This is a genomic window from Streptococcus sp. LMAG:39 (assembly GCF_008680485.1).
Lineage (GTDB): Bacteria > Bacillota > Bacilli > Lactobacillales > Streptococcaceae > Streptococcus > Streptococcus pasteurianus.
In genome coordinates this window covers 2,068,314-2,183,656 of sequence record NZ_NALE01000001.1, presented here as the reverse complement: position 1 = coordinate 2,183,656, position 115,343 = coordinate 2,068,314, and the positions used below count along the sequence as shown (strand labels likewise).

Below are 115,343 nucleotides of genomic sequence, written 5' to 3'. Positions count from 1 at the left end.
ATGCAAGGTATCTTCCGAAAAGAAAATACCGATAAAGCCCTAAAATACGGGATATATCGGCATTTACCAACTTATGAAAAGATAATCAGAAATTTAGTAAGTTTTTCTCTTCAAAAAAAGCAGGATTAACAAATCTTAATATTTTAGCTATTTTGGATTATCAAGAAAAGCAAGAGAAATCACTATCTTTGCGTAATATGGCAGTCGTCTCAAAATGTAAAAATCCTATCCTTTTTATGGAAAAATACAAAGCACTGGACATCAAAGAATTGCGCAAAGAATTTAATTGTTTTCCTAGTGTTTCCATACTAGATGACGAATACCCATTAGAACTCAAACATTGTTATAATCCACCTGTTTTGCTGTTTTATCAAGGAAATTTAGAATTACTCAATCGCCCCAAAATGGCAGTAGTAGGAGCAAGAACAGCATCAGCAACAGGGACAAAATCCGTACAGAAAATTGTCCAAGAACTCGGGAATCATTTTGTTATCGTTAGTGGGTTGGCGCGTGGCATTGATACCAGTGCGCATTTATCATCTCTAAAAAACGGTGGTGCATCGATTGCCGTTATCGGTTGTGGACTGGACGTTTATTATCCCAAAGAAAATAAGCAGTTGCAGGAGTACATGGTTAAAAATCACCTCGTATTAAGTGAGTACGTAGCAGGAGAAGCACCGCTGAAATTCCATTTTCCAGAGCGAAATCGTATTATTGCAGGTTTATCACAAGGCGTTATCGTAGTAGAAGCTAAGCTGCGCTCAGGCAGTTTGATTACGTGCGAAAGAGCATTGGAAGAAGGACGAGACGTTTTTGCTATTCCAGGAAATATTTTAGATGGAAAATCTGATGGCTGTCATCATTTGATAAAAGAGGGCGCAAAATGCGTCACATCAGGCTTAGATATCCTTTCGGAATATCAAATATAAGCAAGTTTTTTCTATAAAGAAACAGAGATGATACAGATGTTCCCCTTGAGGATGTCCCATCTAATAAGGATAAACCTAAATAAGCGATCAATGCCTCTCTTGTCAAAAGCAAAGGAGGCATTTTTGATTAAAAGACCTGTAGTCAACTTGCCTACAGGCTTAGTCAATGAGAAGAGGACAGTCATAAGACCACCCTAGCTACTGTAACATCTCTTCAAAAATCTCCCTCATCAATACTTAGTGTTTATTCCCTACTTTTTTAGGCTTAATGAGCTTTCTAAAAAATTTTACCACATACCAATATAACTTTTTTATTGACAGTTTAAGAAAAGCGGGTTATCATGTTATAAGTTTATTACTGATAGGAAGTGAGCTTATGGCAACGACTACTACTACGAATGCCCCAACAGCTGTTAAAAAATCAAGCAAAAAAACAATAAAGAAAAAAACATCTGCCAAGAAAAATTTGGTTATTGTGGAATCTCCAGCTAAGGCAAAAACAATTGAAAAATATCTCGGACGTAATTATAAAGTTGTAGCCTCAGTAGGACATATCCGCGATTTGAAAAAATCAAGCATGTCTATTAATTTTGAAAATAATTATGAACCACAATATATTAATATTCGTGGTAAAGGTCCATTGATTAACGACCTTAAAAAAGAAGCGAAAAAGTCTAAAAAAGTTTATCTCGCAAGTGACCCGGACCGTGAAGGAGAAGCGATTTCTTGGCACTTAGCCCATATTTTAGATCTTGATGAGAATGACAAAAACCGTGTTGTTTTCAATGAAATCACCAAAGACGCTGTCAAAAATGCTTTTGTTGAACCACGCCAAATCGATATGGATTTAGTAGATGCCCAACAAGCGCGTCGTGTTCTCGACCGTATCGTGGGATATTCTATCTCACCATTGCTTTGGAAAAAAGTTAAAAAAGGTCTTTCAGCAGGACGTGTTCAATCCGTTGCATTAAAACTAATCATTGACCGCGAAAATGAAATCAAAGCCTTTAAACCAGAAGAATACTGGACAATTGACGGTTTCTTTAAAAAAGGAACGAAGAAATTCCAAGCTTCATTTTATGGCATTGATGGCAAAAAATTAAAACTCGAAACGAATGAAGATGTTCAAAAAGTTCTTGCTTTATTGACTAGTGACGAATTTACCGTAGCTAAGGTTGAAAAGAAAGAACGTCGTCGCAATGCACCACTTCCTTATACGACATCATCTCTCCAACAAGATGCTGCTAATAAAATCAACTTCCGTACACGTAAAACCATGATGGTTGCACAGCAATTGTACGAAGGTATCAGTCTTGGTAAGAGCGGAACGCAAGGTTTGATTACCTATATGCGTACTGACTCAACGCGTATCAGTCCAATTGCGCAAAATGATGCCGCAAACTTTATCACAGAACGTTTCGGTGAAAAATACTCTAAACACGGTAGCCGTGTTAAAAATGCTTCAGGAGCTCAAGATGCTCACGAAGCCATTCGCCCTTCAAATGTCAATCTAACACCAGAATCAATCGCTAAGCACTTAGATAAAGACCAATTAAAACTTTACACATTGATTTGGAATCGTTTTGTTGCCAGTCAAATGACAGCAGCAGTCTTTGACACAATGAAAGTTAACTTGGAGCAAAATAGCGTACGCTTTACTGCCAATGGTAGTCAAGTAAAATTTGACGGTTACTTAGCCGTATATAACGATTCTGACAAGAATAAAATGTTGCCTGACATGGTTGAAGGTGATATTGTTAAGAAAGTATCAACAAATCCTGAACAACACTTTACGCAACCACCAGCTCGTTATTCTGAAGCAACACTTATTAAAACATTGGAAGAAAATGGAGTTGGGCGTCCGTCAACTTATGCACCAACACTTGACGTTATCCAAAGACGTTACTATGTTCGCTTAGCTGCGAAACGTTTTGAACCTACGGAACTTGGTGAAATCGTTAATAATTTGATTGTTGAATTCTTCCCTGATATTGTTGATGTCAAATTTACCGCTGATATGGAAGGTAAACTTGATGAAGTCGAAGAAGGCAAACAGCAATGGCAAAAAGTTATCGATGAATTTTACAAACCATTTGAAAAAGAACTTGCCAAAGCCGAAACAGAAATCGAAAAAATTCAAATCAAAGATGAGCCAGCTGGCTTTGATTGTGATGTTTGTGGACACCCAATGGTTATCAAGTTAGGTCGTTATGGTAAATTCTACGCTTGTAGCAATTTCCCAGAGTGTCACAATACAAAAGCAATCACTAAAGAAATCGGCGTGACTTGTCCAGTCTGTGGCAAAGGTCAAGTAATTGAACGTAAAACCAAACGTAATCGTATTTTCTATGGTTGTGACCGTTATCCTGAATGTGAATTTACATCATGGGATAAACCTGTCGGACGTTCTTGTCCAAAATCTGGAGACTTCTTAGTTGAGAAGAAAATCCGCGGTGGTGGTAAACAAGTCGTCTGCAGCAATGAAGAATGCGACTACGAAGAAGCAAAAATTAAATAAAACGATAGAAGCTGAAGCAGAGATGCTCAGTTTCTTTTTGATTGTATGGAAAATATGTTTTCCATTATAATGGACTTTTTTAATAATTGCCGTTATAACGGACTTTTTTTGATAAGTCTGTTATAATAGACTTATGAGAGGTACGCTATGAATTATTTTGCATTAATTGGAGATATTATTGATTCCAAAAAAATCGATAATCGTTACCAAGTCCAAAAAACATTGGAGGCTTGCCTAAACGAGTTAAATATTAAATTTAAAGATGTCTTGGTTTCAAAATTATCTATCACTTTAGGTGATGAATTTCAAGGATTGTTAACCTTGGATGCCCCTTTATTTCAAATAATTGACCGTATTAACTTCGCAATGCAGCCTTATCAAGTACGTTTTGGTCTTGGCTTAGGAGAAATTCTGACAGATATTAACCCAGAGCAAAGCATTGGCGCTGACGGTCCCGCTTATTGGCACGCTAGAAAAGCAATCAATTACATCCACCAAAAAAATGATTACGGCAATACGCAAATCGCTGTTTCCTTTGAAGATGACACCAAGGTAAACATTATTAATACACTGATTGCCAGTAGTGAAGCAATTAAGTCCAATTGGCGCGCTAGCCAAGAAATTATCTTGCAGGAACTTTTAAAACTTGGCATTTATGATGAGTATTTTGACCAACAAATTTTGGGAAAACAGCTTGAATTAAGCACAAGTGCGCTGTCAAAACGATTGAAAAGCAGTAATATCAAAGTTTACCTACGAACACGAAATTGTGCGTTAAATCTGCTTAAAAACGCTGGAGAGGAGTTAAACTAATGTCAATCACAGGTCTTTCTCACTATCTTAGCCAAAATCCTATATTAACCCTGTTACTGATTTGTCACTTTTTGTCAGACTTTCAGTTGCAAAGCCAAACAGTTGCCGACCGTAAAAATACCGATAAAACTTACCTTTTGATTCATCTCATTTGGGTAGCTATTCCATTAATTTTGGTAACTATTTTTGTCCCAAGCATCTGGGGCATTAGCTTGCTTATTTTGCTGAGTCATTCTATTATTGACTTTGGAAAACCTCATGTGGCTAATAGTTTCAAGCTAAATCCGTTGGTAACTTTCCTTTTGGACCAAATGTTACATCTAGGAATTATACTTTTACTTGCCCCGCTTGCCAAAGGTGTAGTTTTGCCAAATATCTTAACAAGAGAAGTGCTTAATATTATTCTATTTATCGTCTTGATTACAAAACCGACTAATGTCTTTTTCAAGATTTTCTTTCAAAAATACCAGCCAGAGAGCAGTCAAAAAATGGATACCATTCCAGGTGCTGGAGCAACGATTGGACTTTTGGAACGTATTGTGATGAGTATTTGTATCATTTTCAATCAATTCGCTTCAATCGGACTTGTTTTTACTGCTAAATCAATCGCTCGTTATAATAAAATTTCCGAAAGCCCCACATTTGCAGAATACTATCTCATTGGGTCACTTTTCAGTATTTTAAGTGTTTTACTATCTGCTTGGATTTGTTTGTTTTAAATGAGGATGACTGACTATGCATTTTGGCTTTTCTTATGTTGGATTCATCTTTTTAATGCTACTAATGATACCAAATCTTATTTGGACACGAAATAAACCTAAAGATTATGAACATTATCAGTATCAAGAAAATAAATACTTATCCATACTTGAACGTATCGGAGAAGTACTTGTGACTTGTCTGATTCTCATCTTTTCTGATTTTAACTGGCAGCCCTGGACTAATTGGAATTGGTGGCTGATGGCTGCTAGTTTTTGCATGATTCTTTATGAAATGTTTTGGATTCGTTATTTTATGGGACCAAAAAGAATGCCAGATTTGTGCACCACATTTTTAAAAATTCCAGTAGCCGGAGCAAGTTTGCCAGTTTTGGCAGTTCTATGCATATCCATCTATGGTAAAAATCCATTTCTGACCTTGGCATCAATTATTTTGGGAATTGGTCACATTGGTATTCACTTACAATATCAGAATATGATTAAAAAGGATAATCAATAGTTTATTTACATATTTTTATTTATGTAAATAAACTATATAATATTATTTGAGTTTCACAAAATTTATGTTATGATAATCAAGTATCAAAATTAGAAAGATTTGGATAAGGGCTTTCTCCCTTATCTGGAAAATGAGTTTTAGGGCTTCCTAAGCTTGTTTTTGGAGGTATTAGTATATTGTCTCAATCATCATATATTAACGTTATAGGAGCTGGTTTAGCGGGCTCTGAAGCTGCATATCAGATTGCTAAACGTGGCATTCCAGTAAAACTTTATGAAATGCGTGGTAAGAAAGCAACACCACAACACAAAACAGATAAATTTGCGGAATTGGTCTGCTCAAATTCGCTGCGCGGTGATAGCTTAACAAACGCTGTCGGTCTGCTTAAAGAAGAAATGCGTCGTCTAGACTCTGTTATCATGAAGGCAGCAGAAAGCACGCGCGTCCCCGCTGGTGGTGCTTTAGCGGTTGATCGTGACGGTTTCTCACAAATGGTGACAGATGAAGTGACAAATCACCCACTTATCGAAGTCATTCGTGAAGAAATCACAGAAATTCCAACTGATGCCATTACTGTTATCGCTAGTGGTCCTTTAACATCAGATGCACTTGCTGAAAAAATTCATGAATTGAACGGTGGCGACGGTTTTTATTTCTATGATGCCGCAGCGCCAATCGTTGATAAAAATTCTATCGATATGGACAAGGTTTATTTGAAATCACGTTACGATAAAGGAGAAGCTGCCTATCTTAACTGTCCAATGACCAAAGAGGAATTTATGGCGTTCCATGAAGCGCTTGTCAATGCCGAAGAAGCTCCGCTTAATAGCTTTGAAAAAGAAAAATATTTTGAAGGTTGTATGCCGATTGAAGTTATGGCAAAACGCGGCATTAAAACAATGCTCTATGGTCCAATGAAGCCTGTTGGCTTAGAATACCCAGATGACTACAAAGGACCTCGTGACGGTGAATTCAAGACACCATATGCCGTTGTTCAATTACGTCAAGATAATGCTGCTGGTAGTCTCTTTAACATCGTTGGTTTCCAAACACACCTTAAATGGGGTGAGCAAAAACGTGTTTTCCGCATGATTCCAGGTCTTGAAAATGCCGAATTTGTCCGTTATGGCGTAATGCACCGTAACTCTTACATGGATTCTCCAAATCTTTTGACTGAAACATTTGCCACACGCCAAAATCCAGACCTTTTCTTTGCTGGTCAAATGACAGGGGTTGAGGGATATGTGGAATCAGCCGCTTCAGGGCTAGTTGCTGGTATCAACGCTGTACGTCGTTTTAAAGGAGAAGAAGTGGTTATCTTCCCGCAAACGACTGCTATCGGCTCTCTTCCACATTACATTACACATGCCGAAAGTAAACATTTCCAACCAATGAATGTTAACTTCGGTATTGTTAAAGAGCTTGACGGACCACGTATCCGTGATAAAAAAGAACGTTATGAAAAAGTTGCTGAACGTGCTTTAAACGATTTGCAAGATTATCTTAACGTTTAGTATTCCAATACTATATTAAAAGAGGTGACAAAATGTTTCCAATTCAATTAGGACTAAAAGCTAGTTGCGACTTGGAGCAAATGGAAAGTCGCCTAAAATATCACCCAGATGTCTTTGAATTTTTCACATCTTTGAAAATGGTATTTCAAAACTATTTTCATTTGGCAAGCCTGAATTCGACCAGTTGTTAGCTCAAAAAGGCTATCCACTTACTTATGATGTTTCTCATGCTTTCATTTATCTGCATGGGGATAATAATGCTTTACAACGCTCACTAGAAACTTTGAAAGAGACTATTATTCACTATCATTTAGTTGACTCTTTAGGTAAAAGACATGATAGTTTGACACTAGGTCAAGGAAAAATCCATTGGGCAGAATCTCTGCCGTTATTCAACGAACATGCCACAAGTATTTTAAAAGATTTAAACAAACCCATTAAACAACTTGAAAGCCACGCATACCTTACAAAAATAGCACAAGCAATCAATGAGTAAGTAAGTAGTAACTGTTAAGCCTAAAACGTTTGTTTTGGGCTTTTTTGTTGCCAGAAAGCAACCTTACATTTTTGTAAGATTTGACGTTCAAATTGTAAGGAAGTAACTACCTAATTTTCGATAAAATAAACTTGTCAATAAGAGAGGAGCAGTCATATGAGTCAAGAAATCAAAAAACATATCAATTTATGGAGTAATCTTCTAATTTGGTTAGTCATGGTTATTTTAGGTTCCATTACTTATATGGTCTGGTACACCCTCCGTATCACAAAATAATAGGAGGAGGTTTTTAAAATGATAGTTTTTTATAGTCTTATTACAATTCTTCTTATCGTAGTAGTGGGAGTAATAAGTCTCGCTCTTTGGTATTGGAGTGGAAGAAAGCCTTTAAAACACCCTTAGTACTAAAATACTAAATTTAAATTAATTGCTTTTTAGCAAAAACATTCCAATTAGAGTTTTTATTTAATCGAAAAAAGGTATAATGAAACAAAGGAGAAATTATGTTACTGGAGATTAATCACTTAGAAAAAGTTTTTCGCACACGTTTTTCAAAAGAGGTAACACGTGCTTTACAAGATGTTGATTTCAAAGTAGATGAAAATGAATTTATCGCTATCATGGGAGAATCTGGTTCTGGGAAAACAACCCTGCTTAATATCTTAGCAACTCTGGAAAAGCCAACAAAAGGTTCTGTTATTCTAAATGGGAAAGAAATCACAAAAATCAAAGAAAGCCAATTAGCAGAATTTCGTTTAAACAATCTCGGATTTGTCTTTCAAGATTTCAATTTATTAGATACGCTTTCTGTCAAGGATAACATTTTCTTACCATTGGTACTTGGTCGTGTTAACTACCAAGAAATGGAAAATAGACTAGCAACACTCGCTCCAAAACTTCATATTGAAAATTTGTTAGCAAAACGCCCATTTGAATTGTCTGGCGGTCAAAAGCAACGTGTTGCTATCGCTCGTAGCCTTATCACAAATCCGCAGTTACTTTTAGCTGATGAACCAACAGCAGCACTAGATTATCGCAATTCTGAAGATATTCTAAACCTTTTTGAGGATATTAATAATGACGGTCAAACATTGCTTATGGTAACACACTCAGCAAACGCCGCTAGTCATGCTAAACGTGTCCTTTTCATCAAAGATGGTCGCATTTTCCACCAAATTTATCGTGGTAACAAAACCAATCAAGAATTCAACAAGGATATTTCACTTGCAATGAGCGCACTTCTTGGAGGTGAGTAATATGTTCTATGCTAAATTAGCTTGGTCAAACCTCAAAAAATCTGTCAATATTTTTGGACCATTTTTACTCACAAGCACCATTTTATTTCTTCTAAATTGTTCAACTTTGCTGATTTTATTTAGCCCTGTTGGAAAAAGTATGTCATATGGTGCCGTAACACTCGGCTTATCCATTGTTGTCCTTTTTATCTTCTCGATTATCATGGAGATTTATAGTTATAATTTCCTTTTAAAACAAAGAAGTAGGGAATTCGGGCTTTATAACATCCTTGGGATGAACAGGTTTCAAATCAGTCTTGTATCGACTATTGAACTGATTGTTATTTTTGTGGGTGTGATTATCCTAGGAAGCCTTTTATCAGCTGTCTTTTCACAATTGTTTTATTTGATTTTTATTAATCTTTTACACTATAATCAGTTGGTAATGACTTTATCACCAGCAGCGTTTATTAGCACAGCGTTTGCATTCGCTGCAATCTTCTTTTTCCTAGAACTTATCAGCCTCTTTAATATCCGTCGTTCATCGCCACTAGCTTTATTTAGGAGGCAAGAACAGGGTGAAAAAGAGCCACGTGGCAATATTCTCTTTGCGTTGTTAAGCATCATTTGCTTAAGCTCAGGTTATTATCTTTCAATTTCTTCAACGAGAATAGCTGCGCTTGTCGTCCTATATCGTTTCTTTATCGCGGTTGTTCTTGTTATCATTGGAACCTACCTTTTTTACATCAGTTTTATGACTTGGTACCTAAAACGCCGTCGTAAAAACAAAAAATATTTTTACCAACCTGAACATTTCGTAACCACAGCACAAATGATTTTCCGAATGAAACAAAATGCTGTCGGACTTGCTAATATTACGCTACTAGCCGTTATGGCTTTTGTAACGATTGCCACAACAACGTCTTTGTATGTCAATACTCAAAAACAAGCTGACGATATGTTCCCAAAAGACACTCAAATTACAATCTATTCAACGCCTGATACAGATGCGGAAGCTTTTTTCAAAACAGCAGTTATCGATAAATTAGATAAACCAGAAAGTGACTACATCACCTACTATACTGGCTTCTCAGATATTCCAGTATCAACCGATAAAGAAATCACAATAACAGACCAAGATGTAGAAACTCCTGATTTGGCAAAAATGGGGTATATATATATCATGACCCAAGATGATTTTAAAGATTTGGGTAATAGCCTACCAACTTTAAAAAAAAATCAAACTGCTTTCTATGTTCAAAAAGGAAATAGCCAACTGGAAAAATTAACTCTTTTTGGAAAAGAATTTGACAATGTCGAAAATCTAAGAAGTGTTATATTCCCTGATATTGCTAATACTTATAATCCAGCGTTGTTAATCGTTAGTGATAAAAATGTTTTAAATGAACTTCAAGAGCTCTTTACTCAACATAATCTCCAATTCCGAAGTAATTTCACTGGTTATGCTGACCTTTCTAAAGCCGAAATCGCTAAAATTACAAATAATGACGGTTACATTTCAGACGAAACAGGTCGATATCTTGATTCAGATGGCAACGCAGCAACAGGAATTGTCGATACCAAATCATCTTTCCTTGAGGGCATGTATGGCTTTACAGGTGGCTTTCTCTTTACAGGATTCTTACTTGGTATTAGTTTCTTGCTTGGTGCAGCCTTAATCATTTACTATAAACAACGTTCTGAAGGGATTGAAGATAAAAAATCGTATAAAATTTTGCAAGAGGTGGGAATGGGCAAAAAAGAGGTGAAACGAGCAATTAATTCTCAAATTCTACTCGTATTCTTTATGCCACTCGGTTTTGCAGTTTTACACTTCGCCGTAGCGCTTGTCATGCTAAAACAAATGTTGCTCTTGTTTGGAGTAACAAGCTCAAGTATGATTTATACCGTCAGTGGTATTACAATACTAAGCATCACCATAATCTATTTCTTCATCTATAAATTCACAAGTAGAACTTACTATAAAATTATTGAACGTTAACTCCTATCTTCGAACAGTCATTTGAAAGAGTCTGAAAATTTTTACTAAAAAATGGTCGTGATGACCATTTTTTGTTACAATAAGACTATGAAACAAGGAAAGATTTATATTGTCGAGGACGATGAAACTATCGTTAAACTTTTAAAACAACATCTTAGTCAAACTTATGATGTCTTTAGTGTCACTAATTTTCGAGCTATCAAGCAGGAAGTCGAAGAAATCAAACCTGACCTTATCTTGATTGATATCACGTTGCCATATTTTAATGGTTTTTATTGGACAACAGAAATTCGTAAAAGCATGACATTGCCGATTATTTTTATCTCATCTAGTGATGATGAAATGGATACTGTCATGGCACTTAATATGGGAGGAGATGATTTTGTGTCAAAGCCATTTTCTCTAACGATTTTAGATGCCAAAATTTCAGCTTTTTTAAGGCGTGCTTACCAGTTTACCTCGGATAATTACCAATTAGAATATTTTTCTCTATCACGTGACGGGATTTTGTCAAACGGTGACGACCATATCACCCTATCTCCAACAGAAAATAAGATTTTAGCAATTCTCTTTGAACATCAAAATCAAGTCGTTCCCAAAGAGGAATTACTCGAGAAGCTTTGGGAAAATGAAAGTTTCATTGACCAAAACACCCTTAGTGTTAACATAACACGACTCCGCAAGAAAACACAACCATTAGGTTTCGATCGTATTCACACCGTGAGAGGAGTTGGCTACCTTCTAAAATGATTCGACAATTTTTTAAAGAATATTCCGTCTGGTATTTAACTTATATCCTTTTAAGTATATTATTCATTGTTATTTTTGCCTTATATCGCCTGCCATTAGCTTACTTTAAAGTTAGTATTTTAATTAATTTCACGATTTTAATCTTTATCAGCATTTGGCAATACCTTAAATTTAAGCAGAAATTATCTATTTTACATCATTTTATTTATGTAAAAGAATTGGATGAATTAGAATTGCCATCAGAACTTGCTTATAAAGATATTATCATCAAACTAAAAGAAACTAGCGCTAATGAATTACTAGCTGAAAAGACGCAAACTGAAAATTTGCAAAATCTTGTCAAAATGTGGTCACATCAAATGAAAGTTCCCATATCAGCCCTTTCATTAATGGCACAGACTGACCAACTCGACTCAAACGAAGTACAGCAACAATTGACACGACTTCAAAACTATCTTGATACGTTGTTGACTTATTTAAAATTCAGTCAAAACAAAGACGATTTTCGCTTTGAAAAACTATCTGTCAAGGATGTTACAACAAAGATTATCAAAAAATATCGTATTCCGTGTTTGCTAAAAAATCTTTCTGTTGAGGTTGTTGGTGATTGGGAGCTGAGTTCTGACCGAAAATGGCTAAGCTTTGCTATTTCACAAATTATTGATAACGCCGTTAAGTATTCCAAAACAGACGGAACAATTATCATTAGGATAAGCGATGGAAATATCGTTATATCTGATGATGGTATTGGAATACTAGAAGAAGATTTACCACGTCTTTTTGACGAAGGTTTTACTGGATTTAACGGTCATGAACACCAAAAAGCAACCGGTCTAGGGCTGTACATGACCAAACAAGTCTTAGACACCCTTAACCTAAACATCACTATCGATAGTCAAATCGATAAAGGAACACAAGTTGAAATTTCATCACATAAAAATTAACAGAAGTAGGGGCTAAGCCCTTGCTTTTTTAGGTTTATTTTTTTATAATATTGTTAGTTTATAAACTAACAAGGAGGGAGCTTATGTTTTCTGGAGAAAAGTTAAAAAATATTAGAGAAGAAAAAGGTTACTCACAGGCAGAAGTAGCTAAATTACTTAATATTTCTAGAGTTTCCTACTTTAATTGGGAAAATGGCAAAACAAAGCCAAATCAAAAAAATCTTAACCTCTTGAGTCGGTTGCTCGATGTCGAGGAAACTTATTTTGTATCTGAATATCACATTGTTGATACCTATTTCAAACTCAATCAAGACAATCGTCACAAACTCGAAAATTATGCTGACGATTTACTCAAAGAGCAAGAAAAAATAGTTCAGTTGCCTAAATATTATGCTTACAAGGTTTTTGAAAAATTATCTGCAGGTACTGGATATTCTTATTTTGGTGACGGTAATTATGATACTGTTTTTTATGATGAACAACTTGACCATGACTTTGCTTCATGGGTCTTTGGGGATTCAATGGAACCAACTTATTTAAATGGTGAGGTTGTCTTGATTAAGCAAACAGGTTTTGATTATGACGGTGCTATCTATGCTGTTGATTGGGATGGGCAAACTTATATTAAGAAAGTTTATCGAGAAGAGGACGGACTTCGTTTAGTCTCACTCAACAAACACTACGCCGATAAATTCGCGCCTTATGATGAAAATCCTCAAATCATTGGTAAGATTGTCGGCAATTTCATGCCACTTGAAGTTTAGTTTTACATAATATTATTTATGTAAAACACATTTAGAACATTCATTATTTATTTGTCAGCAAGGAGATGATAAAAAACCTGAACTTATTAATAGTTCAGGTTAATTTTTAAAGCTTATTTAAAGCGTTTTTTTGTTCGTCGTTGACGATATGGGTGTATAAGTCGGTAACTTGTGTGCTGGCATGTCCTAATTGGTGGCTAACTAGGACTTGTGATTTAGTAGCATCGTAAAGACGTGTTGCAAGTGTGTGGCGCAGTTTATGGGGTGTTACACGAACTTTGAAATCTTGAGAATATTTAGCAACTAACTTTTCAACGCTTGAAGCATCAATACGGTTAGGAACACCGCGATATTCTGTTAAAAAGAGAGCTTGGTCTTGTTTTTCCGCCTTATAGCGAGGCGCTCTGATTTGTAAATAAGCTTCTAAATAAGGCTTAGCAAAGTTAGCAACATTGACAGAATCACGTTTTCCACCTTTACGAGTGACTTCGATAACCATCATATTAAGGTTTAAGTCTTTCAAATCAAGATTAACAGCTTCTGAAAGACGGACACCAGAGGCAAGCAGAAGAGCAATAAGCGCTAAATCACGCTCCTTATTCTTTTGGAAGGAGGAGAGGGCGCGGTGAGAGAGCTTATTTTGATACTCTGTATCGATATAGTCGATAAATGCCATGGTCTCGTCACCTAGGAAAAGTTTGCCTTTTATATTTTCAGCTCGAGCTGCCAGCGTTTCTTTTTTCTTCTTAGTAGCGATTTTTTTCATGACATTTCGATAGAAGTAGGGCTCACCATTTTCATCTTCGACCTCTTCTGTTAGGTATTTAAACAGGCTTGAAAGTGCTGATAACGTCCGATTAATCGTTGTTTGTGAGACACCTTGTTTTGTTGAATAAGTGTTCAAAGAAGGACGTTCACGCAGATAAAGGATGAATGATTCCATGTCTTTTTTAGAAAGATGTTCCAGGGTTGTTAACTCAACATCAGCAATTTTAGTAACATCTGAAATTCCAGAATCCAAAAGCCATTCGAAAAATCGGCGATATTCTTTTAAGTATTCATATAAAGTTGTGAAGCTATAAGGAACTGAAAGTTTTGATTGGTAATAATCCAAGACGTACCAAGGCATTATTTCTTTAAGTTCATCAATTTTTTCAAGTAATTTTTCACGTTTCATCTAAAATTCTCCTGAGATGTCTTTATAATAGGAGTATATCACAGGCTGATTTATTTTTCAAGAAAATTACAGTTTTTCGGAAAAATGTTATGAGAAATTTACTGAATCAAATCAAAGGATGTCTTGAAAACTTTATTTTTAGTAAATTAACAAAAACAAACTAAAAACGAAGCTAGATTGTTATTTCAGCTTCGTTTGTTTTATCTAACATTATTTACGGCGTTTTTTCTTCGCTTTTTTCATTTTATTTGCCATGCGTTTCATTGATTGTTTCATCGCAAATTCGCCGACTTTCCCTTTTAGACCGCCGCCCATCATTTGGCTAAGATCCATATCTCCGCCACCAAGTGCTGAAAGGTCTGGCATACCATTACCGCCCATCATACCTTCAAGTGACGACATATCCATACCGTTTGGCATATTTTTAGGGAGATTATTTGGGTTGATTCCCATTTTCTTCATTGCTTTTTCCATGTCACCAGACATGACACCTTGCATCATTTGTTTTGCTTGGTTGAAATCTTTAATGAATTTATTGACTTCAACGAAGCTATTTCCTGAACCTGCAGCAATACGGCGACGGCGGCTTGGGTTGAGCAAATCAGGATTTTCACGTTCTTCTGGTGTCATTGATGACACGATAGCACGTTTACGAGCGACAGCTTTTTCATCAACTTTAAAGTTTTTTAGCGCTGGGTTGTTTGCCATACCAGGAATCATTTTAAGCAAATCTTCCATAGGTCCCATGTTTTGAACTTGGTCTAATTGGTCGATGAAATCGTTGAAATCAAAGGTATTTTCACGCATTTTTTCTGCGAGTTCCAATGATTTTTTCTCGTCATATTCTTGGCTGGCTTTTTCAATCAATGTCAGCAAATCACCCATGCCAAGAATACGGCTAGACATGCGGTCTGGGTGGAATGTTTCGATGTCCGTAATTTTTTCACCAGTACCAGTGAATTTGATTGGTTTACTAGTGATTTCGCGGATTGAAAGCGCAGCACCACCACGTGTATCACCATCAATCTTAGTTAAAACAACCCCTGTGATGTCCAATTGCTTGTTGAATTCGTCAGCGACGTTGGCAGCTTCTTGACCAATCATACTATCAACAACCAAAAGAATTTCATTTGGATTTGCTAAAGCTTTAACATCACGGAGTTCTTCCATGAGTTTTTCGTCAATTTGCAAACGACCAGCCGTATCAATGATAACGTAATCGTTGTGATTTTCTTTGGCTTGTGCCAAACCATTTGTCACGATTTCAACAGCTGAGTGGTCAGTTCCCATGTCAAAAACTGGCACATTGATTTGACTACCAAGTGTTTTTAATTGGTCGATAGCCGCTGGGCGGTAAATATCGGCAGCAATCATCAACGGACGTGCATTTTCATCTTTAATCAGCTTGTTAGCTAATTTCCCTGCAAATGTTGTTTTACCAGCACCTTGGAGACCAACCATCATAATGATTGTTGGAATTTTAGGTGATTTTTCAAGTTCAGCTGTTTCAGAACCAAGAATTTCAGTCAATTCTTCGTTAACAATCTTAACGATTTGTTGTGTTGGGTCAAGTGTATCAATGATTTCATGACCAACTGCACGTTCACGCACGCGCTTGATGAAAGTCTTAACAACTGGCAAAGCAACGTCAGCTTCAAGCAATGCCAGACGAATTTCTTTTGTGACTTCTTGGACATCTTTTTCAGACAACTTCTTCTTTCCGCGAATATTTTTAAACACCCCTTGCAGGCGTTCTGTCAAACTTTCAAAAGCCATAATATCTTTTCTCCTACCTAAGTATCTCTATAATTTTACAAATGTTCTTCTGTTTAGTGAGTAATACGGATTAATCACGATTATCAATACTACTCAAAACGGAAATTCTCTCTTTCAAAAATTCATCATCAGGATATTTTTCTAAAATATCGTCAAAAATTTGGCTCCGAACAATATAGTCCGAATACATGTGCAACTTCATCTCGTAAGCTTCTAAAATTTTTTCTGTTCGTTTAATGTTATCATAGACTGCTTGACGGCTCACACCGAATTCTTCAGCAATTTCTGCCAAACTATAATCATCCGCATAATATAGTTCAATATAATTCATCTGCTTATCGGTTAACAAAGCAGCATAGAACTCAAAAAGAGCATTCATACGATTGGTTTTTTCAATTTCCATAGCCCTTATTTTACCATAATTTAGCTGAATTTAATAGTCAGAAATGGTTAATATATGTGGTAAATCTTTTAGAAAATCTAGATTATAGTAAAAAATGAATCATGCTGACAAAAAACAACAACCTGGTAGAGGCTGTTGTTTAATAAAGGTAATAATAAAAATCATAGTCACTCAAGTCTTCAATGTTATCTTTTCACTAAAATTGAATGATTGTCTTTCCACGTGAGTGACCATTAGCGACTTTATCGAGTGCACTATTGATAGCATCTAAAGAATATACTGTATCAATTGAAGGTCTAAGTTTGCGTTCTGCTAAAATATTTGATATCTCTTGAAGTTGTCTACCATTCGCTTCAACAAAAATAAAATGATAAATAACACCATATTTAGTTGCAAGTTTATCAAATGAATGACCTGCTAATCCAAACAATAATTGTTTCCATTTTGAAAATTCCATGCGCTTCGCAAAAGCTATATTAGGCATTCCTTTCAACGAAACTATCTGTCCGCCTTTTTTTAAGATGGTCATTTGTTTTTCTGTCTCTTTTCCACCTAAAGTATCTAAAACATAGTCAACATTCGAAAGCAATTTACTATAATCGTCTGTTTGATAATTAATAAAACGATCAGCCCCAAGATCTAGCACACGCTGCTCATTAGCTGCATTACCACTCGTAATAACAGTTAACCCCTTGGCTTTAGCTAAGGGAATCGCCATGGCACCAAGCCCTCCAGTACCACCTGAAATAAAAATTGTTTTACCTCTTTTAACCTGCATTAATTCAAATGCTTGAAAAACTGTCAATGCTGTGAGAGGAACAGCTGCCGCTTCAATATCGCTTAAATAATCTGGAACTTTAGCTAAGGCTGAGTAGTCAACAGCTACATATTCAGCAAAAGCCCCAATACTATCCAATGGCAATCTAGCATAAACACGTTCACCTTCTTCAAAACCCGATACTTGTTCACCAATTGCTTCTACTATCCCAACAACTTCATTACCAGGAATCAAAGGAATTTTATAGGGAACGATTAGTTTTACTTCACCACGAGAAATCATATTATCTAGTGGATTAACACCAGCTGCGGTAACTTTAAGTAACACTTGTCTGGCATTAATTTCAGGTTTTTCAACCTGAACAAGATCAAGTGTAATATTATTTTTGTCATATGTTGTTAATTGCATTGCTTTCATAAATTTTTTCCTTTTTGAATTATTATTTTTAATTTGCTTCGCGGTATAGATTATCAATGACATTACTTAGCGTTTGGCTAGACAAATCATTTTCTAATTGAGAATTAATTGAGAAAAAAATAGGCTTTACTGCTTTCTCAATATGCTTACCTACTGGACATTCTAAATTAGCATTTTGATGCATTTGAAACAAATGAATATGAGCTATTTCTTGTGTCGCCTGATAAATCTCTAACAATGTCAAATCCTTAGGAGCTTTTACCAACTGGTAACCTGATTTACCTTGATGTGAAGTAATAATATCAGCGCTCTTCAGAAGAGCAATTACTTTCCTGATATAACTCGAGTTAGTTCCAACACTTTTAGCTAACTCTTGTGATGTCAAATTTTTGCCACTTTCACTAATCATCACTAAAAGATGAAGCGCAACCGAAAATTTTGTATCCATTTCCTGCCCTCTTTCTTGTATTTGTATCTGATACAAGTATATATTACCTTTTTACTTTTCTCAAATAATCTGCTTTTTATCTTAAAATAGTCGTCCTAGATTAATAAGAAATATTGAAAAAAATAAAACAGACACCCAATAAGGTTCTGTTTTATGACTTGTCATTTCAAATCTTTCGTGGCTTCCTCTAGGATATACATTTGGAGAATGGTTTGTTCCTTAATTATTCTCCAAATAAAATTCAAAACGGTCGCCGACATATTGGCTGTGAACGTATTCAAATGGTCGTCCGTCTGTGAAATAGGATACCTGTGTCAATGCCAGCACCGCATGATTTTTAGGCACTTTGAGATAATTCGCCACGCGCTCGCTTGCATTTTTAGCATAAATCGTTTGCTCGCTCTTGCCGATTTCATAACCATTATCCGTTAGTGTTTGGAAGAAATGCTCTGTGATGTCCTCTTGATTGAAAGACTGAATGAGTTTTTCTGGAATTGATGCCACTTCAAAAACCAAAGGCACGTTATCTGCAAAACGCACGCGCTCCATACGCACCACGGTATCTGTCGCTTTTAGTTGTAACTGCTGGATTTCCGTTTCATTAGCAGTTTTTCGCTGATAAGAAATCAATTGTGACGACGGCGTTTTACCCTGCGAACGCACAATTTCGGTGAAACTGGTTGTCCCACGCATTTTTTCTTGCACACGGTGGCTAGCCACATAAGTCCCGCTACCCACACGGCGCTCCAAAATGCCCTCTTCGACCAAAAGCGTAATCGCCTGACGAAGCGTCATCCGACTCACCTCATAATCATCCGCCAAATCACGCTCACTCGGCAAACGCTGACCAATCTCCCAAACGCCCTCATCAATCTCTTTCTTAATCGCATCATGAATTCTAATATACGCTGGAACCATAACCTACTCCCGTTCTGTTCTAAATAACCTTGCTTTATTTTAACATATTTTTGCCGAAGTTTTTAGTGGAGTGAGAGATTATTTCTTTTGGAAAATGGCAGAGCTGTGAAGTTGGGGAGAATGCTAAATAATTATTTTGAAAGATTTTCAAATAAATATTCTAAAGTATCCCTATCAAATCTATAATTTTCATCAGTCTGATCATGTGCAATAAATCCAAATGATGTCTTTATCCCATTTTTAACTTTCTTGATATATGATGGATAATTGAGAGTCACTTTACCATTATTATAATTTTTGATAGAAAAGTATTGACTAATCAATATTTTTAATTGAGGAGAGGTAAAATTTAAAAAATGTAGTTTGCATTTTTCTATAATTTCATCTAAAGTTTCACACCATCTGTAGAAATAATCTGTTAGTGGAATTACATCGTTCTTTAGAGAATTAAGAAAAATATCATTACGCTGATTTTTATTTTTATTGCGACTCAACTCCTTTTTAGAAGTATAAATCTCTAGCCTACAAGTATCTTCAGTAAAACTAACTTCCTGTTTTAAATTATCAAATGGTGATGAAAAATGCTGGCTATAATCTCTCAATAATTTCATCATCTTTAATTCATCTCGCTTTTCATAACTCTTTATATCTGTGTTTAACCCCTTCAAGTTCAATTGTCTAACAAAAGATTTAACATTGTCAATAAAAATTCTTCCTAATAAAATGTTTGCTGAAAACAGATATCTCATTTCATAAAAAAGATTATCTAGAGAATTTTCAAATTTTTGATTTTCTAAAAAGTCTTTCAACTTTTGCTCTGATACCTTAAAGTTCTTATAACATCCATATATATTTGAAAACTTCAAAAAAGCTGAATGATAACACTTTAGATTATCAAATTCATTTTTATTTAATTCTTTCAAAAGATAGTCAGGATTATTTTTATCAGCGATAAAATACTGCATAATACCCCTTTTCTAGTAAGTTCAAAAAATAATTTTCTGCAAAAATAAATCATTAATAGCTTTTTTGATATTAACACTTTCTATGCTACAGTAAGATAATTGCATTATATAGATAATAAATTCCATTAATATTATGTCAATTATCGTTGCAAGATTAAACTCTTTATCCAAATTTCCATGTGCAAAATCATTCCTTTGCTCAGCAAGTCTAGAGGAAATACTATTGATATTAAACTCTTCATTATTTCTTAAGTATAACTTTTTACCAAATAACTCTATTTCGTCTTGAAAATCTTCAAAAATAATCTTTATTTTTTGGTTTAAAGGAGTGAAACTCCGTATTGATTTTTTTAACTTTTTATAAATCGTTTTCTCTTTTCCTGTTGAACTCTCTACTAATTTAACGATTTCCTCCTCAACAATATTTTCTGCGAGAATGGTTTTCTGACTCTTTTGGTCATCTAAATTTGGATATTTTTTCTTAAATTCCCATTCAAATGCAGTCATAACAGAAAGGAAACTAGCTATATCAACTACTGTTGACTCCTCATAATTTTTGGGGATATGTCGTAAAAAAAGGTTACCTTCGGCTATACAATTTAATAAATCTACAACATGCTCTTCGATTAAATCAGCGGAAATACATCCCCTCTTTTCAGGATTGCTATCACAAATTATTTCTGACGATTCATACATGATACCTATTTTCACTTTATTTGAAATTAGATTAACTCCATTAAACACAATATTTCTTCTATAGCAAAGGAATTGAATAAATTCTCTAGCAATTTCATATAAGTGTAAAATAAAAATATAATCATTAGTTGGCTCAAATTCAAATCTCATCGTTGAATTAAATACGATAGGAGAATTATTCTGTTTTTCGGATATTTTCGTTGTTATTCCAAAATGTAATCCTATATCTCTTCCTTCTAAATTAAAAACTCTATTTTTTATTTTTCTAGGATTATTTCTTTCCGCCTTCAAAATTATTTCTTTATCATTAGATTCGTATGAAATAGTATACACTCTGTGTATAGGATAAATATAATCTAACTCTTGGCAAGAGAATTCCATACATGATATACTCTCACCACCTTCTCTACATAAAATAAAAGCATTGATTTCTATCTCAAACTTATTTTGATTTTCAGAAAAAACACTACCTTTTCTCGGCAAAAATATAATAGTTTGATAATTACTTTCATTACACTTTCCTATTAGAATATCATCTTGAACAAATAATGGGGCACTTTTTGAACGACAAAGCCCTGTCGAACTATCTTTTTCTGTAAAAAAATCCAAAAATAGTTCCATAAATTTATCTTTCTGAGGTACTAATTGCAAAATTTTTCCATCAAATAAAAAAACAAATTCAATGTCTTTATATGTAATATTTCCTGTATACATTTGGCTTTCCAAATCAGTTTCCTTTCCTCAATGCCTCTTTCAACGCTTTCTGCAATTCTTTGTCAACAGCAAATAAATATAATCCATTTACTCCTCGTGTTAACAAGACATTTAATTCGTTTTTTAACAATGTTTCACCGAATTTCATTCTAGTTCCATCGGCTAATGTTCTGTTGCGGATTGCTTTTTCGTTGCAGCTAGCGCCTGGATCAAAAATAATTTTCCCATCACGATATTTTACAGATGGTCCAATAATAACTGCGGCATAATTCAAGTCAAACCCTTGAATAGTATAAGTTGACCCAATTTCATCGATAGTTTGCTTCTGTTCTGCCCATGAAAGATTTTTAGTTGCTTTATCTTTAGGAAGTTGTAAATTCCAAGGCATTGAAAAATCACCAATTGTCACATTCCAATATTGGTTATCTTCTGGTTTACCCTTTTGTTTAAATTTCCAATCATAAGTTGCCAACATTCGTGAGATACCATTCTCTTGATGTTGGTCTTTCTCTTTGATGGCATCGTACATTTCTTGCGGAGAATCAAATACTCTAAAATCATATTTATCATCCTTTCTGAATGGATAAATAACTTGTTCATCTACTAAGCTTCGAATCCAATCAATTGTAGACTGTTGAGCGTTAATTCGCATTTGATCACGTAACGATATCACACATTGAGCATCTAATTTCATTTCTGCTAAATCAGCACTTTCCCAAATTTGTTCAGTTGTAAGAATTTGATTTTCATCAAAAACAGCTACAACAACTTTAGCATTGGCTAATAAATCTTTTAAATGATTTTTTCCTCGATAAGACTGTTTTCCTTGAGTTAGCAACAAATGTGCTTCATCAACAATAACGACATCAGCTTTTAAATTATTTTTCGATTGATAATTAATAAAACTTGTCGGTTTCATAACAACATCAATGCCGTTTTTGTTTTTTAACCCTAATTTCTTCGCCATTTGTTGATAGACCGTCAATTGTTGTTCATGATTTACTAAAAGATGAATAGACATTTTATCTTTAGATACAGGGAATTCATTAGAATTAAATAAATCATATAACAAACTACTCATCAAAACAGTTTTCCCAGAACCAGCTTCTCCTTCAACTAAAATTAATTGTCCATCAAGGTTTTGAGTTAAACTAGATAATATTTGAAGTATAATTTTACTTTTAGCTTCTTTTTGTTCTTTCGTCAATTTATGAAATGGAGATGCTTTAAATAAAGCAGAATCTCGGATAACAGACTCAATTGGGAAAAGTACATTGTTTAATGAATGTAACTTACGCCAGATTTTGGAAAAGACTGAATCCATAATTTCAGAGGTGTAATAATCATTTTGAGGATTTCCACGCCTATTATTGACATTCTTTACTGATTCCGAACTTAGGAGATAATGCAACAACCTATTTTCAATATCTAGTGTAAGTGATTTATTGAAATATTTGTGACCTATGATATACATCTCAGTAGTGGAAGAGTCACTCAATTTTTTAAAATCTTCACGACCATTACGAATATCATCGTTTAAATGCTGTTTAGTCCGACGATTAATGTCAGTTGTCTCACCAACATAAACATTATAATTATGTTTCTTGTCGGAAATTTTATCATCAATGATATAAACTGTTGGATAATCTAAAATTAATTGTTCATCCTTCTCAGAAAAATCCAGCTCTTTGATAGCTTTAACCGAGAAAGAATTATAATTTACTTTTCCAATAATTGGTGAATATTTGTCTTGAAGTGGCATAAATCTCAATCCTTTTCTGAAAACGTTTCGTTATTTCTATTATATCATTTAAATTCAAAAAAATAATATCTTGGCGTAGTAAAAAAAGCACCCTATCCAGCGGTTTATTTAGCTAGATAAGGTGAATTATCATTTTATTTTTTATTAGTCTTCCAACCCAACCAACTGATGCTGGCGTTTGTTGGCTTGATTGACGATGATGTGTTTTTACAAAAAATGATTCAGTAGCATTTGATAGATTAATGCCCCTGCTGTTCCTCCAACAATTGGTCCAAGCACTGGAATCCATGCATATCCCCAATCTGAATCCCCTTTATTTGGGATAGGTAATAGTGCATGAACAATGCGAGGTCCAAAATCACGTGCTGGGTTAATAGCATATCCCGTGGTTGGTCCTAAAGAAAAACCTACTGCAAAGATTACAAGCCCCACAATAATTGGTCCAAATCCTGCTGCAACATTATTAGGACCAATAGCCATGATAGTAATTACTAAAACTGCTGTTCCAAGTGCTTCTCCAAAAAAGTTTGAAGGGGTATGGCGTATCGCAGGTGCCGTAGAAAACATCCCTAAAATTGCACCAGAGTCTTTGGTTTCTTTAAAATGTGGGTAATAATGTAACCAAAGTATAACAGCAGCAAACATAGCACCTAATAATTGTGCAACAATATAAAGCAGTACTTTACTCCATGCTAAAGATTCTGTGGCAGCCATTGCAATTGTCACTGCGGGATTCAAATGAGCTGGACTGAACAATCCTGCCACATAAACAGCAACTGTACAAGCAATTCCCCAGCCAAAAACAATTGAACTCCAACCAGTTCCTTCTTCCTTAGTATTTTTTAAAACATTACCAGCTACAACACCATCTCCTAGTAAGACAAGGATAAAGGTTCCCAAAAATTCACCAATAAATTCTTTCATAACTATTTCTCCTACTTACTTATTTCCAGTTCTTGTAGTTGTTTTGAAATTTCCTCAAGTTCTACCCCAGCTTGCAGCAAAGCCGCCGCAGTATAAGCCCCTTCAACTATTGGAACATTATTAATAACAATTTCTTTTTCTGAAAAATCTCTTGCTATTTCTAAATTCATTTTTGCAGAACCTAAATCATAAAAAGCCAGAAGTACATTTGCTTTATTAGCCTCCACTGCTTCTTGGACACGTTCAAAACTTGTCCCTATTTCTCCTTTTTCAGTTCCACCAACATATGTTATTGAAATCTCAAAAGCAACTTCTGATATTAAGTCAACAATTCCTTGTGCAATATTTTTAGAATGGGAAACAATGACGATACCAGTACTAGACATCTTTATTCCTCCGCTTCTATTAGTGCTTTAAATAATAATCCTGATGAAAATGCTCCAGGATCAATATGACCAATCGAACGTTCACCAACATATGAAGCACGTCCTTTTGTAGCTTTTAAAGGAGAAGTAGCTTGAACATACTCATTAATTCGGTCGATTGTTAATGAATTAGTTTCCAAGTCTTTTAATACAGGTTCCCAAACATCAACCATTGTTTTTTCGCCAATTTCTGCCTTACCTCGCTTTTTTATCATTTCCAAACCTGCTTTAACATCATCAGAAAGGCTTCCTCTGTCTTGTTCAGATTTTGAAATTCCCATAAAAGCAGAACCATATAAAGGACCTGACGCCCCACCTACTTTACTCAATAACTGCATTGCTACCGCTTTAAATAACTCAGAGGTAGATTCATACTCTTTTTCTCCGATTTCATCTACAACTGCAGCCATTCCACGCGACATATTTCCACCATGGTCACCATCTCCAATAGGGGTATCCAATTCTGAAAGATAATCTTTATTATCTTGAATCTTCTGGTTGAATAATACCATCCATTTTTTTGCTGTTTCTACTTGCATAATTCTACCTCTCTTACCAAGCAATTGTATTTACTGGTGCTTCCAACGCATTTAGCCATTCATCATCTTCTAACTTAATCAATGTTAATGATATGCCAGCCATATCAATAGACGTCATTAAATTACCAAGTTTTTTGAATGTTACGTTAATCCCTTTTTCATCTAATAACTTACGAACATCATTAGCAAAAATATATTGTTCCATAAGTGGTGTTGCACCCATACCATTTACTAACATTCCAAAATCTCCTTCAGTATCATCAAAATTTTCCAATAATTTATTAACTAATTCTTTTGCTAAATCATATGATTGTTGCATTTTTTCACGACGATAACCTGGCTCCCCGTGAATACCGATACCAAATTCTATTTCGTTTTCGTCCAAAACAAAACCTGGTTTACCAACTTCAGGAACCGTTGCACCACTAAGGGCTAATCCAACGGTATGAATATTAGGCACTAATTTATCAGCCAATTCCTTTATTTCAGATAGTGATTTTCCATTCTCAGCTGCGTTTCCTAAAATCTTATGAACGAAAATTGTACCAGCCACACCTCGTTTGCCTTGTGTATATAAGCTATCCTCAACAGCTATATCATCATCAACAACAACACTTTCTACTGCAATTCCTTCCATTTCAGCCAAATCTTTCGCCATTTCAAAATTCATAACATCACCAGAATAATTTTTTATAACCATAAATACTCCAGCGCCTTCATCAGATTGTTTAATTGCCTCCAATATCTGGTCTGGTGTAGGTGAAGTAAACACAGCACCACATATTGCTGCCGATAACATGCCCTCACCTACAAATCCTGCATGAGCTGGTTCATGACCACTGCCTCCACCTGATATAATCGCAACTTTTCCAGTCTTTTCAGAGGTACGCTGAATAACATCAAAACCTTTTACGCGTTTAACTAAGTCTGAATGTACAAACTCTAAACCATTTAGCATTTCATCCACTACTTTTGTTGGTTCATTAATAATTTTCTTCATGTTTCGTCTCCTTTTGATTTATTTTCAACTTCATTATAGAAGATGTATAAACTAAAAGGAACGGACAGTTTTTAAGCTTTGTCCGTTTTTTTAATTGTGAATTATGATAAACTTATATCATAATCAAGTAAGGAGCCAATATTATGGCTACATCTCTTATCACTCGAAAAAGGATTGCTCAGGCTTTTATTCAAATTTTACAGGAAAAAGAATTTGAAAAAATATCTGTTAGTAATATTATGGAAAGGGCAGGCATACGCCGACAGACATTCTATAATTATTTCTTGGATAAATACGATTTAGTGGAATGGATTTTCAAAAACGATTTAAGTGAACAAGTTACTGATAACTTAGAATTTATATCAGGGTTACAATTATTAAAAGAATTGTCGTATTTTTTTGAAACTAATCGCTATTTTTACCAACAACTTTTTAATATGAATGTTCAAAATGATATTAATCAATATTTCATTGAATATTGTCGGCAAATCATTTTAAAAATTATTAACGAATATACAGATACTTCCAAATTATCTATAAAGGATGATGACCTTTTTATTTCCTATCACAGTCACGCACTCGCTGACACCTTTAAAGATTTTATACTTAATAAAAATTCTGAACCGATTGATTCCCAGAGATTAATTCGACTTATACAGGTATCTGTTGAAAATTATTAGGAGAATACAATGAGTCAAATATACAATCAAATAGAAAATGCTCTTCAAGAAAGTATAGATGCTTTGGTACGCATTTATCCTTTTTTATCACAAGTTCCCAATTTACCTGCGATTTATAACAATAAACAAGATTCAAATATTATTCCCATAATTTCTGGCGGGGGTAGTGGTCACGAACCAGCTCACTTTGGGTATGTAGGTGAGGGCATGTTAACTGCGGCAATCAGCGGACCTATTTTTGAACCGCCAAAAGCGAAGCAGATTTTTGAACTAATTAAGTTTGTTGATAAAGGAAAAGGCGTTTTTCTTATTATAAAAAACTTTGAGAAAGACTTAAAAGAATTTTCAGAGGCGATTACATTAGCGAGACAGATAGGAATAAAAATCAAATATATTGTTTCTCACGATGATATCTCGATAGAAAAATTAAACTTCAGAACTCGACATAGAGGAGTTGCAGGTACTATCCTACTACATAAAATTTTAGGTTACTATGCCCTAAACGGTGCTAGTTTAGATGAGCTTGAACAAGTGGCACTAAAACTTTCTACATCAATGGCAACACTTGGTGTAGCAACGAAACCAGCTAATTTACCTAATCACGAAAATGACATGTTTAAACTTGCACCTGATACTATCTCCTATGGTATTGGTATTCATGGTGAGGAAGGTTATCGGACAGAGAAATTTATTTCATCCGAACTTTTAGCCAACGAACTTATAAATAAACTTAGGATGAATTTAAAGTGGAAACCTAAAGATCCCTATATTCTTTTAATCAATAATTTAGGAGCAACAACTCGTTTAGAAGAACTTATTTTTTCAAACGATGTTTTACAGCTACTTGATATCGATAGACTAAATATTAAATTTATCAAGCTTGGAAGATTAATTACCTCTTTAAATATGGCAGGTATTTCTATTACTCTTTGTAAATTAGCCAATCCAGACTGGGAAGAAGCCCTTAATTCTTCCACTAATGCACCTAGCTGGTAAATTTAAACTCCTTTAACCCTAAATGAACATAAAAAGCACTAGCAATAGTGCTGACCCAAAAAGTTGGACAATCAATTATGATAAGGATTTAGTTCTGTATTGTACAAAGCTAAGCCCCTTTCTACCATTTGTCAATAGTTATGCTAATTATATTAACAAAAGACAGCCTGATTTTATCCCAAAAACATCCCTTGCTTTGGAATAACAACTTGACCTTTTTCCAAAACAAGTCGCCGTCTATGCATATTTTTTATCTTCTGATGTCATTATGTTAACTCTCTTTAAATGATTTATATAACTTAATATACTAAAAAATTAATGAGTAACTGACAAAATCAAGCTTTTTAGTAGCTTTGGCAACAAATAGAAAATTGCAATGTAAAAAAGCTAGTCAAATCTGGTCGGCTTTCGAGGACAACTAGCACAAGAAGGTATTGATTCTAATTATCAGGATTATATCTAAGCTATATCTTTTAATTCAATTTTTCGTTTTATAAACACATATATTTCTATTCCTAGCATAAAAAAGTCGAAATAAGAAATCCAATCATAAGTATTCTATGAAAGATTAGAAAATACAATAGAACCAAAAATGCAACTTTCTTGAAAAACTCTCTGCTATAATTTTGTTTTTTACTAAGTTATCTTCTTTTACCAATTCACCTAAACTAATATTAAATGTTTCATTTATATTAATTAAATTTTGAATATCTGGGCATCCTCTATTAGTCTCCAGTTTTGCAACTGCATTTCTTGAAACGTTAATTCTTTCTGTAAATTGTTCTTGAGTTAATTTTTTAGCATTCCTAATATTTTTGAAATATTCATTTGATCTCCCTCCTTATTTTAGATAGTACAATATATTGGCTATTTATCATTTCCTTAAAAAGTATTTAATTTATTGTAAATCTAGATAGCAATAATCTTGTTAAATATGCTAAAGAAGGTATTGTTGCAAAAAATCTATTCTATCGTATAAATCATAATTACGTACCTCCTCTTATAACATGCAATATTACTGAAGGTTAGTGATTTTTGGTGTCAAATTGGTGTTAAGCAAAAAATAAAACCGCTGAAACAATTGATTTCATGCGGTTTTATTTATAATATTCTCTATTCCCACTCGAGCACCAGACCTTAATTTCTCGTGATAAACCGCACTGTTAATACGCTTTTCGTCCACATAATCCACATATTTCAGGCTTTCCAGAACGTCTTTAAGAATTTTGTAGCCGTTTTGTAGCCACAGCTACAGTTCAAACCTCCGCTGGCCGATTTACCTCAAAGCCACTCAGAACTACTGCAAATAAATGATACACGGAGGTTTGCAATATGGAAAAATACATCTACGATAACAGCAACGGTCTTTGGTATGAACTGTATGGAGATTATTATCTGCCGTGTCTGGTCATTCCAGAGGAAGAAGTACACCCTATCGGTATCTGGGACAGGAAGCACCAGCAATACCTCAGAGAGTACCGTCCTATGCTCTACAATGACCTCGTTCTCAGCGGCATGCTGTATAGCTATCTCACTGACATTGATACTCAGGCTCGCAATAAGCTCGACTTACTTGTAACGCAGCTGGCATGGGGCAAGGCTATGAACAACATCCGCAACCGTGCAGAGGAGATCATCAACGCAGAATTGATTTTCGCATAATTTAGCATCAGCCAGGCAAGGGGTAGCTGCTCGGCTGATATTCCATTCTACTCTTCAGCTACGCCTTCTACCACTTCATCACAAACCATTCTAACAACGAAATTAGCATCATGACTGCATTTGGAAATAATATACTCTTTTGTTCCATCAGTAATCCCGTTTATTTCATGAAGGTATCGCATAATCAAGTTTTTAATAAATACGCTATCAGAATCAATAAGATTTACCAACTGATGGTTTACGATGCCGCAATTCTCCGGATTACGAGACATGGTAAGAAGAATGCGTGTGGCATACCATCTGATATCTGTATATTCAGAATGGAGCCACTGTAAAACATTCTGAAGGATAACTGCCTCTATTTTGGATGGCAAAATAACATCATCTGAATTCTCTAAATATTCAACGATCAAATGAGTTACTGTGATTGTTGTTGCAACATCGCCCTGAATATACAGCATCAACTCGAGTATATCAGCATACACATCTTTGCCCATGGCGGTATACAATAATTGCAATCCGATTTTCAAGGAAATGCCATCGATATTAGATGAAATAATCGAATTGTCGGCAACTTCAATAGCCTTCTGCTGCTCAAACAGTTTCTCATATATACATTGATTTCTTGTATAGTCTTCAGGATATTTTACTGCAATGCAAATGAGAAGTGCTATGGCATCAAGCTTTGTTCAAGCGGAGTTTTTTCTTTTTGTGTTTCATCACAGAAATAGTACAAAGACTTAATATTATGTTTTTTGACAGTATCGATTTCCGTTTGTACCCCTGGCTTAATTCCGTCTGCATTATCAATTAAGAAGATGCAAATGTCGCTATCTTCCAATGCCCATGCGTAATGGGATCCTGCAGACAGTGTAGAAGCACCGTTACTCTCAAAAACGTATACATCAGCTAATTGTGTGCTCTCAATAGCACTTTTTAAGTCAGCTCGTACTTTATCATATTTCTTCACACCATAAATTGAGCTAATAAATACTTTGATTTTTTGCTCTGGGATATCGGCAGAGGAGTAGAGTGTCCCTCTGCTCTGGTATATTCCCATGCAACTCCCCCACCAGGAGTGCTGATGCTTGTTAATCTTATGCCCTTATATTTTCTCCAATCAAATTAGTTTTCACCCAAATACTATTTTATTTTTCAGTTGGTAAATAGTATATCTTTCCATCCTTAGAAATCAGCTGAACATCCTCTGCATACAAATCCGAAGTATCATATTCATGTATGTTGCTAGCAGACTGTTTTTCTATCATTCTTGCAGTGTCTTTTTCAATAGTTCTAAACTTCAGATTATCGTTAAACAAACCCGGGAGGAAATGTATCACTCCATCAAAACCAGCTCTCTTGCGGCGCACCTCTGATATATCAATGCCCAAACGTTCAGTCGTAGTCTGATGCCATCCAGTCAAACGTTTCTGCGTTTCCGCAACCTGATTTGTGTATGTAGGCAACAATGCTACGCAGTGTTCTCTGGATACAGCACCCAAGTGTAATGTGTATCTTAGCTCAGATATCTTGTTGATCATATCCAGCAGTGATTTCTGGTACATATACCAGTTCTGAACTTCTGTTAATTCTTTTTCATAAGCGTCATAATCAAGATTATTCTTATCTGTGTAACCCACAAGAGCAAGATTAGCCTGTCCAAGAAGCTGCGTACACTCTTCCTCAAGACTATCAAGTTGTGAAATCTTCGAAAGCCTCAGCTCAGTATTCTCAAGAATTTCAATCTGGAAATCCGCAATCTTCTTCACATGGGCAACCAGCGAGAACACCCTACTACGATATTCGTTGTCTTGAAAATCTGCTATCTTGGAAATTCCATCACTGATTTCGCCCAACTCGGCGTTAATCTGGGTCATATAATACTGCCCAACAACCATTGATGCCACACCCATAGCTGCAGCAGCGGTGTTCGCTACAACAGCCGTACCTTTTTGAGCTTCAACAGCCACCAAATTTGCATGTCCTCGAATACCATCCGCACCGTGATAAATTCCTCGAACAGCGCCTCCCATAGCTTTCGAATCAGTCAATTTCGCACCGACTGGAATAATCGCTCTATAAAGAACCTCTCCATTGCCCTGAGCTGCCTGAACCGCATTATTCACAACATTACCCACTTGAGCTAATCCTGGAATCAGATTATTTACATGAGTCAGAACCCTACTGTCACTGATTTCAACCAGCTTGTTCTCATCGGGGATGGTTGCAGCAGGCAATATCTCCATTTGAATAACAAGTTCTTGCAATTCGTTTTCTGACGGAACCAACTGAACTTCCGTTTTTTCTTCAATATGCCTAACCCCCTCGTTTACAACATCAGATGCATTTTTCTTTGATTTTTTAGAAATTACCATACTGGTAACAAGTACTACCACAATGATAATTCCTATAATTGCATATTCCATATTGGTCACACCTCCATTTTGATTCTATAAGAGAATTTACAAATTTTGCGTCTGATACCAAGCTCAAACCTCTACCGTTGCTTATTGTCTTTATTTTTCTTACCACTACCAACAGTAATTTTCACAAGCCATTCCCCCATTAAACCTCCGACCATTTCCAACAGGCTCTGTTGCAATAGCAACTGCCACACCAAGCGCACTTGCGGTCTGCATCCATTCCGTAGATACCGCTTTTCTTGTTACTGTACCTGCAAGAATTGACGGTGTAACTAAATTTGCTTTTGTCATAAGACTTTCACGATCCTCCTGCTTGTATTTTTCAGGATAGTCCACAAAAACATCTAATATGTTTTTCAACATTTCAGTCTCATCCGGGTATTTAATTATTTCTGCATAAAGATGTTCCTGCATTCTTTGAATTTCGTCCATCCCTATATACCTCCTGCATAAATAGTATTGTATGACAATAATTTTGTCAATGATTTTTAAATTTTCACAAGTAAACATTTTATACATATAATTTTCGACTTAACGCTATCTTTCATCAGTCTTTATCGGTGCTTTTTCTCTATTCTTGGCAAAATATCCCCACAAGTTATGCCGAGCAATCACCTCCTCATACCCACTCAACTTTTTACGAAGTTCTTTATTCTCCTGTTCCAGCTGACTACTACGAACCTGTCCACGAGTAGACTTATACTCCGCCAATCCCTTCGTATCCTTCAGCTCTAAAACCGTTTTCCTAGTCTCTTTCATCAGCCTTTTCAGCTTCCCTTCCTGCTTTTCCTGCACCACCTATTTCTGTGCCGCTGTCACCAACGTCTGATAATCCTCTTTCTCAATCGCTACCTTAAAGGTCAGTGGCAGGGACTTTGCTTCAATCTGCTCCACCGTCTTAATAGACACCTATTGCTGCTGAATACGCTCAATAGCCTGTTCCAACTCGGCAAGCTATGCGGTGTTTATGACGATGTGCTATACCGGCATCCGTGAAGGGGAGCTTCTGGCTCTCACCCCGGCAGACATTGACTTCACCCAAGGCACGCTGAGCATCAGCAAAAGCTATCAGCGAATGAACGGCCCGGACTAATGTAGCCAATTTGTAGCCAGTAAAAAACAAGAATCCCGGAAAAACCTTTACTATCAAGGATTTCCGGGACTCGGATACACTTAAATTATTATTCCCACTCACTAATTGCACGCTAACTTATGGTTAGAAATGCTGATTTTTAGTGCTTGTTAATACAAAATATTATTCTGATTTAGTAGTATTTGATTGTTTTGGTGTTAAATTGGTGCTACGTTCCTTCTGCCAAGGCCATTTAAATTTTTGTTTTGATTTTCTGAAATTCTCAAATTCTATAATCTCATCAGCAAGTGTTTTTGCTTCCATGATTATTGTATCTAATATGATTTCTTCATCTTTGTCAAGTTTATTTTTGGTTGTTAGCTTATTTTTAACCGTTAGTGTGTTCATAGATTCATCTAACAATTCAAGTACTATCGTAGCCTTCAAATCGTAAAGTTCTTGTTCATTAAATTCCTTTAAATTACTTAAGTTGTAATTGGATATATTAAATAAAACCCTATCTCCAAAGTCAACATGCCGTCCAAGTAGCTCATCTGTTGTTGTTTCCAGTATATTTGCCAGTTTAACGATATTTTCTAAAGTTGGCTCAGCCTTATTATTTTCCCAATTACTGTAAGATTTTTGACTTATTCCAAGTAGATTAGCTAATTCGTTTTGAGTTAGCTTCTTCCTTTTCCTAAGTATTTTCAATTTGTCACTTGCAAATGTCATCTTTGCCTCCTTAAAGTTTCCAGTTGACAAAATATACCTGTCAGGTTATAATTAAAACATACCTAATAGGTATATTCAAATTATACCAAACTATCCTAAAGTTTGGCAAGTAGAAATGAGGTATTTGCCTATGATTGTATAAAAATGTCTTTGAAAAACGGCAATTTTTCAAAGACTTTCAAAAAAACATATATTGATATTTTACCATAATTCTAGTAAAAGCGGATATTATATTTTTATTTCAAAACTAATACTAGACTTCCTTGTAGAAAATATTGTCGGATAGCTTGATAGCCGATAGCACTAAGCGGGAGCTTGTGCGGTTATCGGCGGTTATCAAGCGGTTAGACGGCGATATTTTCTACCAGATTGAGAAAATTTTTGAGGGTGCCCTAGTAACACCACCCTCTGCACTGCAGCCCTTTTGTGGTAAACCCATGTTCTGCAAGGATTTTGACGATTTTTGATTTTTTAAAAAATCAAAAAATTGACAGGTCGGGGATAATTGCATAATTCTGCAATCCCTTGATATTATTGACTTTAAAGGATTTTTGAGGAAAAAAACTGTGGTGTTAAAATTTGTTATAGATATTAAATGAGAAAATGAGTAAGCATGATAATTTAATAGGTATATTTGACTGGATACAGATTCAGTTTTTAGATACTATTTCAATAGATACGATAATTGAGGATATTTTATTTATGAACTCAGATTACTTTATCGAAGATAAAGGAAATTTGAGTTACTATAAATACGAAAAGTACCTAACTTATGGTAATATTCGTATCTATTTCGGAAGACAAGAGAATAATTTTATGTTGGTTATGTCAGGTCAAGCATTAGAGTGGTATAGGGAAAATATATTATCAGTCTATACTTTATCAGAAAAAGACTTTTTTAGAAATCTAGTAACCAATTTTTCCCACTACTCTATCCGTCGGATAGATGTGGCAATTGATGATTTCAATAAAAAACCATTTTTTACGCCAAATGATTTATTAGCTATTTGTCAGAAAAAACGGTTTATTTATGGTAAAAGTACCTACTATCTCCCTTATGGTGATGAAAACGTGGGACAAACTTTATACTTACGTAAACCGTCAGATGATGAGCGTCTACGTATTTATGATAAACAAGCCGAACAAGCTAGTAAACAACAGGTTAGTAAAAAAGAAATCCAAAAATGGATACGAACTGAATTAGAGCTGAGACGTGAAAAATCACAAAAATTTATTTTTGAGTTTTTAGAAAGTCAAGATAATATTTTAAATTTCACAAAAGGTTATCTAAAGAATAGAGTCAAATTTTATGAAGATAGTCTTTTTACGATTCCATATCGTAACTGGGAAGTATTTTTAAAGAATGCAAGACCAGTAAATATTAATTTTCATAAAGAGAATGTCGCTCTTTCAAAACGCTTTTATTGGTATGCCAAGAAAGGCTCAGCCAATGTCTATAAAGCATATAAATTTCTTTGGGAGAATAATTTGTTATCTGAGGAAGAATTATTGAACTTTGAAAAATTAGATAAAGTAAAATATCCTCCTGACTTAGCTTCTGATTTAATTGAAAGAGCTGTAAAAAATCAAAGGGAAGATTTAATCCCTATAATAAAGAAAAATATAAAAAGGAGAGATTAGTATGGCAAAAATGCTACAATTACGCGACTTCGAATTAGATAACATCGGTTCACGTTTTGAACTTGATGAGGTTATTCCAAAATATGAAATGGAAAAACGAACAGACGAAAATGGAGAAATCTTAAAAGACAGAGATGGCAATGATAGAATGTTTTCAACTGATAAAATCATTGGTTGGAAATATAACGTGACTATTAAGGACGGAAAGTTTAAGAAAAAATCAACACAAGTAACTATTAACCATACTGAGCCATTAGTTGATAATGATTATATTATGTCTGCTGATGAAGTACCTGTCATTTTTGATAATTTACAAGTTACAATGACGGGAAATCCAATGTATTATAAAGCAGATGATATTCATTTGTTGGAAAAATAGAAAGTTGGTTATTATGGCTAAATTTGTAGTTAAGAACGACTTAAAAAAATTAGGTTTTAGTGATTGGCAATCAATGATGTTGGTAAAACAAGCTAAAGCAAAATTAGCTAGTCAAGGACTAACTTGGTATGAAAGCAAAGGACTTGGTCGTGTTCCACTAGAAACTGTTGAAGAAATATTAGGTGTTAAAATTGATGAAGAGGACTTTAACAAGCCCGTAGAGGCACTTAATCATGCCTAAGGTGCCAAATGTCTATCCAATGGAAAATGGAACGTTTAGAGCTTCTGTATCGCTTGGCTTTGACTCACAGACTGGAAAACGTATCAGAAAATTTAAGAACGGCTTTAAAACACAAAAAGAAGCTCAATTATGGCAAGCTAAAATGTTAAATGATTTTGGAAAAGGGGCTTTATCCCAAAATAGTACAATGACTTTCCATAAATTCTTAACTGACTTCTTTATCCCAGATTATCAAAGTAAAGTTCGTGAGCGGACATTTGATATGGCTAAATCAAAAATAAAACGTCTTTCTTATTGGGATAACTTTAAACTATCTGATATTTCAGCTCCTAGAGTTAAACAATGGCAAAATAGTCTGTTTGAAGAAAATCTATCAAATAATTATATTCGGTCAATCTTTCAAGTATTTAAGCAGGTTTTAGACTTAGCTGTTCAACTTGGTATGTTAACTCAAAATGTAGCAAAGATGGTAGGTAACGTGAAAAAGGAAAGACCCAAAAACGACCATTGGACTAAAGAAGAATTTGAGAAATTTATTTCGACTTTTGATAGAAAGAATAATATTTATGATTTATTGTATTTCACTACATTCTGGTTCTTCTATATGACTGGTGTCCGAACTTGTGAATTACAAGCATTAACATGGCGCGATATAGACTGGGTCAATCAATCTGTTATTGTCAATAAGTCTATGTATTACAAAAATAAAGATGACTGGGAAATTACAGAACCTAAAACATCTGATAGCACACGTCTTTTGTATCTAGATGATGATACTATGCAAATCTTAAAAGACTGGAGATCTGTTCAAGAACAAATTGGTGATATTAGTTTCATTTTCTCAGTGAATAACTTACCTGTTATCAGATCAACGCTAAAAAGAGTCATATCAAGACATAGCCAAATAGCCAGTGTTAAAGCAATACATGTACACGGTTTAAGACACTCAGACGCTAGTTTAATGCTTGAATTGGGTATGAATCCACTAGAGATACAGAAACGCTTAGGACATGCCGATATTCAAACGACACTAGGTACGTACTCTCACTTACATCCTACTGCTATGAAAAATGTCGCTAATCGATTAAGCGGGCAAATAAAGCTTTCTGATAACTTTATACGTGAGAGCAAATTTCATGGCAATCAGCACACTATTAACTTCAAACCATGATTTTTGTTAGATTAGCGAAGTCTATCTGACAAAAATTTGGTTTCCAAATCGTCAAGTCAATCTTGACGATTTTTTTATTTTTGGTGTTAAATTGGTGTTGAATAAAAAATAAAACCGCTAAAACACTTGGTTTTATGCGGTTTATTTATAATATTCTCTATTCCCACTCAACTGTTGCTGGTGGTTTACTTGTGATGTCATAGACGATGCGGTTGACGTGGTCAACTTCATTTACGATACGGACTGAGATTTTTTGAAGCACATCCCATGGGATACGTGCAAAGTCTGCTGTCATTCCGTCGATTGATGTGATAGCACGAATTGCGATTGTATAGTCGTAAGTGCGTCCATCACCCATAACACCAACTGAACGAACACCTGTGTTAACAGTGAAATATTGCCAGATGTCGCGGTCAAGACCTGCTTTAGCAATTTCTTCACGAAGGATAGCGTCAGATTCACGAACAGTTTCAAGACGTTCAGCTGTGATTTCACCCATAACACGGATAGCAAGTCCTGGTCCTGGGAATGGTTGGCGCCAAACGATTTCATCTGGCATACCAAGAGCTGTACCAAGCGCACGAACTTCATCTTTGAACAGTGTGTTGAGTGGCTCAATCAATTCAAATTGCATATCTTCTGGGAGACCACCAACGTTGTGGTGTGATTTGATTGTTTGGGCGGTATCTGTACCAGACTCAATAACATCTGTGTAAAGAGTACCTTGTGCTAAGAAGTCAACACCTTTAAGTTTGCTTGCCTCATCATCAAATACACTAACAAATTCATTACCAATGATTTTACGTTTTTTCTCTGGGTCTTCAACACCAGCAAGAAGGTCTAAGAAACGTTTTGAAGCATCAACACGAATGATGTTCAATCCGAATTTACCACCAAGCATATTCATAACTTGGTCCCCTTCTCCTTTACGAAGAAGACCATGGTCAACGAAGATACATGTCAATTGGTCACCGATAGCACGTTGAAGAAGAACACCAACAACTGATGAATCAACACCACCTGAAAGTCCTAAAAGAACTTTACGGTCTCCAACTTTTTTGCGGATCTCAGAAATTTGCAACTCAATGAAGTTGTCCATTGACCAATCACCTTTAGCTCCGCAAATCTTGAAAGCAAAGTTACGTAAAATATCATTACCATATACTGAGTGACGAACTTCTGGGTGGAATTGAATACCATAAATGTTTTTCTCAGTATTTTCAATGGCTGCGTAAGGGCAATCAGCAGAATCACCAACGAGGTGGAAACCTGCTGGAATTTCGGTAACTGCATCACCGTGGCTCATTAAAACGGTTTGTTCCTCTGGTGTGTCAGCAAATAATTTTGAATTTGCTTTTAAGCGAAGTGTTGATTGACCATATTCGCTGTTACCAGTTTGACCTGCTGGAACAACTTTACCTCCAAGTTTATCAGTCAACAATTGCATACCATAGCAGATACCAAGAATTGGAATACCCAATTCAAAAATTTCTTCATCAATACCAAAGGCATTGTCAGCATAAACTGAATTTGGACCACCTGAAAGTACGATACCAATTGGGTTAATATCGCGCACTTCTTCTGCTGTGATTTTGTGGCTTCTCAATTCTGAGAACACACCAAATTCACGGATACGACGTGCAATCAATTGGTTGTACTGGCTACCATAATCAAGAACAATGATTTTTTGAACATTATTCAAACTAGAATTGTCAGTCATTATTACCCTTTCTATTAAAGTCAGCACTAAGCTAACAGTATTCTCTTTAATTGTAGCATATTTTCATACATTTAGCAGTAGATTTTCACTATCTTTTAGCATACAATCATATTTTTCAATAGGATAATAAGAAAATGACTATTATCATTGGATAACTCTTGTTTCAGTAAGGTGTTTATACCAGTAAGCACTTTTCTTTGGATAACGCTTTTGTGTCTCAAAGTCAACATAGAATAGACCATAACGTTTCTCATATCCATTAGACCAAGAAAATACATCCATCAATGACCAGATAAAGTATCCTTTAACATTTGCACCTGCTTCAATAGCATCTGCAATAACTTCTAAATGTTTTTTGACATAATCAATGCGAGCATCATCGTAAACGGTATTGTCTACAAATTCATCTTTATAGCCTAAACCATTTTCTGTGATGTAAATCTTCTTATAGTTTGGGTAATCTTTTTTCACGCGCATGATTTGATCATATAATCCTTGTGGATAGATAATCCAGTCCCAATCTGTCTTAGGAATATTTACTGGCGCTTCTCTACGACCAATGCCTTTAATCTGATACTTAGAACTTCCCTTCTCACCTTTTCCATTATGAATGATTTCAGTATCACCGTCACAAGCTCGCATCCAGTCACTCATATAATAATTAATCCCTAAAAAATCATTTAAGTCTTTTGCTGCTTCAAGTTCAGCAAAATCTTCTTCACGAAGATCTAATTCTCCACCATTTACTTTTAGAATGTGATTAACACCCTTCATCGTTTCCTCAGAGTAGCCACCTAAATAAGTTGCATCCAAAATAAATTTATTATGGAGTATATCTTCTAACTCGGCAGCACGGACATCTTCAGGATTTTCTGGGTTATACGGGTATTTAGTTGGCAAAGCATGAACAACACCAATTTCTCCTGAGTACCCTTTATCCTTATATAATTTAACAACACGTGCATGAGCAACCATCATATTATGATGAGACTGAAAAACTTTTGCCAAATTATACTGGATACCTGGAGGAAATTTCCCCACTAAGTACTGACCATCTCCGATTGGACCAATTTCATTAAACGTCGTCCAGTAATTAACCTCAGAGAATTCTTCAAAACAAAAATCAGCATAATTAACATAATGATCTATATTTTCACGATTAAGAAAATCACCATTAGAGTGTAAAGCTAAAGGCGTATCAAAATGATGAAGTGTGACAAAAGGTTCCACATGGTGCTTATGGCACTCTTCAAAAAGTTTATGGTAAAAAGCCACACCTTTAGAATTAACTTCACCATAGCCTTTAGGAAAAATTCGTGACCAGGCAATTGAAATACGAATGCCATTCACACCAAACTGCTCTGCCAATTCCAAATCCACAGGATACTGATGATAGAAATCACTAGCTGGATCAGCTGTATACCAGTAATTATCTTTCAAATATTGGTCCCAAGCAACAGGACCTTTTCCATCTACATGAGTCGCACCTTCAGCCTGATAAGCAGCTGTAGCACCACCAAAAATAAAATCTTTAGGTAATGTTTTTGTCATATTTTTTCCTTTCGATATCAATAGCATTTGAGATGAATAATAGTCAAAGGAGGTGAACTATCACTCATCTCAAATATTGCTAACTAATTAGTTAAACTGTTCTTGCACAAAGGCTAAAGCAGCTTGTCCATCACGGGTTAATTTAATATACTGAGCACCTTCAGTTTTAGCAAGCCTAATCCCAAGATTATCAGTCTCCACTTTCATATCTTCATAGTTAGATGCCACCTGTGGTGCAAGAATAACTAAATCAAACTCTGGTAATATTTCACGATGAGCACCATATCCACCTGCGGCTGCTTTAACAGGTACGCCATATTCAGCAGCTGCCTTATTAAGAGCATTTGCTAAAAGTCCGCTAGTCCCCCCACCTGCGCAAAGGACAAGAACGTTGGTTTCTTTGACAATATTGTTGTGAACAGGTGTTTCTTCACTGCCTACTCCTGCTTTTTCAAGAATAGCATCTGCTTTAGAAGTATTAAAGTTTGCAACTACCTTTTCTTTTAGAGAATCATTAGACTTCCCTGTACGTTCTTCTTCTAGAATCTGTTGGTCATAAACTTTGACAAATGGATAATAGATTATAACATCAATCACAATCAAGAGAGCCGCCAAAATAAATGAAAGAAGTTGAAGATTAGTACCAAGAACGATTCCCAAAGGTCCAGGAGTAGTCCATGGTAAGTTAGTCGTGAAACTATTCATACCAAGTGTATCAACAAAGAATTTGAAAATCCAAACATTAACAATCGGTGCTAAAATAAATGGCACAAAGAAGACAGGGTTCAAAACAATTGGAGCTCCGAATAAAATTGGCTCATTTACCCCAAAGAAGGTTGGCACGACTGAAGCACGTCCAATAGCCTTATTACGTTTTGATTGACATAGCCACATGAACATGAATGGAACGACAAGAGTTGCTCCTGTCCCCCCCATTGTAACGATAAACATTTGTGTTCCTGAAGTTAAAACTTTATCAGCGTGTTCCCCAGCTTTCATAAGAGCTAAATTCGTATCAATATTAGCGTAGGTAATAGCTGCAATAGCCGGTTCAACAATAGATGGACCATGAATACCAACAAACCAGAAGAAAGCATAGGCACCAAATATAAAAGTAATACCAACATAACCATCTGCTGCAGAAAAAAGTGGTGCAAAAAACTGACCTATCGCTTCTGCCACGCCTGTACCTACAAAATGGCGCACTAAAATATCCAAAGCATAAAGAAAAACTACTGATAAAGTAAACGGAATAACATCTTTAAAAACTTGTGAAATGTTAGGTGGTACTTCGTCAGGCATACGAATGGTAACGTTATTTTTCACACAAACCTTATAGATAGTCACAGTAACAAAAGCTGCTAAAAAGGCTGTCAGAAGTCCTTTAGTTCCTAAAAATCCAGTTGCAAAACCATCCGCTGTAGGGTCTGCTGCCAACATCAATAGACCTACAATAGAAGCCAGTAATGTTGACATGTAATTAATTTGGTTTGTTGCTGCCATGTCACGATTAATAGAATCAGTCAATGATTTAGCCGTAGTTCCAGCAACTAACATTGCTAAGAGTCCCATTGAATAATTATATGGCTTCATCAAGAGAGCCTCAACGCCCGAAGGCCAATAAAAACCAAAGGCATTTGGTACATAGGCAATTAAGATAAAAATACTAGAAAATAAGATAACAGGCATTCCAGCAATGAAACCATCTCGAATGGCCCTTAAATAAATATTACGTGATAACTTTTCAAAAAAAGGCTTGCCTTTTTCGATAAACTCAATTAGCTTATTCATATTTTACTCCTCTTTTATATAACTCAATAAGATGTTGCATTAAGTCTTTTAGTAACAAGGTTGTCATCAAGTGATCTTGTCCGTGCATCATTGTTACACTATAAGCAATATCTTCACCCGATGCTTCTTTAGTCAATAAATTTGTTTGTGCTTTATGTGCCTCAATAATACAATCCTCTGCTTCTTTTACGAGCCCGTCTGCCCTATCAAATTCTCCTCTCTCTGCTGCCTTCAAAGCTTCCAACAACTTTGTCCTAGCATCACCAGCATAGGCTACAATTTCAAAACCAAGTAATGTTACTTCTTCTCTATTCATGATAAAATTCTCCTTAATCATTATTATAATAATCGCTGTATATGTAAAACTAAAAACACTTTCTCACACTTATAACTGTCTACCTCCATCTCTCGGGTGACAATATCATAAATATCACTACCAATTCGATAGGCTAAAGGGTAAGTTAATCGTACTTGCTTCTCTATCTCCAACCATGATTTGTTTTCGTTTTCACTTCGATTTAAAGAATCTAAAAAATAATTCAAATGAATCATAAAACGATCATAAAAACTACTGTTTTCACTTGTTCGTTTGATATTGTTCTTTTCCAGCACACCATCAACTAAATGTAAAATATTTTTCTTTACTTCTAAATTTTTCTCTTTTTGTAATATCATCACTCCTTCAGCATTCATAAAGTGATAAGCAATCCTGCTAACTTCTTCATCAGGAAGCGACTCGAGTAAGTTCTTACGATAAATATCAAGTGCTTCTTGCCCTATTTGATAGGGAATAGGATATTTGGAAGAAACATCTGGAAGACTACTAGACTTATATTTTCCAGCTACAAGGGCTTGATAGGAGCAATAAATATGATCTGTCAATGTCACATAAATATATTCCTGTACCGGATAGTGATATTTCTTAGACAGACAATCTACAACATCATAGGTAACCGTGATGAAGTCTAATGGTATATTTTTTAATAAAGAAATAAAGTTCTCTTTTGATTCCTCTGTTCGAAGATGAAAAATCTTTTCAATCTTTTCTTCATTGACGGTATCACCTTTATTCTTGTTAAATCCAATACCACTTCCAATCAAAACAACTTCTTCTCCATTCACATCTTGTGCTAAAGTAACATTGTTATTCATAGAAGATATTATTTGGTACATAATCCCTCCTGATTAGCTAAGCAAAAAGGCGTAATCATAATATAAATTAAAGAATACAAGTCTAATGATTGTCTCTCCAAATTCATTTATGATCACGCCTAATCCCGCTTAGTAACGCTTGCTTTATTTAATTATGCATTTATTATAGCACACCCTTTTTTATTTGTAAACCCTTTCTTGTTTATTTTTTTGTTTTTTTGTTTAAAAATCAACAATAAAATCTTAAAGTACAATTAGTCATATGAAAATAATCATAAGTGTTTTGTTAAATAACCCTTCCTAACTAACAAAATTAAAGAAAAAATTTTGATCAATACATTAAACAGAAATACTCTCCTAAAATGATAATAAGACACCAAGGGGCAGTTATTCCATTTTAACCATCTATTTACTGGATTCAGCAAGAATGGGACTTACCAAAGAAGATATCCCTTGTCCTTGCAGAGGGAAGGATAAAAAAAGCAAGCGGCTGGAAAACCACTTGCTTAGGAGTTATATGAAAAGTTTTTAGGATAGTTATATTATATGACTTTCTAGGATAGGAAACATCCGTCTTGAGACCTATTTTAAAAAAGTGATAAATGAATCTTAAAAAGTTGACTGATGTTAGCAAAAAGTTTTACAATAAATATCATTAAGTAAGATTGGAGATGAGATTTCTGTTTAACAATTACAAACTTGTGCAACGTTTGATTCACATCATTTCAGCTATTGTTTTTATCGCTTCTTGTCTCTTTGTGATTTGGCTTTATCAGCATGGCTATCTAACCAATCAGGCTAAATTACAAACGCTTGTGGGGCAAGATAAATTTTTAGGAGCACTTTTCTTCATTCTTCTACAAATGATGCAGGTTGTTGTGCCAATTGTCCCTATTAGTTTGACCATGGTTTTAGCTGTTATGACTTTTCACCCAGTTATTGGTATTTTAACGAGTTGCATTGGTATTATTCTTGGTTCGACTATTTTATTTTTACTGACACGTTGGTATGGAAAACGATTTTGCCTGCTTTTCGTCAAAGAAGCTACTTTCAATAAATATGAAAAACTCGTTGCCACCCATAGATCATTTACTATCTTTTTTATTTTATGTATGATATCACCCTTTGCACCTGCTGATTTACTTGTGATGTTAGCCGCGCTTAGCAACATGTCCTTTAAAACTTTTTCAAAAATCATTATCCTTTGTAAACCAATTTCCATTATCGGACACGTGTTAATTCTCACTTATGGTGGTGAATGGGCGCTACATTTTCTTTAAAACTTGAAAAATTTGAGATTTGTTTCTCAGATTTTTTAGTTTCTCTCAAAGTCTAATTGAATCAAGAATTCTTCATCATTCCTAAACTCCTCTTCACATCATTTTAGAAAATATTATACCAGAATTCTTTGCTTGTTTTGATAGGAAGAGATATTTTTTATTACGCAAACGCTTGCGTTATTTTATCTTTTTGGTAAAATGAAAGAAAAAAGTCTTTCTCCTAGGAGCCTTATTATGACAAATGAAACTCTGATGCAATATTTTGAATGGTATTTACCAAATGACGGGAAACACTGGCAACGATTAGCAGCTGATGCTCCCGAACTAGCTCAAAAAGGCATTTCTAAAATCTGGTTACCTCCTGCTTTTAAGGCTACACACGCTGGCGATGTTGGCTATGGTGTTTATGACCTTTTCGACCTCGGAGAATTTGACCAAAAAGGAACGATTCGAACCAAATATGGAACTAAAGCCGATTATCTCGCTGCCATTGCTAGCTTAAAAGAAAATGGTATTGAGCCCTTAGCGGATGTGATTTTGAATCACAAGGCAGCAGCTGACCACACCGAAATCTTTACTGTTGTCGAAGTGGTGCCAGAGGACCGCACAGAGGTTCTTAGTGAGCCTTTTGAAATCGAAGGTTGGACAAATTTTACCTTTGCAGGTCGGCATAAAACCTATAATGATTTTGAGTGGCATTGGTATCATTTTACAGGAACAGATTATAATGTCAAAACTGGAAAAACTGGAATTTTTCAAATTCAAGGCGACAATAAAGGTTGGGCAAATCAAGGTTTAGTTGACGGTGAAAATGGGAATTATGACTATCTGATGTATGCTGATTTGGATTTCAAACACCCTCAAGTCATTAAAAACATTTACGATTGGGCAGACTGGTTTGTTCAAACAACTGGTATCGCTGGTTTTCGATTAGACGCTATCAAACACATTGATTCTTTCTTCATGGGCAATTTTATCCGTGATATGAAATTAAAATACGGCGACGATTTCTACGTCTTTGGTGAATTTTGGAATGGTGATGAACAGTCTAACAACGATTACTTGGAAAATACCGATTATCGTTTTGATTTGGTAGATGTCCGCCTTCATCAAAATCTCTTTGAAGCTAGCCAAGAAATGGAAGATTATGATTTGCGGACAATTTTTGACCAAACCTTGGTCAAGAATCACCCAGATTCTGCTGTTACTTTTGTCGATAACCATGACACACAACGTGGGCAGGCTTTGGAATCAACCATTGCAGAATGGTTTAAGCCTGCTGCTTACGCTTTGATTCTACTTCGTCAGACTGGATTGCCTTGTATTTTCTATGGTGATTACTACGGCATTTCTGACGAATTTGCGCAAGAAAATTTCCAAAACGAGATTGACCAATTGTTGCAACTTCGTCAAACAGCTGTCTATGGACAGGAAGAGGATTACTTTGATGACCCAAATTGCATTGCGTGGACTTGTCTTGGGGATGATGAACACCCCACAGCACTAGCTATACTCATCAGTAATGCTAACGCTACTTCAAAACGCTTATTTGTTGGCGAGAAATGGGCTAACCACATTTTTACAGACGCCTTAGAAAATAATCAGACCGAGGTCACGATTGATGCGCAAGGCTATGGCGTTTTTCCTGTTAATGAAAAATCTGTCAGCGCATGGGGACCAAATCACTAATGAATACAAAGAAACTCCCTTAGAATAGCGATTTCTAAGGGAGTTTCTTTTCTAATTTAAACTGAGAATCGAAAAATTCTTACATCTGTTTACATAATTATATTTACGTAAACAACGATGACAACTTTCACATCTTTTCTACCCTGCTTGGGCTGTTTGCATTTGGTAATAAACGCCTTGTTTTGCCATTAAATCGTCATGCGTACCATGTTCAACAATGTCACCATCTACCATGACTAAAATAAAATCAGCTGATTGAATTGTTGACAAGCGGTGTGCAATGATAAAACTTGTCCTTCCTTGCATTAATTTTTCAAAAGCTTCTTGAATCAACACTTCTGTCCGAGTATCGATAGATGAAGTTGCTTCATCGAGAATTAGGATTTTTGGTAGTTTGACAAAAATTCGAGCAATCGTTAACAGCTGACGTTGTCCTTGCGACAATGACGCTCCTGCATCAGCCAGATAAGTATCGTAACCATTTGGCAACTGACGAATAAAGAAATCAGCATTGGCTGCTTTTGCGGCAGCAATGACTTCTTCGCGTGTAGCATCAGGATTTCCATATGCAATATTATCGTGAATCGTTCCAACTTTCAGCCACGTTTCTTGCAATACCATACCGATTTGTTGGCGCAATTCTGATACAGAATAATCTGCCATAGAAACGCCATCCAAATAAATAGCTCCGCTATTGACTTCATAAAAACGCATTAAAAGATTGATTAAAGTTGATTTTCCTGCCCCCGTTGGTCCAACGATAGCCACTTTTGAAGCCGCTGGGATTGATAAATTAAGGTGGTTAATCAAGGTATTTTGGCTAGTATAACCAAACGACACATCTTTGAATTCAATTTGTCCTTGGATACTATCCGCGTTAAGCTGAGCTTTTACTGGAAGAGGCTCATTTTCTTCGTCTAAAATAGCGTAGAGACGTTCTGCACAGGCAATGGCGCTCTGCAATTCTGACAAAACGGATGAAATGTCATTAAATGGCTTGGTGTATTGATTGACATAATTCAAGAAAGTTGTCAATTGCCCAACTGTAAAAGCGCCTGACATAATCCGAAGTGCCCCTACTCCTGCCAAGAGAGCATAAATCAAGCTATTAATGAAACGCGTTGACGGATTAACCGCTGAAGAATAGAAAATAGCTCCTTGTGAGTAATCAGCATAAGTATCATTAATCGTCGTGAAAGTGTCAATAGCCATATCTTGCGCATTGAAGGTGTGGAGTAAACTTTCTTGACGAATCATTTCTTCAATATACTGCGTTTGTTGCCCGCGTGATTTTGTTTGATTTTGATAAAGATGATAACTCTTTTGAGCAATAAAACGTGCTAAGAAAAGTGATAATGGTGTCAAAATTAGCACCAAACCAAGCATTAACAAATCAATATCAGCCATTGTCACAATGGTAATGATAATCGTTAGAATACCAATGAAAAATTGATTGAACACCATTAACAGACCATTGCTCAATTGTTCGGCATCAGTTGTCACACGACTAACCAAATCACCTGAACTTTTCTTGTCAAGATAAGAAATCGGCATCTGGTTTAATTTTTCCATGACTTTTTGACGCAATGTGTAAATGTAACCAAACGTTAGACGGTTATAAATCAATGGATTCACCCATTGCACCAAGGTATTCAAAGCGACAACAACAATCATTTTCGCTACAATTGGCACAATTAAACTAATTGATTTCGGAGATAAGACAACGTCCACCGCATTCCCAATCAAAATAGGCAAATAAACGGTCAGAGCGACTTGCGCAATCGTTCCAAGTGTGGCACCAAGAACAAGTCCTTTTTGTGATAAAAGATCTTGGAACAAACGGCGGCTAGTATGATTTTGATTTTTTGCCTTCATCTTACGCCTCCTTTTCTTCTTGGTGTTGTGAGTAATGAATAGCGCGGTAAACATCATTTTGCTTGAGTAACTCATCATGGCTGGCAAAACCAAGTTGATGTCCTCTATCTAGCAGCAAAATCTTATCAGCTGCTTTCAAGCTATTAGTGCGTTGTGAAATCAAAACAAGAGTCACTTCTTTTAATTCCTCATGAATGGCTGATAGCAACTTCGCTTCTGTTAAATAATCAAGCGCTGATGTCGAATCATCCAAGATTAAGAACGGCGCTTTTCTAACAAGCGCACGCGCAATTGTCAAACGTTGACGTTGTCCGCCAGAGAAATTACGACCAAATGCCTCAACCTTGGCATCCAATTGTCCCTCTTTTTCTGACACAAAATCGCTAGCTTGAGCAATATCCAAAGCTCTCCAGAGCTCATTATCACTCACCTCATCACGAATTCCCAAAATCAAATTTGAACGAATTGTTCCTTGAAATAACTCTGCCTTTTGTGGCACCACATTGACCCAAGAACGCCATTCCCCAAGTGTTTTAGGAGAGTGCTGATTTTGAAAAATAGCTAAGCTTCCCTCTTGCGGTGTGTAGAGATGAGTGAGAAGTTCGACTAAAGTTGATTTCCCAGAGCCTGTTCCACCAATCACACCTAAAAAGTCACCAGCGTTCACACTAAAATCAATATGTGACAGCGACGGCTCGGCAGCGGTTGGATAGGTGAACGTCATGTCTTTGACCGCCAAAGCAAATGCTGACTCACTTTGTATCAGCTCAGTTGCCAAATTTTCAGAATCCTTTTCAAATACTTCTGTGATACGTTTAGCGCTGATAAAAGATTGGTTCAATGATGTGACAAGCATGGTCATCTTGAGCAATTCCGTCAAAATTTGCAAGAGGTAATTCACCAAAGCAATCAACATTCCTTGTGACAAAAGCCCACGACCGATTTCAAGATTTCCTTGCCAAATCACCAAAATCAATGTGCCATTAACCACCAGATAAGTCAACGGCGTTACGAGACTTGATAGGTGACCAGCTTTAATTTGCAAGTCAGTATAATCTTGGTTGGCTGCCGCAAATTCTTGTTCTTCTGCTACAACCTGACCAAAGGCACGAATCACACGCACACCTTCTAATTGCTGGCGTGTCATATTGACAATTCTATCGGTAGCCTGACGAATCTTTGCGTAAATCGGATTGAGCAAGTGCGACATGGTAAAGACAATCGCAAACAAAATCACCACCATTAACAAGAAGTCAATCGTCATTTTAGGACTAATGGTAAATGCCATGATAATCGCACCAAAAACAATAATCGGTGCTCGTAAAAACAGACGTAAAAATTGGTTGATACCTGTTTGAATTTGGTAAGTATCGCTTGTCAAACGCGTTACTAAACTAGATGTTGTCAGCTGGTCACGATCCTCTTTACTCAAGCCCATGATTTTTTTAAATAAATCCTTTGTCAACTGACGTGTGTAGCCAACGGCAGCCTTGGAAGAAAAATATTGTGCTGTAATAGCTACAAACATCCCAACAATTGCCAGTAAAAATAACAGCCCTACCATCATATAAAGGTGATTTTTATCATGATGAGGGATAATGGTATCAACAATTCTAGCAATAATAATCGGAACTAAAAGCTCGAAAGATGCTTCAAACAATTTGAAAAGGGGACCTAAGATTGTCTCCTTGAGGTACCCTTTAAAATAATGACTTAATGCTTTCATTCTTCTCTTTTCTAATAGAGCATTAGCTCTCATGTCATTTTAAAATAAACTCATCAATTCAATCAAATACAGATTAAAGTGAACTTCACGAGAATAATAAATATTCCCACCATTTTTATACAATTTTCCACCTGAGATAAGGGCAAGGGGATGGTAATAAAAATAAGTTTCTCCCGTTGTATTTCCAAGACTTGGAGCGACAACATTACGAGAATAAGCTGTTGCCAAAGCAATCGTATTTTCGCCACCATTTTTTGCCACGTAATCAATATAAGCAGTTCCGAAATTGTAAGCTTGCACGGCCGTCCAGACATCTACTCCTGCTTCATCTGCCAAGGTAAGATTTTCTGAAAGTACCGTCACGCCTTGACGAATACTGGTCTGGCTATCCGTAATGGAATTAGCAACACCGTCTGAACTTTCGCTTGATTGCATAACATCACCGTCATCTCCCTTGGTCTCCGTGTAAATCATCGCCAAGACCAAATCAACATTGGCGGTGGTATCGTTGTCGTCTAAAATCTCCTTGACCATATCTTTATACTGTAAAACATTTTGTACGTTTTTGTGAACCACATACGTTTGGTAACCACAAAAAATGACAAAGCCCAGTATGATTAGACGCCCTAAGAACTTAAACATTATTTATTTTGAATATCCTCTATATTTTTAATCAAGATAGAATAGGTTCCATTTGGATTTTGGATAAATTCTACCGATTCAGCGTCGTCATAGACATTATTAGGTACAATCAGTTGAATACCATTGGATAGGGATAACTTCTGATTTTCCAATTTTTTCGTCTGACGTGAATGGTCAATATCTGCTACTTGAATTGGTTCTGGAATACTTTCTTTTAACTCATCAACAAAAGTTAAACGAGCAGTCAAATTACTATCAAAAAGTTGGTCTGCCAATTTTTCTGGTGATAATTCTTGCTCTTCTTCCAGATTTTTATGGATAGCAGCTTTCATTTTGGATTGGAAAGCAAAATCATCTTGTTGGAAACTTTCAGCAATTTTCTGCGCTGTTTGTTCAACCATTCTTATCGATTTTTTCACCGATTGCTCTGGTTGGACTTGCAAGAGATTTTCTGAAAAATAATTAGCAAAGCTACCATTATGCTTGACACGCTTCTCAATCAAATAATAATGATGATTAGAGCAATTAATCACCAAAGCTTCATCTGGTGTTTGCGCAGCTGACGGCAGATTATTTTGTGTCACCTTAATCGGACTTTCACTATCACTAGAAATATGGGTGAAATTTTCCTTCAAAGCAATACGAAGAAAGGCAAAATGTTCAACACCGTCTTTGTCAAATTGGATAAAAACCAAATCATTTGTTTTTTGATTTTCCGAGATGACAAATTCTTCTTTCCAAAGTTGGGCAATCTTAACAGATGACTCCATCAAATCATCACTTAAATAGCTAAGAAAGACATTATCTTCTGCAAACATTCCACGTTTAGCTTCATCTGAGAAAACTTTGCTTAGTTTTTTACGAAAATACTCATCAATACGTGGCGTGATTGTCAACAATTGGTCTGACAAGATCAGCTCAGTATCGTTGGGTGTAAATTGATGAATAACAATGCGTTTAATATATAAATCAATCATGATTAGTTTTGTGGTTGAATACCCAAATAATATTCAACTGTTCGTTAATAAAGCGGGAAGGCATCTGTCAATGCTTTAACCTCGCGACGAACCTCCTCTAAAATAGTTTCGTTTTGATAATTTTCAAGTGCCTTAACAATCAATTCAGCAATAGCACGCGATTCTTTTTCACCCATGCCACGGCTCGTAATCGCTGGTGAACCGATACGAATACCTGATGTTTTAAACGGTGATAAAGTTTCAAATGGAATTGAATTTTTATTGAGCGTGATGTTAACAGACTCAAGGACATTTTGCGCCACTTTCCCATTTTCAACGACTTTTGTCACGTCAACAAGAAAGACATGATTGTCTGTGCCGCCTGAAATCACACGGAAATTTGGGTGTTGATTAAAGACATCAGCCATAGCGGCAGCATTTTTAATCACATTTTCGCCATATTCTTTGAAAGCAGGGTCCAACGCTTCTTTGAGCGCGACAGCTTTACCTGCAATGACATGCATCAATGGTCCACCTTGCAATCCAGGGAAAACAGCAGAATTGATTTTTTTAGCGAGAGCTTCGTCATTTGTTAAAATCAATCCACCACGAGGACCGCGAAGCGTCTTATGTGTCGTTGTGGTTGTAATATGCGCATAAGGAACTGGGCTTGGATGATGACCTGATGCCACAAGACCTGCAATGTGCGCCATATCCACCATAAGATAAGCACCGACACTATCTGCTATGGCACGAAAACGTTGAAAATCAATAATACGTGAGTAAGCTGATGCTCCCGCTACAATCAATTTTGGTTTCACTTCTTCTGCTAGCTCGGCTAATTTATCATAATCAATGCGTTCTGTCACAGGATCAACCGTGTAAGAAATAAAGTGGTATGTTTTCCCTGAAAAACTAACAGGAGCACCGTGTGTCAAATGTCCACCAGCAGCCAAATCCATTCCAAGGACTGTATCGCCAGGTTGAATCAAAGCCATATAAGCTGCGGCATTAGCTTGACTTCCTGAATGAGGTTGGACATTCGCAAATTTAGCTCCGAATAATTCTTTTGCACGGTCAATCGCTAAATTTTCAACGATATCCACACAATCTGTTCCGCCATAATAACGTTTGCCAGGGTATCCTTCAGCGTATTTATTGGTTAACAATGTGCCTTGAGCTGCCATGACAGCTTTTGAAACAACATTTTCAGAGGCAATGAGTTCTATGTTATTTTGTTGACGAACTTCTTCAGCATGCACTGCTTCCCAGAGTTCTTTGTCAAATGTTTCGTAGTTTTCCTTGTCAAAAATCATATCCTTATCTCCTTTTTGATAAGATCATGTCACATTCCTTAAAAGTTTGGCAGCTCCAAGATGATGTAAAAGCTGCATCAGTATGAGAAGAATTTTCCAAAAATCACTCTTTCGTAAATGTTAAATCAGGCACAACTGTTAATAAGTCGTTTTTGGTAATCGCACCTTGACGTAAAATACGAGCAGTTTTTCCAGATAAATCCAAAATTGTCGAGTCAACCCCTGTTAAGGCAGCATCGTCAGCAAAACCAGTCACAGTACCACCGAACTGTTTTTGAATTTCCTTGAAAACTTTCCCACTTTCTTGTCCAGAAATGTTAGCTGACGGACCAATTAAGGGGCCAGCTTTCTTAATCAATTTCAAGGTTTGTGGGTGATTGGGAATTCTAAAACCAATTGTTGATAAGCCAGAATTGATCCAAGCTGGCACGCGGTCATTAGCTTGTAAAATAATGGTTAACGGACCAGGTAAAAAAGCATCATAAAGCTTTTTGAGATAACTTGGTTGCTGTTTTGAAAAAGCTAAAATTGTCTCAAAATCAGCTACGTTGAGATTCATCGCCTTGTCTTTAGGACGACGTTTGAGTTGGTAAACATGCTCAACGGCATTCTCATTCATCGCTTGAGCAAAAAGCCCATAAACGGTTTCTGTCGGTAAAATCACCGCTCCACCATTTTGCAAAATTGTTTCTAAATCAGTCATTATCCATCACGACCATTCTATCTTTACCGAACATATCTTTAATGACACGAACGCGTTTAGCAGGAAAATGCTTGCTCAACAAAGCACGCAAACCTTCTCCTTGTTTATAACCAATTTCAAAATAAAGTTTTCCGTTTTCGGTCAAATGCTCACTAGCATTCTCAATAATCTGACGATAAATGGCAAAGCCGTTTTCATCTGCAAAAAGTGCTAAATGCGGTTCTGAAGCGAGCACATTAATGCCAACTTCATCTTCATCGTCATAAGCAATATAGGGCGGATTTGAAATAATCATATCAAATCTTTCTGTAATTTGGCTAAAAACATCAGATTGAATCAAGGTCAGCTCTACTTGATTTTTGAGGGCATTCTCTTTCGCTAATTGTAGGGCGTCTGCTGAAATGTCAGAGGCGGTTACTTGCCAATTTGGTCGCGCAGCCTTGAGCGAAATGGCAATCGCACCGCTTCCTGTACCAATATCTAAAACTCGCAAGTCAGCTCTGCTATTTTCCTTTAAAACCAAATCAACCAGCTCCTCAGTTTCAGGTCGTGGAATCAAAACACGCTCGTCAACTGAAAGCTCTAAATCGCGAAAATAGGCTTTCCCTGTGATGTACTGAGGTGATCGATGTGCTGTCAACTGAACCATGATTTGCTCGAGTAACATTTGGTCTTTTTCAGTGATAGCTTGGTTCTGATGTAAGATGAAATCGAGCAAGGTCCAACCTTTTAATTCACGGAAAACGTAAGTGAGATTTTCTGGGTCCTCGCCGATTGCTTGTAATTGTTTTTCTAGTTGGCTGATTGTTTCAGCGTAATTCATTATTGATTTAACTCTTCTAATTTCTTAGTTTGGTCAAAAAGAATAAGAGCATCGATAACTTCGTCTAGTTTTCCTGACAAAATCGTATCTAATTTTTGCAATGTTAAACCAATGCGGTGGTCTGTGACACGGTTTTGTGGGAAATTATAAGTACGGATACGTTCTGAACGGTCACCTGTACCGATTGTTGATTTACGTTCAGCATCTTGTTCATTTTGAGCAATTTGGGCAAAGTGGTCAGCAACACGCGCACGAATAATTTTCATGGCTTTGTCACGGTTTTTCTGTTGCGTACGTTCTTCTTGCATTTCGACTTTAATACCAGTTGGAATGTGAACCATACGAACAGCTGTCGCAACTTTGTTGACGTTTTGTCCACCAGCACCTGAGGCGTGGTAAATATCCACACGCAAGTCTTTTGGATCGATTTCGTATTCGACTTCTTCAACCTCTGGCATGACAAGGACGGTTGCTGTCGAGGTATGAACACGACCTTGACTTTCTGTGACAGGGACACGTTGAACACGGTGAGCACCTGATTCGTATTTCAACTTAGAGTAAACAGATTGACCAGATACCATGACAACAACCTCTTTGATACCACCAACACCGTTGTAAGAAGCTTCCATGACATCGAATTTCCATCCTTGGTTTTCAGCATATTTTTGATACATTTGAAGAAGGTCGCTAGCAAAGAGCGCAGCTTCGTCACCACCAGCAGCACCACGGATTTCCAAGATGATATTTTTGTCATCGTTTGGATCTTTTGGTAAAAGAAGAATTTTAAGTTTTTCTTCGTATTCTTCTTTAGATGCTTTTGAGTCTTTGAGTTCCTCTTTCGCCATTTCTTCAAGTTCAGGATCGCCACCAGCGTCTTTAATCATTTCTTCAGCATCTTCGATGTTTTGAAGAATTTGTTTGTATTCGCGGTAAACAGTTACGGTTTCACGTGTGCTCGCTTCTTCCTTAGACAAAGCCATAAAGCGTTTTGTATCACTAACGACATCAGGGTCAGATAGCAATTCGCCTAATTCTTCGTAACGGTCCTCAACCGCTTGTAGCTGATCATAAATGTTCATTTGTTTTCGATTAACCTCTCTTTTGCAAATTCATTTTCTTATTTTTCTTTGGAAATCATTGGGTTAAAATAATGTTTACGGCAAACGGGGATATAGGTTTCGTTTCCGCCGATTTGAATTTGATTTCCTTCGTAAACAGGCTTGCCATTTTCAGTTCGCAAAACCATGGTTGCTTTTTTAGAACAAAATTGACAAATGGTTTTAATTTCATCAATTTTATCTGCTAATAACAGTAGATATTTGGAGCCTTCGAACAATTCATTTTGAAAATCATTTTTTAACCCAAAAGCCATCACAGGGACGTCCAAATCATCAACAACACGCGCCAAATCATAGACATGCTTTTTCGTTAAAAATTGACATTCATCAATTAAAACACAGTACGGTTTTTCTGGCAATTCTTGAATAAAAGCAAAAATATCCATTTCTTCCGTAATAGCAATCGCCTTGCGACGCATGCCAATACGACTTGAAACAACACCATAACCTTCACGCGTATCAAGTGCCGAAGTCATAATAACAACTGGTTTGCCTTGTTCTTCATAGTTATGAGCAACTTTCAAAATCTCAATGGTCTTTCCAGAATTCATGGTTCCATATTTATAATAGAGTTGAGCCAAAAGTGACAATCCTACCTTCTACTAATATTCTTCTATTCTACCATAAAATTGCCTAGGGTTAAATAAGTGAAGCTAGCATTTAGCATAATAGACCTTACAAACCTTTAAATAGACGAAGTAAATCGCTATAATGGACGAAAAAACTTGTTTACAGCAAAAAAGCCAAAAAGTATTGTTTTCTAGCTCATCATTCATTACTATTAATAAAATACACAAAAGTTGATTTTTTAGGCTCAAAGTGGCAGAAATGATATTGACTAAATACCATACATAGTTATTATTGAACTAACTAGCGAGGGTTAAGATTATTATGAAAGTTGGTTTTCGAAAACCAAGTTTAAAAAAGAGTTTGAATTCTCGGACAACGGCAAAATGGAAAAGTCAAACTAAAAAAGCTATCATCCCTAGCTATGGTAAAAAAGGAACAAGTTGGCTAAAAAAGCAGCCTATAATAAATTTTACCATAAAATCACATTTGCTCTTTCTGATATTCTGAAACTCTTTAAATAATATTTACCTTTGAAAATGCTTCTTCTCTTTCCTGAAAATTACTGAATTTATTCGCCAAATATGCTACAATGTTTGTGTTAGATAAATTATAAAAGGAGATTCTTATGCCATTCGTAAAAATCGATTTATTCGAAGGTCGTACTGAAGAACAAAAAATTGAGCTTGCTCGCGAAGTAACTGAGGTTGTTTCACGTGTCGCTAAAGCTCCAAAAGAAGCTATCCACGTTTTCATCAATGATATGCCAGAAGGAACTTACTACCCACATGGCGAAATGAAAAAGAAAAACTAAGTTTTGTTAATTTTAAAACACTTACTGCTTTCCTAGTCATGTCGATTAGGAAAGTTTTTTATACTTTTGAGCTTGATTTTCGTGATAGAAAGCGTTATCCTAATTTCATAAACTGATTTTGGAGGTGACATTTTGCAACTTACTCATAGCGTAAAGATGATGGGAACGATTATTGATATTGTCGTTGATTCTGACACTCCCCATCAGCACATCAAGGAAGTCTGTCATCTTCTAACCGTTTATAAGAATCGCTTTAGCGCCAACGATAACGATTCTGAGCTAATGATTATTAATCATAATGCTGGTATCGCTCCTGTCACTGTTCATCCAGATTTGTTTGAGCTTATCGAACTTGGTAAGACGCATAGTCTTTTACAACCTAGCAATCTTGATATTGCTATTGGTCCTTTGGTGCAAAGCTGGCGCATTGGTTTCGAAGATGCCAAGGTTCCTGACAAGGAAAACATTCAGAAAGCTATTGCACTCGCAAACCCAGAACACATCATTTTAAATGCAGCTGAAAAAAGTGTATTTCTTAATCACAAGGGCATGAAAATTGACCTTGGTGCGTTAGCCAAGGGTTACATTGCAGATAAAATCATGGATTATTTGAAAACTGAAAATGTTAGTTCTGCCATGATTAACCTTGGTGGCAATGTCCTTGTTTATGGCGATAATCCCAAGCGTGAAAATGGTGTTTGGCATATTGGTATCCAACATCCCCAAAAACAACGTGGCAACAATCTTGGTATTTTAACAATCAAAAATAAATCCGTCGTGACTTCAGGTATTTACGAACGACACCTACAAGTTGGTGATAAGGATTATCATCATATTTTTGACCGACATACAGGTTATCCTATCGAAACTGATATGGCGAGTTTAACAATTGTTTCAGACCTATCTGTTGATTGTGAAATATGGACGACACGTCTATTTGGTCTGCCAATTAAGCAAGCTTTTGAGACCATTCAAAGCACCCCAAATATCGAAGGAATTATCATTACCAAAGATAATCGTTTTGCAATCACCAGCGGTCTTAAACAAGATTTTCAATTACTCTATTCATAAGATACAAAAAAACATTTCCAAGGGAATTCCTTAGAAATGCTTTTTTAGTTTATTTTGTTTCTTCTGTTTTTGTTTTACCATTTAAAATCAAGTTAAGAACAACAGCAAACAAAGTTGCGATAACAATACCATTTGTCAAAAACATTTGAAGTGTGCTTGGTAGGCTATCAAAAAGATTTGTTCCGTCAAAACCAACGCCACAAGCAATTGACACCGCTGCAATGATAAAGTTGTGTTCGTTATGTTGGAAGTCAACTTGATTGAGCATTTGCATCCCTTGAAGAGCCACCATACCAAAAAGAACAATCATAGCACCACCAAGAACTGGGCTAGGAATCATTTGCGCCATAGCACCGAATTTGGGAAGAAGTCCAAGAATAATAAGGAACAAGGCTGTGTAGTAAATTGAACGGCGTGTTTTAATACCAGAAATACGAACCAAACCAACGTTTTGTGAAAATCCCGTATATGGGAATGTATTGAAAATACCACCGAGTAAAACAGCTGCACCTTCTGCACGGTAACCATTGCGGAGGCGTTTACTGTCAAGTTTTTCGCCAGTCAAATCAGACAAGGCAAGATAAACACCAGTTGATTCAACCATTGAAACGGTCGCAATGATACACATCATCACAATCGATGTGATTTCAAATTTTGGTGCACCGAAGTAGAATGGTTGTGGAATGTGAACAAGCGGTGCTTCAGTAACAACTGACGTGTCAACCAAGCCCATGAAAGCTGCAATAATTGTTCCACCAATCAAGCCAATCAAAATCGCAATAGATTTGATAAAACCTTTTGCAAAAACATTAACCGCAAGCACGATAGCAATTGTTATCAAGGCTAAAATCATTGATTGGGCCGTTGGAGAATCAGCATTGTTTCCCATATTTCCAATTGCAACAGGAATCAATGTTAAACCAATTGTTGTGATAACTGAACCTGTCACAACCGGTGGAAAGAAATCGGCAATTTTTGAAAAAATACCAGAAATCAAAATAACGTAAATTCCTGACACAATCAAAGCACCAAACATGTACCCTGAACCTTGTTTAGCACCAATGATTGAAAGCGGAGCAACTGATTGGAAAGCACATCCAAGAACAACTGGAAGCCCAATACCAAAGTGTTTGCGCAATTGAAGTTGTAAGAATGTTGCAACCCCACACATGAAAATGTCTGTTGAGATAAGATAAGTCAACTGTTCAGCTGAATAATTAAGTGCGCCAGCAATCATGATTGGCACTAAAATTGACCCAGCATACATAGCAAGCAAGTGTTGTAAACCAAGAATGGCTGCTTGTGAATGTTTTTGTTCGTTCATTTCCATTTTACGCATCTGCCTCCATAAAGACAACTTGTCCATCTTTAAATTCTTTGATACGTGCTAATGATGTTACAGGAACACCAGTTTCTTCCAATAATTGGCGACCAGTTTGGAAGGATTTTTCAATGACAATCCCAATACCAGCAACTTTCGCTCCTGCTTGACCAATGATTTCCAAAAGTCCTTTAGCAGCTTGTCCGTTTGCTAAGAAATCATCAACGATGAGAACAGTATCATCTTCTGACAAGAATTTACTTGCGATTGATACAGTGCTAGTCACACGTTTTGTAAATGAATAAACTTCTGCAGTTAAAATACCTTCAGTCATCGTGATATTTTTCGCTTTTTTAGCAAAAATCATCGGAACGTTCATCGCTTGCGCTGCGTAGAGAGCTGGGGCAATACCTGATGCTTCGATAGTAACAACCTTAGTAATACCAGCATCTTTGTAGGCATCAGCAAAGACTTTGCCGATTTCCTGCATTAATTCATAGTCAACTTGGTGAGTTAGGAAACTATCTACTTTCAAGATATCCTCACCTAAAACATTCCCATCATTTAAGATGCGATTTTCCAATAATTTCATGGATTCTCCTTCTGAAAATTTTTAAAAGCGAATTGGCTAAAAATAATAACTTATGATGAAACGTGACTAAGCATAAGGGCACATATAAAAGCAAACAAGAGGTGTTTACACATATGGTAAACACCTCTTGTTACTCGGTCATATTTTCACAACTATATGCAAAAATATCTCAACTATCATTGAGCAAAGACTTATTGTTAGACATTACGGTGTCTTGTAGAAACGCTACGCCCATTCGTAGCATAAATAAGTTTTATTAAATTTTAACCATCACTAACTAATGACACGTCTATTGTATCATTTTCAACGGTTATATGGCAAGATGACATTAGTCCTATATTAAAAGAAGTAATTTTCTGAAAATACAGTCATTAACATGTTATTAAGTGAAAAAACGTTAACACTATAAGAAGCTAATAATCCTAAAGGTGATTGAATGAGCGCTATTACCATCAAGACACTATAAACTGTTAGGATATTTAACATTATGCGATAAGGATGAAAGTAAGGTAGTATTGGGACATTAATCTCACTCAAGAAATAATAAAGCAGTCGATAAGACAAAGTCCACAATATGCTCAGTACAATAAATATCACCAAAGGTTGAGCGTGATCAGGCTAAGCACCAATCCATAAAGCCACAAATGGAATGAATAACTAAATCAATAACCACAAACCGTTAACCCAAAAGACTCTACTGTCAATCATTTCAATTGATTTAAATAAATTATGATGATTATGCTGCCCAATTTTCAAACGATGACCTCACAATTTTAAGTCTTTATGCGACAGACAGTCCACATATTGAACCAGACAAATTATTAAGAATTTTGAAAAAAACAAGTTGACAATCTTCCATTGACTGATATTGAATTAGCTCTAGCAAAACAATCACAAGCATTGTTATGTGTCACCTTTGCATAATTTCAATCTGACCTCACGAATGAAAGAGTGACAATATGTAATTGCTTGCAAAACATTCAAATACACTGATAATGGCTCTGTTGGGATAATGACCGATGATTGCCAAGTGCTTTGGCTTCTTGCAGCGGTTCGATGCTATTTACACTAACCAAGACCACTATACAACTCTGAACATTGCTCCTAACTACATTCGTGGCATTTGCCAAGAAATTATGGTTTTTGACGCTTTCCACCTTGTCAGAGCCCAACAAGGAACTGCTGTTCGTTCTAGGGAAAAGGTGCTAGCCGAGGCAGATGTCGACCTAAACAAAGTATTTTCAGAGTTTTATCATTAAAATGCAAAGAAAGCCTCTCCAAAAGAGCGGCTTTTATATCTATTTCAAACTTAAATCGAATCACCATTCCAAATGGAATTTTTAACGATGACGTAATCAACACGTGTTAAGCTGTGCAAATCACGTCCACCTGCATAAGAAATAGCACTTTGAAGGTCCTCTTGCATTTCAACAAGGGTATCTTTCAAATGTCCTTTGACTGGCAATAAGATTTTCTTTCCTTCGACATTTTTATGTTCACCTTTTTGGTATTCAGAAGCTGAACCGTAATATTCTTTATACTGCTCACCATCTACTTCAACCAATTTTCCTGGGCTTTCCAAATGCCCTGCAAATAATGAACCAATCATAACCATTGTTGCACCAAAGCGAATCGATTTGGCAATATCACCGTGCGTACGAATTCCCCCATCAGCAATAATCGGCTTACGAGCAGCTTTTGCACACCAACGAAGCGCAGCTAATTGCCACCCACCTGTTCCAAAACCAGTTTTTACTTTAGTGATACAAACTTTCCCTGGACCAATACCAACTTTCGTGGCATCAGCGCCAGCATTTTCTAACTCACGAACAGCCTCTGGCGTTCCGACATTACCAGCAATGACAAAGGTTTTAGGTAATTCTTTTTTGATGTGTTGAATCATGTTAATCACACTATCAGAATGTCCATGGGCAATGTCAATTGTGATAAATTCAGGTGCATCATCTTTTAAACTTGTGACGAAATCGTACTCATAGTCTTTAACACCTACTGAAATAGACGCAATTAACCCTTGCTCGTGCATACGCTCAACAAATGGTTTACGAGCCTCTTCATCAAAACGGTGCATAATGTAAAAATAACCATTCTTAGCCAAATCTTCTGCAATGTTTTCATCAATAATGGTCTGCATATTGGCAGGAATAACAGGCAATTTAAAAGTATAATCGCCAAGTGTCACCTGCGTGTCAGCTTCCGAACGACTACTGATGATACATTTATTGGGAATCAGTTGGATATCTTCGTAATCAAAGACAGGCATTTCGTTATACATATCAGTTTCTCCATAGCTTCTGCTACCGTAATTCCAACCTATCAAAACTGGCTTAATTAAAAAGAAAGTTACTTTTTGATAGTAAAGTTTGCCTAGTAGCTAGAAACTCTTTCATTAAAAAATGACCTTCCTATAACTCTCCTACGCTTGAAAATAGCAGAGCATCGCTAGGCAAAAACTTACCTTTCCGTTATTATTCTATAATACCGTTCGTTTTATGTCAATTATTTTATTTCATATTTTTAAAACGTTCGCTTTTGTCGTATGTTTTTTATGTTTAAAACGTGACAAAACGATTTAAGCTTTGTTTCAGTTTTCTTTCAGTTGAAATTAAGACGGGTTATCTATACTCGTTTTTGTATCAAAATTTCAAAGGAGAGTTTTATATGAACTTTATTAAGCGAGCTTGGCTTGCGACAAAAGCAAAGAAAGGACGTACGGCACTACTAATTTTAGTAACTAGTGCTATTTTAATTTTCGTTTTAGCTGGATTGACCATTAAAAATGCTGCCGATTCAGCTGTCGAATCAGCCAAAAGTGAAGCTGGCGCAACAGTCACCTTATCTGTTAATCGGGAAGCGATGATGAAAGCTTTCAATCCTGACAGCGACAGCAGTTCTGATGATTCTAGTGACGATAGTTCAGCAACTACTTCTGTTGACCTTGCGACAGCCAAGTCTATCGCTGAAAAAGACGGCGTAGCTTCTTATCTCTTTACCACAACAACGACAGCAACAGCTGGTGATGATATTTCTGCTATTTCGACATCATCTTCAACTTCTTCAGATGATTCAGATTCAAGCAGCGATGATTCATCTGATAGCAATCAACCCTCTGGTCGTGGCGGTATGGAAATGACATCTGGTGACTTTACCATTACAGGTGTCAACAGCACTGATTACGTGAGTGACTTTACATCTGGCACAAGTGAAATCACTGACGGTGTTGGTATTACGTCTGATACTGCGGATAATTCTGCGGTGATTTCTTCAGATTTAGCTGACGCTAATGACCTTAGTGTCGGAGATACCTTTACCGTAACAACAACCGTAGATGATACTGAAACAAGTTATACATTGACTGTCGTTGGTATCTATGAGAATTCATCAACAGCTACTACAGCTCAAATGATGTCTAATGCTTCAAATCCTCAAAACAATATCTACACCAATCTAACAACAGCAGATACAATGAAAGGTGAAACAGACACACTTGATTCAGCTGTTTATACTCTCTCAAATCCAGAAGATATGGACGATTTCGTTGACGAAGTAGAATCTGAAATCGATACTGATTCTTACTCTGTCACTTCAAGTGATGAAATCTACGAACAAATGCTTTCACCACTTAACAATATTTCATCAATCGCTCAAAACATCGTTATCTTAGTAGCGATCGCTGGCGCTGTTATATTGACACTTATTGTTATCCTTAGCATTCGTGAACGTCGTTATGAAATCGGTGTTCTGATGAGTCTCGGTGAAAATCGCATTAAGATTATCGGTCAATTCTTTATGGAACTCTTCATGGTAACGGTGGTATCACTTATTATTGCTTCATTTGCTGGTAATTTTGTGGGAAATGTGCTCGGTAATCAGCTCTTGTCATCATCAACTTCTACCGAACAAACGACCCAAAATTCAGGACTAAATGGCGGTGGTCCTGGTCAAGATACTAATTCTTCTGACAGCAACAATAGTGATTCTGGTCAAAAATCTGGTGCCCCTGGTGACGGCGGAGGTCGTGGCGACATGGGTAATATGGTATCAATGGCAACCTCTTCAACTCAAGCAATCGACGACCTTGATATCAAATTAACAGGAACTGATGTCGCAAAACTTGGTGGAATCGCACTTCTGATTTCATTTGTTTCAACAATTTTTGCAAGTATTGGCATTATCCGCATGAAACCTAAGGATATCTTATCATCTAACTAGAAAGGACTAAGAAATGACTTTACGAACACATAATATCGGTTATTGGTACACCAACAATCCTGACGATTATCTTTTTAAAGACATTAATCTAACCTTTGAAAAAGGGAAAATTTACTCTATTCTTGGTCAGTCAGGAAGCGGAAAAACAACTTTCCTTTCTCTACTAGCTGGCTTAGATAGTCCCAAAGCTGGAGAAATTTATTTGGAAGATAATGATATCAATAAATCTGGTTTGACCAATTACCGTAAAAACTCTGTTTCAACGATTTTCCAAGCTTATAATTTAATGACCTACATGACTGCTCGTCAAAATGTTCAAACGGCGCTAGAAATCTCTAACAAACCCGTGGACAATGCCAAAATCGAAGAACTTTTTGAACTCGTTGGTATTCCCAAAGAAATGATTGACAAGCCAGTTCTTCAACTCTCTGGTGGGCAACAACAGCGTGTTGCTATCGTTCGTGCTTTAGCAACGGAACATGATTTAATTATCGCTGACGAACCGACAGGAAACTTGGACGAAGAAACAACACAAGACATTGTCAATATCTTCAAAGATATTGCACATAAGCAAAATAAAACCGTTATTATCGTCACTCACGAAACAGCTGTCGCTCAAGAAACAGACGTCACGTTTGAACTCAAGAAAAAACAATTTACAGAGGTTTAAAAATAAAAGAATGCACTCAACTTCATTGCTGAGTGCATTTTCATTATAAAATTTATCAATCTGATAAATCTTGTCCATTTGTAGCGATAACTTTCTTGTACCAGAAGAATGAATCTTTGCGGTAGCGTTTGAGACTGCCCACTTCTTCATCTGTACGGTCAACGTAGATAAAGCCATAACGTTTACGGATACCTTCGTGTGTTGAGATGAGGTCGATTGCTGACCATGGATTGTAACCAAGCATATCAACACCATCAGAAATAGCCAATTGAATTTGTGCAATGTGTTGGCGAAGATATTCGATACGGTAGTTGTCATGAATTTTGCCGTCTTCTGTCAAAGTATCGTATGCTCCAAGACCATTTTCAGTAACTAAAAGCGGCAAACGATAGCGGCTGTACATTTCACGGACGGTTGCACGGAAACCAATAGGATCAATTTCCCAACCAAATTCTGTTTTCACAAGATTTGGATTGTCAACGCTCTTCGCAAAGCCTGGGAAAGTTTGATTTGATTGTTGGTCACCATTAGCTCCTGCGACTTCACTACCGTCAGAAGCTTCAACAGTCGCTGTATTGTAATAGTTAAAGCCAATAAAATCAGGTTTAGCTGCTTTCATGATAGCACGGTCCTCATCAGTAACCGTTGGCAAAGCATCATTTTCTTCCAAATATGCCCAAGCTAGGTTATTGTATTCACCGAAAACATAAGCATCTAAATAAAGCCAATTACGAAGCGCATTGAAGTTTTGAGCAGCAATAACATCTTCTGGTTTTGATGACGCTGGGTAAACCAAAGAAATATTTGGTGCTGGACCAATTTTAGCATCGGGAAGCATTTCATGGCAAAGTTGCATTGCTTTAGCTTGCGCAACCAATTGGTGATGATTTTGTTGGTAAATCTCTTTAGTGAGATTAGTTGTTCCTTCTGGCACATGAAGCGTACCGATAACTGGACCAACCAATGTTAGCATGTTTTGTTCATTGATTGTTAGCCAATATTTAACACGGTCACCGAAGTTTTCAAACAAGACACGCGCATATTCAGCGAACCAATCAACAGAATCATGTGTTGACCAAGAACCGCGTTCATCAAGCGCTGCTGGCATATCAAAGTGGAACATTGTGACGATTGGTTCAATGTCATATTTCAAACATTCATCAATCAAATTATTGTAGAATTCAATCCCTTTTGGATTAACCTCGCCTATTCCATTCGGCAAAACACGTGTCCAAGAAATAGAGAAGCGATATGATTTGAAGCCCATTTCTGCCATTAGGGCAATATCTTCTTTGTAATGATGATAGTGGTCAACTGAAACTGACAAATCAGCTGTGCCTGCAGGAATTTCTTTCACGTCTTGGCATGACGGACCTTTGCCGTCCTCTAAAGCAGCTCCTTCAACTTGATAAGCTGACGTTGAAGCTCCCCACAAAAAGTGCTCTGGAAATGGGTTTAAATTTTTGTGTAACATAAAAAATCTCCTCACTAATGGTTTTTCAACAATATTATATCGTTAAAATCAAACAAAAACTAATGATATAAAACGCATTCCTTGTACTATACCATTATATAAAAAATTTTATATTATATTCTATTTTGATATTTCAAACTAAGAGTTAAAATCAATGATATGAAAACCACACCAATCAGAAAGAAAATTGCATTACGACTACCGGTAACCGCACCATTAGCTACAGAAGACATTTCGCCTAAGGTAAAAATTTGTGAAACAACTGTTGTCGAAATTGCACCGGAAAATTGTTGAAATGTATTGAGGATGCTATTTCCATCGACAAATTCTTCATCGCTTAATTTAGACAAAGTTGTTGAAATGATATTACTTGCTGCAATACCAACTCCCATCATAATCAAAATATCCAAAAATAACAGTTGGATAACCGAAGCCTTGATAAACATTATTACCATCATTAGAAGGCCCAAGAATGTTATCAAAACTCCTGTAATAATAGGTTTAAAAGCACCGATTCTATCCATAATAAATCCAGAAATTGGGGATAAAATAGCAACTAGTATAGCGCCAGGAAACATGAACAATCCCGCTTGAGTAGAAGTTTGCCCTAAAACTATTTGAAGATGATTGGGCAGAATAAAAGACAATCCTAGGGAAACCATTTGAAATCCTAATACACCGTACATCAAAAAAACGAAAGTTTTATTCTTAAAAACATGCAAATTAAGTAGGAGCCCTTTTTGATTAGATACATAAAATAGAATGAATGCTATCATACATAGAATAAGCCAAAATATTGATAATTGCTCAATTGCAAGTAGTAAAGAACCTAAACCAACTCCTAGAAAAACAAAAGCCAGAATATTGAATTGACCATTTTGTGTAACCTTTATATGTGGAATTGAACCGATACCAACCAATGTGGAGATCAAAAGAATTGGTATTAAAAATAGAAATATGGACTTCCAACCAAATGCAGTTAACATTATTCCTCCGTAAGTTGGACCAATCGCTGGTGCAAAAGAGGTAGTCATCGTTGCAATTCCAGTAATAAAGCCACGACGTTCAATAGGAACATGGTGTAAAATAATATGAAATAGCAAAGGTAATGCTACACCTGTCCCAATTCCTTGTAAAATACGCCCAAGTAAGAGCATCCACAAATTCGAAGCAAGGGCATCAAATATCAAGCCTGTTATAAAGAAAAGATTTGCGCTAAGAAAAATCTGATGCTCTGAAAAGTGACGAATCAAGTATGCTGACAACGGAACAATAATAGCTACCGCCAACAGATTTCCAGTAGTTACCCATTGGATAACTGTTGCATTAACACCAAACTCTCTCATTAATACTGGAAAAGTTACATTCATTGAAGTTTCCACAAGTACTCCAGCAAATCCCAGTATTGCTGTGGTTATAATTGCTGGCAAAACATTCCATTTACGTTTATTCTTCATAGATATCAATCGTTTTTACTCTTATTAACCCTTTCTATATTTTCCAAAATACGTTCTAATTGTTTTTCGAATAACTCAATTTCTTGTGGCTTGAACCCTTGATAAAAATTTTTACCAACCTCTTGGCTAACTTCATAGCCAAGAGCAACTTGTTCACGACCAAAATCCGTTAAAGAAAACAATTTTTTTCGTCCATCTGTTGGGTGCGCGACACTCCTAATCAAAGACATAGTTTCGAGCTTTTTTAGCATACTCGTTAAAGTGTTGTTAGCAAGTCCAGAATACTTGGAAATCTCACTAGCTGTTAAATCATCACCGAAATCACGTAATGTAGTCAAAATTTTCCCTTGCTCTCCAGAGTAAACAGCTTCTGTCTTACTCAGCAGCTTATTGAAATACCTTCCATTCAATAACGTAATATGTGTCATCAAATATGAGCCTCTAGCAAATTTATCCATTTATTCTTATATTTATATTAGCGGGTAGCTCCCGTCAGTATAAACCCTTTCTTTCATTATTTTTTAGATTTGTTTTATACTTAGTTCAGCGCTATAGATTAGTATCATTTTTCAATCGCTTAGACTTTTTATTTCTATATAGAACTTTAGTTAGATTTTACTATATAGAAATAAAAAGTCAAGTATTTTTTCTTATACATAGTAAAAAGGATTTGGAAATTATTTCCAAATCCTTTTTACATCATATAAAACTTAGTCCCTTGTTAAATTAATCCCAATTTTTCAAAGGCATTATAAAGTCCGTCTTCCTCAACGTCATCGGTTACCATGTCTGCCATAGCAAGAATTTCTGGACCACCATTTCCCATTGAAACACCAATTTCACAATATTCTAACATTGGAATATCAACCTTGGCATCACCAAAAGCAATGGTATCCTTTTTATCAGCTTGCAAGTGTTCTAAAAGAACATCGATTGCGTGTGCTTTGGTAATATCTTTAACACCGAGGTCTCCAAATAACGCCGTTTCACCACGACCACCCCATGTTCCAGCTTTTAAACTTGGAAAAGCTTTGGCTGAATCCAAATGGTCTTTGTAAGAATTAAGAATAAAGCTGACCTTATTCAAATCATCACGATACAATTCGCCACCATAAATCAAGCCATGAAGGGCATCTTCTGCTTCCATATGCTCAACTTCTGCCGCTGTTTTTCCTTTAGAAAACGCATATTGTCGCATTACTGGACGGGCAACTTCTTTAAAATTTTCCGAAGCAAAAAGACCATTATTTGATTCTAAGTAAAATTCCAACCCGCGTTCGTGTAGCCAGTCAACAATGGCTTTGGCATCCTCTTTTGAAATCAACTGGTGCATGATAACCTTACCGTCATATTCAACGTAAGAACCATTGCCACCAATCATGCCATCAAGGCCAATTTCCCACAGTTCAGGCTGCATTTCCGCACGACTACGCCCCGTACAAACAAAGACATAATGTCCATTTTGACGCGCTTGTTGAATTGCTTTGACAGCCGACGCTGGCACGCGATTATGATAATCCACTAATGTTCCATCAACATCTAAAAAAATAATCTTACTCATCGTTTTCCTCCAACCTATCTTTGTTATCTATTATAAACAGTTTGTTAGCAAGAAGATAGTATGATGTTAGCGTTTTCTGATATTATCCTCTGAATTATCAAAACAATGCATGTGCAAGTCTCTCATAGCAGTTTACAAACAGTTTAGTTGTGCTTTTCTGACAAAATCGTTATGATTGATAACATGAAAGACATTAAAGCATTACTGGCTCATCTTCCCTACCGAGCTAGTTTTTATGATAACAATTTAAAGCTCATTTATAGCAACCATCGCTCTGACGGATCATTTTTCACAGAAAACGAAAGCGAGAAACTTCCTGAATGGATTTGGCAAAGTCTACATCAATCTCCAGAAAAAAGCCTACATTTGCAAATACCGACAGATAGTTTTGAAGCCATCTTAATGCAAACTTATCAGCTGATTTTAGACAATTCTGGTAAATCACTTGGTGTCATAACTTACATTCAAGATTTAAGGCCACTTCTGTCTAGTTATCTAAAAGAAACTAGTCAAGCCATTGTGGCTTGGTCTGATACCACATCAGGACCTTCTATTGGTAATGATTTATAGGAATGATAAAAAGAGCCATATGGCTCTTTTTTAATCTCGGTAAACGGGTTGTGGTCCAAAAGATTGGGAAACAGGCATTATTTCAATGCGATTGATATTGACATGAGAAGGTTGGCTTGTCACCCAAGAAACGGTGTTGGCAATATCTTCTGGTTTAATAGCATGTGCGCCATCGTAGAGTTTTTCAGCGCGTTCATCGTCGCCTTTGAAACGAACATTTGAAAATTCTGTTCCCTCGCAAAGACCTGGTTCAATATTAGTGACACGAATTTTAGTGCCTGCAAGGTCTGCGCGCAAGTTCAATGAAAATTGTTTCACGAAAGCTTTTGAAGCACCGTAAACATTAGCCCCAGGATAAGGAACCGTACCAGCAGTTGACCCAAGATTGATAATCATACCAGTATTACGTTTAACCATATCTGGCAAAATTTGGCGGGTTAAATAAGTCAAACCAACGATATTCGTATTAATCATTGTCAGCCAATCTGAAAAATCTGCCTCGTATGCTTTATCCAAGCCAAGTGCTAAACCGGCATTATTAACCAAAATATCAATTTCTCGCCATTCTTTAGGCAAAGAAGCTAAAGCTTCGTCGATAGCTTGTGTTTGTGAGACATCCATTTGAAGAGGGTAAACATTCTGTTCACCTAGTGCTGCTTGTAAGCTCTGCAATTTTTCCAAACGGCGGGCACTAGCAATCACACGATAACCGTCAGATACTAATTTCTCAACGATAGCTTTACCAAATCCAGCAGAAGCTCCCGTAACTAAAGCAATTTTTGACATATTTCCTCTTTTCTTATTAAGACAAGAAAGCCAGTCGGAAAAACCAACTGAGCTTTGTTAATTTTATTAATTATCGTTGCCATCAATAGCCTGAGCAGCTGTGATGATGGCTAATTTGTAAATATCCTCAGCACTTGAGCCACGTGACAAATCATTCACAGGCTTGTTAAGTCCTTGCAGAATTGGTCCAATAGCTTCAAACATCCCTAAGCGTTGAGCGATTTTATAACCAATGTTTCCTGATTGAAGGTCTGGGAAGATAAAGACATTTGCTTGTCCTGCAATATCACTATCTGGTGCTTTTACAGCTGCTGTCCCTGGAACAAATGCCGCATCAAATTGCAATTCACCATCCAAAAGAATGTCAGGGCGTGTTTCTTGGGCAATTTTAGTTGCTGTTTGTACCTTTTCAACTTGTGGCGCCTTAGCACTTCCTTTCGTTGAAAAGCTCAGCATTGCAATCTTTGGCTCAATATCAAAAATTTTAGCCGTATCCGCAGTATTCACAGCAATTTCAGCCAATTCTTGAGCAGTAGGGTCAATATTAATCGCACAGTCAGCAAACACAAGACGTTGTTCAGTTGTTTCACGGTTCATCAAGAATACCCCTGAAGTACGTGAAATACCAGGTTTCGTTTTGATGATTTGAAGCGCTGGGCGAACCGTATCAGCGGTTGAATGAATGGCACCAGAAACCATTCCGTCAGCCAAGCCAAGTTTGACAAGCATCACACCAAAATAATTGACATCTTGTAACAAACGCTCGGCCTCTTCTGGTGTCACTTTTCCCTTACGAATTTCAAGAAATGCTTCTTTCATTTCATCAAATTTATCGTATTCTGCTGGATTGATAAAGACATAATCTTGATCAGCGAAGCCAAATTTCGCAAGCAAAGCTCGAACTTCTTTAGCGTCTCCTAAAATAATTGGCTCAATTAACCCCTCAAATTTCAAACGAGCGGCTGCTCGAAGTACACGTTCATCATTTCCTTCAGGAAAAACAATTTTGAGGTTTTTACCAACAATTTTTTCCCGTAAGCTACCAAATAAAGATCGAATTCCCATATTTTTAACCTTCTATCTAATTTTGTTGTAGTTCCATGATAACGCTATCAAAATCATCTGTCAAGTTTGTAGTCTGAATTATCTCTTCATTTGTGTATGGGTTTACAAAGCGAAGATAATGGCAATGCAAAGCTTGACGTGTAATGCCATAATCCATACTTCCACCATACATATCATCTCCCAACAATGGAAAACCAATATGCGAAAAATGCACACGAATCTGGTGGGTGCGTCCCGTATGGAGACGAATATCTACCAAAGCTACCTCACCAAAACGCGCCACAACTTCGTAGCTCGTATGAGCATATTTGCCAGACGGATGCACACAACGTGTGATGATACTATCATCTGAACGAGCAATCGGTGCAATAATCTCACCTTTATCTGCTAATTCACCTTTGCCAGAAACCAAAGCATAATACCGTTTTTCAATGGTTTTATTTTGCAGTTGCTTATCTAATCTAGCATGTGCATAGCCATGTTTAGCAAACAGCATCAATCCGCTCGTATCCTTATCCAAACGTGTCACAATATGCACCTGTTTATTCGGATAATTTTGCTCTAAATAATAATATTTCACAAAATTAGCAATCGTATTGGAATGCAAAACACTTGGAATACTGGCATAACCATACGATTTATTTATAATTAAAAAATGCTCATCTTCATAAGCAATATTAAGATCATGTTTAACAGGAACTAACGTCTCGTGCTCTTCTTCATCAGGAATTTCAATGGTAACAACGTCACCAACGTTCAATAAATAAATGGCATTTTGTTCAACACCATTTACCCATATATTCCCACCTTTGAACTTCACTTTAGCTAATAATCCTTTGGAAACATCGTGACCTTTTAAAAATGTTTTTACTTTTGTTTGTCGATCAGCAACAAAATCAAATCTCACGACTCCAACTCTCCTATAAAGGCATCTGTTACGCGTTCCCAGAAGCTTGTATGGAACGGCGTCGCCACAAAGCTAATTTTTTTATTGTCAATGCAATATTCAATTTTAGACACATTTTTGTAATGCATCGTTTTATTGTCGATTGAAATCGTGTAAACACCTTGACGCTTAGGAATAATTTCAATCTTATCTTTTTTGGGAACAATCACTGAAGACCCCAACGTGCGATAGACACGATTATTCAAACTAGAAATTTCTGCCAGCTGCAAGGCTTCCATTGTCGGATGCAAAATCGCACCACCTAATGATTTATTATAGGCTGTACTTCCTGTTGGTGTCGATACCGAAAGACCGTCACCACGGAAACGTTCTAGTTGTACGTTATCAATAACCACGTCCGCAACCATCGTTTTTTCAATACGTTTAATGGCTACTTCATTCAACGCACGCGCTTTAACCACACGCCCATCGTCCAAGGTAACTTTTGCCCTCAAAATAGGATAAGAAACCTTATGTCCCTTATCAGCATGCAAATTTTCGATTAATTTTTCAACTTCAAAATCACGATAATCCGTATAGAAGCCAAGGTGTCCTGTATGGATTCCGACAAAGCGTACTTTATCAAGATTTTTTTCATACATGTGAAACGCTGATAACAACATACCATCACCACCGATAGAAATGACAATATCAGGGTCTTTCTTAGATAAATAAAATCGCTTGTCCTCCTTGAAGGTCGCAAAAAGTTTTGAAGCAACTCGCCTACTTTGGTATTTTCCGTTTGCCACGATAGCTACTCGTGTCACTTTATCTGTAATATTCGTCTGTGTCATCGCTATTTCCTACACCATCACTTAATTTTCGACTTGCGGGATCAAATAAAAGCTGTGCTTCTCTAATATCCTCACGAATCTTTCTCATTTCTTCATCCAATTCAAGCGCAATTTTTGCTGTCGTTTCAAGGCGTTTCTTGATTTCATCTGGAAATTCACCCTTGTACTTATAATTCAATGAGTGCTCAATTGTCGCCCAGAAATTCATGGCTAATGTTCGAATTTGAATCTCAGCCAAGACCGTTTTTTGACCATCTATCGTATCTACTGGATACTCTACAATAACATGATAAGAACGATAGCCACTTGCTTTCATATTATTGATATAATCTCGTTCTTGAACAATTGTCATGTCGTGACGACCACGCAAAAGAGCTAGAACTTCATCAACATCATCTACGAATTGAACCATAACACGAACACCTGCAATATCTTGCAAATCCTGTGCAATATTTTCAGGTTTAATCCCCCGAAGTTCCATTTTTTCCTTGATACTTTCAACTGATTTTACACGACCAGTTACAAATTCAATTGGAGAATGGCGATTTTGCTTACGAAACTGCTTACGAATACCACGTAGTTTAATCTTCAACTCCCCAACTGTCTGTATGTAAGGATCTAAAAATTTTTCCCAGTCCATCACATTTCCTTCCTAATGGACCTGTCACGAAAGACATGACCAATCCTTGTCAAAAAATTGACTTTTGTATAGAATTAATATAATAAACTAATTATACCATAAATCTAATGGTGAAAAAAAGGAAATTTATTTATGACACACCTTGAAATTGAGTACAAAACCTTACTCACTAAAGACGAATTTAATCGTCTCAATAATCAGTTTTCACACGTAGCACCAGTCACACAGACAAACTACTACTTCGACTCAGAAAACTTTGATATGAAGGCTAATCGTATGTCGTTACGTATTAGAACCTTGCCCAACCGTGCAGAAATAACACTAAAAATTCCAAAAGAAGTTGGCAACTTAGAATATAACTATAATTTGAGTGTTGCAGATGCTAAAGAAATCATCAAATCTGGAAAATTTCCAGATGTTGATTTTCTAAACCTTATCGAAGAGAACGGGGTTAAACTCTCAAGTCTTAAAAACTTTGGCAGTCTTACAACAACACGCCGTGAAACAATGACTAAAATTGGTCTAATGGCACTTGATAGCAACCAATACGCTGGTATTAAAGACTACGAACTTGAATTGGAAGTTGAAAATGCCGAACAAGGTAAGAAAGATTTTGACAACTTCTTAGCCGAGCATACTATCGATTTCAAGTACGCTAAAAGTAAAGTCGCTCGATTCAGTGCGACTCTAAAACGAATTTAAGGTGCTTTTTCATGAGAAAGTGCTGAATTATTTCATTTTTTTTGATAGAATATAAGTATTAATTTTAAAGGAGTTTATTTATATCATGGCAGAACATTACGCCGACAAACAATTCAAGCTTTTTTCTCTTTCTTCTAACGTAGAGATTGCACAAAAGATTGCGGACACAGTTGGTGTCCCACTTGGAAAAGTGTCAACACGTAAGTTTTCAGACGGCGAAATCATGATTAACATTGAAGAAACAGTTCGTGGAGATGATATTTACATCATCCAATCTACTAGCTACCCTGTTAATGACAACCTTTGGGAACTTTTGATTATGGTTGATGCTTGTAAACGTGCTAGTGCAAACACAGTTAACGTGGTTATCCCTTATTTTGGTTATTCACGTCAAGACCGTATTGCTGCATCACGTGAACCAATTACTGCAAAACTTGTTGCTAACATGTTGGTTAAAGCGGGCGTAGATCGTCTATTAACACTTGACCTTCACGCTGTTCAAGTGCAGGGATTCTTTGATGTTCCAGTTGATAACCTCTTTACTGTTCCACTTTTTGCTCAATACTACTGTGAATTAGGGCTAAAAGGTGAAGATGTTGTCGTTGTTAGCCCTAAAAACTCTGGTATCAAACGTGCCCGTAGCTTAGCACAATACCTTGATTCACCAATCGCAATCATTGATTATGCAGAAGATGATTCTCACCGCGAAGAAGGTTATATCATTGGTGAAGTTTCTGGTAAAAAAGCTATCCTTATCGATGATATTTTGAACACAGGTAAAACATTTGCTGAAGCTGCTAAAATCGTAGAACGCGATGGTGCAACAGAAATCTATGCCGTAGCAAGTCACGGTTTATTTGCTGGCGGTGCTGCTGAAAGCCTTGATACTGCTCCTATTAAAGAAATTTTAGTAACTGACTCTGTCGCTACTAAAGAACGCTTGCCAAAAAATATTAAATATCTTTCAGCAAGCAAATTAATTGCTGACGCGATTATTCGTATCCACGAAAAATCACCACTCAGCCCATTATTCTCATATAACGCTACAAAGGATTAACTAATATATGATATATCTCGATAATGCTGCTACTACTCCTCTCATACCTTCTGTTATTGATGCAATGACAGAAGTCATGATCAACGATTTTGGTAATCCCTCAAGTATTCATGGCATTGGACGTCAAGCTAACCAACGCCTACGCTCGAGCCGCCAAATGATTGCCTCAGCCTTAAAAACTGATCCACGCCGCATTATCTTTACGTCTGGTGCAACCGAAAGCAATAATACTGCTATCAAAGGTTACGCCCTTGCTAATCAAGCTAAAGGAAAACACCTTGTCACTACTGCTATTGAGCATCATTCCGTTCTTCACACCATGGAATACCTGGAAAAACGCTTTGGTTTTGAAGTGACTTATCTAAAACCTGAAAATGGTCATATTTCTGCACAGCAAGTTGCTGATGCTTTGCGTGATGATACTATTTTGGTTAGCATCATGTTTGCTAATAACGAAACTGGTGATCTTCTTCCTGTTAAAGAAATTGGAGAACTTCTTCAAGATCACCAAGCCGCATTCCATATTGATGCCGTTCAAGCCGTTGGTAAAGTTGATGTCTTTCCTGAAGAAATCAAAGCTGATTTTCTTTCAGCTTCTGCTCATAAATTCCATGGACCAAAAGGTGTCGGTATTCTCTACTCAACACCACAGCATTTTGATAACTTGCTTCATGGCGGTGAACAAGAAGAGAAACGCCGTGCTAGTACGGAAAATATGATTGGTATTACCGGTTTAGCACAAGCTTTGTCTGACGCCGTTGCTCATAAATATGAAAATTATCAACACGTTCAAGAACTTCGTCAAGCATTCCTTGATGGCATTTCTGGTTTGGATTATTATATCAATGGAAGCCAACATAAAATGCCGCATGTTCTTAACATCGGTTTTCCAAATCAAAACAACGGCATTCTTTTAACGCAACTTGATTTAGCAGGTTTTGCCGTTTCAACAGGTTCTGCTTGTACTGCTGGAACAGTCGATCCAAGTCATGTTTTGTCTAGCATTTATGGTGACGATTCTCCACGTTTAACAGAATCTATTCGCATTAGCTTTTCAGAGCTTAATACAATCAGCGAAATCCAACAACTCGCTCAAAAACTAATAGAAATTGTAGGAAAATAAGATGGCATTTGAAAAAGAAATTACTTTAGAGAACTGTCTTTATAGCTATGCTATTAGCGATAACATCAAAAAATACACGCTTCGTGATACCACATTTTCACAAAATCGTATTGGAAACTACGAATTGACACGCTTGTTGGAAAAAGTACCTAATTCTGGTGATGGTTTCCCATTGAAAATTACGATCAACAAAGATTTGACAGGTTTTAAACTCAGCATTACTGATAAATCTGGTCTGCGTTTTGTCAATATCTTCAAATCTGAGGACAATAAAATCCTTCAAGAAAAATTTTATTTCTTAATGGACAGTCTTGTGGAACGCGATATTTTCACAAAAAAACGTGTTTAATAACCCTTTTAACTCTAAAAACGACTTAATATCTAACATTTTTTGTTAATTTAAGTCGTTTTTTCGCTTATTTCGTTAAATTTGTTTCTGTTTTCACAAACTTTTTGATACAATAGTATTAAAAAGTAAAAGGGAGATGATATTGTGACTACTGAGAAATCTATTCCTAAAGCAACAGCTAAACGACTATCACTTTATTATCGTATTTTCAAACGATTCAATACAGATAATGTCGAAAAAGCGAGTTCTAAACAAATCGCAGATGCTATGGGAATCGATTCTGCAACCGTACGTCGAGATTTTTCATATTTTGGCGAACTAGGGCGTCGAGGATTCGGCTATGATGTCAAAAAATTGATGAATTTCTTTGCCGATATTTTAAACGACCATTCCACAACAAACGTTCTTCTTGTTGGCTGTGGAAATATTGGACGAGCTTTGCTTCACTATCGCTTCCACGATCGTAATAAAATGCAAATTTCAATGGCTTTTGATACTGATGACAATGAAATGGTGGGACATGAAACATTAGATGGCATCCCTATCTATGGTATCTCATCACTAAAAAAACACGCGCAAGAAGCTGGTATTGAAACAGCTATTTTAACTGTTCCAAGTTCAAAAGCTCAAGAAGTCGCAGATATACTGGTTGATGCTGGTATTCATGGTATTTTGAGCTTCTCTCCTGTTCACCTCAATGTTCCAAAAGGTATCATCGTTCAGTACGTTGATTTAACAAGTGAGTTGCAAACTTTACTGTATTTCATGAATCAATCTAATCAAAATAAATAAACTATCAAGTTAGCTTCAAAAACATTCTGGATACTTTCCTCTAAACGAAAGTATCTTTTTTGTTGCTTACCATTTATTTTTTAGAATATATTTTATGAATGATTTTCTTCTACTGCTTTCTCATTAGAAATTCAAAGTGAACGACATTACAAAACATCTGTTTCTTCTCGGAAGCTGTAATATTGGTATTTTCCAATGACGATATGGTCAAGGCAAATAATACCAATATCTTCACAAGAGCGTTTTATTTTTTGAGTAAATCGCAGATCATTCTCACTTGGCTCTGGGGAGCCTGACGGATGATTATGGACAATAATAACTGATGTTGCCATATTTTTGCATGCATAATAGAGAATTTCACGTGGTTCAGCAATCGAACGGCGAACAGAACCGATAAAAATCGTTCGTTGTTCAATGATTCGATTTTGCGTATCCAGATAAATAGCCACCAAATGTTCTTGTTTTTGGTCACTCAATTCTAACATCATTTTACGCGCTAGACGTTCGCTGCTCATAATGCGTTCTTTTTGGATATATTCAGCCTTGCTAATGCGCTTTGCTAGTTCAATCATTGCTTTGATTTCAATTGATTTAACATAACCAATACCATTGATTTGTTGCAATTCTTGCAGGGATAGGTGTTGAAAATCAGCTAAGCTATCTAAATTTTTCAAGATTTGATTGGCAACTTCCAAAACTGGGGTTGCTTTTGTTCCTGTTCGTAATAAAATAGATAATAGTTCCTGATTGCTAAGATGCTCTGCCCCTAAGTCTCTCAAGCGTTCTCGTGGCAACATAGCATCTGCTTTCATTTCAATTGCATACATAATAAAAAGTACCTCCACTTATTTATTCGTAAGTCGAGGTACTTTTTCTAATGATTTTTCTTATTTTTTAAACGTAATGCGCAGTGTTGATAGTGTTTATAAAGAGCGCTATAACGTCCACGGTAATCTTTTTTCCACGGCTTGTCTCGTCCACAAAAATGTAAAAACACCGTATGTTCAATAACCCAATTTAAATTCCATTTACCAGAACTTCTAGTATAATAGAGAATATTATATCGCGCATCGTAATTATAAATTTGGTCAGGAATTTGCAAGGTTTGATGCCCATATAAGGCATTCAAGATGTCTTGGTCTGGCAACAACAAGAGATGATTATTTTGCTCAATATAATCTAAAATGTCTTGTCGGCGTACCGATTGACGAATAGCAACCAAATTCATCAAAAGGACGCCAGAATTAAAATACCCTTCTGCCTCAAAATTCCGTAAACGCAGTTTATTAACAAGTTCTGAAATATTGCCATCTGACGTATGGCTAGCAGCAGCATACAGTTTATCGCCTAAATTCAGCTTATATAAGGGAACAACATCATTCAAACACAAAATATCCGCATCAACATATAAAATCTTGTCCAATTCCTTTGGCAAATATTCATGAGCCAAAAGGCGATAATAAATAGTCTCAGGGTAACGGTCTGTCGTCGGAGCATCTTCAAATGCTTCCTCACCAACCACAACAGGCGTATAACGAACACCTAATTTTTGACAGAATTCCGAAATGTCATCATTCTTTTTTAACAATTGCTTTTGTAAAACATAAACTGCTAAGTTATGATTGCTACTATTTTGATAAATCGAATATAGCGTGACCATAAATTGCGAAACATAGCCATCATCGATTGAAAAGAGTAAATTGATTGTATCCATATTATCTCAGTTATCTAAGTTTGCTTGTTGGCGCTTAGCAACGTTGTCTTTAATGATTTGATAAAGACTTGCTGCCAAAGGTACAGCTACTAACATTCCAAGGATACCCCATAAAGCACCACCGATTGTGATTGCCATTAAGACCCACATACCTGGTAATCCAATTGAACCACCAACGACACGTGGATAAATGACATTCCCTTCAAATTGTTGTAAAACAATCAAGTAAACTAAAAAGAGAAACGCTTGTGAAACAGATTGTGTGGCAATTAAGATAAAACCAATGGTCGCTCCAATATAAGCACCAATAACAGGAATTAATGCCGTAAATGCAACCAAAATACCGATTGTTGCCGCATAGGGGAAATTAAACAGAAACATTCCTGCTGCTGTCAAGCTCCCCAAAATCATCGCTTCTAGCGTTTGACCAACAAAGAAACCGTGAAAACGTTGGTGCAAAATGTCTAGGATATAGTGAACTTTTTCGGCGTATTTGCCAAGATAGGTATCAATCAAAAGATTAAACTGACGCCCCAATTGTTCTTTGCTTGCCAAAACATAAATTGAAAAGACCAAGCTAACAAAGACATTTAAAACAGTTGAAGCAATCGTACTAACCGACGTCAAAACCCCTGTTAAAACGGACAGCACTTGATTTAAAATTTGCTGACTATAATCTGAAAGAGTTGAGGTAATATCAGATGAATTTCCAAAATAATCAAACAGTTCTTTGATAGCCTTATTATCACTCACTTCTTTAATAAAATTAGCAATGCCAGTAGTATCAATCTTCAGCAAGGAATTAATACTTGAAATCAAATCAGGCAGGACAATCGAAAAGAGCCAGCTAATCAATAAAATAAAGGTCAAGTATGCCAAAATCATCGAAATCGCACGTTTGGCCTTCAAAAGCATTCTATTTTTGATAACGCGCGTGTAGAGCATCTCATATAAGCTCATGACAATGTTGACAATATAGGCAATTCCAGCACCAATTAAAAAGGGGAAGCTTGCCTTATAAATCGTTCCGACAATTGATGCACCATTACTCCAATAAGCTTGGATAGCATAACAAAGGACAAAGGCAAGTACAACATAATAGACTTGTTTTTTCTCGAATTTCATAACAGCTCCTAATTTTCAGTTGCTTTCATTATATCATATCAAAATTTATCGAAAAAACGAAATATCTACTTCTTTTAACCTGCTTTTTGCTATTCCTCGCTAACAATACTATTTATCATAAATTTGCCCACTAACGGGGTCAATGATTCTAATTAAATCATAAGTGTCATCCGTGATACTGTAATGAAAAATGCAACAATTTGAAAAATGCAATTCAGGGTGATTTTCTAATTTTAAAGCACTAAAAAAGCTCATAATTGCACCTGCATGGCTAACTGCTAAAATCGTTGCGTCATCGTCTGATTGCGACACTAGACGAAAAACAGTATCACTAACCCGTTCTCTTACCTGCGTTTCACTTTCACCGTCATATTTTAGGAAGAAATCACCATGTCCCTTTTGATTGGGTTCACGATTCGGATGTAAATACTCTGGCTTTCCTTCCATTCGACCAAAATTAAATTCTTTCAAGCCTTTGAGTCGTGTATAATCTGCACGTCCGCTCACAATTTCTAAAGTATCAGAACAACGTTCTGCGGTCGAACAATAAAGCTCATCAAAAGTAATGTGATGAGTATGAAAATAATCACGCGCTGCTTGAGCTTGCTGCTTGCCATTTGTCGTCAAGGGGGAATCACACCAGCCTTGAATTAACCCAAGTTGATTAAACAAGGTTTCTCCATGACGCATTAAGTAGAGTGTCTTAGTCATTCTCTTCCCTTTCAAAAATGTACTCTTTTTCTGTTGGATTATAGATTGATTGCACCATAATATCCTTACCGTCATAAGTCATTTTGAAAATGGCACAGTTTGCCAGACGTTTCTTAGGAACTGGCGGATTCAGCGTAGCATGGCGGTAAAACTGGGTTATTGCCGCACCATGACTGACAAATAAGAGCTGTTCTTCATCACTACTTTGCTCTAAAACCTCTCGAATGGTCTTAGCCATTCGTTCATAAACTTGAACATTGGATTCACCACCATAAGCCACAAAATAATCACGGTAACCTGAACCATCTTCACGGTGTAAAGGTGGATTGAGGTATTCTTGGTGTGCTTCGTAAGAACCAAAATCCATTTCTTTTAGTCCTTTCAAACGAATATAATCCGTACGCCCCGTTGCTAATTCAGCAGTATCACAAGCACGTTCCTGCGTCGAAGAATAGACACGTGTAAACGTAATGCCCTCTTTTTTAAAATGTTGTCTAGCAGACTTTGCTTGCTCAATTCCCAGTTCAGTCAAGGGAGAATCACAAGCTCCTTGGATACGTCCTTGAAGATTAAAGCGCGTTTGACCATGTCGCATTACATAAAAAGTTTTAACCATTTTTAATCCCTTTCAAATGAATATGTCTTAAATGCCTTGGTTGGTAAAATCAGTTTTTGCAACTCTAACTGTTCTTGATGATATTGGAACTCACAAATAGCACAATTTGAAAAGCCTATTCCCTCTGGAAATTGAATACCGAGCTGCAGACAAATACCCCACATCGTTGCTCCATGGCTAACCATTAAAATGTTATCAGCATGATCATCGTTTACCAGCACTTCAAGAATACTGTCCAAAGCCCGCTTACCAACAGTTACAATGTCTTCGCCACCAAAAGGCACCAACAAATCTTCAAACGAATTAGCACCTGTTCTAAATTTAGGCAAAAGAAATTCAGGCTGAGCTTCAAACTCACCAAAGTTCATCTCTTTGATGCCTTTTAATTGGGTGACTTGTGATTGACCAGATACTAATTTAGCAGTATCTGTCGCTCGTTCTTGCGTTGAAGAATAAACACTATCAAACCAAATGCTATTTTCATTAAAATAATCTTTGACAAGAAGAGCTTGCTGAATACCTAAATCTGTTAGAGGCGAATCGCAAGCTCCCTGCACCCGCCCTTGTGTATTAAATAAGGTCTCGCCATGGCGCATCAAATACAATTTTATTGCCATTTATATCATTTTCCTTCCTAGCAAATAAACTCAGCTGAAAAAGCCCAACTGAGTTTATTATCATTAATCGTTTAAAATATTAGCACCACGTGTTGCAATCAAATCTTTATAAAAGAAGAATGAATCTTTACGTGAGCGGTCAAAGCTACCGTTTCCTTGGTCGTCAGCATCAACGTAAACAAAACCATAGCGTTTTGACATTTCAGAAGTTGACGCCGAAACAAGGTCTGTACAACCCCACCAAGTGTATCCCATCAAATCAACACCGTCCTCAATGGCTTCATACATTTGTTTGACATGTGATTGAAGATAATCAATACGGTATTGGTCGTGAATCGAACCGTCTTCTTCTACTGTATCAAGAGCACCTAGACCATTTTCAACAACCATAAGTGGTACTTGGTAACGATCATAAAGATTGTTAAGCGTAATGCGGAGTCCGACAGGGTCAATTTGCCAACCCCAGTCAGAAGCTTCAAGATATGGATTTGGTTCACTTAGGATAAGATTTCCTGCTGTTTGGTCGCCAGTTTTTTGCTTACGAGCAATTGAACTCATATAATATGAGAATGACATGAAATCAACAGGATATTTTTCAAGAATTTCAAGGTCACCGTCTGCGATTTCTAATTCGATATTATTTTCTTTAAAGAAACGTTTGGCATATGCTGGATATTTTCCGCGAACTTGAACATCAGAGAAGAATAGATTTTCATGGTCTTTTTTGATTTCTTCCATGACGTCTTCTGGATTGCAGGTCGCAGGATAGGCTTGCATACGCGCTAACATACACCCAATCTTGAAATCAGGATTAATCTCGTGACCGATTTTTGTTGCCAAACTTGATGCTACAAACTGATGATGAGCTGCTTGATACATATCTTGGAGGTTCAATTTACCATCTTCAAACAAGAGCCCACCTGATAAATAACCAGTCATACCAATGATATTGATTTCATTAAATGTCAACCAATATTTGACCTTATCTTTGTAACGATTAAAGACAGTTTCAGCATAACGAACAAAGAAATCAATCACTTTACGATTTTTCCAGCCACCGTATTCTGTTACCAAGTGGATTGGAAATTCATAGTGAGATAAAGTAACCAGTGGCTCGATGCCGTATTTATTAAGCTCATCAAAAACCTTATCATAAAAAGCTAAACCAGCTTCATTCGGTGTCGCATCATCACCATTTGGAAAAATACGCGACCACGCAATAGAAAGACGAAAAGTCTTGAATCCCATTTCAGCATAAAGGGCGATATCTTCTTTATAACGATGGTAAAAATCAGACCCCCAACGTTTTGGATAAAGCCCTTCTTTGTCATTCAAAGCTGCATCCAATTTTGCACGAGTCATTGGCGAGTTAAATTCACTTCCCATTGATTTTCGTTCTTCTGGAGCAACGGCACGCGCTGTATCCGATGTTGCTGGACCGCGTCCGTCAACATTCCAAGCTCCTTCAAATTGATTGGCTGCTGTTGCACCACCCCATAAAAATCCTTCTGGAAATTGTTTTGTCATATATAGTCACCTCATATTTTGATTTACTCTTGTATTATACCCAGAAATATAGGCGTTTTCTATTACTATGTTCTTGAAAAATGATACTATAACAATATTGTTGCTATGATTTACTATTTAAATATATTTTTAAATAACAGTAGGTTTATTTAGTGAATAGACAGCATTTTTCATTTGCTCAACTTTTTGATGATTATGTTCTGACAAAGATTTGTAAAATCCCTTAACCAAGCCTTCTCTATCCTTTATTGATATAGACTTTTCAGATGACAATTTGACAAACGGCGTTTCTCTCTATATAATAAATAAGTTGAAATTATTCTATTTTTTCTGAAAATACGAAAAATAGATAAAGACTAGTACTCATTTAGTGGTTAATAGTTAAACAATTGGTTTTATCTTTTAACCAGTGATTTAAGTGCTATGATTATTAGGAGTTTTTACTTATGTATGATTTTCTATCGTCTTTAGACAGCCTTGTCTGGGGACCGCCCCTTCTTGTCCTTCTTGTCGGAACTGGGATTTACCTTTCTACGCGTTTAGGTCTGTTGCAGGTTTTCCGCCTTTCAAAAGCCTTGAAACTCATCTTTTCAGCTGAAGCTAAAGGTCAAGGAGACATTTCAAGCTTTGCGGCTCTTGCAACAGCTCTCGCAGCAACCATCGGAACCGGGAATATCGTCGGAGTTGCAACTGCCATTAAGTTAGGTGGACCTGGGGCGTTATTTTGGATGTGGATAGCTGCGTTCTTCGGTATGGCAACCAAGTATGCCGAAGGCGTTCTTGCCATTAAATACCGTACCCGAGATGCCAACGGGGACATCGCAGGCGGACCCATGCACTATATCGTAAATGGAATGGGCAAACATTGGAAACCGCTCGCTATTGCTTTTTCTATCTTTGGTGTTATGGTAGCACTTTTTGGTTCTGGGACATTTACACAAGTTAATTCTATTACAGACTCTCTTAACAATACCGTTGGTTGGTCGCCTAAAGTGATCAGTCTCATTTTAGCTGTGTTGGTTAGTATTATCATCTTTGGTGGCATTCAATCTATCTCTAAAGTAGCTGAAAAGATTGTTCCTTTTATGGCAATTATTTACATCTTAACAACCCTTATAATCCTAGCCTTCCATTTTGACAATATTGTTCCAAGTTTAGGATTAGTTCTACGCTCAGCATTTACTGGAAAAGCTGCTACAGGTGGTTTTGCTGGTGCAACAGTTGTCACAGCTATTCAAGCAGGGATTGCACGTGGTATCTTCTCTAATGAATCTGGACTTGGTTCTGCACCTATCGCCGCCGCTGCTGCTAAAACGGAAGAACCTGTTGAACAAGGACTTGTCTCTATGACAGGAACATTTATTGATACCATTATTATTTGTACTTTAACAGGTCTTTCTATTATCGTTACTGGTGGCTGGTCAAGCAATTTGAATGGAGCAACGCTCACGCAATCAGCATTTTCATCTGTCTTTGGAAACTTCGGTGTTTATGCCTTAACTATTAGTTTGATTTTATTTGCTTTCACAACGATTCTTGGTTGGTGCTACTATGGGGAACGTTGTTTTGAGTTCTTATTTGGTGTCAAAGCTATCCCGGTTTATCGTATTGTCTTTGTTGCTATGGTTGCTTTGGGTGGTTACATCAGCCTAGAAACAATTTGGGTTATCGCTGATATTGTTAACGGGCTTATGGCCATTCCGAACTTGATTGCCTTACTAGCACTTTCACCAATTATTATAAAAGAAACAAAACATTATTTTGATAACCATTAATCAAAAGTCTGGAATTTGTTCCAGATTTTTAATTTGCTATCAACGCTAAATAATTGATTTTATCATATTTTCTTTGTGACAAGCTTAAACTAATGATATAATAGAGAGTAATATTTATTTTAACAATTATTGATTTTATGATATAACTATCGTTTTCAAAGGAGTTATTGCTTATGCCAACACCAGCTGAAAATCTTCAGTTAGCTAAACGTGGTCCAATAGTAAGTATCATTGCGTATCTTACAATTTCTATCGCCAAGCTAATTGCAGGTTACACGCTTAATTCATCATCACTTATTGCCGATGGTTTTAACAACTTATCTGATATTTTGGGAAATGTTGCTCTGCTAATCGGACTTCATTTAGCCAGTAAGCCAGCAGATGCCGAACATCGTTTTGGGCATTGGAAAATTGAAGATTTAGCGAGTTTGATTACATCATTTATCATGTTTATCGTTGGTTTCCAAGTGCTGTCTCAAACAATTCAGAAAATCATTTCTGGAAGCAGCACAGCCATTGACCCAGAGGGAGCTATCGTCGGTGTCATTTCAGCTATTATTATGTATGGTGTTTATGTTCACAATAAACGCCTATCACAAAAGGTGAAATCAAGTGCTCTGGTTGCTGCTGCAAAGGATAATCTTTCTGATGCGGTCACTTCTATTGGTACATCTGTTGCTATTGTTGCCGCTTCTTTCAATCTTGTTATCATTGATAGACTTGCCGCCATTGTCATTACCTATTTTATCTTGAAAACGGCTTATGACATTTTTATGGAAAGCGCCTTTAGCTTATCAGACGGTTTCGATGAAAAAGAGCTAAAAAAATACAAGGAAGCCATTTTAAAAATTCCTAAAGTAACTGCTGTTAAATCTCAACGTGGGCGTTCATACGGAAGTAATATTTACCTTGATATTGTCGTCGAAATGAATCCAGACCTTTCTGTTTACGAAAGCCATGAAATTACCGAACAGATTGAAACATTGCTCAGTCAGGAATTTTCGGTGTATGATACCGACGTTCACGTTGAACCTGCTGCTATTCCTGAAGATGAAATTTGGGAAAATGTTTATAAAAAACTTTATAAAGACGAAAAAATCATTCTTTCCAAAATTCCAGACTACGAAGACCTGCTAGCTGATAGTTTTACACTTATTGACGATGACGGAAAAACTTATTCAAAAGAGGAAATGATTTCCCGTAAAAAACATTACATGAGCAATTTTGATGATTTTCAAATGACGTCAATCAGCCAAAAAACAAAACTCATCACTTACACGCTTGGTCATAAATCACACACCAGCATTTGGCGTCGTAAAGAAGAATGGCATCTTATTTTCCACCAAATTACCTCAATTAGCGATAACTCTAATATTGAAGCAAAAGACTAAATATGCTGTTCTAGACTTTTGACTAAACAAGAAATCTATCAAAATCATAATAAACAAAAACTCTGAGGCTAACCTCAGAGTTTTGCTATTCCTCGTTTAGTTTTTAACGTCGTCTGTTGCGACATCTTCACCAAACCATTTGTTTGAAATTTCTTGAAATGTACCGTCTTGATACAACTTCTTAAAAGCTTGATTGATTTTCTTAACAAGTGTCTTATCGGCTTTACGAGCACCGACGGCAAAGTCTTCACCGTCAAATTCACTTGAAATGATATTGTAGTTATCAAGTTCACCTTCTTGTTCAAGGTAGTAATTAGCGTAAACTTTATCAATCAACAAACCGTCAATACGGTCATTTTTCAAATCGATAAGCGCTTGTGTGAAGGTTTCGTATTGTGTCGCATCGCCACCAGAAACAATGTCCTTCAACACTTCTGGATGTGAGGTGAACGCATCGTAACCAGATGACCCTGACTGTGCACCAAGAACTTTGTCTTTCATGTCAGCAAAACTTGTAATGCCTGACGATTTTTTAGTTACCAAGACCTGCTCATTAACCATGTATGGATCCGTAAAGAGCACCTTTTCAGAACGCTCATCTGTGATAGAATAACCGTTCCAAATTAAATCAATAGTTCCGTTATTTAACTCGGTTTCTTTCATATCCCAGTTAATTGATTGCCATTTGACGGTAATACCATATTCTTTAAAGACGGCATTTGCCAAATCAATATCAAAACCAACATTACTTCCGTCCTCATCCTCATACCCCATAGGAACAAATGTATTGTCAAACCCGATAGTAATCTCACCGTTTTTGACGTAAGCGTCCCATTGGTCAGTACTCGTCGCTTTTTTAGATGATGAAGAACTACAAGCCGCCAAAGTTAGCGTTGATACAAGCGCCAAAACGCCCACAAGAACTTTTTTGAATTTCATAAACTCACCTAGTAAAACTTTCTTTATTTTGGATTAATTCTTAAAATATGATCTGAAATGCTTTCTGCAAACTTTAAATCGTGGGTAACAACGATTTGAGTCATGCCAGCTTCACGATTTTGTAAAATCAACTTTTCAACTTCTTGACGCAATTCTGGGTCAAGTGCTGATGTTGGCTCATCATAACCAATAATTTGTGGGTCAATCATCATAGCACGCGCCAAAGCCACACGTTGTTTTTGACCACCTGACAACGAATACGGATAAGCATCAGCGTATTCACCAAGACCCAGGCGTTGAAGCAAGGTAACCGCTTTTTCTTTAGCTGTTTCTTTTGTCATTCCCATTGTTTTTACAGGCGATAAGGTCAAATTATCTAAAACAGATAAATGAGGGAAAAGCTGAAAATCTTGAAAAACAAAACCAAGTAAATTAAGCATCTCTAGATGGTCGATAGGAACGACTTCACCATTATGAATAATTTCTCCAGAATCAATTTTTTCAAGTCCAGCAAGCATACGTAGCAAGGTTGTCTTTCCACCACCTGACGGACCAACGAGAGATAAAATTTTGCCATCTTCAATCGTCAAATTAAAATGATCAAAAATCTTCTTTTGACCAAATTGTTTGGAAATATTTTTTAATTCTAACATCTGGTCACCTCTTATTTATAGTAATTAAATTTCTTTTCAGTTTGTTTTGAAATTAATGTCACCACACCAATCATTAACAAGTAAATTGCTCCAGCAACAAACATCGGTGCTAATGTGGCATCACGATTGGCTGCGGTTTTACTTGCAAGCAACAAATCGCCCACACCAAGAACGTAAACCAATGATGAATCTTTAACTAGATTAATGATTTCATTGAAAACACTTGGCAAAACAATCTTGAACACTTGCGGTAAGATAATATAATGAATCGTTTGAAGTTGATTTAGTTTTAAAACTTTAGCTGCTTCGTATTGCCCTTTAGGAATGGCTGCAATACCTCCGCGGAAAATTTCTGCAAAATAAGCTGCGTAATTCAACGTGAACGCTAAAATAGCTGCTGGCAAGCGATCCATTACAATACCAACGCTCGGTAACACGTAGTAGAAGAAAATTAATTGTAATAGCAATGGTGTTCCACGCATAATCCAAACATATAACGTCAACAACCATTGTAATGGTTTGAATTTAATCTGCATCAAAAAAGCCAAGATAGCACCAAACGGTATTGACAAAACAATAACAATACAGAAAACTTGCAAAGTTACCTTAGCGCCATCTAACAAGCTTGGCAGAACTTGTAAAATATACGACATGTGATCTCCTAAATAGAATTTGTTTCTATTATACCAAAATTTCAGACGGTTTGAATATATCTGAGAATATTTTTACATAAAAAGTATAAAAATAACAGACATTTACTGACTAGTCCATGCTTAAAAATTTTGCCAAAAATCGTCATCAAACTAAAAAACTAGACATCTCGTCTAGCTTTCAATCATTACAATTTTTTAACAAACTCTGATTTTAATTTCATTGCGCCAAAACCATCAATTTTACAATCAATGTTGTGGTCACCTTCAACAAGACGAATGTTTTTCACACGGGTACCTTGTTTAAGGTCTTTTGGTGCACCTTTTACTTTTAGATTTTTCACGATAGTAATGCTATCTCCGTCAGCAAGACGTGTACCGTTGCTATCAAGAACAACCAAGCCTTCTTCTTCAACTGAATCGCTTGGATTCCATTCATAAGCGCACTCTGGGCAAACTAGTAATAAACCATCTTCGTAAACATACTCAGAGTTACATTGTGGACAATTTGGTAAAGACATCATTTCTCCTTATCAAAAATAGCTATAACTTTTATTTCCGACTTCAAAAAAGTTACATTACTCATTTTACCCTAGAAATTACTATTTGACAAGAGATTATTCAACAGTAACCGCTTTTGCCAAGTTACGTGGTTTATCAACGTCAAGACCACGTTGTAGAGAAGCAAAGTAAGCAATGAGTTGTGTTGGAATTACCATTGAAATGCTTGTTAAATATGGATGAACTTGGTTAACAACAATATCATCCCCTGGTTTAGCCAATTCTTCTTCAACGACTGTCAATACATTTGCACCACGCGCAGAAACCTCTTGAATATTACCACGTGTGTGACTAGCAATCGCTTCGCTTGATGAAATCAAACCAAGAACTGGTGTGCCATCTTCAATCAATGAAATTGTACCGTGTTTTAATTCTCCTGCAGCAAATCCTTCACATTGAATGTAAGAAATTTCTTTTAATTTCAAACTTGCTTCCATCGCAACATAGTAATCATTGCCACGACCAATGTAGAAAGCATTGCGAGTTGTTTTAAGCAGTGCTTCCACTTTTTCAGCAATCATATCTTTTTCTGACAACGTTGCTTCGATAGATTGTGCAACGATAGATAATTCATGTACCAAGTCAAACTCAAGCGCTTCTTTTTTGCCGTTTGCTTCACCGACAGCCTTAGCCAAAAAGGCTAAAGCAGCAATTTGTGCTGTGTAAGCTTTAGTTGATGCAACGGCAATTTCAGGACCAGCGTGTAAAAGCATTGTATAAGTTGCTTCACGTGATAACGTTGAGCCAGGAACATTAGTAACTGTCAAACTTGGAATACCCATTTGATTTGCTTTTACCAAAACTTGACGACTGTCAGCCGTTTCACCTGATTGGCTAAGCAAGATAAACATTGGTTTCTTGCTCAAAAGTGGCATATTGTAGCCCCATTCTGAAGCAATTCCAAGTTCAACTGGCGTATCTGTCAATTTTTCAAGCATTGCTTTTGATGCAAAACCAGCATTATAAGAAGTTCCTGCTGCCAAGATATAAATACGATCAGCCTCTTGTACTGTCTTAACAATATCAGGTTCAACAACCATATTTCCTTCGCTATCTGAGTAATTATTAATCAATTTACGCATAACAGTTGGTTGTTCGTCGATTTCTTTCAACATATAGTAAGGGTAAGTTCCTTTACCAATATCTGACAAATCAAGCTCAGCTATGTATGATTCGCGTTCAATTTCATTACCTTCGTAATCAGTAACTGTCGCAGAATCTTTAGTCAAGACAACCAATTCTTTATCATGAATTTCCATAAATTCACTTGTTTCACGAATCATTGCCATCGCATCCGAACATACCATGTTGTAACCATCACCTAAACCAATCAAAAGCGGGGATTTATTTTTAGCAACATAAATCGTATCTGCATCTTCTGAATCAACAAGTGCAAAAGCGTATGAACCTTCGATGATAGTTAAAGCTTTCTTGAAAGCTTCAAGAACTGATAAACCTTCTGAAACGAATTGTCCAACTAAATGAACAACAATTTCTGTATCTGTTTCACCTTTCAAATGATGTTCTGAAAGATATGTTTCTTTAATTTGCAAATAGTTTTCAATGACACCATTATGAACCAAGACAAAACGTCCTGTTTCTGATGTATGTGGGTGAGCATTTGTCTCTGTTGCTTGACCATGAGTTGCCCAACGTGTGTGACCAATACCTGTATATCCTGCCACATCAATGCCAATTTTAGCACGAAGATCTGAAATGCGTCCAACAGATTTAATCAAACGTCCTTGATCTGTACCATTAGTCACGTAAATTCCAGCAGAATCATAACCACGATATTCGAGCTTTTCAAGACCTTGCATCAAAATGTCTGTTGCATTTTTATTTCCTACAACACCAACAATACCACACATAATTCTCACCTTTAACAAGACTTTACTTGCTAATTCTTTCTTATTTTTTAAATTGGTATAGTCTAATGAAGACTCTATAAAACCCAACAATATCAGTATATAACTTTGTTTTTATATTGTCAACAATTAAATTGGTATAGTTTTATATATACCGATTATCGATTGGTATATCTCATAAAAAACAGAGCAGCTACTGCTACTCTGTTGTGATGAAGCCAAATTTACTCAGTGGTAATAGTTTAAACGTAACGACACCGCGTATCTGACTTTCTTTAATCAGACCAAACGTACGACTATCATTTGTATTCTGACGATCATCGTTTAATACCAGATAACTTCCCTTAGGCACTTCGCTATATTTATTATTCGTGATAGTATTAACGGAAAAATCAGATGTAAAGGCTTGTTGATTATCCGATGTCGATAGATATTCAGACTTAATTTGGCTAATGTATGGCTCTTCTTGAACTTCGTTATCAATATACAGGATATCGTCCATAACTGTCGCACTTTCACCAGCAGTCGCAATAACACGACTAATATAAAAAGTACCATCAACTTCATAAACAATAAAATCCTTGTATTGAGGAGTCCGATTACGATTGACAACTACAACATCCCCATTCGACAAATACGAATTAGCCGCATCCTCATGAACTTTAAATGTTGAAAAAACAAAAATCCTCAGCAAGAATATCGCCAAAATAGCTATCAAAGCTATAATAATATTTCGAATAAAATCGCGCTTTACCATAATTTCTCCTATTCTTTGTTCTATTATATCATTTTTCATTGTATAAAAAAAGTAGGTCATTTCATCCGAAAATCAAGAAAAAACCGCTAACACGTAAACATAACAGCCTATATAGAGTAAGTGAAATAATTTAGAAAAAAGAAAAATTTTCAGATTAGATTGGAAAGATATGGATACTTACTTTCAAAATCAAATAGACTTCAATACAAAGAAAGATTTTGCACCCCACAAACAAGATGAAAGATAAAATTGTTGATGTAATAGATGAATTATGTCTGTAGTATGCCACAAAAATGCCCCACAACATAAAAAAAGCCCTATCACACGCGATAAAGCTTGATATGATAGGCTTTTCCATTATTTAATTATTTTACAGTGCGGATACGCATTGTGTTTGTACCACCTGAACCAACTGGAACACCAGCGACGATAACGATGTTATCACCTGATTGAACTAATCCTGATTCAAGGGCAGCTTTTTCAGCAACTTCAAACATGTCATCAGTTGATGCAGGTTTTTCAGTTACAACCGGAATAACACCCCAGTTAATCATAAGTGATTTTTGAGTTTTTTCGTCAAATGTTACAGCCAAGATGTCAGCATCTGGACGGTATTTAGAGATAAGACGAGCAGTATTACCAGATTCAGTAAGAGCTACGACAAGTTTAATATCCATTGAGCTTGTTGCATCTTTAACTGCTGAAGCCACAACTTCTGTTTTAGAAGTACGAGCGAATGATGTTGAATCAAGACGTCCGTATTCGTTAAGAAGAGTTTGAGCATTTTTATCGATTGTAGCCATTGCACGAACAGCTTCAACTGGGTATTTACCATTTGCAGATTCACCTGAAAGCATAGTTGCATCAGTACCATCGATAACAGCGTTGAATACGTCAGATACTTCAGAACGAGTAGCACGTGGTTTGTCAGTCATTGATTCAAGCATGTTAGTTGCTGTGATAACTGCTTTACCAGCTGCATTAACTTTAGTGATAATCATTTTTTGGTAAACTGGAACCATTTCGAATGGTACTTCAATACCCATATCACCACGAGCAATCATGATACCGTCAGCAGCTTCGATGATTTCATCAATGTTGTCAATACCTTGTTGGTTTTCGATTTTAGCAAACAAACGAACGTGTCCGTTACCAGTTTCTTCACAGATAGCACGAACTTCGTTAACGTCTTTTGCAGTACGTACGAATGAGATAGCGATAAAGTTAAGACCTTGTTCAAGACCGAAACGGATATCAGCGTTGTCACGATCAGCAAGAGCTGGGAATGGGATTTTAGTGTAAGGAATGTTTACACCTTTTTGCTTAGCGATGACACCATCGTTTTCAACTTCAACTTCGAATTCACGAGTTGCATCATCTTTAGCAATAACACGAAGACCAAGTTTACCATCATCAACAAGAACTTGTTTACCAACTTCAACATCATCGTAGATGTCAAGAGCGCCAGCAACGTTCAATGCAATAACTTCACGAGTTGATTTGATACCTTGTTTAGTAGCAACACGGATTTTTTCACCAGTTTTGTATGAATACTCTTTAGCGTCACCTTCAAAAAGTTCAGTACGGATTTCTGGACCTTTAGTGTCAAGAAGGAAACCAACTTTTTGACCAGCAATTTCTTCTGCACGACGTACAGTTGCCATACGGTCACCTTGTTCTGCGTGGTCACCGTGTGAGAAGTTGAAACGGAAGACGTTCGCACCTTCTTTAATCAATTCAGCGATTTTTTGAGCTGATGCTTCAACATCAAGGCTTTCACCCCAATATCCAGCTTCGCCGAATTTTTTACCACCGCGGAGTTCTACCGCAGGACCAAGTGTTGCAACGATTTTTACGCGTTTATTCATGATAATATGAAACTCCCTTTATTTTTCGTCGATTTAACGACTTTTAATAACAATAATAATTTTTAATCTATAAATACAATACTATAAGTGAGCAATGTCACGGTTTAATTTAGCAAAGTCAAGGCGTGCTTTGTGAGGCATGTTGACAATAATGCTTCCATCTTCTGCCAATGAGAACAAAGCACCTTCTTCTTTTGTTCCAAGGATTGGGCTTTCTACCAATTCTTCGTTGTGGATACCAACAGCAAGTCCACCGCGTCCTTCAAGAAGAAGTTCAACGGCGTGTGCCCCCATCCAAGAAGCAAGAACACGATCACGAGGTGATGGAGCACCACCACGAAGGATGTGACCAAGGTTTGTAGCACGAAGGTCACTAGTATCTCCAGCTTCTTTCATCAATTCAGCGAATTTTTCGGCATGCATAACACCTTCAGCAAGAACGATAAGGTGACGTTCTTTACCTTTGTTTTCATAACCATCTTTAACTTTTGCAACAACGTCTTTAATGTCGTATTTTTCTTCAGGGATGATGATTTGGTCAGCACCTGCAGCAATACCAGACCAAAGAGCGATATCACCAGCGTTACGTCCCATTACTTCGACAACGAAAGTACGTTTGTGACTGAATGATGTATCACGGATTTTATCAAGAGCTTCCATAGCTGTGTTAACAGCTGTGTCAAAGCCAATAGTATAATCTGTACCAGCGATATCGTTATCAATTGTACCTGGAATACCGACAGCTGGAAAACCATGTTCAGTCAAGCGCATAGCACCATGATAAGAACCATCACCACCGATAACAACGACACCTTCAATACCGTGTTTTTTAAGTTGTTCGATACCTGCTAATTGTCCTTCAAGAGTTGCAAACTCAGGATAACGAGCAGATTGAAGGAATGTCCCACCATGTGACAAGGTATTTGACACACTTTGAGCATCCAATGGGAAGATATCGCCTTCAACCATACCAGCATAGCCACGGTTGATTCCGAAAACTTCCATTCCTTCTTTAATTGCTTTACGAACAACTGCACGAACAGCAGCATTCATACCAGGAGCGTCGCCGCCACTAGTTAAAACAGCAATACGTTTCATTTTGCTAATACTCCTTCTATTAATCTAACGTTCTTATTATAGCACATTACTTTGTAAAAAGCTTCACTTTATTTAATTTTTATTGATAAATCGTTTTCAAAGTATAGCTTGATAATGCTTCAATAAGCTCAGTTGTCCTTTGAACCAGATGTCTTTGACTTTGCAATGTTTGCTTACTATCTTGATAGTGTAAAATCACTGGAATGTTTCCAGGATATTGTGATAATATCTCAGAAATCTCATTATCGTGGAGATGATTTGGAAGTAAGAGCCATAATCGTTCACTACTTGCCTCTTGAATGTGATTTAAAATCATCTGCAAGTGGTTATTTCGATTCTGAATTTTTCCAGTAAAATAATAAAATCTTCCTTCTTGAAGCTTATCTTTGAAACGCACAAAGGTTTCTGGAAACAAAGTAACATCGAATTTTTTCTGAGTATCTGTAACACTCAAAAATGCCATTTGCTCACCTTTCGTTTTTGTCCTGATGACACGAATCTGATTAAGTTCTACCAAGATGGTTGCTTCGGTGTTTTCTTGCAAATCTGCTAGTGCTGTAAAACCTTTTGTGGATTGTCTTGCGATTTCTAATAGTGGATGTGGGCTAATTCCTACGCCTAACAAACTCTGCTCTAAGCGGTATTTTTCAGCATTTGGATAATCTTCGGTCTCAATCCAACTATAAGATGTATCCGAAAATAGACTACCAAGCTCATTGACAAAGATAAAAAGGGGCTCTAGGTTTTCAATGATTTTTCGGCGATTTCTGTCAAATTTGTCAAAGGCACCAACTTCTACCAAAGGTGTAATCATATCCATTTTTTGATAATTCTCTGGCAATCGTGTTAAGAAATCCTCAATGCTATTAAACGGGCGATTTTCGATAATCCAGTAGCATAAATCACGTGGAACACCTCTTAGATTTTTTAAACCAAGGTAAATGTATCCATCTGAAATTTTATTGTTGTAAGGAACGGTATTGATATCGATTTTTTTAACTTTAAATTGTGAATCTAGAGCATCTGTAATATAGTCAGCGCTAGAATAATTCAACATGATATCGTAAAAAACAGCAGGATAATGGGCCTTAAAATAAGCAAGTTGAAAAGCTAAAGCTGAATAGGCAAAAGCGTGGCTTCTATTAAAACCATATCCAGCAAATTTTGCCATACGGCTAAATAAATCCTTTGCCGCTTCAAGCGGACGCCCTAATTGTTGCGCTCCTTCTAAGAAATCACTTTCCATTTTTTGCATATCATCAACCTTTTTCTTAGACATGGCACGGCGTAACAAATCCGCTTTTCCAAGGGTAAAGCCTGCATAAATTTGAGCAATTTGCATGACCTGCTCTTGATAAAGCATGATACCGTAGGTTGGTTCTAAAATCGATGCTACTAATGGATCAATCAAATCCACTTCTTCTTGCCCAAAACGACGTTTAATGAAGTTCTCAGTATAATCACTAGCACCTGGTCGGTTTAAACTAGTTGTTGCAACAATATCTTCAAATCGGCATGGTTGAATACGTTTCAAAAGATTAATTGCTCCAGCCTGTTCAAACTGGAAGATTCCCTTAGTCTTTCCAGCTGCAAATAATTCTAAAGTCTTTTTATCCTCTAAATCTATTGATTTAATGTCAATAGTAACTCCGTAGTCTTTAGCAACTTTTTCTTGCATACGTTGAACAAATGTCAAATTACGCAAGCCAAGAAAGTCCATTTTCAAAAGACCGTTTGCCTCAACTGCTTGAGCATCATACTGCGTAATCATCATGTCTTCGCCAGTTTTTAACGGAATGTGTTCTGTTAAATTATCATCGCTCATAACAACCCCTGCCGCGTGGATAGAGGTCTGACGTGGATTGCCTTCAATACGTTTTGCAATTGCAAATGCTTTTTGGTATTCAATTTTGGAATTAATAATCTGACGAAAAGAAAGATTTTTGTCGTAAACCGATGTTAAAGTATCTCTGAAACTGATTTTTTTCGTGATATTTGTCAACTCATGTTCAGGAGCCCCAAACCGTTTAAAAACATCACGAATGGCTTGTTTTGCTCCAAAGGTTGAAAACGTCACAATCTGCGCTGAATGTAAACTTCCGTAACGGTCACGTACATAATGAAGAAACTCGCTACGATACACATCTGGCAAGTCAATATCAATATCTGGCATGCTATAGCGTTCTTCATTTAAGAAACGTTCAAAAAGTAAGTTATTTTTGACTGGGTCAATCCCCGTAATATCAAGGGCGTAAGAAACCAAGCTCCCTGCAGCTGAACCACGTCCCATTCCCATATAATAACCATGACTTCGACCAAAACGCAACAAGTCCCAGACAATTAAGAAATAATCATCGAAGCCCATTTTATGGATGATTGATAGTTCTTTCTCTAAACGCTCCTGATAAGCTGGCAGCCACAAATTTTTAGCTCGCAATCCCGCTTCTGTTCGTTCAATCAATTCTTCCTGTGCTAGCTTTTGACGATTAAATCTTGGCAATTTTAAATCTGTGTCAAACTCATAATGAATGTTTGATATAAGCTTTTCCTGATTTTCTAACGCTTGCGGAAATGTCTCTCTAAACGCTTGTGTCAAAATATCACAAGCTAACAGATTTTGTCCTTGAGGTGCAGGCGGCGCATCTTTTAAGCTAATATTATCACGAATAGCGTGTAGCATGTGGAGAGCTTCCACCTCATTAGTTTCAAAATAACGAACCGTATAAAGTGGAAAAATTGGCTTTTCATATGCTTTTTGAGGCGAATTAACATCAACCCCAATGTAGTAATCAAAAGGAAGCGACAATGTCTCTAATTTCTCAAAATAAGGCACTACTATGGCTACACCAGTTAAATAATTAAAGAGTTCGCCTAGCTGAATGCCTGAAGACATCTGTTTACTCGAAATCTTCATCAAATTTTTATAACCGGTTGTATCTTGTGCAAGTAGGTAGAGTTTTAACGATAGTGTCTCCTCAACGGCAAAAGATAACTCTAACCCAACAACAGGCTGCAAGGATTGTTTTTTAGCCTCTTCAATAAAATGAAAAGCTGCGTAAAGATTATCCTTGTCCATAATTCCAACTGTTTGATAACCTAAAGATTTAGCCGCTTTAACATACCCCTCTAAGTCAATCAAGCTATCCATAAAAGAATAGACAGTTTTCGTGTCTAACTGGGCAAACATAAAAATGCTCCTTTCGGGTTAATTAACTTAGTTCCATTATACACTAAAATAATATTTAATTTAGTTTTTAATATAAATAGGAAATAAAGATGATAGTTTCCTTGACTTTTCAAATTTATTTCTGTACTATTTATATAGTACAAGACTTCTTTGAAAATTAATAGAAAGGGGTATGGTATGTCCTGGAAATTTGATGAAAAATCACCTATTTATGTTCAAATTGCACAGCATATTAAAATGCAAATTATCAGTCAAGAAATAAAAAATGGTGACCAACTTCCAACTGTCCGTGAACTTGCTGAGGAAGCTGGTGTCAATCCTAACACCATGCAACGTGCTTTTTCAGAACTCGAGCGAGAAGGTATGGTTTACTCTCAACGAACATCAGGGCGTTTTGTAACAGAAGATACAGATCTTATTATGCAAAAACGTCGCGAAGTTGCTGAGGCTGAACTCGAATCTTTTGTTAATAATATGCAAAAAATGGGTTTTCAAATCAACGACATCACATCAGTATTAGAATCTTATATTAAGGAGAAGAATTAGGATGACACAACTGCTTCAACTGCATCATGTTACCAAAAAATACAAAAAGCATGTGGCTATTGACGATATTACACTCAACCTTCCTACGGGTAAAATTATTGGTTTACTAGGTCCAAACGGTAGTGGGAAAACAACACTCATCAAATTAATAAATGGCCTTCTTCAGCCAACCACTGGAGACATTGTCATTGACGGTTATCGCCCTTCCGTGGAAACGAAAAAAATTGTTTCATATTTACCTGATACCTCTTATTTGAGAGAAAATATGAAAATCAAGGATACCTTAACATTATTCGAGGATTTTTATACCGATTTCTCGCGTGAACAAGCTGAACATCTCTTAGACGATTTAGGTCTTAATCCCAATGAACAACTCAAAAATCTATCTAAAGGAAACAAAGAAAAAGTTCAACTTATTTTAGTTATGAGCCGGCAAGCTAAGCTCTACATTCTTGATGAACCAATTGGTGGTGTTGATCCAGCAGCTCGAGAATACATCCTACGCACAATTATTAATAATTATCGTGAAGATGCTTCAGTGATTATCTCAACACATCTAATTGCTGAAATCGAACCAATCCTTGATGAAATCGTTTTCCTCAAAGAAGGAAAAGTTATTTTACAAGGAAATACCGATGATATTCGTGAAGAATATGGTAAATCAATCGACTCACTCTTTCGTGAAAAATATAAAGCTTAGGGGGAAATTATGTTTTCAAAACTTTTAAAATATGAGCTAAAATCTGTTGGCAAATGGTACTTTGCTCTCAATGCCTCAGTCATTGCCATTTCGTTTTTTCTTGGCTTTAGTATAAAATCTCTTGAAACATATGCTCAGACTCGTTCTGAAATCAGTTCAACACACTTCACTCAACTTATCCCAATTATTCTAAGTTTAATCTTTGGTATTCTAGTTGCCGGCGCTTGGATTGCAACCTTTGTCATTATTATTCGCCGATTTTATAAAAACGTCTTTGGGCGCGAAGGGTATCTGACACTAACATTACCTGTTTCATCTCATCAACTTATCTTATCAAAACTCCTTGCTTCTCTTATATGGACTGTGTTCAATGCAATTATTTTAGCAATTGGAATTACATTTCTCATTTTACCAATCTCTGGTGTAGGAAAATTTTTAATGGCTCTTCCTTACTTTGCATCTCTTTTTACACCAACTGAATGGCTAATTATTTTCATTTGTTTCATTCTATCAAGTCTTTCAGGTATTTTAATGATTTATCTTTCTATTGCTGTTGGACAATTATTTACAGATAGACGCGTGCTCATGAGTTTTGTTGCTTACTTTACTATTGCTATTATCGTCATTATTTTATCTGAAACGATTAGTGGTCAACTCACAAAAGACACATTTGATATTAGTATTAATCTTTTTATTTATTCTGGGATTGAATGTCTTATCGAAGGAATTGTATTTTACTTTTCGACTAACTATCTATTGAAAAACAAGCTAAACATTCAATAGAAATATCAGCCAGTCTGAACAGACCAATTTGGTCTGTTTTTGTATCTGGGTGAAAAGCAAAACTAGACAAAACACAAAAATAAAAAACGTTGATATATCAACGTTTTGGGAAACTTTACTAAACTATGAAAAGCTTTGATGGAGCCGGTGGGAGTCGAACCCACGTCCAAACACCTGCCAATACATTTGTCTACAACCATAGGTTATGTTTTTTATTTAACTTAAACTCGATACATAACTCAAACCTAGATTAAGCGAGTCTATTAATCTCTTTTTGGTCAGCTAGACAATAACCAAATGTAGCTTGTTAATCAATGAAACCTCTAGCAAAACACAAGCAATTCTGTAGAGATCACGCGAGCTGGTTTTTAGGCAGCTACAGCGTAAGAATTTGTATTTTTTGCAGTTATATTTAACTGGCAATTTTACATCTGCCGATGAGTCGCAAAATGTACCTCATAATGCCTGTCGAATCCGTAACGACCCCAGATATTATAAATAGTGGAAAACCACTTTGACTATTATAACAGATAAAGTTTAAAATAGCAAAAAAACATCACTTATGATATGATAAAATTATGAAAACGAAAATATCTAAGCGCTATGTGTTTTTTCAGCGACTAATCCAGTTTTTAGGAATTTTAGCCTTGATTGGTACTTTAGCTTTAGTGGTTTGGTTTTACCGATTAGGGATTTTGAATGATAGCAACGCCTTGAAAGATTTTGTCCACCGTCACCAATTCTGGGGACCGTTAATTTTTGTTTTAGTTCAAATTTTTCAAGTTGTTTTCCCAATTATTCCTGGTGGTGTAACAACCGTAGCTGGCTTCCTTATTTTCGATCCTTGGCTCGGTTTTTTGTACAATTATCTTGGAATTATCATTGGAAGTATTATCCTCTTCTTGCTCGTCCGTATCTATGGAAGAAAATTTATTTTGCTATTTGTTAATGAAAAAACTTTTTACAAATACGAAGCAAGACTTGAAACAAAGGGATTTGAGACATTTTTTATCCTTTGTATGTTGTCACCGATATCTCCTGCTGATGTATTGGTGATGATTACTGGACTGACACGTATTTCTCTAAAGCGTTTTATTTTAATTATCATGCTCACAAAACCAATTTCCATTCTTTCGTATAGTTATATTTGGATTTTTGGTGGCGATCTTATCAAAATAATTTTACATTAAATTCAAGGTTAGGGTGATTTGAGTTGCCCTACTTTTATTTCTAAATTAGCTTCAGATTACTTTTGCTAGCACAATAACATTCATCATATTTACATGAAAATTTCATGTAAACGTTTCAATAACCTTGAAAAATTCCAACATAGTAGTAGACTTATAACGAAGGAGTTTACTAATGAAGTTATACGTTCAATTTATGATTATTCTGGTCTTTTCATTCATTGGAGAGGCAATTTCAAATTTGTTGCATTTACCCGTTCCTGGTAGCATTATTGGGCTAGTGCTACTTTTTCTTGCGCTCGAATTTAAACTTATCCGCCTTAGACACATCGACGTTGTCGGAAATTTTTTATTGAATAATATGACCATTCTTTTTTTGCCCGCAGCTGTCGGAATTATGGAAAAATTTAACGATATTAAGAATTATTTACTTCCTATCACTATCATTATTTTAGGTGCTATTTTCCTAAATGTTGCCGTTATCGGTTTTGTTGTGCAATTAATCAAAAAACATTTTGAAGGAGATTACGTCGATAAAGGAGTCCGTCATGAATGAGGTTATTACAAGTCCAATCTTTGGTATAATGGTGTCGATTCTTGCATATTTAATGGGAATGCTAATTTTTAGACGTTTTCCACATCCAATTACAACACCATTACTTCTAGCGACTTTTTTCATTATCACCTTTCTAAAAATAAGTAATATTTCGTATACCGACTATTACGTTGGAGGTAGCTACCTCAACATGCTTATCGTTCCTTCAACTGTCGCACTTGGAATACCGCTTTATCGGTCATTCCACCTAATGAAACATCACATCAGAAGCATTCTATCAGGCATTTTAATCGCTTGTATTGTTAACACTACATTCACAGCACTTATCGCTAAAGCTTTTGGAATTAAATACCTCTTAGCTGTTTCTTTATTTCCAAAATCTGTAACAACTGCTATGGCAGTTGGAATTATCGACAAAATGGGTGGAATTACAACAGTTACCCTTGTCGTTGTTGTCATTACTGGAATTTTAACTAGTGTTCTTGCTCCAGTTTTTCTAAAACTTTTAAAAATCGATGACCCTGTAGCGATTGGGTTAAGCCTAGGTGGTACAGGACACGCTATCGGAACAGGGACCGCCTTAAAATATGGTCATGTCGAAGGTGCAATGGCTGGTCTCGCCATTGGTGTGACTGGAATCGTATATGTTATTATTAGTCCAATTGTTGCTCAAATCATTCTAAAGTAGCACTAGTATAATAAAAAGTCTGAGATGTTTTCTCAGACTTTTTATTATATAGAAAATCAAACTATAAAATCTCACAATCAAAATAATAGTTAATCAAAAAAATTATGACCAATTCACACATAAAAATTATAACAACAGTACTCTAATATTTTTTCGGAAAATGCCTTTAAATAAGTCTAAAAATCTTCCAAATAAATACATTTGTATACTTAAAAAGCCTTGATTTCAAGGCTTTTCAAGTATACTATAACTCTCCACCCTAAGGGAATCGAACCCCTATTTCAAGAACCGGAATCTTGCGTGATATCCATTACACTAAGAGTGGCAACTTATTATATTATACCACATCAAAGTAAAAAGAAAAGACCTATTAAACAAGTCTTTTCTAACTTATTATTATAATTCAATATCGCCAAACAAGTCAGCCATTGAGAATCCAGTTTGAGTTTCTGGAAGTTCGTAATCACGTTTAGCTTCACGTTTTGGACGACGTGGACGAGATTGACGTTTTTCTTCGTTTTCAGCTTGTGCTGGACGTTCTTCAAGAGCTTTGATAGAAAGTGATACACGTTCTGCAGCTGCGTTAACATCAAGAACTTTTACATTAACTTCTTGACCTACTGAAAGGACATCTTTTGGATTTTCAACACGCTTGTGTGAAATTTGTGAGATATGAACAAGTCCATCGATACCAGGTAATACCTCAACGAAAGCACCAAAGTCAGTCAAACGTTTAACTTTACCTTCAACAACATCACCAGTAGCAAGTTTTTGTTCTACACCATCCCATGGTCCAGGTGTAGTAGCTTTAAGTGAAAGTGATACACGACCTGCTTCTTCGTCGATTGAAAGAACTTTAACTTCAACTTCTTCACCAACAGAAACAACTGATTTAGGTGACACGTTACGTTCGTGAGACAACTCAGTCACGTGAACAAGTCCGTCAACACCACCAAGGTCGATGAAAGCACCAAAACTTGTCAAGCGAGCAACTTTACCCTTAACAATTGCACCCTCTTCAAGATTAGAGAATACTTCGTTACGAGCAGCAGCAGCTTTTTCTTCAACAACTTCACGACGTGAAAGGATGAAGCGGTTTTCAGCTGGAACAACTTCTTTAATTTTAGCTTCGAACTCTTGACCAACAAATTTTTCGGTATTACGTACAAAACGAGTATCAATCATTGAAGCTGGGATAAATCCGCGAAGTCCTTCAAATTCAACTGAAAGACCACCTTTAACAGCACGTGTACCTTTAACAGTAACAACTTCACCTTCACGACCAACAAGTTTATCCCAAGCTTTGCGAGCTTCCAAGCGTTTTTTAGAGACAAGGAAAGTAACTGTATCAGTATCTTTACCTACAACTTGACGAAGAACAAGAACTTCAACTGTGTCGCCAGTTTTAACAAAGTCATTAATGTCAGCATCACGATCGTTAGTCAATTCACGAAGTGTAAGGACACCTTCAACACCTGTCCCTTCGATAACAACGTTTGCTTGATCATTATCAACAGTTAAAACTTCCGCAGTGACCACATCACCAGGGTTTACTTCGCTAACACTGTTTAGCAAATCTTCAAATTCATTCATTCTAAAAAATCCTCCAACAAAAGCTAGCTAGTGCTAACTTTTGACAACAATAATATTTCTCAAGGTAACCCGCAACGACAACAACTTTTATCTTTGACGGTGTCAAGCCGAAACTTGATACCTTTGACTGGGGTAGCTGGATTCGAACCAACGCATGAGGGAGTCAAAGTCCCTTGCCTTACCGCTTGGCTATACCCCAAAAATAATGTACAACCTAAGACTTTTCTTAGAATGGAAGGGGAGGGATTCGAACCCCCGAACCCGAAGGAGCGGATTTACAGTCCGCCGCGTTTAGCCTCTTCGCTACCCTTCCGTTACAACAAAAACTATTCTAACATAGTTTTTGTCCTCTTGCAAGTACTTTTCGGCTTTTTTTAGCGATTAAGATTGTAATTTTCAATAATACTTTCAATCGTTTGTTCTAATGTCTTGAAGAAGGCTCCGACTTCTCCATTCTTGACAATTGCAAACTTACCATCTAATTCAGCGATTTCACCAATGATTTTTTTACCAGCTGTCAAAGTGTAGCCTTCAACTTTGGCGTTATTGATTTCAACCTTAGCATCAGCTAGTTGAATTTCGATTTTCTTATCTTTTTTGCTCATTCTTTCACCTCACTTTACCCATTTTACATGAAAATGAAAAAGCTTGCAAGAGCAAGCTTTCATTTTTTAGTCAACTTTGTAAATCCAGCCTTCTGGAGCTTCAATATCACCAAACTGGATACCAACAAGCTCGTCATAAAGTTTACGGGTTACAGGACCTACTTCTGTTTCGCTATAAAAGACATGGAAGTCATCTCCATGTTGAACACCACCGATTGGTGAAATAACGGCTGCTGTACCACAAGCACCAGCTTCAACGAATTTATCCAATTCATCAAGTTTTACGTCACCTTGGATAGCTTTCATGCCAAAGCGGTGCTCTGCCAAATAAAGAAGCGAATATTTTGTGATAGATGGCAAAATAGATGGGCTAAGCGGTGTGATAAATTCACTATCCGCTGTAATACCGAAGAAGTTTGCTGAACCGACTTCTTCAATTTTGGTATGAGTGGCTGGGTCAAGATAAATAACGTCAGAAAATTTGCGGTCGTGCGCCACTTTCCCTGGAAGAAGGCTTGCTGCGTAGTTACCACCAACTTTTGCGGCACCTGTACCATTTGGTGCAGCACGGTCATATTCATCTTGAATCAAGAAGTTTGTTGGCACTAAGCCACCTTTGAAGTAATTTCCAACTGGCATGGCAAAAATAGTGAAAATGTATGCATCAGCTGGGTGAACACCAATCATATCACCAACACCAATCAAAAGAGGACGTAGATAAAGAGTTGCACCTGTACCATATGGTGGGACGAATTCTTCATTGGCGCGCACAACTTGCTTAGCGGCATCAATGAATTTTTCAGTTGGCACTTGTGGCATAAGAAGGCGGTCTGCTGTGCGTTGCAAACGTTCTGCATTCATATTTGGGCGGAATAATTGAACAGAGCCATCTTTTGTGCGATAAGCTTTCAAGCCTTCAAACGCTTGTTGACCATAATGCAAAGCTGGAGACGCTTCTGAAATATGAAGCGTTGCATCTTCTGTTAATTGTCCGTCATCCCACTGACCGTCTTTATAATATGAAATATATCGAAATGGTAATTTATGATAGGCAAATCCTAGGTTTTCCCAGTCTAAATCTACTGTCATGTTAAATCCTCTTTCTTTGTTTTTATTTTATTGTACGCTTTTTAAATCTTTTTTCAAGTGGTTTTTCATAAAATTCTGAAAATTTAGTTTTAAAAATAAATCGGGGCCTTTTCCCCGACTTATGAATTTATTTGATTCGTGCGTTAAAGACACCTTCATCAGAAATTTTATCTGAGATAAATGAACCGTTACTTGTACGTTCAGAAAGGTTTAAATCTTCTAAAATGGCTTGGTAAACAGTACCTTTATTCGAATGAACCTCTAATGTTTCAACATCATCAGAATCTACTGTGCTAATAGTGAATAAATCAAGGTTTTGCACGTCATTAGAAGTATGAACTGGTCCAGCCATAAAGACACGATGTGGTTTTGATTTGAGTTCGCGTAAGACTTGCAAACCACGATTTGCACGGCTTGTAGCTGGAATAAGCTCTGTCGCCATACGTTTAAGGCTACCACGTTGTGTTAAGATAAAGAAACTATCTGTATTGGCAACAAAGGCTGAGGCTACGAAATCATCGTCTTTAAGGTTGATTGCCTTGACCCCTGCTGCTTTTGCGCCAACGACTGGCACTTCTTCGATATTGAAATGCAGTGCGTAACCGTTGTGTGTCACAATCATTACGTCGTCTAACGCAATTGGTGAGATGGTAACGACACTATCATCAGCATTTTTTAACTTAGCATATTTAACTGATTTTGATTTGTAAGTGCGCCAAGGTGTGAATTCCTTGCGTTCAAAGCGTTTGATTTGTCCAAGTTTTGTTGCAGCAAAGTAGGTTTGTGAACCGAAATCATCAACAATTTCAGCATACAAAACGTATTCATCTGTCGCAAAGTTGGTAATGGTTTGCGACAAGTGTTCACCGATATCTTTCCAACGAATATCAGTCAATTCATGGATTGGACGGTAAATGACATTACCAAGATTTGTGAAAATCAGCAAGTGCTGCGTTGTCTTAGCTTGTGCTACGAAAATCAGCTCATCATCATCACGTTTTCCAATTTCTTCAACTGTCGAAGCGTTGTAAGAACGTGGGCTGGTACGTTTGATATAACCGCCTTTCGTTACGCTAACAAAGGTATCTTCCTCAACAATCAAGCTTGCTACATCAATTTCAATTGTTTCAGCTTCAGCTTGCAATTCTGTCAAACGTGGTGTAGCAAATTTTTTCTTAACTTCACGCAATTCACGTTTCATGACATTGTACATGGTACGTTCATCGCCGATAATGGCTTTAAGCATTGTAATACGTTCACGAAGCTCTGCTTCTTCATTTTCAAGCGTTACAATATCAGTATTTGTCAAACGGTACAATTGCAATGTGACGATTGCTTCGGCTTGTTCTTCCGAGAATTCATAGCTAACTTTCAAATTTTCTTTAGCGTCAGCTTTATTTTCAGACGCACGAATAAGCGCGATAACATCGTCAAGAATCGAAATCACACGAATCAAACCTTCCACGATATGAAGGCGTTTTTCAGCTTTTTCTTTATCAAATTTCGAACGAGCAACGATAATTTCTTTACGGTGCGCAATATAACTTGTCAACATTGGAACGATACCAACCTGACGTGGTGTGTAGTTATCAATGGCAACCATGTTGAAATTGTAATTCACCTGCAAATCTGTGTATTTCAAAAGATAGTTGAGAACAGTTTGTTCGTCAGCATCTTTTTTAAGCTCAATAGCAATACGCAGACCATCACGGTCGGATTCATCACGAACTTCCGCGATACCAGGCACTTTATTATTCACACGAACATCATCGATTTTCTTAACAAGTACCGCTTTATTAACTTCATAAGGAATTTCTGTAACGACAATCTGTTTTTTACCACCTTTGAGGCTTTCAATGTCTGTGCGTGAGCGAACCACAACACGACCTTTACCAGTCTCATAAGCTTTACGAATACCATCTTTACCTTGAATAATCGCACCAGTAGGAAAATCTGGTCCAGGCAAGAATGCCATTAATTTATCCAATTTAGCATTAGGATGATCAATGAGGTAAACAACCGCATCAATCACTTCTGCTAAATTATGTGGCGGAATATCCGTTGCATAACCTGCTGAAATCCCTGTCGCACCATTTACCAATAAATTTGGAAAAGCCGCAGGTAAAACCGTTGGTTCTTTTTCGGTATCATCAAAGTTCCAAGCAAAAGGAACCGTATCTTTGTCAATATCATGGAGTAAATAACCCGCAATTTCTGACAAGCGTGCTTCGGTATAACGCATGGCAGCTGGTGGGTCACCGTCCATAGAACCGTTGTTACCGTGCATTTCAATTAAAGTCGCACGATTCTTCCAATCTTGACTCATACGCACCATGGCGTCATAAATTGAAGAGTCACCGTGTGGGTGGAAATTCCCCATAACGTTACCGACGGATTTCGCCGATTTACGGAAACCTTTATCAAAGGTATTGCCGTCTTTATTCATTGAATAAAGGATACGGCGTTGAACAGGCTTCAAGCCATCACGAATGTCTGGCAAAGCCCGCTCTTGAATAATATATTTGGAATATCGCCCAAAACGATCTCCCATAATGTCTTCAAGAGACATATTTTGTACATTTGGCATGTTTATTATCCTTTTTATCTTACATCAAAAATTATAATTTAAGCTCATCATTTTAAACAAATAATGGAGCGTTACTGGTCACTTTCAACGACTGATTAAAACACCGTATTTTCTTCTAGAGTGAATTTGACGTTGTCCTCAATCCATTTACGGCGTGGTTCAACTTTGTCGCCCATGAGGACATTGACACGGCGTTCGGCACGTGCTAAGTCTTCAATTGTTACACGAATTAAGGTGCGTGTTTCTGGATTCATGGTTGTTTCCCAAAGTTGGTCAGCATTCATTTCCCCAAGACCTTTATAACGTTGTAGCTGAGCACCTTTACCAAATTTTTGACGTAATTCTTCTAACTCGCCATCTGTCCATGCATACTCCACTTGCTCTTTCCTGCCTTTACCTTTTGACATTTTATAAAGAGGTGGAAGGGCAATATAGACGTGTCCAGTCTCAACTAGCGGACGCATATAACGATAAAAGAACGTTAATAAAAGCGTTTGAATGTGAGCACCGTCAGTATCGGCATCGGTCATGATAATAATCTTATCGTAGTTAGAATTTTCAACGTTAAATTCTGCACCAACACCCGCACCAATTGTGTAAATCATGGTATTGATTTCTTCGTTTTTCACAATGTCAGACATCTTAGCTTTGGCCGTATTCAACACTTTACCACGCAATGGTAGAATCGCTTGGAATTTGCGGTCACGACCTTGTTTAGCTGAACCACCGGCAGAATCCCCTTCGACTAGATATAATTCGTTTTTCTTAGGATTCTTAGACTGTGCTGGCGTTAATTTACCAGAAAGCAAGCCCTTATCTTTTTTATTTTTCTTACCGTTACGTGATTCGTCACGCGCCTTGCGCGCTGCTTCTCTGGCATCACGCGCTTTAATTGCTTTGCGAACAAGGTTTGAAGCAATTTCGCCGTTTTCTAAAAGGAAATACGTTAATTTTTCAGAAACGATTCCGTCAACAATCGGACGTGCTAATGGGCTTCCGAGTTTGTCTTTGGTTTGCCCTTCAAATTGTAAATGTTCTTCTGGCACAAGAATTGAAAGCACCGCTGACAAGCCTTCACGGTAATCAGAACCTTCTAAATTCTTATCTTTTTCTTTCAGCAAACCAGACTTACGAGCATAATCATTCATTGCCTTAGTAATAGCTGATTTCAGACCAGTTTCATGCGTACCACCGTCTTTTGTACGAACATTGTTAACAAAAGAAAGGATATTATCAGAAAAACCGTCGTTATATTGGAGAGCGACTTCAACTTGGAAATTTTGGTCTTCACCTGTAACTGAAATAACTGGTGTCAACGTTTCCTTGTCTTCATTGAGGTATTCAACAAAATCTTGAACCCCATTTTCATAATGAAATTCCAAATGTTCTGCTTCTTCCGGACGATTATCTGTTAAAGCCAATGTCACATCTTTAAGCAAGAAAGCAGATTCTTTCAAGCGCTCAGCAATCGTATTAAACTTAAAATCAATTGTCGAGAAAATTGTGTCATCAGGCATAAAAGTGACTTTTGTCCCTGATTTTGATTTTGGTGCTGTGCCGATTTTTTTAAGCGTAGTAACTGGTTTCCCACCATTTTCAAAACGTTGCTTGTAAACGGCACCGTCACGTGTGATTTCAACTTCAAGCCAGCTAGAAAGCGCATTAACAACCGAAGAACCTACTCCATGCAGACCACCAGATGTCTTATAGCCACCTTGACCGAATTTACCACCTGCGTGGAGAACGGTAAAGATAACCTCAACTGTTGGGATCCCCATAGCGTGCTTACCAGTTGGCATTCCACGTCCTTGGTCACTAACTGTCACACTACCATCAGAATTGATAATCACGTCAATCTGATTACCAAAACCAGAAAGCGCCTCATCGACAGCATTATCGACAATTTCCCAAACTAAATGATGAAGACCAGTCGCATCTGTAGAACCGATATACATCCCTGGACGTTTACGAACAGCATCCAATCCTTCCAAGACCTGAATCGCATCGTCATTATAATTATTTACATTAATTTCTTTTTTAGCCAAAAGTGACCTCCAAATAGTTCATCTTTTTTATATTACAAGTTTTTTCTGATTTTTGCAAAAAAAAATCAAAAATTCTGACGATTTTGCACGTCATTTTGCCTTTTTTCACTCATTTTACTGTAAATTTTTAAAGCGCTACCATTGTTTTACTTTGAATAATCAAGTCATTTATTTTTCAAATTTTTCTTCTATCCCAACTTGAATATGATATAATGAAAACATGAAAATTTTAGTTTTGATTGTGATTGCATATTTATTAGGATCTATTCCAACAGGATTATGGATTGGAAAATTCTTTTACCATGTCAATTTAAGAGAACACGGCAGTGGTAATATAGGAACAACTAATACTTTTCGTGTCCTAGGACCAAAAGCTGGTACGGTGACGTTTATCATTGATATGTTAAAAGGAACGGTAGCCACATTACTTCCGCATATTCTCGGTGTTACGGCAGTATCTCCGATATTGATCGGACTTTTTGCTATTATCGGACATACGTTTCCGATTTTTGCCAAATTTAAAGGTGGTAAAGCTGTGGCGACTAGTGCTGGTGTGCTTTTGGGATTTGCGCCAATGTTCCTACTTTATTTATGGATTATATTTGTTGGAACATTGTATCTCTTTAGCATGATTTCCTTATCAAGTGTTGTCGCCGCTGCTGTGGCTGTTGTTAGTGTCCTTATCTTTCCAGCATTTGGTTTTTTATTACCACACTACGATTTGCTCTTTACGCTAATCATCGTGTTAATCGCAAGTATTATCATTATTAGACACAAAGACAATATCACACGCATTCGAAAACATGAAGAAAACCTTGTTCCTTGGGGATTAAATTTAAGCAAACAAAAAGTGGACTAGAAAAACTAGTCCGCTTTTTTTATGACGCTTGATAAACAATTTTACCGTCACAGATGGTATATTTAACAACACCTTGTAATTTTTCACCGATAAATGGTGAATTTGATGCTTTCGAAGCAAAATGGTCTGATACAATACGTTCTTCCTTATCTGCGAAAATAACGATATCCGCAGGACCATTTTCCGCCAAATACCCTGCATCGAAATCGTACATTGATGACGGATTAATCGTCATTTTAGCCAATAATTCAGACAAAGTTAAATCACCTGTCGCTACTAAATTCGTCAAACCAAGTGACAATGATGTTTCAAGTCCTGTCATACCTGATGGGGCTCTTGTGATGTCATCAACATTTTTCTCATCTGCGTGATGTGGTGCATGGTCAGTAGCAATCACTGAAATGACACCAGATTTCAAACCTTCGATAACAGCTAAACGGTCTTTTTCGGTACGAAGTGGTGGATTCATCTTAGCTGCAGAGCCCTTAATTAACAGCAAGTCTTCTGTTTTTGAGAAATGTTGTGGCGCTGCTTCAGCAGTAACATTAGCACCAAGTTGTTGAGCGAATTCGACCACCTTAACAGATTCTGCTTTTGATAAATGTTGGATATGCAAATGCGCGCCACGGTCGTAAGCAATCATGACATCACGCGCAATCATGCTGTATTCTGCCACACCTGTTGCCCCACAAAAATGGAATTTATCACGTGCGATATGCTCATTAAATCCAAGAATACCATTCAATTCAGGGTCTTCTTCGTGAACGGCAACAAAAGTATTGTTCGCTTTCGCCAAATCTAGCGCTTCTTTCAATACTTTCGTGCTTTGAAGCGGAATACCGTCATCTGAAAAACTGAGTGCACCATTTTCAAGAAGAGCTTTAAAATCAGTCAAGTGTTGACCGTCAAAGTTTTTCGTTACAGTTGCATTTGTGTAAACATGCACATCTTCCTTAGCAGCACTCGCTAAAACCTCTTTTAGCGTTTTTACATCTGAAATCGTTGGATTGGTATTTGCCATCATAACAACAGAAGTGAAACCACCAGCTGCAGCTGCAAGAGCACCTGTGTGAATATCCTCTTTGTGTGTTTGCCCTGGTTCACGAAAATGCACATGAATATCAACCAAACCAGGTGCTACAACAAGCCCTGTCGCATCAATGATTTCAGCGCTAGCTTCTTCAATCGAATCAGCAATTTTAATAATTTTTTTGCCGTCAACAAGAATATCTACAACCTGATCAAAACCAGATTTTGGATCAACAACACGACCATTTTTAATTAATAACATACTAAACTCACTTTCTAAATTGATAAGTTTCATTTTCAGCATTTATCTGCGACAATGCGCCATTTTTGATACGGTAAGCTTCACCGTAAATCGTTTCAACAGTTCCATTCCCATACAGAAAACTACCGTCACAAATGGCATAAAAACAGCGACCATTACTATCTGGATAGGTAATATCTTCGAAAACACGAAGCCCATCAAGTATGTGATGCTTTGTTTCTTGATAGTGTGGAATTAACTGGACTTGGGTAATTCCAAGACCAGCTAAAAAACGCTGATAATCTTTTGAAATCGCTTCGCCTGCTTCTTCTGGTTGTGCATAAACAAGCTCCGCCGCATTCATAGAACCTGCACTTGAGCCGATGACAATTTTATCGCTGCTTTGCAGCAGTTCACGCATACCAACTGAATTCAGAAAAGCATTCTGTGTAGGCACATGCCCACCCGCTAAGAAAATCAAGTCCGCCTCAGCTACCAAGCTGGAAGCCTGATTTGCCGTTAGATTATCCAGCACCGCATATTTTTCAAATGTCATGCTTTCGGCTTCAAAAGCCGTTTTTACATCAGCAGCATATTGATCTGTAAACGTGTTATCGTTCGGATCCGAACATACAAAAAGAGCGCTAAACTTGCTAGGCAGGTGTTCTTTCAAAAGATTAACAAAACCATTTGCGGGATTAAGACGTCTTTTTTCATAAATGATGGGATTACTTGCTAAAAAATAAATCATCTGTTTTTCCTATTATTTTAACCAATCGATTGCTTCAAGCCCGTCTTGAGTTAAATAAGCATTTGCTCGCGAAAAAGGGTGGCTACCAAAGAAACCACGATATGCTGAAAGTGGACTTGGGTGTGCACTTTCAATGACATGATGAATTGGATTAGTAATCAACGCCTTTTTCTTACGAGCATATCCACCCCACAGAATAAAGACAACTGGCGTTTCCTTTTGATTGACTACTTTAATGATAGCATCTGTAAAAGGCTCCCAAATCTGTCCTGCATGACCATTAGCACGTCCTGCAGGAACCGTCAAACACGCATTTAGAAGCAACACCCCTTGCTGTGCCCATGGTGTCAAATCATGATGGTCTCGTTGCCCTAAATCATCTGATAATTCTTTAAGAATATTTTGAAGAGACGGTGGCGCAGGAATATTCTCTGGGACAGAAAATGACAATCCCTGTGCCTGATTAGGTCCATGATAAGGATCTTGACCAATAATCACCACCTTAACGTCCTCTAGCGGAGTGGTCTGAATGGCATTAAAAACTTTCTCACGTGGTGGGTAAATCAACTCCTGCTGATAAACATAATCCATAAATTGATTTATCTTGCCAAAATAATGCTCTGGCAATTCTTTTTTGATTAACTCATGCCAAGTTGAATGTTGCATGTTTACTCCTTTTTGTCTTAGTATTTCCCTACTAAATCTAGTTTTTCTTTTGCTAACACATGTCCTTCCATAGCATGCAATAGCTCATTCATGTAGAAACCATTTGCCAATGGTAATTCACAATCTAGTGCATAAACTGTAAGGGTATAGATATGGTCTTTATCAGGTGGATATGGTCCCATATACCCTTCGTCAATGTCTGAGTAATCCTCATTTAGTAATTTACTAACTAAGCTATTCTTGCCATGTGCATGCTTATTGTCTAGACGTGAAAAATCTTCTGAAATCACTGTTACATCAGCTGAAACATTGGCAA

112 protein-coding genes, 3 tRNA genes, 1 other RNA gene, 1 pseudogene and 1 riboswitch (1 of these 118 only partly in view) are annotated in these 115,343 nt (G+C 36.7%); of the genes and pseudogenes, 42 read left to right on the top strand and 75 right to left on the bottom strand.

Features of this window, described 5'->3' with window-relative positions:
* The first annotated feature begins 140 nt into the window (after window positions 1-140).
* The 12 genes from dprA to CCC20_RS11120 all read left to right on the top strand — a co-directional run bounded on the left by dprA (window position 141) and on the right by CCC20_RS11120 (window position 13,183).
* Entirely contained in the window at window positions 141-929 is a 789-nt protein-coding gene (dprA, locus tag CCC20_RS11175; protein WP_287180428.1) for a DNA-processing protein DprA, read from the top strand.
* Between the two features lie 376 nt (window positions 930-1,305).
* On the top strand, window positions 1,306-3,447 hold the full coding sequence (gene topA / locus CCC20_RS11170; RefSeq protein ID WP_287180286.1) for a type I DNA topoisomerase: 2,142 nt from the start codon (window positions 1,306-1,308) through the stop codon (window positions 3,445-3,447).
* 147 nt (window positions 3,448-3,594) lie between these two features.
* Window positions 3,595-4,260 (top strand): SatD family protein, encoded by a 666-nt coding sequence (locus tag CCC20_RS11165; protein ID WP_287180285.1) that lies wholly within the window; start codon window positions 3,595-3,597, stop codon window positions 4,258-4,260.
* Entirely contained in the window at window positions 4,260-4,979 is a 720-nt protein-coding gene (locus tag CCC20_RS11160) for a DUF3307 domain-containing protein (protein ID WP_081048588.1), read from the top strand. The genes CCC20_RS11165 and CCC20_RS11160 overlap by 1 nt, the downstream gene beginning before the upstream one ends.
* A 16-nt stretch (window positions 4,980-4,995) precedes the next feature.
* A complete protein-coding gene (locus CCC20_RS11155; protein WP_003064748.1) occupies window positions 4,996-5,478 on the top strand; it encodes a hypothetical protein in 483 nt (160 codons plus the stop codon).
* A gap of 176 nt (window positions 5,479-5,654) precedes the next feature.
* The gene (gene trmFO / locus CCC20_RS11150) at window positions 5,655-6,992 is read left to right on the top strand and encodes a methylenetetrahydrofolate--tRNA-(uracil(54)-C(5))-methyltransferase (FADH(2)-oxidizing) TrmFO (RefSeq protein WP_058692307.1); all 1,338 of its coding nucleotides are present in this window, start codon (window positions 5,655-5,657) and stop codon (window positions 6,990-6,992) included.
* Between the two features lie 184 nt (window positions 6,993-7,176).
* Window positions 7,177-7,488: an IolE/MocC family protein gene (locus CCC20_RS11145; protein ID WP_058692308.1), complete on the top strand. Its 312-nt coding sequence runs from the start codon at window positions 7,177-7,179 to the stop codon at window positions 7,486-7,488.
* A 503-nt stretch (window positions 7,489-7,991) separates the two neighbouring features.
* Entirely contained in the window at window positions 7,992-8,744 is a 753-nt protein-coding gene (locus CCC20_RS11140; protein ID WP_003064738.1) for an ABC transporter ATP-binding protein, read from the top strand.
* Window position 8,745: 1 nt separating this feature from the next.
* Window positions 8,746-10,725 carry an FtsX-like permease family protein gene (locus CCC20_RS11135; protein WP_058692309.1) on the top strand — a complete coding sequence of 660 codons (1,980 nt, stop codon included), beginning with the start codon at window positions 8,746-8,748 and terminating at the stop codon, window positions 10,723-10,725.
* Window positions 10,726-10,812: 87 nt separating this feature from the next.
* On the top strand, window positions 10,813-11,475 hold the full coding sequence (locus CCC20_RS11130; RefSeq protein WP_287180283.1) for a response regulator transcription factor: 663 nt from the start codon (window positions 10,813-10,815) through the stop codon (window positions 11,473-11,475).
* Window positions 11,472-12,419 carry a sensor histidine kinase gene (locus CCC20_RS11125; protein ID WP_003064734.1) on the top strand — a complete coding sequence of 316 codons (948 nt, stop codon included), beginning with the start codon at window positions 11,472-11,474 and terminating at the stop codon, window positions 12,417-12,419. The genes CCC20_RS11130 and CCC20_RS11125 overlap by 4 nt, the downstream gene beginning before the upstream one ends.
* Before the next feature lie 83 nt (window positions 12,420-12,502).
* Window positions 12,503-13,183, top strand: a complete 681-nt coding sequence (locus CCC20_RS11120; protein ID WP_013851817.1) for a LexA family transcriptional regulator — start codon at window positions 12,503-12,505, stop codon at window positions 13,181-13,183.
* Window positions 13,184-13,289: 106 nt separating this feature from the next.
* On the opposite strand, the gene xerS is transcribed toward CCC20_RS11120, so the two are convergent.
* The 13 genes from xerS to dhaK all read right to left on the bottom strand — a co-directional run bounded on the left by xerS (window position 13,290) and on the right by dhaK (window position 26,125).
* Window positions 13,290-14,360: a tyrosine recombinase XerS gene (xerS, locus tag CCC20_RS11115; RefSeq protein ID WP_013851816.1), complete on the bottom strand. Its 1,071-nt coding sequence runs from the start codon at window positions 14,358-14,360 to the stop codon at window positions 13,290-13,292.
* Window positions 14,361-14,570: 210 nt separating this feature from the next.
* Complete coding sequence (ffh, locus tag CCC20_RS11110) at window positions 14,571-16,136, bottom strand: signal recognition particle protein (protein ID WP_003064717.1); 1,566 nt, start codon at window positions 16,134-16,136, stop codon at window positions 14,571-14,573.
* A gap of 70 nt (window positions 16,137-16,206) precedes the next feature.
* Window positions 16,207-16,539: a putative DNA-binding protein gene (locus CCC20_RS11105; RefSeq protein WP_003064715.1), complete on the bottom strand. Its 333-nt coding sequence runs from the start codon at window positions 16,537-16,539 to the stop codon at window positions 16,207-16,209.
* A gap of 196 nt (window positions 16,540-16,735) precedes the next feature.
* A complete protein-coding gene (locus tag CCC20_RS11100; RefSeq protein WP_013851815.1) occupies window positions 16,736-17,734 on the bottom strand; it encodes an NADP-dependent oxidoreductase in 999 nt (332 codons plus the stop codon).
* Between the two features lie 28 nt (window positions 17,735-17,762).
* A complete protein-coding gene (locus tag CCC20_RS11095) occupies window positions 17,763-18,182 on the bottom strand; it encodes an Rrf2 family transcriptional regulator (protein WP_013851814.1) in 420 nt (139 codons plus the stop codon).
* A 219-nt stretch (window positions 18,183-18,401) separates the two neighbouring features.
* On the bottom strand, window positions 18,402-19,100 hold the full coding sequence (locus tag CCC20_RS11090) for a GntR family transcriptional regulator (RefSeq protein WP_013851813.1): 699 nt from the start codon (window positions 19,098-19,100) through the stop codon (window positions 18,402-18,404).
* A 131-nt stretch (window positions 19,101-19,231) separates the two neighbouring features.
* Window positions 19,232-20,065, bottom strand: coding sequence for a hypothetical protein (locus CCC20_RS11085; protein ID WP_013851812.1), 834 nt, complete (start codon window positions 20,063-20,065; stop codon window positions 19,232-19,234).
* 21 nt (window positions 20,066-20,086) lie between these two features.
* Window positions 20,087-21,475 carry a HEPN domain-containing protein gene (locus tag CCC20_RS11080; RefSeq protein WP_152905070.1) on the bottom strand — a complete coding sequence of 463 codons (1,389 nt, stop codon included), beginning with the start codon at window positions 21,473-21,475 and terminating at the stop codon, window positions 20,087-20,089.
* Between the two features lie 13 nt (window positions 21,476-21,488).
* On the bottom strand, window positions 21,489-23,237 hold the full coding sequence (locus CCC20_RS11075) for a DUF2075 domain-containing protein (protein WP_013851810.1): 1,749 nt from the start codon (window positions 23,235-23,237) through the stop codon (window positions 21,489-21,491).
* A 207-nt stretch (window positions 23,238-23,444) separates the two neighbouring features.
* The gene (locus CCC20_RS11070; protein WP_013851809.1) at window positions 23,445-24,161 is read right to left on the bottom strand and encodes an MIP/aquaporin family protein; all 717 of its coding nucleotides are present in this window, start codon (window positions 24,159-24,161) and stop codon (window positions 23,445-23,447) included.
* A gap of 11 nt (window positions 24,162-24,172) precedes the next feature.
* Complete coding sequence (gene dhaM, locus CCC20_RS11065) at window positions 24,173-24,547, bottom strand: dihydroxyacetone kinase phosphoryl donor subunit DhaM (RefSeq protein WP_013851808.1); 375 nt, start codon at window positions 24,545-24,547, stop codon at window positions 24,173-24,175.
* Between the two features lie 2 nt (window positions 24,548-24,549).
* Window positions 24,550-25,125, bottom strand: coding sequence for a dihydroxyacetone kinase subunit DhaL (gene dhaL, locus CCC20_RS11060; protein WP_013851807.1), 576 nt, complete (start codon window positions 25,123-25,125; stop codon window positions 24,550-24,552).
* A gap of 13 nt (window positions 25,126-25,138) precedes the next feature.
* Entirely contained in the window at window positions 25,139-26,125 is a 987-nt protein-coding gene (dhaK, locus tag CCC20_RS11055; RefSeq protein ID WP_013851806.1) for a dihydroxyacetone kinase subunit DhaK, read from the bottom strand.
* Between the two features lie 143 nt (window positions 26,126-26,268).
* On the opposite strand from dhaK, the gene dhaS reads away from it, so the two are divergent.
* Together dhaS and dhaQ are read left to right on the top strand one after the other, a co-directional pair.
* A complete protein-coding gene (gene dhaS / locus CCC20_RS11050; RefSeq protein ID WP_013851805.1) occupies window positions 26,269-26,805 on the top strand; it encodes a dihydroxyacetone kinase transcriptional activator DhaS in 537 nt (178 codons plus the stop codon).
* A 9-nt stretch (window positions 26,806-26,814) separates the two neighbouring features.
* Window positions 26,815-27,801: a DhaKLM operon coactivator DhaQ gene (gene dhaQ, locus CCC20_RS11045; RefSeq protein ID WP_013851804.1), complete on the top strand. Its 987-nt coding sequence runs from the start codon at window positions 26,815-26,817 to the stop codon at window positions 27,799-27,801.
* A 568-nt stretch (window positions 27,802-28,369) separates the two neighbouring features.
* Here the strand turns inward: dhaQ and CCC20_RS11040 are convergent.
* A complete protein-coding gene (locus tag CCC20_RS11040; RefSeq protein WP_244898386.1) occupies window positions 28,370-28,567 on the bottom strand; it encodes a helix-turn-helix domain-containing protein in 198 nt (65 codons plus the stop codon).
* Window positions 28,568-29,133: 566 nt separating this feature from the next.
* On the opposite strand from CCC20_RS11040, the gene CCC20_RS11035 reads away from it, so the two are divergent.
* On the top strand, window positions 29,134-29,463 hold the full coding sequence (locus CCC20_RS11035; protein ID WP_101774212.1) for a TnpV protein: 330 nt from the start codon (window positions 29,134-29,136) through the stop codon (window positions 29,461-29,463).
* Between the two features lie 47 nt (window positions 29,464-29,510).
* On the opposite strand, the gene CCC20_RS11030 is transcribed toward CCC20_RS11035, so the two are convergent.
* The 6 genes from CCC20_RS11030 to CCC20_RS11005 form a co-directional block, all read right to left on the bottom strand.
* Entirely contained in the window at window positions 29,511-29,993 is a 483-nt protein-coding gene (locus CCC20_RS11030; RefSeq protein WP_142374360.1) for a hypothetical protein, read from the bottom strand.
* Window positions 29,994-30,133: 140 nt separating this feature from the next.
* Window positions 30,134-30,523: a hypothetical protein gene (locus CCC20_RS11025; protein ID WP_101774210.1), complete on the bottom strand. Its 390-nt coding sequence runs from the start codon at window positions 30,521-30,523 to the stop codon at window positions 30,134-30,136.
* Window positions 30,524-30,611: 88 nt separating this feature from the next.
* Window positions 30,612-31,889, bottom strand: coding sequence for a hypothetical protein (locus CCC20_RS11020; RefSeq protein WP_013851801.1), 1,278 nt, complete (start codon window positions 31,887-31,889; stop codon window positions 30,612-30,614).
* A 105-nt stretch (window positions 31,890-31,994) separates the two neighbouring features.
* The gene (locus CCC20_RS11015) at window positions 31,995-32,318 is read right to left on the bottom strand and encodes a hypothetical protein (RefSeq protein WP_101774208.1); all 324 of its coding nucleotides are present in this window, start codon (window positions 32,316-32,318) and stop codon (window positions 31,995-31,997) included.
* 105 nt (window positions 32,319-32,423) lie between these two features.
* The gene (locus CCC20_RS11010; protein WP_142374359.1) at window positions 32,424-32,681 is read right to left on the bottom strand and encodes a hypothetical protein; all 258 of its coding nucleotides are present in this window, start codon (window positions 32,679-32,681) and stop codon (window positions 32,424-32,426) included.
* 460 nt (window positions 32,682-33,141) lie between these two features.
* Window positions 33,142-33,690: a helix-turn-helix domain-containing protein gene (locus CCC20_RS11005; RefSeq protein ID WP_270619704.1), complete on the bottom strand. Its 549-nt coding sequence runs from the start codon at window positions 33,688-33,690 to the stop codon at window positions 33,142-33,144.
* Between the two features lie 603 nt (window positions 33,691-34,293).
* Here CCC20_RS11005 and CCC20_RS11000 point away from each other — a divergent pair.
* The 4 genes from CCC20_RS11000 to CCC20_RS10985 are packed head-to-tail and all read left to right on the top strand — an operon-like array spanning window position 34,294 to window position 37,122.
* A complete protein-coding gene (locus CCC20_RS11000; protein WP_270619706.1) occupies window positions 34,294-35,331 on the top strand; it encodes a replication initiation factor domain-containing protein in 1,038 nt (345 codons plus the stop codon).
* Window position 35,332: 1 nt separating this feature from the next.
* On the top strand, window positions 35,333-35,710 hold the full coding sequence (locus CCC20_RS10995; RefSeq protein ID WP_270619707.1) for a hypothetical protein: 378 nt from the start codon (window positions 35,333-35,335) through the stop codon (window positions 35,708-35,710).
* A 13-nt stretch (window positions 35,711-35,723) separates the two neighbouring features.
* Window positions 35,724-35,951, top strand: a complete 228-nt coding sequence (locus tag CCC20_RS10990) for a DUF3173 family protein (RefSeq protein WP_270619708.1) — start codon at window positions 35,724-35,726, stop codon at window positions 35,949-35,951.
* Window positions 35,944-37,122: a site-specific integrase gene (locus CCC20_RS10985; protein ID WP_270619709.1), complete on the top strand. Its 1,179-nt coding sequence runs from the start codon at window positions 35,944-35,946 to the stop codon at window positions 37,120-37,122. Before CCC20_RS10990 ends, CCC20_RS10985 begins: the two co-directional genes overlap by 8 nt.
* Before the next feature lie 157 nt (window positions 37,123-37,279).
* Here CCC20_RS10985 and guaA read toward each other — a convergent pair whose 3' ends face one another.
* From guaA to CCC20_RS10960, 5 genes are all read right to left on the bottom strand, one after another.
* Entirely contained in the window at window positions 37,280-38,842 is a 1,563-nt protein-coding gene (guaA, locus tag CCC20_RS10980) for a glutamine-hydrolyzing GMP synthase (RefSeq protein WP_003064670.1), read from the bottom strand.
* A 144-nt stretch (window positions 38,843-38,986) separates the two neighbouring features.
* Complete coding sequence (gene lacG / locus CCC20_RS10975) at window positions 38,987-40,393, bottom strand: 6-phospho-beta-galactosidase (RefSeq protein ID WP_013851797.1); 1,407 nt, start codon at window positions 40,391-40,393, stop codon at window positions 38,987-38,989.
* Window positions 40,394-40,480: 87 nt separating this feature from the next.
* On the bottom strand, window positions 40,481-42,184 hold the full coding sequence (locus tag CCC20_RS10970) for a lactose-specific PTS transporter subunit EIIC (RefSeq protein WP_003064664.1): 1,704 nt from the start codon (window positions 42,182-42,184) through the stop codon (window positions 40,481-40,483).
* On the bottom strand, window positions 42,177-42,500 hold the full coding sequence (locus tag CCC20_RS10965; RefSeq protein WP_041974022.1) for a PTS lactose/cellobiose transporter subunit IIA: 324 nt from the start codon (window positions 42,498-42,500) through the stop codon (window positions 42,177-42,179). Before CCC20_RS10965 ends, CCC20_RS10970 begins: the two co-directional genes overlap by 8 nt.
* 23 nt (window positions 42,501-42,523) lie before the next feature.
* The gene (locus tag CCC20_RS10960; protein ID WP_003064658.1) at window positions 42,524-43,357 is read right to left on the bottom strand and encodes a PRD domain-containing protein; all 834 of its coding nucleotides are present in this window, start codon (window positions 43,355-43,357) and stop codon (window positions 42,524-42,526) included.
* 650 nt (window positions 43,358-44,007) lie between these two features.
* Between CCC20_RS10960 and CCC20_RS10955 the strand changes: the two genes are divergently transcribed.
* The gene (locus CCC20_RS10955; protein WP_003064655.1) at window positions 44,008-44,616 is read left to right on the top strand and encodes a TVP38/TMEM64 family protein; all 609 of its coding nucleotides are present in this window, start codon (window positions 44,008-44,010) and stop codon (window positions 44,614-44,616) included.
* Window positions 44,617-44,850: 234 nt separating this feature from the next.
* A complete protein-coding gene (locus tag CCC20_RS10950) occupies window positions 44,851-46,305 on the top strand; it encodes an alpha-amylase (protein ID WP_041974019.1) in 1,455 nt (484 codons plus the stop codon).
* Between the two features lie 138 nt (window positions 46,306-46,443).
* Here the strand turns inward: CCC20_RS10950 and CCC20_RS10945 are convergent, their stop codons facing one another.
* The 9 genes from CCC20_RS10945 to CCC20_RS10905 form a co-directional block, all read right to left on the bottom strand.
* Window positions 46,444-48,180: an ABC transporter ATP-binding protein gene (locus CCC20_RS10945; RefSeq protein ID WP_003064652.1), complete on the bottom strand. Its 1,737-nt coding sequence runs from the start codon at window positions 48,178-48,180 to the stop codon at window positions 46,444-46,446.
* A 1-nt stretch (window position 48,181) separates the two neighbouring features.
* Complete coding sequence (locus CCC20_RS10940) at window positions 48,182-49,906, bottom strand: ABC transporter ATP-binding protein (RefSeq protein ID WP_041974015.1); 1,725 nt, start codon at window positions 49,904-49,906, stop codon at window positions 48,182-48,184.
* 39 nt (window positions 49,907-49,945) lie between these two features.
* Complete coding sequence (locus CCC20_RS10935) at window positions 49,946-50,548, bottom strand: lysozyme family protein (RefSeq protein ID WP_003064649.1); 603 nt, start codon at window positions 50,546-50,548, stop codon at window positions 49,946-49,948.
* Window positions 50,548-51,525 (bottom strand): nucleoid-associated protein, encoded by a 978-nt coding sequence (locus CCC20_RS10930; RefSeq protein ID WP_003064647.1) that lies wholly within the window; start codon window positions 51,523-51,525, stop codon window positions 50,548-50,550. Before CCC20_RS10930 ends, CCC20_RS10935 begins: the two co-directional genes overlap by 1 nt.
* Before the next feature lie 44 nt (window positions 51,526-51,569).
* Window positions 51,570-52,820, bottom strand: a complete 1,251-nt coding sequence (gene glyA, locus CCC20_RS10925; protein ID WP_058692872.1) for a serine hydroxymethyltransferase — start codon at window positions 52,818-52,820, stop codon at window positions 51,570-51,572.
* Window positions 52,821-52,923: 103 nt separating this feature from the next.
* Window positions 52,924-53,523: an L-threonylcarbamoyladenylate synthase gene (locus CCC20_RS10920; RefSeq protein WP_058692871.1), complete on the bottom strand. Its 600-nt coding sequence runs from the start codon at window positions 53,521-53,523 to the stop codon at window positions 52,924-52,926.
* A complete protein-coding gene (gene prmC / locus CCC20_RS10915; RefSeq protein ID WP_058692870.1) occupies window positions 53,516-54,346 on the bottom strand; it encodes a peptide chain release factor N(5)-glutamine methyltransferase in 831 nt (276 codons plus the stop codon). The genes CCC20_RS10920 and prmC overlap by 8 nt, the downstream gene beginning before the upstream one ends.
* Window positions 54,346-55,425, bottom strand: coding sequence for a peptide chain release factor 1 (gene prfA / locus CCC20_RS10910; RefSeq protein ID WP_013851786.1), 1,080 nt, complete (start codon window positions 55,423-55,425; stop codon window positions 54,346-54,348). The genes prmC and prfA overlap by 1 nt, the downstream gene beginning before the upstream one ends.
* A gap of 38 nt (window positions 55,426-55,463) precedes the next feature.
* A complete protein-coding gene (locus CCC20_RS10905; protein WP_003064637.1) occupies window positions 55,464-56,045 on the bottom strand; it encodes a thymidine kinase in 582 nt (193 codons plus the stop codon).
* A gap of 310 nt (window positions 56,046-56,355) precedes the next feature.
* On the opposite strand from CCC20_RS10905, the pseudogene CCC20_RS11450 reads away from it, so the two are divergent.
* From CCC20_RS11450 to CCC20_RS10895, 3 genes and pseudogenes are all read left to right on the top strand, one after another.
* Window positions 56,356-56,555: pseudogene (locus CCC20_RS11450) on the top strand (hypothetical protein).
* Between the two features lie 104 nt (window positions 56,556-56,659).
* Window positions 56,660-56,845: a 4-oxalocrotonate tautomerase gene (locus CCC20_RS10900; RefSeq protein WP_002885057.1), complete on the top strand. Its 186-nt coding sequence runs from the start codon at window positions 56,660-56,662 to the stop codon at window positions 56,843-56,845.
* Window positions 56,846-56,977: 132 nt separating this feature from the next.
* Window positions 56,978-57,916, top strand: coding sequence for an FAD:protein FMN transferase (locus tag CCC20_RS10895; protein ID WP_013851783.1), 939 nt, complete (start codon window positions 56,978-56,980; stop codon window positions 57,914-57,916).
* A 49-nt stretch (window positions 57,917-57,965) separates the two neighbouring features.
* On the opposite strand, the gene CCC20_RS10890 is transcribed toward CCC20_RS10895, so the two are convergent.
* Window positions 57,966-59,255, bottom strand: a complete 1,290-nt coding sequence (locus CCC20_RS10890) for a nucleobase:cation symporter-2 family protein (protein WP_013851782.1) — start codon at window positions 59,253-59,255, stop codon at window positions 57,966-57,968.
* Window positions 59,248-59,829: a xanthine phosphoribosyltransferase gene (locus CCC20_RS10885; protein WP_003064631.1), complete on the bottom strand. Its 582-nt coding sequence runs from the start codon at window positions 59,827-59,829 to the stop codon at window positions 59,248-59,250. The genes CCC20_RS10890 and CCC20_RS10885 overlap by 8 nt, the downstream gene beginning before the upstream one ends.
* A gap of 174 nt (window positions 59,830-60,003) precedes the next feature.
* A riboswitch (purine riboswitch) is annotated at window positions 60,004-60,099 on the bottom strand.
* A gap of 749 nt (window positions 60,100-60,848) precedes the next feature.
* Here CCC20_RS10885 and CCC20_RS10880 point away from each other — a divergent pair.
* Window positions 60,849-61,088: a hypothetical protein gene (locus CCC20_RS10880; protein WP_230321652.1), complete on the top strand. Its 240-nt coding sequence runs from the start codon at window positions 60,849-60,851 to the stop codon at window positions 61,086-61,088.
* A gap of 50 nt (window positions 61,089-61,138) precedes the next feature.
* On the opposite strand, the gene guaC is transcribed toward CCC20_RS10880, so the two are convergent.
* Window positions 61,139-62,122 (bottom strand): GMP reductase, encoded by a 984-nt coding sequence (guaC, locus tag CCC20_RS10875; RefSeq protein WP_003064628.1) that lies wholly within the window; start codon window positions 62,120-62,122, stop codon window positions 61,139-61,141.
* A 386-nt stretch (window positions 62,123-62,508) separates the two neighbouring features.
* Here guaC and CCC20_RS10870 point away from each other — a divergent pair, with 386 nt between their 5' ends.
* Window positions 62,509-64,059: an ABC transporter permease gene (locus CCC20_RS10870; RefSeq protein WP_287180247.1), complete on the top strand. Its 1,551-nt coding sequence runs from the start codon at window positions 62,509-62,511 to the stop codon at window positions 64,057-64,059.
* Between the two features lie 13 nt (window positions 64,060-64,072).
* Window positions 64,073-64,729, top strand: a complete 657-nt coding sequence (locus CCC20_RS10865) for an ABC transporter ATP-binding protein (protein WP_013851779.1) — start codon at window positions 64,073-64,075, stop codon at window positions 64,727-64,729.
* A gap of 55 nt (window positions 64,730-64,784) precedes the next feature.
* Here CCC20_RS10865 and CCC20_RS10860 read toward each other — a convergent pair whose 3' ends face one another.
* The 4 genes from CCC20_RS10860 to CCC20_RS10845 form a co-directional block, all read right to left on the bottom strand.
* Complete coding sequence (locus CCC20_RS10860; protein WP_013851778.1) at window positions 64,785-66,203, bottom strand: glycoside hydrolase family 1 protein; 1,419 nt, start codon at window positions 66,201-66,203, stop codon at window positions 64,785-64,787.
* Between the two features lie 113 nt (window positions 66,204-66,316).
* The gene (locus CCC20_RS10855; RefSeq protein ID WP_003064621.1) at window positions 66,317-67,660 is read right to left on the bottom strand and encodes an MFS transporter; all 1,344 of its coding nucleotides are present in this window, start codon (window positions 67,658-67,660) and stop codon (window positions 66,317-66,319) included.
* A 5-nt stretch (window positions 67,661-67,665) separates the two neighbouring features.
* The gene (locus CCC20_RS10850) at window positions 67,666-68,118 is read right to left on the bottom strand and encodes a MarR family winged helix-turn-helix transcriptional regulator (RefSeq protein WP_013851776.1); all 453 of its coding nucleotides are present in this window, start codon (window positions 68,116-68,118) and stop codon (window positions 67,666-67,668) included.
* Between the two features lie 263 nt (window positions 68,119-68,381).
* The gene (locus CCC20_RS10845) at window positions 68,382-69,221 is read right to left on the bottom strand and encodes an HAD family hydrolase (RefSeq protein WP_013851775.1); all 840 of its coding nucleotides are present in this window, start codon (window positions 69,219-69,221) and stop codon (window positions 68,382-68,384) included.
* A gap of 171 nt (window positions 69,222-69,392) precedes the next feature.
* Between CCC20_RS10845 and CCC20_RS10840 the strand changes: the two genes are divergently transcribed.
* Window positions 69,393-69,791: a hypothetical protein gene (locus tag CCC20_RS10840; protein WP_013851774.1), complete on the top strand. Its 399-nt coding sequence runs from the start codon at window positions 69,393-69,395 to the stop codon at window positions 69,789-69,791.
* Between the two features lie 30 nt (window positions 69,792-69,821).
* Here CCC20_RS10840 and CCC20_RS10835 read toward each other — a convergent pair whose 3' ends face one another.
* The 5 genes from CCC20_RS10835 to yjbM form a co-directional block, all read right to left on the bottom strand.
* Window positions 69,822-70,577 (bottom strand): SDR family oxidoreductase, encoded by a 756-nt coding sequence (locus CCC20_RS10835; protein ID WP_003064617.1) that lies wholly within the window; start codon window positions 70,575-70,577, stop codon window positions 69,822-69,824.
* Between the two features lie 66 nt (window positions 70,578-70,643).
* Window positions 70,644-71,642 carry a phosphate acetyltransferase gene (gene pta / locus CCC20_RS10830; RefSeq protein ID WP_003064616.1) on the bottom strand — a complete coding sequence of 333 codons (999 nt, stop codon included), beginning with the start codon at window positions 71,640-71,642 and terminating at the stop codon, window positions 70,644-70,646.
* Window positions 71,643-71,658: 16 nt separating this feature from the next.
* Window positions 71,659-72,549 carry an RluA family pseudouridine synthase gene (locus CCC20_RS10825; RefSeq protein WP_003064615.1) on the bottom strand — a complete coding sequence of 297 codons (891 nt, stop codon included), beginning with the start codon at window positions 72,547-72,549 and terminating at the stop codon, window positions 71,659-71,661.
* Window positions 72,546-73,382, bottom strand: a complete 837-nt coding sequence (locus CCC20_RS10820; protein WP_003064614.1) for an NAD kinase — start codon at window positions 73,380-73,382, stop codon at window positions 72,546-72,548. The genes CCC20_RS10825 and CCC20_RS10820 overlap by 4 nt, the downstream gene beginning before the upstream one ends.
* Complete coding sequence (gene yjbM, locus CCC20_RS10815) at window positions 73,357-74,022, bottom strand: GTP diphosphokinase (RefSeq protein WP_003064613.1); 666 nt, start codon at window positions 74,020-74,022, stop codon at window positions 73,357-73,359. Before yjbM ends, CCC20_RS10820 begins: the two co-directional genes overlap by 26 nt.
* 132 nt (window positions 74,023-74,154) lie before the next feature.
* Between yjbM and CCC20_RS10810 the strand changes: the two genes are divergently transcribed.
* The 5 genes from CCC20_RS10810 (at window position 74,155) to CCC20_RS10790 (ending at window position 78,045) form a co-directional block, all read left to right on the top strand.
* Complete coding sequence (locus CCC20_RS10810; protein ID WP_003064612.1) at window positions 74,155-74,724, top strand: CYTH domain-containing protein; 570 nt, start codon at window positions 74,155-74,157, stop codon at window positions 74,722-74,724.
* Window positions 74,725-74,809: 85 nt separating this feature from the next.
* The gene (locus CCC20_RS10805; RefSeq protein ID WP_003064611.1) at window positions 74,810-75,781 is read left to right on the top strand and encodes a ribose-phosphate diphosphokinase; all 972 of its coding nucleotides are present in this window, start codon (window positions 74,810-74,812) and stop codon (window positions 75,779-75,781) included.
* 7 nt (window positions 75,782-75,788) lie between these two features.
* Window positions 75,789-76,904: a cysteine desulfurase family protein gene (locus CCC20_RS10800; protein WP_013851771.1), complete on the top strand. Its 1,116-nt coding sequence runs from the start codon at window positions 75,789-75,791 to the stop codon at window positions 76,902-76,904.
* A gap of 1 nt (window position 76,905) precedes the next feature.
* On the top strand, window positions 76,906-77,253 hold the full coding sequence (locus CCC20_RS10795) for a DUF1831 domain-containing protein (RefSeq protein ID WP_003064609.1): 348 nt from the start codon (window positions 76,906-76,908) through the stop codon (window positions 77,251-77,253).
* 144 nt (window positions 77,254-77,397) lie between these two features.
* Complete coding sequence (locus CCC20_RS10790; RefSeq protein WP_003064608.1) at window positions 77,398-78,045, top strand: redox-sensing transcriptional repressor Rex; 648 nt, start codon at window positions 77,398-77,400, stop codon at window positions 78,043-78,045.
* A 146-nt stretch (window positions 78,046-78,191) separates the two neighbouring features.
* Here CCC20_RS10790 and radC read toward each other — a convergent pair whose 3' ends face one another.
* From radC to CCC20_RS10755, 7 genes are all read right to left on the bottom strand, one after another.
* On the bottom strand, window positions 78,192-78,872 hold the full coding sequence (gene radC, locus CCC20_RS10785; RefSeq protein ID WP_013851770.1) for a RadC family protein: 681 nt from the start codon (window positions 78,870-78,872) through the stop codon (window positions 78,192-78,194).
* 47 nt (window positions 78,873-78,919) lie between these two features.
* A complete protein-coding gene (locus CCC20_RS10780) occupies window positions 78,920-79,759 on the bottom strand; it encodes a glycosyltransferase family 8 protein (RefSeq protein WP_003064605.1) in 840 nt (279 codons plus the stop codon).
* Window positions 79,760-79,765: 6 nt separating this feature from the next.
* Window positions 79,766-80,884 carry an AI-2E family transporter gene (locus tag CCC20_RS10775; RefSeq protein WP_013851769.1) on the bottom strand — a complete coding sequence of 373 codons (1,119 nt, stop codon included), beginning with the start codon at window positions 80,882-80,884 and terminating at the stop codon, window positions 79,766-79,768.
* Between the two features lie 108 nt (window positions 80,885-80,992).
* Window positions 80,993-81,595 (bottom strand): histidine phosphatase family protein, encoded by a 603-nt coding sequence (locus tag CCC20_RS10770; protein WP_003064601.1) that lies wholly within the window; start codon window positions 81,593-81,595, stop codon window positions 80,993-80,995.
* Complete coding sequence (locus tag CCC20_RS10765; protein ID WP_013851768.1) at window positions 81,588-82,211, bottom strand: histidine phosphatase family protein; 624 nt, start codon at window positions 82,209-82,211, stop codon at window positions 81,588-81,590. Before CCC20_RS10765 ends, CCC20_RS10770 begins: the two co-directional genes overlap by 8 nt.
* Before the next feature lie 2 nt (window positions 82,212-82,213).
* Entirely contained in the window at window positions 82,214-82,828 is a 615-nt protein-coding gene (locus tag CCC20_RS10760; protein ID WP_013851767.1) for a histidine phosphatase family protein, read from the bottom strand.
* Window positions 82,829-82,891: 63 nt separating this feature from the next.
* Window positions 82,892-84,355, bottom strand: coding sequence for a glycoside hydrolase family 1 protein (locus tag CCC20_RS10755; protein WP_009854107.1), 1,464 nt, complete (start codon window positions 84,353-84,355; stop codon window positions 82,892-82,894).
* A 446-nt stretch (window positions 84,356-84,801) separates the two neighbouring features.
* On the opposite strand from CCC20_RS10755, the gene CCC20_RS10750 reads away from it, so the two are divergent.
* Both CCC20_RS10750 and CCC20_RS10745 read left to right on the top strand, forming a co-directional pair.
* A complete protein-coding gene (locus tag CCC20_RS10750) occupies window positions 84,802-86,130 on the top strand; it encodes an alanine/glycine:cation symporter family protein (protein WP_013851766.1) in 1,329 nt (442 codons plus the stop codon).
* Window positions 86,131-86,303: 173 nt separating this feature from the next.
* Complete coding sequence (locus CCC20_RS10745; protein WP_013851765.1) at window positions 86,304-87,521, top strand: cation diffusion facilitator family transporter; 1,218 nt, start codon at window positions 86,304-86,306, stop codon at window positions 87,519-87,521.
* A 96-nt stretch (window positions 87,522-87,617) separates the two neighbouring features.
* Here CCC20_RS10745 and CCC20_RS10740 read toward each other — a convergent pair whose 3' ends face one another.
* The 9 genes from CCC20_RS10740 to CCC20_RS10700 form a co-directional block, all read right to left on the bottom strand.
* Window positions 87,618-88,460 carry an amino acid ABC transporter substrate-binding protein gene (locus CCC20_RS10740; protein WP_013851764.1) on the bottom strand — a complete coding sequence of 281 codons (843 nt, stop codon included), beginning with the start codon at window positions 88,458-88,460 and terminating at the stop codon, window positions 87,618-87,620.
* 23 nt (window positions 88,461-88,483) lie between these two features.
* Complete coding sequence (locus tag CCC20_RS10735) at window positions 88,484-89,113, bottom strand: amino acid ABC transporter ATP-binding protein (protein ID WP_003064586.1); 630 nt, start codon at window positions 89,111-89,113, stop codon at window positions 88,484-88,486.
* Between the two features lie 11 nt (window positions 89,114-89,124).
* Entirely contained in the window at window positions 89,125-89,766 is a 642-nt protein-coding gene (locus tag CCC20_RS10730) for an amino acid ABC transporter permease (protein ID WP_003064584.1), read from the bottom strand.
* 185 nt (window positions 89,767-89,951) lie between these two features.
* Window positions 89,952-90,284, bottom strand: a complete 333-nt coding sequence (locus CCC20_RS10725) for a zinc ribbon domain-containing protein YjdM (protein ID WP_003064581.1) — start codon at window positions 90,282-90,284, stop codon at window positions 89,952-89,954.
* A 96-nt stretch (window positions 90,285-90,380) separates the two neighbouring features.
* Window positions 90,381-92,195, bottom strand: a complete 1,815-nt coding sequence (gene glmS, locus CCC20_RS10720) for a glutamine--fructose-6-phosphate transaminase (isomerizing) (RefSeq protein ID WP_013851763.1) — start codon at window positions 92,193-92,195, stop codon at window positions 90,381-90,383.
* Between the two features lie 196 nt (window positions 92,196-92,391).
* Window positions 92,392-92,949 carry a signal peptidase I gene (gene lepB / locus CCC20_RS10715; protein ID WP_013851762.1) on the bottom strand — a complete coding sequence of 186 codons (558 nt, stop codon included), beginning with the start codon at window positions 92,947-92,949 and terminating at the stop codon, window positions 92,392-92,394.
* A 365-nt stretch (window positions 92,950-93,314) separates the two neighbouring features.
* Complete coding sequence (gene pyk / locus CCC20_RS10710) at window positions 93,315-94,817, bottom strand: pyruvate kinase (RefSeq protein ID WP_003064576.1); 1,503 nt, start codon at window positions 94,815-94,817, stop codon at window positions 93,315-93,317.
* Window positions 94,818-94,898: 81 nt separating this feature from the next.
* Entirely contained in the window at window positions 94,899-95,915 is a 1,017-nt protein-coding gene (pfkA, locus tag CCC20_RS10705; RefSeq protein ID WP_003064575.1) for a 6-phosphofructokinase, read from the bottom strand.
* 79 nt (window positions 95,916-95,994) lie between these two features.
* Complete coding sequence (locus CCC20_RS10700; protein WP_287180233.1) at window positions 95,995-99,102, bottom strand: DNA polymerase III subunit alpha; 3,108 nt, start codon at window positions 99,100-99,102, stop codon at window positions 95,995-95,997.
* A 177-nt stretch (window positions 99,103-99,279) separates the two neighbouring features.
* Between CCC20_RS10700 and CCC20_RS10695 the strand changes: the two genes are divergently transcribed.
* From CCC20_RS10695 to CCC20_RS10685, 3 genes are read left to right on the top strand one after another with little or no spacing between them, the layout of a single operon-like run.
* The gene (locus CCC20_RS10695) at window positions 99,280-99,648 is read left to right on the top strand and encodes a GntR family transcriptional regulator (protein ID WP_003064572.1); all 369 of its coding nucleotides are present in this window, start codon (window positions 99,280-99,282) and stop codon (window positions 99,646-99,648) included.
* A 1-nt stretch (window position 99,649) separates the two neighbouring features.
* Window positions 99,650-100,348: an ABC transporter ATP-binding protein gene (locus CCC20_RS10690; RefSeq protein WP_013851760.1), complete on the top strand. Its 699-nt coding sequence runs from the start codon at window positions 99,650-99,652 to the stop codon at window positions 100,346-100,348.
* Window positions 100,349-100,357: 9 nt separating this feature from the next.
* Window positions 100,358-101,131, top strand: a complete 774-nt coding sequence (locus CCC20_RS10685; RefSeq protein WP_003064568.1) for a hypothetical protein — start codon at window positions 100,358-100,360, stop codon at window positions 101,129-101,131.
* A gap of 136 nt (window positions 101,132-101,267) precedes the next feature.
* Here the strand turns inward: CCC20_RS10685 and ssrA are convergent.
* Window positions 101,268-101,618: a transfer-messenger RNA gene (gene ssrA / locus CCC20_RS10680) on the bottom strand.
* A 91-nt stretch (window positions 101,619-101,709) separates the two neighbouring features.
* On the opposite strand from ssrA, the gene CCC20_RS10675 reads away from it, so the two are divergent.
* The 3 genes from CCC20_RS10675 (at window position 101,710) to CCC20_RS10665 (ending at window position 103,562) form a co-directional block, all read left to right on the top strand.
* Complete coding sequence (locus CCC20_RS10675) at window positions 101,710-102,321, top strand: TVP38/TMEM64 family protein (protein ID WP_003064566.1); 612 nt, start codon at window positions 101,710-101,712, stop codon at window positions 102,319-102,321.
* 172 nt (window positions 102,322-102,493) lie between these two features.
* Window positions 102,494-102,874, top strand: coding sequence for a CidA/LrgA family protein (locus CCC20_RS10670; protein WP_013851759.1), 381 nt, complete (start codon window positions 102,494-102,496; stop codon window positions 102,872-102,874).
* Window positions 102,867-103,562, top strand: a complete 696-nt coding sequence (locus CCC20_RS10665) for an LrgB family protein (RefSeq protein WP_287180229.1) — start codon at window positions 102,867-102,869, stop codon at window positions 103,560-103,562. Before CCC20_RS10670 ends, CCC20_RS10665 begins: the two co-directional genes overlap by 8 nt.
* 253 nt (window positions 103,563-103,815) lie before the next feature.
* On the opposite strand, the gene CCC20_RS10660 is transcribed toward CCC20_RS10665, so the two are convergent.
* From CCC20_RS10660 to parE, 8 genes are all read right to left on the bottom strand, one after another.
* Window positions 103,816-103,887: transfer RNA gene (locus CCC20_RS10660), tRNA-Arg, on the bottom strand.
* Window positions 103,888-103,958: 71 nt separating this feature from the next.
* Window positions 103,959-105,155: a 30S ribosomal protein S1 gene (gene rpsA / locus CCC20_RS10655; protein ID WP_013851758.1), complete on the bottom strand. Its 1,197-nt coding sequence runs from the start codon at window positions 105,153-105,155 to the stop codon at window positions 103,959-103,961.
* Window positions 105,156-105,282: 127 nt separating this feature from the next.
* A tRNA-Gln gene (locus CCC20_RS10650) sits at window positions 105,283-105,354 on the bottom strand.
* A gap of 33 nt (window positions 105,355-105,387) precedes the next feature.
* Window positions 105,388-105,468 (bottom strand) — tRNA-Tyr (locus CCC20_RS10645).
* A gap of 61 nt (window positions 105,469-105,529) precedes the next feature.
* Entirely contained in the window at window positions 105,530-105,760 is a 231-nt protein-coding gene (locus CCC20_RS10640; protein WP_003064559.1) for a DUF2969 domain-containing protein, read from the bottom strand.
* 66 nt (window positions 105,761-105,826) lie between these two features.
* Window positions 105,827-106,849 carry a branched-chain amino acid aminotransferase gene (locus CCC20_RS10635; protein WP_003064556.1) on the bottom strand — a complete coding sequence of 341 codons (1,023 nt, stop codon included), beginning with the start codon at window positions 106,847-106,849 and terminating at the stop codon, window positions 105,827-105,829.
* Between the two features lie 127 nt (window positions 106,850-106,976).
* On the bottom strand, window positions 106,977-109,436 hold the full coding sequence (gene parC / locus CCC20_RS10630; RefSeq protein ID WP_117575638.1) for a DNA topoisomerase IV subunit A: 2,460 nt from the start codon (window positions 109,434-109,436) through the stop codon (window positions 106,977-106,979).
* Between the two features lie 95 nt (window positions 109,437-109,531).
* Window positions 109,532-111,481, bottom strand: coding sequence for a DNA topoisomerase IV subunit B (parE, locus tag CCC20_RS10625; protein WP_069788989.1), 1,950 nt, complete (start codon window positions 111,479-111,481; stop codon window positions 109,532-109,534).
* Between the two features lie 220 nt (window positions 111,482-111,701).
* Between parE and plsY the strand changes: the two genes are divergently transcribed.
* Window positions 111,702-112,340: a glycerol-3-phosphate 1-O-acyltransferase PlsY gene (gene plsY, locus CCC20_RS10620; RefSeq protein ID WP_117567293.1), complete on the top strand. Its 639-nt coding sequence runs from the start codon at window positions 111,702-111,704 to the stop codon at window positions 112,338-112,340.
* Between the two features lie 19 nt (window positions 112,341-112,359).
* Here plsY and CCC20_RS10615 read toward each other — a convergent pair whose 3' ends face one another.
* The 4 genes in view from CCC20_RS10615 to CCC20_RS10600 are tightly spaced (at most 17 nt apart) and all read right to left on the bottom strand, a layout consistent with a single transcriptional unit that may run on beyond the window.
* Complete coding sequence (locus CCC20_RS10615) at window positions 112,360-113,631, bottom strand: dihydroorotase (RefSeq protein WP_117567295.1); 1,272 nt, start codon at window positions 113,629-113,631, stop codon at window positions 112,360-112,362.
* A 7-nt stretch (window positions 113,632-113,638) separates the two neighbouring features.
* Complete coding sequence (locus CCC20_RS10610) at window positions 113,639-114,361, bottom strand: Type 1 glutamine amidotransferase-like domain-containing protein (RefSeq protein ID WP_117567297.1); 723 nt, start codon at window positions 114,359-114,361, stop codon at window positions 113,639-113,641.
* Between the two features lie 12 nt (window positions 114,362-114,373).
* Window positions 114,374-115,027 carry a uracil-DNA glycosylase gene (locus CCC20_RS10605; RefSeq protein ID WP_003064542.1) on the bottom strand — a complete coding sequence of 218 codons (654 nt, stop codon included), beginning with the start codon at window positions 115,025-115,027 and terminating at the stop codon, window positions 114,374-114,376.
* A gap of 17 nt (window positions 115,028-115,044) precedes the next feature.
* A protein-coding gene (locus CCC20_RS10600; RefSeq protein WP_117575636.1) for a YbhB/YbcL family Raf kinase inhibitor-like protein crosses the window boundary here: on the bottom strand, window positions 115,045-115,343 show its 3' portion. The gene runs 202 nt beyond the window's last position; the window shows 299 of its 501 coding nt (coding positions 203-501); its start codon lies beyond the right edge, outside the window; the stop codon is at window positions 115,045-115,047.

Coding starts and splice junctions, on each gene's coding strand:
- topA (WP_287180286.1), top strand. CDS start 1,306: ATGGCAACGACTACTACTACGAATGCCCCAACAGCTGTTAAAAAATCA.
- CCC20_RS11165 (WP_287180285.1), top strand. CDS start 3,595: ATGAATTATTTTGCATTAATTGGAGATATTATTGATTCCAAAAAAATC.
- CCC20_RS11160 (WP_081048588.1), top strand. CDS start 4,260: ATGTCAATCACAGGTCTTTCTCACTATCTTAGCCAAAATCCTATATTA.
- CCC20_RS11155 (WP_003064748.1), top strand. CDS start 4,996: ATGCATTTTGGCTTTTCTTATGTTGGATTCATCTTTTTAATGCTACTA.
- CCC20_RS11140 (WP_003064738.1), top strand. CDS start 7,992: ATGTTACTGGAGATTAATCACTTAGAAAAAGTTTTTCGCACACGTTTT.
- CCC20_RS11135 (WP_058692309.1), top strand. CDS start 8,746: ATGTTCTATGCTAAATTAGCTTGGTCAAACCTCAAAAAATCTGTCAAT.
- CCC20_RS11130 (WP_287180283.1), top strand. CDS start 10,813: ATGAAACAAGGAAAGATTTATATTGTCGAGGACGATGAAACTATCGTT.
- CCC20_RS11125 (WP_003064734.1), top strand. CDS start 11,472: ATGATTCGACAATTTTTTAAAGAATATTCCGTCTGGTATTTAACTTAT.
- CCC20_RS11120 (WP_013851817.1), top strand. CDS start 12,503: ATGTTTTCTGGAGAAAAGTTAAAAAATATTAGAGAAGAAAAAGGTTAC.
- xerS (WP_013851816.1), bottom strand. CDS start 14,360: ATGAAACGTGAAAAATTACTTGAAAAAATTGATGAACTTAAAGAAATA.
- ffh (WP_003064717.1), bottom strand. CDS start 16,136: ATGGCTTTTGAAAGTTTGACAGAACGCCTGCAAGGGGTGTTTAAAAAT.
- CCC20_RS11105 (WP_003064715.1), bottom strand. CDS start 16,539: ATGGAAATTGAAAAAACCAATCGTATGAATGCTCTTTTTGAGTTCTAT.
- CCC20_RS11100 (WP_013851815.1), bottom strand. CDS start 17,734: ATGAAAGCAATGCAATTAACAACATATGACAAAAATAATATTACACTT.
- CCC20_RS11095 (WP_013851814.1), bottom strand. CDS start 18,182: ATGGATACAAAATTTTCGGTTGCGCTTCATCTTTTAGTGATGATTAGT.
- CCC20_RS11090 (WP_013851813.1), bottom strand. CDS start 19,100: ATGGTTCCAGCGTATATTAGAATTCATGATGCGATTAAGAAAGAGATT.
- CCC20_RS11085 (WP_013851812.1), bottom strand. CDS start 20,065: ATGCAGTATTTTATCGCTGATAAAAATAATCCTGACTATCTTTTGAAA.
- CCC20_RS11080 (WP_152905070.1), bottom strand. CDS start 21,475: ATGTATACAGGAAATATTACATATAAAGACATTGAATTTGTTTTTTTA.
- CCC20_RS11075 (WP_013851810.1), bottom strand. CDS start 23,237: ATGCCACTTCAAGACAAATATTCACCAATTATTGGAAAAGTAAATTAT.
- CCC20_RS11070 (WP_013851809.1), bottom strand. CDS start 24,161: ATGAAAGAATTTATTGGTGAATTTTTGGGAACCTTTATCCTTGTCTTA.
- dhaM (WP_013851808.1), bottom strand. CDS start 24,547: ATGTCTAGTACTGGTATCGTCATTGTTTCCCATTCTAAAAATATTGCA.
- dhaL (WP_013851807.1), bottom strand. CDS start 25,125: ATGCAAGTAGAAACAGCAAAAAAATGGATGGTATTATTCAACCAGAAG.
- dhaK (WP_013851806.1), bottom strand. CDS start 26,125: ATGAAGAAAATTATTAATGAACCAACAAAAGTAGTGGATGAAATGCTA.
- dhaS (WP_013851805.1), top strand. CDS start 26,269: ATGGCTACATCTCTTATCACTCGAAAAAGGATTGCTCAGGCTTTTATT.
- dhaQ (WP_013851804.1), top strand. CDS start 26,815: ATGAGTCAAATATACAATCAAATAGAAAATGCTCTTCAAGAAAGTATA.
- CCC20_RS11035 (WP_101774212.1), top strand. CDS start 29,134: ATGGAAAAATACATCTACGATAACAGCAACGGTCTTTGGTATGAACTG.
- CCC20_RS11025 (WP_101774210.1), bottom strand. CDS start 30,523: ATGGGAATATACCAGAGCAGAGGGACACTCTACTCCTCTGCCGATATC.
- CCC20_RS11020 (WP_013851801.1), bottom strand. CDS start 31,889: ATGGAATATGCAATTATAGGAATTATCATTGTGGTAGTACTTGTTACC.
- CCC20_RS11015 (WP_101774208.1), bottom strand. CDS start 32,318: ATGGACGAAATTCAAAGAATGCAGGAACATCTTTATGCAGAAATAATT.
- CCC20_RS11005 (WP_270619704.1), bottom strand. CDS start 33,690: ATGACATTTGCAAGTGACAAATTGAAAATACTTAGGAAAAGGAAGAAG.
- CCC20_RS11000 (WP_270619706.1), top strand. CDS start 34,294: ATGAGTAAGCATGATAATTTAATAGGTATATTTGACTGGATACAGATT.
- CCC20_RS10995 (WP_270619707.1), top strand. CDS start 35,333: ATGGCAAAAATGCTACAATTACGCGACTTCGAATTAGATAACATCGGT.
- CCC20_RS10990 (WP_270619708.1), top strand. CDS start 35,724: ATGGCTAAATTTGTAGTTAAGAACGACTTAAAAAAATTAGGTTTTAGT.
- CCC20_RS10985 (WP_270619709.1), top strand. CDS start 35,944: ATGCCTAAGGTGCCAAATGTCTATCCAATGGAAAATGGAACGTTTAGA.
- guaA (WP_003064670.1), bottom strand. CDS start 38,842: ATGACTGACAATTCTAGTTTGAATAATGTTCAAAAAATCATTGTTCTT.
- lacG (WP_013851797.1), bottom strand. CDS start 40,393: ATGACAAAAACATTACCTAAAGATTTTATTTTTGGTGGTGCTACAGCT.
- CCC20_RS10970 (WP_003064664.1), bottom strand. CDS start 42,184: ATGAATAAGCTAATTGAGTTTATCGAAAAAGGCAAGCCTTTTTTTGAA.
- CCC20_RS10965 (WP_041974022.1), bottom strand. CDS start 42,500: ATGAATAGAGAAGAAGTAACATTACTTGGTTTTGAAATTGTAGCCTAT.
- CCC20_RS10960 (WP_003064658.1), bottom strand. CDS start 43,357: ATGTACCAAATAATATCTTCTATGAATAACAATGTTACTTTAGCACAA.
- CCC20_RS10955 (WP_003064655.1), top strand. CDS start 44,008: ATGAGATTTCTGTTTAACAATTACAAACTTGTGCAACGTTTGATTCAC.
- CCC20_RS10950 (WP_041974019.1), top strand. CDS start 44,851: ATGACAAATGAAACTCTGATGCAATATTTTGAATGGTATTTACCAAAT.
- CCC20_RS10945 (WP_003064652.1), bottom strand. CDS start 48,180: ATGAAGGCAAAAAATCAAAATCATACTAGCCGCCGTTTGTTCCAAGAT.
- CCC20_RS10940 (WP_041974015.1), bottom strand. CDS start 49,906: ATGAAAGCATTAAGTCATTATTTTAAAGGGTACCTCAAGGAGACAATC.
- CCC20_RS10935 (WP_003064649.1), bottom strand. CDS start 50,548: ATGTTTAAGTTCTTAGGGCGTCTAATCATACTGGGCTTTGTCATTTTT.
- CCC20_RS10930 (WP_003064647.1), bottom strand. CDS start 51,525: ATGATTGATTTATATATTAAACGCATTGTTATTCATCAATTTACACCC.
- glyA (WP_058692872.1), bottom strand. CDS start 52,820: ATGATTTTTGACAAGGAAAACTACGAAACATTTGACAAAGAACTCTGG.
- CCC20_RS10920 (WP_058692871.1), bottom strand. CDS start 53,523: ATGACTGATTTAGAAACAATTTTGCAAAATGGTGGAGCGGTGATTTTA.
- prmC (WP_058692870.1), bottom strand. CDS start 54,346: ATGAATTACGCTGAAACAATCAGCCAACTAGAAAAACAATTACAAGCA.
- prfA (WP_013851786.1), bottom strand. CDS start 55,425: ATGAACATTTATGATCAGCTACAAGCGGTTGAGGACCGTTACGAAGAA.
- CCC20_RS10900 (WP_002885057.1), top strand. CDS start 56,660: ATGCCATTCGTAAAAATCGATTTATTCGAAGGTCGTACTGAAGAACAA.
- CCC20_RS10890 (WP_013851782.1), bottom strand. CDS start 59,255: ATGCGTAAAATGGAAATGAACGAACAAAAACATTCACAAGCAGCCATT.
- CCC20_RS10885 (WP_003064631.1), bottom strand. CDS start 59,829: ATGAAATTATTGGAAAATCGCATCTTAAATGATGGGAATGTTTTAGGT.
- CCC20_RS10880 (WP_230321652.1), top strand. CDS start 60,849: ATGATTGCCAAGTGCTTTGGCTTCTTGCAGCGGTTCGATGCTATTTAC.
- guaC (WP_003064628.1), bottom strand. CDS start 62,122: ATGTATAACGAAATGCCTGTCTTTGATTACGAAGATATCCAACTGATT.
- CCC20_RS10870 (WP_287180247.1), top strand. CDS start 62,509: ATGAACTTTATTAAGCGAGCTTGGCTTGCGACAAAAGCAAAGAAAGGA.
- CCC20_RS10865 (WP_013851779.1), top strand. CDS start 64,073: ATGACTTTACGAACACATAATATCGGTTATTGGTACACCAACAATCCT.
- CCC20_RS10860 (WP_013851778.1), bottom strand. CDS start 66,203: ATGTTACACAAAAATTTAAACCCATTTCCAGAGCACTTTTTGTGGGGA.
- CCC20_RS10855 (WP_003064621.1), bottom strand. CDS start 67,660: ATGAAGAATAAACGTAAATGGAATGTTTTGCCAGCAATTATAACCACA.
- CCC20_RS10850 (WP_013851776.1), bottom strand. CDS start 68,118: ATGGATAAATTTGCTAGAGGCTCATATTTGATGACACATATTACGTTA.
- CCC20_RS10845 (WP_013851775.1), bottom strand. CDS start 69,221: ATGAGTAAGATTATTTTTTTAGATGTTGATGGAACATTAGTGGATTAT.
- CCC20_RS10840 (WP_013851774.1), top strand. CDS start 69,393: ATGATTGATAACATGAAAGACATTAAAGCATTACTGGCTCATCTTCCC.
- CCC20_RS10835 (WP_003064617.1), bottom strand. CDS start 70,577: ATGTCAAAAATTGCTTTAGTTACGGGAGCTTCTGCTGGATTTGGTAAA.
- pta (WP_003064616.1), bottom strand. CDS start 71,642: ATGGGAATTCGATCTTTATTTGGTAGCTTACGGGAAAAAATTGTTGGT.
- CCC20_RS10820 (WP_003064614.1), bottom strand. CDS start 73,382: ATGACACAGACGAATATTACAGATAAAGTGACACGAGTAGCTATCGTG.
- yjbM (WP_003064613.1), bottom strand. CDS start 74,022: ATGGACTGGGAAAAATTTTTAGATCCTTACATACAGACAGTTGGGGAG.
- CCC20_RS10810 (WP_003064612.1), top strand. CDS start 74,155: ATGACACACCTTGAAATTGAGTACAAAACCTTACTCACTAAAGACGAA.
- CCC20_RS10805 (WP_003064611.1), top strand. CDS start 74,810: ATGGCAGAACATTACGCCGACAAACAATTCAAGCTTTTTTCTCTTTCT.
- CCC20_RS10800 (WP_013851771.1), top strand. CDS start 75,789: ATGATATATCTCGATAATGCTGCTACTACTCCTCTCATACCTTCTGTT.
- CCC20_RS10795 (WP_003064609.1), top strand. CDS start 76,906: ATGGCATTTGAAAAAGAAATTACTTTAGAGAACTGTCTTTATAGCTAT.
- radC (WP_013851770.1), bottom strand. CDS start 78,872: ATGTATGCAATTGAAATGAAAGCAGATGCTATGTTGCCACGAGAACGC.
- CCC20_RS10780 (WP_003064605.1), bottom strand. CDS start 79,759: ATGGATACAATCAATTTACTCTTTTCAATCGATGATGGCTATGTTTCG.
- CCC20_RS10775 (WP_013851769.1), bottom strand. CDS start 80,884: ATGAAATTCGAGAAAAAACAAGTCTATTATGTTGTACTTGCCTTTGTC.
- CCC20_RS10770 (WP_003064601.1), bottom strand. CDS start 81,595: ATGACTAAGACACTCTACTTAATGCGTCATGGAGAAACCTTGTTTAAT.
- CCC20_RS10765 (WP_013851768.1), bottom strand. CDS start 82,211: ATGGTTAAAACTTTTTATGTAATGCGACATGGTCAAACGCGCTTTAAT.
- CCC20_RS10760 (WP_013851767.1), bottom strand. CDS start 82,828: ATGGCAATAAAATTGTATTTGATGCGCCATGGCGAGACCTTATTTAAT.
- CCC20_RS10755 (WP_009854107.1), bottom strand. CDS start 84,355: ATGACAAAACAATTTCCAGAAGGATTTTTATGGGGTGGTGCAACAGCA.
- CCC20_RS10750 (WP_013851766.1), top strand. CDS start 84,802: ATGTATGATTTTCTATCGTCTTTAGACAGCCTTGTCTGGGGACCGCCC.
- CCC20_RS10745 (WP_013851765.1), top strand. CDS start 86,304: ATGCCAACACCAGCTGAAAATCTTCAGTTAGCTAAACGTGGTCCAATA.
- CCC20_RS10740 (WP_013851764.1), bottom strand. CDS start 88,460: ATGAAATTCAAAAAAGTTCTTGTGGGCGTTTTGGCGCTTGTATCAACG.
- CCC20_RS10735 (WP_003064586.1), bottom strand. CDS start 89,113: ATGTTAGAATTAAAAAATATTTCCAAACAATTTGGTCAAAAGAAGATT.
- CCC20_RS10730 (WP_003064584.1), bottom strand. CDS start 89,766: ATGTCGTATATTTTACAAGTTCTGCCAAGCTTGTTAGATGGCGCTAAG.
- CCC20_RS10725 (WP_003064581.1), bottom strand. CDS start 90,284: ATGTCTTTACCAAATTGTCCACAATGTAACTCTGAGTATGTTTACGAA.
- glmS (WP_013851763.1), bottom strand. CDS start 92,195: ATGTGTGGTATTGTTGGTGTTGTAGGAAATAAAAATGCAACAGACATT.
- lepB (WP_013851762.1), bottom strand. CDS start 92,949: ATGGTAAAGCGCGATTTTATTCGAAATATTATTATAGCTTTGATAGCT.
- pyk (WP_003064576.1), bottom strand. CDS start 94,817: ATGAATAAACGCGTAAAAATCGTTGCAACACTTGGTCCTGCGGTAGAA.
- pfkA (WP_003064575.1), bottom strand. CDS start 95,915: ATGAAACGTATTGCTGTTTTAACTAGTGGCGGCGACGCTCCTGGTATG.
- CCC20_RS10700 (WP_287180233.1), bottom strand. CDS start 99,102: ATGTTTGCCCAGTTAGACACGAAAACTGTCTATTCTTTTATGGATAGC.
- CCC20_RS10695 (WP_003064572.1), top strand. CDS start 99,280: ATGTCCTGGAAATTTGATGAAAAATCACCTATTTATGTTCAAATTGCA.
- CCC20_RS10690 (WP_013851760.1), top strand. CDS start 99,650: ATGACACAACTGCTTCAACTGCATCATGTTACCAAAAAATACAAAAAG.
- CCC20_RS10685 (WP_003064568.1), top strand. CDS start 100,358: ATGTTTTCAAAACTTTTAAAATATGAGCTAAAATCTGTTGGCAAATGG.
- CCC20_RS10675 (WP_003064566.1), top strand. CDS start 101,710: ATGAAAACGAAAATATCTAAGCGCTATGTGTTTTTTCAGCGACTAATC.
- CCC20_RS10670 (WP_013851759.1), top strand. CDS start 102,494: ATGAAGTTATACGTTCAATTTATGATTATTCTGGTCTTTTCATTCATT.
- CCC20_RS10665 (WP_287180229.1), top strand. CDS start 102,867: ATGAATGAGGTTATTACAAGTCCAATCTTTGGTATAATGGTGTCGATT.
- rpsA (WP_013851758.1), bottom strand. CDS start 105,155: ATGAATGAATTTGAAGATTTGCTAAACAGTGTTAGCGAAGTAAACCCT.
- CCC20_RS10640 (WP_003064559.1), bottom strand. CDS start 105,760: ATGAGCAAAAAAGATAAGAAAATCGAAATTCAACTAGCTGATGCTAAG.
- CCC20_RS10635 (WP_003064556.1), bottom strand. CDS start 106,849: ATGACAGTAGATTTAGACTGGGAAAACCTAGGATTTGCCTATCATAAA.
- parC (WP_117575638.1), bottom strand. CDS start 109,436: ATGCCAAATGTACAAAATATGTCTCTTGAAGACATTATGGGAGATCGT.
- plsY (WP_117567293.1), top strand. CDS start 111,702: ATGAAAATTTTAGTTTTGATTGTGATTGCATATTTATTAGGATCTATT.
- CCC20_RS10615 (WP_117567295.1), bottom strand. CDS start 113,631: ATGTTATTAATTAAAAATGGTCGTGTTGTTGATCCAAAATCTGGTTTT.
- CCC20_RS10610 (WP_117567297.1), bottom strand. CDS start 114,361: ATGATTTATTTTTTAGCAAGTAATCCCATCATTTATGAAAAAAGACGT.
- CCC20_RS10605 (WP_003064542.1), bottom strand. CDS start 115,027: ATGCAACATTCAACTTGGCATGAGTTAATCAAAAAAGAATTGCCAGAG.